The organism is Kocuria massiliensis (assembly GCF_900169715.1).
Lineage (GTDB): Bacteria > Actinomycetota > Actinomycetes > Actinomycetales > Micrococcaceae > Rothia > Rothia massiliensis.
Genome location: NZ_LT835161.1, coordinates 402073 through 517415, shown reverse-complemented (window position 1 = coordinate 517415; position 115343 = coordinate 402073). Strand labels below are relative to the sequence as shown.

The window sequence follows — 115343 nt, the reverse complement described above, 5'->3', positions numbered from 1 at the left end:
GCCCCGACAAGGACGGCGTCGGGACCGTGATCAACGATCCGGATCCGCTCTACGACGACTGCTCGAATAAGTCCGGCTCCGCATCGAATAATTTGGCGTCCCTTTCCGGCCGCAACGTGGGCGACATGCTCAACGAGAAGGATCAAACGTGGGGCTGGTTCCAAGGCGGTTTCCGTCCGTCCACACCCGCCGGTTCCGGCACGAACGCCAAATGCGAGACTCAACACGCGAACGTCGCCGGACAGGAATCCGTCGACTACTCGCCACACCACAATCCGTTTGCCTACTATAAGTCCACGGCCAACCAGCATCACACGGCCCCGGCGAACGTCGACGAGATCGGGCACAACGGCCAGGCCAATCACAACTATGACCTCGATGACTTCGACTCGGTCGTGAATTCGGACAACATGCCCGCTGTGTCCTTCTTGAAGGCCGGCGAATACCAGGATGGTCACGCCGCCTACTCCGATCCCGTCGACGAGCAGCACTTCTTGACCCATCGGATCAATCAAATCCAAGCCTCGAAGAACTGGAAAGACACCGCCGTGGTCGTGGCCTACGACGACTCCGACGGATGGTACGACCACGTCGCAGCCCAAATCACCAACGCCTCAAACGACACCTCGCCCAAGGGCGATCAGTCCATTTGCACCGATGCCGCCGCACGCGGAGTCGCTATTTCCGGTGGGTACCAAGATCGTTGCGGCCCCGGCACTCGACAGCCGTTGCTCGTGATCTCTCCCTATGCGAAAACCAATTACGTGGACCACACCCAGACCGACCAAGCATCGGTGTTGCGCTTCATCGAAGACAACTGGGGCTTGGGCAGGGTCGGCGATCATTCCTTCGACGAGAAGGCCGGTTCGTTGAATTCCATGTTCGATTTCGCCCGCAGCGCCATGGCTCCAGCTCTCAAGCTGAACGAATCTAACGGCACGGTTGTCAGCAAGGGAGATTCCCCGAGCGAAAGCCCCACGCCGAGCAACACCGCAACACCGAGTGCGGAACCATCGGACAGCCCCGGGGCATCGACCGGAGCCGCCCCTTCGACCGGTTCGCAGCCGTCTGACTCGTCCAGCGCTCCGGCTTCCTCAGGGGCCGCTCCCGGCGTAGTGCCGGACGATCGCAACCCCGGGGCAGGCACGAGTCAGGGTACCGGTGGAGATAACGCCTCCACATCGAATGCGGCCCCCGGAGACGAATCCTCCTCGTCGTCCTCGAGCGACCAGGCCGGAGGTCAAGGCGCTTCCGACGGTCTGGCCTCCACAGGAGCCAAGATTGGATTGCCCATCGCCATCGGCCTGATTCTGCTGATGATCGGCCTCGGGTTGTATTTCGCTTCGCGCAGGTCGCGGCAGCAAGAAGACCACTAACCCGGGCGCGCGGCGTCCTCCATCAGAAGGGACCATCTGAGGCCAGCAGACCTCGGATGGTCCCTTCGTCGCATGAGCCATGTCTCTGCGACGGACCGGAGCGCTTAACCGTCGATGGTATCGGCCAGATCCTTCCAGCGGTCCCGTTCCTCCGACAGGCCGGCTCTGGTCCCGAGCACTTCAATCACCGTGATCCCCTCGATAGGCTCCCTCAGGGCCTCTCGTAGCTCCCCAAGATCCGCGACGCGCCGGAACGAATGACCATAGGCCTGAGTTAGTCCACCAATGTCGGCAACCTGCGGTGTACCAAAAAAGCGCTCGACGGCGCCTTCCCACACCGAATCCTTCGCGACCTTGCCGTGTTCCAGGGTCGAAAAAATGCCACCACCGGAATCGTTGAACACCACGACCTGCACATCTGGAATGCGCTCGTGAGAACCCAGCATCAAGGATCCGGCGTCGTGCAGGAACGTGAGGTCGCCGACCAACGCTCGCACCGGAGCACGGCGAGCTAAGCTCACTCCCGATGCCGTGGCCAAGGTCCCATCGATTCCAGCTAATCCACGGTTTGCCATGACTGAAACGGGGGTTGAATCACGGTGGCTCGTGCCGTGAGCTCGAGCCTGAACCCCAGGATCGGGAACCGCGGGCAGGGAGACCATGTCCAGATCGCGGATGAGATTCGACGAGCCGACCACCAAATTCACGCCGTCCTCCTCGCATGCCTGCGCCACGGTGCGGGCAACGCCGGGGCCGCTCGGGAGGCCGTGAGCTCTTTCTCTGTCGGCAATGAGACGCTCCAGTTTCGCTCCCACCGCAGCCTCGGAGGCCTTCCACCGTTGGACCCACGACGGATCGCACACTCCAACGGCTTGTCTCACCTCGGCCAAGCTCGCAAGCGGTCGTTCAGCACGACGGCTGGGGTCGGCCCAAGCCACAGGCCGCGGTAGATAGATGATGGATTCGACATCGCCGCGAGCTAGCAAGCGTTGCACCGGGCGAGACAGCGTTGGCTTCCCGAACAACACGACCTTCTCGATCTCCCGGCCCAATGGACCGTCAAGGATCAGCGGATACGCGCCGACGGCACAGGCGCCACCCCGAGCGCCCGAGGAGGGTTCTGCAAGTAGTGGTGCGTCAATCGCCTCGGCAAATGCGCGAGCCACCTGGCCCGCCCCGTCACCGGCCACGACCACCGTCCGAGCTACGGATTCGCGTTCGGAATGCTCCGAGGGCTGGAGCGCCGCAAGCACCGTATGGTCCAGAGCCACCGGCGCGTTCGGAACCTCAAGGTCACGCAGCGATTCGGCCCACTGGGTGAGGATCTGTCGCATGCGGGCATCAGGGGTGAGAGGGTCATCAAAGGCGACATTGATCTGGACCGGTCCGACGGGTCGGTCAGAGGCAGCACCCCAGTCTCGAGGATCTCGCCCGGTAAGGGCGGCCAGGCAGTCGTTAAAGGCAGCGGTCTGTGTTGCAGGTTCTTCCTCTGGGTAGCTGGTGAGGTCTGCCGCGGCGCGAACATGGGCTCCGAAAATCTCCGGTTGCCAGGTGGTTTGGTTCGCTCCTGTCCCCCTCAACCGAGGTGGCCGGTCGGCGGAAAGAACTGCAAGCGGCGTCTGCGCGTGATTCGCCTCCATGACGGCGGGCATTAGCTCACCGACGGCCGTTCCCGAGGTAGTGACAACGCCCACCGGAGTGCCGCACGCCTTGGCCATCCCCAGCGCAGTGAATCCTGCTGATCGCTCGTCAAGACGCACCGTCACGTCCAGTACGCCTGAGCGGGCGGCGGCAGCGAGCGCGTAGGCCAACGGTGCCGACCGAGATCCAGGAGCCACCACCACCTGCCGCATGCCGGCTCGAATGAGCGAGTCCAGAACGGAAACTGCGGTGAAAAACGAGTCCTGAGAAGCCTCTTGGGAAGTCACCCCACCTATCTTACGCCGCATCGGAAACATGATTTTGGGCGCGGACTTTGGATTTTATTTGAGAATGATTATCATTCTTCATGATGAACCGGACCATTGCTCGCCTGACCCCCAACCGCCACGGAGCCCTCGCGATATTTCTTATCGCGGTCCTCGGCGCGTCAATCCTCGCCGCGATCTCATGGGGAGCGGCTGCTTATCCCCTACCTCAGACCTTCTCCCATCTTTGGGCCTGGCTCACCGGCGGATCCATCGCCTCCGATGAGCTGACGGACTACACGGTGGTCGTTGATATTCGCACCCCACGGGTCCTCATGGCCGGTCTCGTGGGCGCTGGGCTGAGCGCCTTGGGAATCGCAGCCCAGGCCATGGTTCGCAATCCGCTCGCCGACCCGTTCATTCTGGGCATCTCCTCCGGCGCTTCGGTAGGGGCAAGCGCCGTGGTCTCTTGGGGAGTGTTCTCGTCCCTTGGGGTATACGCCCTCTCCACGGCGGCTTTCGCCGGGGCGCTGATAGCCTCGGTCGTCGTCTATGCGCTCTCCCGAACGCCACAAGGCGTGGCCCCGGTTCGTCTGATTCTCACCGGCGTCGTCCTCTCCTTCGGTTTTCAGGCACTGATGTCCGCCATCGTCTTTTTCGCCTCCCGAGGCGACGCCGCACGATCGGTCATGTTCTGGATGTTGGGTTCGCTCGGCGGAGCCACCTGGCAGCAACTCCCCTTGACGGCGGTCGTCACCATCGGGTGCGTCGTGTACCTCCGTGCGAAGGCCTCGGACATGGACGTCATTTCCATGGGTGACGGTTCCTCAGCATCCCTGGGGGTGGACCCCGATGCTCTCCGTCGCCGCCTCTTTTTCGTCACCGTCTTGGGCACCGCGACGCTCGTCTCCGTCGCGGGAACCATCGGCTTCGTCGGCTTGGTCATTCCCCACCTCACCCGCATCGTCTTCGGCCCGGCCCATCGCACGGCGACCCTGATCGCTCCCTTGCTGGGCGCGATCTTCATGATTTGGGTTGACCTAGCCAGCCGCGTCGCAACCCCTCCCCGGGAGCTTCCGCTCGGCGTCGTCACGGCCCTCTTCGGGGTCCCCGTTTTCATCATGTTGTTGCGACGCCGCGGATACGTCTTCGGAGGATCCCGATGACCTCAGAACCCGGAATGCATCTGAATCAGCTCCACCTCTCCGTTGCCGGCACAACGGTCGTCCAGGACCTCACCGTGTCACTCCGGCCGGGCAGCGTCGTTGGATTGGTGGGGCCCAACGGTTGTGGCAAATCCACGGTGCTTCGAGCGCTGTACAGGGCCTCACGTCCGACCGGCGGAACCATCCTGATCGACGGTCGAAAAATCGACGACCTCTCCTTCGCAGAATCCGCACAGCTCATCGCGGCTTTGCCGCAAGAGGAGCGGCCCGAGCTGGACTTCACGGTGGCGGAGGTCGTGGCGTTGGGGGCTGCGGCAGGACCCAAGGCGACGCCACCAACCATCCAGGACGCCGTGGAACAAGCCCTCGAGCGAACGGGCATGGCCGCGCACGCGGACCGAAGCATTCTCGGGCTTTCCGGCGGCGAGAGGCAGCGCACCCTTTTGGCGAGGGCCTTTGCTCAGCGGCCCCGATACCTGCTCCTCGACGAGCCGACCAATCACCTGGACCTGAGCCATCAACTCGACCTGGCCACCGAGGTTCATCGGTTCGTCCGGGAAAGTTCCGCGGGTGGTAGCCCGGCTACCGCCGTACTCGCTCTACACGACCTCAATCTTGCCGCCGGCCTTTGTGATCGCGTGATCGTGATGTCCGGGGGCGCCATCGTGGCCGATGGACCACCCCACGAGTCATTGGACCCGGCAACCGTCGAAGCGGTGTACGGCGTCCGTCCGACTCTCATCCGCCGCCCCGATACCGGGGCGATCCATCTCCTTTTTCCCATTACTCGAACCTTGGAGGTCTCGTGAAAAGCATCCATCGCTCATCCTCAACCACCCGCGGTTTCCGGCGACCAGCCCTCGCCGCTGTGGGACTGGTCGGCATGCTTCTCGTCAGCGGTTGCGGCGCAAATGTTGCCGCGGACTCCCCGAAGGAAGATAAGACGTCCGTCACCAACTGTGGCCGCACCACGACCTATGCAACCCCGAAGAACCCGGTGGCCTACGACGTCTCCGCGATCGAAAAGATGTTCTCCCTCGGACTCTCCGATTCGATGCGCGGCATTGTCCTGCCTGCGACCGTCTCTTCCGTGATCGACAAGTCCCCGTACAAGGAGGACTACAGCAAGACCGACACCATCTCTGACACGGTGCTCGGTCAGGAAGCCGTGGTCAGCGCCAAAGCCGACTGGGTGTTTGCCGGATGGCAAGCAGGATTCAGCGAAGAGCGGGGTGTCACCCCGGATTCGCTGGAAAAGGTTGGCATCAATTCATTTATGCAAAATGAAACCTGCTTCAACTACAAGAACAACAAGTCTGATATCGATCCCGTCGATGCGACGTACCAAGATCTCAATGATCTCGGAAAGATCTTTAAGGTTGAAGATCGCGCATCGAACCTGGTGGACGACCTGAAGAAGCGTCAGAAGGCCCTCCAGGATGCGCCCCGACCCAAGACGTTGAGCAACGTGTTTGTGTACGATTCCGGGACCAAGGAACCCTATACCGCAGGACGTCGCACCGCCTTGAATTCGGTGATTGATCTCGCCGGTGCACATTCTGTGACCGGAGACCTCGACGCTCGGTGGACCACAGTTGGGTGGGAGCCGGTCGTGAAGTCGGAACCGCAAGCGATCGTCGTCGTTGATTACAACAAACAGCCTGTCCAAGAGAAGATTCAGTACCTCAAGACCCAGTCCCCGTTGAAGGATTCGCCGGCAGTCCGGAACGACAACATCTACATCATGGACTACGGCGAGGCGATCTCCAGCCCGCGCAACATGGAGGCTGCTGAAAAGCTCAGCGACTACCTCAAAGAAAAAGGTCTTCGATGAGCGTTCTCGCAACCTCAGGTGACTGGACGATCGCTGATCTGATCGACGCCGTCGTCGAACGTGAATCGTCGACGACGGCGCGCGGTGACGAGCCCACACTAGCGAGTAGCGTCTTTTGGATTCAGCATGGCACCCGGCTGAGCGCCGGTGGGGCCCTGTACCGAAACCGCTACGTGTTGGTTCGCATTGGTTCGGCCTTTGGAGCCTGTGCCTTCGAAGAAGGCGAGCTCTCGCCGGAAATCGCGGAAATGTCCGGGGTGCCGGTGCGCGATCTCCTGGCCCATCCGTCCCAGCCACTACGAACGGCGACTCTGGATGCCTGGCTTGGTGCAGCCTCGCCACATCGGGAGGACCCGCGGGCGAGCATCGTGCATCTTCCCACGGGAACGCCGAGGGAACGAGCGATCGCTCGGGACCGTGAGATTGCGGGCATGCTCGACCTCAAGCCGGGTATGCAGGTCGGACTCATCGGGGTCGTGAATCCGCTCGTTGAAGCCATACGGAAGCACGACGCCGTCCCGTTGCCTTGCGACCTCTCCATGACGGAAACCCAGTGGGGCGATCCCGTCGAGCGGGATATGACGAAGGTGATTGCCCAAGCAGATGCGGTGATTGCCACGGGCATGACGCTCGGAAACGGGACGTTTGACCCGCTTCGTCAGCAATGCCGCGAGCGCGGGATCCCGCTGGCCGTGTACGCGCAGTCAGGAGCCGCGATTGCCCGAGAATTTCTCGGTTCCTCTGTCGCAGCGCTGAGTGCCGAGCACTTCCCGTTCTCGCAATTCAGCGCAGACGCGTCCCCTCTGTATCTGTATCGAGACAGGGGGATGTCTGAACATGGCTAAGACCCCCATCGAATCCGGCGCCCAGGCCACCGCCAGCGGCGCAGAGCCCTCCGACCGCCACATTGCAGCGAAAACGTGGCCGCTCTGGGTTGCCTGCGCCCTGGGGTTGGTGCCCTTCACGATCTATTCCAACTTTTTGGTGGAGATCACCCAAGAATCGGGGGCCTCGGCTGCCCTGATGGGGGGCCTACGGGGAATCGGCGGCGTCGCGGCGCTCATTGTCGGGTTCACCTGCGCTCCACTCCTGGACCGGGTGTCCCGGCGCGCCGCCGTCGGCGCATCCCTTGCGGTACTCGCCCTTGCCTGCGTCGTCGCCCTGGTGGCGACGGCGTGGGCGTGGGTCCTTTTCTGCCTCGTCGTGGGTGCGGCAACCTCGGTGCTGAACCCGGCCGCCTCGGCGTTGGCAGCAGATTTGTTTCACGACGAGGCAACCGCGGGGCGAGCCGCCACCCAAGTCTCTTCCGTCATGACGTTGACCGCGGTCCTCTCGGCCCCGTTACTTGCCGCGCCCGCCATGCTGTGGGGGTGGCAAGGGGACTTCGTCGCGGCGGCGATCCTATGCATCATGCTGGCCGCACTGGTGGCCAGCCCGTGGACGAGTCTCGCGTCGTCCAGTTCAGCGCCTCCCGAGGCTCCGTCCGGAAAACCCCGAGGATATCTCGCGTCGTGGCGCATTGCCGGGCAATTGCGGGGAGTTCTTCCCATGCTTATTGCGTCGGCGGCCCGCACCTCGGCTTTCATGGGTCAGCTCGCGTATCTCGCCGTGTTTTATCACGAGCGTTTCAATCTTGGCCCCGGCATATTTTCTCTCGTTTGGACGCTCTCGGGTTCTGCGTTCTTCGTGGGGAACTGGTTCGGGGGTAAGGCCCTACGCTCGGTGAGAGACCTCCGACAGTCTGCACTCATCGGATGCGTCGCCGCCGTCGCGGCTACCCTCGCCGTGGGCGGCCTCTTCATGGCACCGACTGCGCCGTTGGCTCTCTGCGCGACGGCAACCCTCGGTGCCTCACACGCGGTGCTCGCCGCATCGGTGACCGTGATTCTTGTCGGACAATCTTCGGGCCATCGCGGCACCATTCTCGGGCTCAACGGTGCAGGGCAAAGCCTCGGCGTGTGCATTGGCGCCTCCATCGCTGGGCTGGGCTTGGCGCTCGGCGGATGGCACGGAGTCGGGCTGGTGCTGGCCGTGACCACCGCCGTCGCGATCGGTGCCGCTGCCTTTACGGCCGTGCGACTCCGCCCCGCACAGCACTCCGCCTTGAACGCCTCCTCAACGGGGGACGATTCGTGAGCGGCGAGGCCGTCCAAGGATCCGAAACGTTCCCCGTGGGCCACGGAAAGTGCATCAGGCACCACGGGGAATTCCTCCAGGGATGTTTCTGGGACGACGAGAGTCGAACCTACGTTCCAGGACTCGTGACGGTCCCCATCCCTGAGATCCAGACTCACGCCGTCTTTCACCCAGACGACGCGCCGGGAATCAGGGTTTCCGGGGACCGTCCCAAATCCGCACGAGCAGCGGCTTTGACCTTGGAGGCTTGCCAACGGCACGGCGGTACGCCTCCACCCGGCGGCGTCGTGGATATTTCCAGCCAGGAGGATCGCGGCTGGGGCATGGGCTCGTCGACGTCCGACGTGATCGCGACGGTTCGCGCGGTTTGCTCGAGCTGCGGCGTCGACCTCTCACGGTGGGAAATCAGTCGGCTTGCGGTACGCGCTGAGGTGGCTTCGGACCCACTGGCCTTCGAATCCTGCCCCGTCCTGTTTGCCCAACGCCACGCGCGGCTCCTCCGACAGTGGCAGCGCCCTTTTCCGCCCCTCGCGTTGGTGGGCTGCCGATTGTCCCGCGAGCCCGTCAATACCTTGGCGATGCACCATGAGCCCTACTCACGCTCGGAGCGGCGGGAATTCCACCGCCTGCGTCGAGAAATAGGGCGGGCCATCACGCGAGGAGACCCGAGACTGCTAGGGCGAGTGGCCACGCGCTCTGCGGAGATTAATCAGCGTCGCGTCCATCAGCCAGGGTTCGATGAGGTGCTTGAGATCTGCCGATCCGTGGACGGCGTGGGCGTACAAATTGCCCACAGCGGAAATGTTTGCGGTCTCCTCCTCGACGATCGCTCCCCCGGCACCGCCCACAAGATCACCCAAGCGCGCGATGCCCTGACGCGTGCAGGTTTTCCCCCGACCCTTGAACGACGATCGGAACCACACCATGCTTCCTGCTGAACCACATGCCCCCAAGCCCGGTCTCCCCCAGTCCATAACAACCCATGCCGGCCAAGCGCTAGGCGCTCCCGATCTGATCAGCCTCGAACCGAACCTCTACGCGTTGCGCTTCGAGGTCATGAAAGCCTGGTCGGCCCGCGCGGCCCTCGAGCACCTCTTGGAGATCGGAAAAATTTCCCCGGGCGACACCGTCATTGACTCGTCCAGCGGCATCTACGCTTGCGCCCTGGCGATGGCGTGTCACGAATACGACCTGAAGTGTTACATCATCGGCTCAACGACCATCGATCCGGTGCTTCGCGCACAATTGGCAATGTTTGGCGCCGAGCTGGAGCAGATGCCTCCGTCCACGTCCCTCCGAGCGGACCAAGACCTCCGCGTCGCTCGGGTCTTAACGCTGCTGGAACACAACCCTGAGTGGCATTGGATGCAGCAGTATCACGACGACGTTCACTGCCTCGGATATGGCCCCCTCGCGCATGCCGCGGGTAAACTACTGGCCGACGAGGGCGTGAACTCGGTGGAACTCGTCGCGCCCGTCGGGTCGGGAGTCTCCAGCGCGGCGCTCGCGACCGGACTAGCCGAGGGCGGGCTTGACGTGAGCCTCACCGGAATTCAACCGTTTGGGTCCGTCACCTTCGGATCCGAAGACGTCGAAGACCCAGATATGCTCATCGCCGGAATCGGCAGCTCCATACCGTTCCGCAATGTGCGCCACGATATGTATGAGCGGATCCATTGGGTTTCCTACCGCGTAAGTCGAGCCGGATCGGTATCGCTCTGCCGGGACCATGCTCTCTTCGCGGGTCTCAGCTCGGGGGCAGCCTACGCCGTGGCCCGCGACGCGCTCTCACACCCCACGGCACCGCACCACGCCGTCCTGATGATCTGCCCCGACACCGGCCATCGGTACCTCGACCCCGTCTTTACCGACATCGACGAAGTTCCAGCGGTGACGCAGTTCTCCCCGCATCACCTCTCGTCCGCATCCGAGACGCCCCGCCTTCCGTGGTCCGCGGTGCATTGGGGCGGACATGTCTAAACCCGATGCCCTCGGAGAGAACCGCTAGGCCCGACCATTCAGCTCGGTGTAGCAGGCACGGAGCCGCTCCATCCACCAGTCGCGTCGTTCGCCACCGACGGCGTACCGTTCAACGCGCGCAGGATCAGGTTCGGTCCGTACCGCCGGGAGAAAACCGTCCTCGGGAATCAACGGGTGTGCCACCAGATCGCCGGTGAATAACGACGCCGTGCCCAGGCCACACCCGTGCGACAGCTCCGGCAATGCGGCTGCCAGCGCCAAGCCCGCGCTCATCCCAACGGACGTCTCCAATGCCGAGCTCACCACCGCCGGTAACCCAGACTCTCGGATCACTCGGAGGGCATTCTCCGGCCCGCCGAGGGGCGCCGCTTTGACCACGATGAGGTCCGCGGCCCCCTCGGCGGCCACTCGCAACGGGTCCGTTTCTTTCCGAACCGATTCATCCGCGGCGATGGGAACTCCGAGGTCTTCGCGATCTACAGCCTCACGCAAACGTGCCAGTCCCGGAATCGTGGGGACGGGTTGCTCCACATAGGCCGGTTCGAATTCCGCAAAGGCCCGAAGAGCAACCACCGCACTCTCATGGTCCCAACCGCCATTCGCGTCCATCTTCACGACGGCGTCAGGAACGACCCTGCGAACCGCCGCGATCCGCGCGAGATCATCCTCCAAGCTCTGCCCACGCTCGGCGACCTTGATCTTGACCTCGCGCACCACACCGCGGGACCGCGCCAGCACCTCGGCGACACGATCCGGCCCGACCGCAGGGACGGTGGCGTTCACGGGAACTTCTTCACGCACCGGCGTCGGGAACGGACGCCATGCAGATTCGATCGCACAGGCGAGCCATCGCGAGGCTTCTGGGGCTTCGTACTCAAGGAAGGGGCAGAATTCGCCCCATCCCTCAGGTCCACGAAACAGCAACGCTTCTCGGTGGGTTACCCCACGAAATCGAACATTCAGCGGCACCGATACGACGACGGCCGTCTCCTGCAACTCTTCCAGGGACGGACAATTGGGTAGGCTCATGCTCCCACTGTGCACCGTCTTGGCGCACAACGCGAAGCTCGTCACCGGTCACCAGGGAATATTCAGGAAAATTCCGAGAAACGGGCAGGTCTCCCTGGCATCCTCGAAAAAGAGCAGTTGACCGACGATGAGATGAGGGGGTCCCAGGCGCATGACCACCGAGCCAACCCCGGCTATGGGCCAAGGCCCCGACCGCGATTGGCCGTCGGCACGAAGGAAAAGTTCGTTCCAGCCGCCAACCACCAAGGTCGTCATCAAACATCTCATTGTCCTGGCCGTGATGATTGCCGGTCTTTGGGCGACGATCTGGGCCTTCCTGGACAGCTATTCGGGGCAATGGATCGACCAAACGGCGCTCTCCGAGGTCAGCAATAACCTTCGCCGTTATAGCCAGTCCTCCGTGACGTTGCTCAATGCATTGCCGCTCATCTCTGGGGTCCTCGCGCTCATCGGCATCGTCATTGTGCTGGTTCGGCGCCACCGATTCGTCCCGGCCTTGATTGGACTGCTCACCGCCGCGGGAGCCAACGGCACCACTCAGCTGCTCAAGTCCTCCATCCTGGACAAGCCCAATTTGGGTGTCCAGGAAGCCACCATGAATTCCTTGCCGTCGGGTCACACCACCTTTGCTGCGGCAGCGGGTGCCGCCCTCTTCTTGGCTGCCCCGAAAAAGTGGCGGCCCTTCTTGTCCTTGCTGATGTTTCTCTTCAGCGTCGTGACCGGCGTGGCCACCGTGATTAACGAGTGGCACCGACCCGCCGACATCGTGGCAGCACTCTTCGTGGTGGGAGCCTGGACCACCATTGGCCTGTTGACCCTCCGTTTCATTCCCGCAGAGGATCAGGACACCTCCAGCACCCGCCACACCGGGATGCTGATTATCCCGCTCATGGTCATCTCGGGGCTCTTCTTGGGTTTCTGTGCCGTCGCCACCTACACGGTCTCCGCGACCCAACACTTCGCGGGCGCCGCGCTCTTGGGGAGTCTGTGCCTGATTCTCGCCGTCGGCATGATCAACACGGCCATGCTCGTGTGGCTCTTGCGGCGCAAACAGCCTCTCGCCGAACGCCCCTACACCAAGGTGTGGACGTACTAAACCACCGGCCCCAGGGTCGAATGATCGTGAATATGCTCAAGGCGGCAGACACTCGGTGTCTGCCGCCTTGTCGCGACTTCTAGGCGTGCTCGCCCGTCGTGATCGGTCCGGTCACTCCCGACGGCGGCTCGTCGGAGACGTAATCCTTGCCGGTGATGCCCTTCTCCTGAAGCCAAGCGAGACGATCCAAGAGGATACGTGTCACGCCGGCGTCGTAAGGAAGCTTGTACATGGCCGCGGTGGTTGGCCCCGCCTCCGGATTAGCCGTCGACGCCGCGATGCGATCGATGGCCACCCGCATCGTCTCGGATTGGCGTTGCACGAAGGTTCGCTCCACGGGGGTTCCGTGCCCAGGGACGAAGACGTGATAGCGGTCCAGCCCAGCAACGGTCGCCAGGGTCTGCACCCAGACCTCGGGGAAAGAGTCGTCAAAGGCCGGGTCGGCACCCTGCTCGACGATATCGCCGGTGAAGAGGACCTCATCGACCCCCGCGAGGACATCGTTATCTGTGTGGCCCAAGCCCAGGTAGAAGAGGGTCACGGCGCGGTCCCCGAGATCGACACGGGTAAATGAAGCGCGCCCGCCGTCTCCCGGAAGCAAGCGGGTCGGGAGGATGATGTCCGTGTTGGGGCCCTGATGATGGGCCATCTCCGGTTCCAACGTCTCGACGTATCCGCGCTGACGGTCCGCGTATCGTTCCATCGCGCGCTCCGCGTTGGGATGAGCCCAAAACTCCGTGACTCCGTCGGCTGCGAAGACCGCGTTGCCGAAGATGTGATCGTAGTGGGCATGCGTGTTGACGACCACGAAGGGCAGATCGGTCAGCCGTCGCGCGGCGCGGAAAATTTCGGCGCCTTGGCGGGGCCCGGCACCGGTGTCGATGACCATGGCCTTCTCGCCGCCCACGATCAAACCGGTATTTAAACGGTAGTCATCCGTGGTGATGACGTAGATACCGTCGGCAATTTCTTGTGTTCGAGCCATATCTCTACGGTACTTGATCAGCGGTGATACGCACGTCACCCTGGTCTCCGTCCCGTCCGCTGGCCGCGATCAGGCCGCGTGCCGCTGGTTACGATGGATTCATGAATATCCCAGCTCACCCGCAGAATCCCGCGCTGGGTGCCGGTCGTTATGCGCCGTCGCCCTCGGGCGATCTTCACCTGGGAAATCTGCGGACCGCGCTCTTTGCGTGGCTTTTCGCGCGGTCGACGAATCGCCGCTTCGTGATGCGTATCGAGGATCTCGACCGCGTTCGCGAAGGCTCGGCCGAACGCCAACTTGAGGATCTGGCGAGCCTCGGCCTCGACTGGGACGGAGAGCCGCTCGTCCAATCACGGCGCACGGAAGCCTATGAGGATGCCGTGGCTCAACTGAAGGCCCAGGATCTCGTCTACGAGTGTTTTTGCACGCGCCGCGAAATCCAGCAGGCGTCCTCGGCACCCCATGGGGCCCCCGGTGCCTACCCCGGCACCTGCCGTCAACTATCCGCTGCCGAACGCGCGGCGCGCGCAGCAGAACGTCCCGCAGCTTTGCGGTTACGTGCGGAAGCCTCCAGCTGGACCGTCAACGACTATTACGCGGGAGAATATTCGGCGCCGGTGGACGACGTCGTCCTGGTCCGCAATGATGGTCGGGCGGCGTACAACCTGGCGGTCGTGGTCGACGACGCCTTTCAAGGGGTCGATCAGGTCGTCCGTGGAGACGACCTCCTCTCCTCGGCCCCACGTCAGGCGTATCTCGCGGAACTCTTGGGGCTGACGATTCCCGACTATGCCCACGTTCCCCTGGTTCTCAACGGCGAAGGTGCGCGTTTGGCCAAGCGAGACGGCGCCGTCACGCTGGAACAATGGCGCGACGCCGGGCTCAGCGTGACCGACGTGGTCCGCAGGATCGCCGCGTCCATGCCGTTGCCCACGGTGTCTTCTCCGTCAGGGCACCACATGCCCGAGACGGCCGAGCAGATGCTCGACGTTTTCGATCCAGACGCCATCTCGTTAGAACCCTGGACCATTCTCGACCCGTCATCGGAGCTTGCCCGTGTCCCTCATTAGCCGCATTCCCCCGTCGCGCAGGGGTTCCGCCGCCCTGCTGGCCGTGCTCATCGGTTCGACCGGAATTCAGACCACGACGGCGGTCGCCTCGACACTCTTCGAGAAATTTCACCCCGTCTCGGTGTCCGGGCTCCGTATGACCACGGCGGCGGTCGTTCTGTTGCTCATCGCCCGCCCCCGGTTCTGGCGATTTGCCAAGGCGGACTGGATCTCGGTGGTGTCCTACGGCGTGGTGACCTCGCTCATGAACGTCTTCTTCTACCTCGCCGTGGAGCGCATTCCCTTAGGTGTTGCCGTCACGGTGGAATATCTCGGAGCCTTTACGGTCGCGATGATCGGTGTCCGAAAGTTCAGGGACGGGCTCTTTGCCATGGGGGCCTTGGCCGGCGTCGTCCTCATTGCCGGCCCCACCTTCGGAGACACGGACCTGCTTGGATACCTGTTCGCGGCCCTGGCCTCCGCCTCGATGGCCGGCTACACGATCCTGTCCGGAAAGATCAGCAGCGGAACCGAGGCCAGCTCCGGGATTCGTGGGCTGGCGGTCTCGATTGCGGTGGGCGCCATTCTGTGGTCCCCGGCCACGGCGATGGCCGTGCCACACATGACGATGGGCGACTGGGGTATCGCGATTTTCATCGGCGCCGTGGGCCTGGCTCTCGCTTTCTCCTGCGACGCCATGGCGGTCTCCCTCACGAGCCCGGCCACCGTGGGAGTCTTCTTCTCGATGGACCCGGTGGTCTCCTCCCTGGTGGGGCTTGGGTTGCTCGGTCAGCTGCTCACCACGGAGGCGTATGTGGGCATCGCCTTGATCGTGATCTCCGGGGCCGCCGTGACCTGGCGTGCAAACCGCTCGGCGGCGGCCATCGCGACTCACACGGAGGCCCTGAAGCTCATTCGAACCTCGGGAATCCCTCAGGTCAATCGACGCGACAACGGGCACTAATTCGCTTCTTAGCTCACTCGTGACTGGGGCGGCGACGTCGTGGGCCACTCAGCAATCGGGCGAGGGCATCTTTTGTGAGTTCGAAGGGTCCATAGCACCCGCGACGGGGAAATGACATCGAGGCTAAGATCGAGACGATGAGCACTTTCGAGAATTCTCCCCTGCCCCCGTCCGTGTCCGACATTTTCGATCCTCACCGCTGGCGGTCCGTCGAAGGTTTCGAGGATTTTCAGGACATCACGTACCACCGGCAGGTCGAGCGGGATGCCTCCGGGCGTCCGATCCGTGACCTCCCTTGCGTTCGCATCGCTTTCGACCGACCCGAGGTCCGCAACGCCTTCCGTCCGGGGACGGTGGATGAGCTGTACCGCGCGCTCGACCACGCCCGCATGACCAGCGACGTCGGGACCGTGCTGCTCACCGGCAACGGCCCCTCGGCCAAAGACGGCGGTTGGGCCTTCTGCTCAGGCGGCGACCAGCGCATTCGCGGCCGCGACGGTTACCACTACGCCGATGGCGAGAACGCCGATTCCATCGACCCCGGGCGCGCGGGACGCCTCCACATCCTGGAGGTACAGCGCCTGATCCGGACGATGCCGAAGGTCGTGATCGCGGTCGTATCCGGCTGGGCCGCAGGCGGTGGCCATTCCCTCCACGTCGTGTGCGACCTGACGATCGCTTCCCGGGAATTCGGCAAATTCAAGCAGACGGATGCCACGGTCGGTTCCTTCGACGCGGGGTATGGCTCGGCCTTGCTCGCCCGCCAGGTGGGGCAAAAGGCCGCACGGGAAATCTTCTTCCTCGCCCGAGAATACGACGCCGAACGGATGTATCAGATGGGAGCGGTCAACGAGGTTGTGGCCCACGAGCGCTTGGAGGAAACCGCGCTGGACTATGCCGCGGCCATAGCTCGGCAATCCCCACAAGCGATCCGCATGCTCAAATTTGCCTTTAACCTGCCCGACGACGGAATGGTGGGGCAACAGGTCTTTGCGGGAGAAGCAACCCGCATGGGGTACATGACCGACGAGGCGGTCGAGGGTCGCGATGCCTTTCTCGGCAAACGCGATCCGGACTGGTCGCAGTATCCGTATTACTACTGATCGGTTGGCACGGATGGCCCGGGTCTAGTCTGGAAGTCTCATGGATTTCACCGCGTTGACCCCATTGCCCAGCCTGAGTTCCGTTCCCGAGACCGCCACATTCCTCGACGGCCCCGGTTCGGTCACACCCGTCGAGCTCCACCGAAATCTCTCCGGATGGCTCTCCCGGGAGACGCGACGGGGTGAGGAAACCCCCGTGCTCATCGTCTCGACCTCAGGTTCCACGGGCCGGCCCAAACGGACCGTTCTGACTGCACGCGCCCTGCGGGCTTCGGGACTAGCCACCGAGGCCGCCACGGGAACGGACGGCGGTGCGCAGTGGCTCTTGGCCCTCCCCGTGCATTATGTGGCGGGTGCCCAAGTCATCGCACGCTCCGTCATCGCGGGGACCTCCCCCATCCACACGGCCTCGATTTCCAGCGAGGTCAGTTTCGGGGCCGCCGATTTCCTCCGAGCCGCCGAGAAGCTCACCGGTCGTCACCGCATGACCTCGTTGGTCCCGACGCAAGTTCATACCCTGCTGGAAGACGCCGATGCGGAAAGAGTGCCACAAGACGAGCTCCTCGAGGTGCTGCGGGGCTTCAACGCGATACTCCTCGGCGGCGCCCCGGCGTCGGCGGATCTACTGGCGCGTTGTCGGGAAGAGAGCATTCCCCTGGTCCTCACGTACGGCAGCGCCGAGACTGCCGGAGGTTGCGTCTACGATGCGCAAGCCCTCCCCGGAACCCGCATTGCCATACAACCTTCCGCAGAGGGCGGCCCCGGCAGGATCTGGCTCGGGGGGCCCACGCTGGCGTCGGGATATCTGGGTGATCCTGAGAGGACCGCGAGCGCGTTCCGGCACGACGCCGACGGACACACCTGGTATCGCACGGATGACCTCGGGGAGCTCGACGCCCAAGGACGGTTGGCCGTCGCGGGCCGCGCGGACGACGTCGTGATCACCGGCGGAGTCAAGGTTTCGGCACGTGCTGTGGCCGCGGAGTTGGAGCGGGATCGGGGCGTGCGGGAGGCATTGGTCGTCGCTCTCCCCAGCCAGCGGTGGGGACAGGAAATTCGCGCCCTCGTTTCGCGCGCTCCGGGCCGGAAGCCTGATCTGGAGGCTCTCGGCGCGAATGTCCGGGAGAACCTCGGTCCCGCAGCCGTCCCCAAGCGCATCCTCGTAGTAGACCACCTGCCGCAAACCAGCACGGGAAAGCCCGACGCCGGGGCGGCTCGTCGCGCCTTGTCGGACGAGAGCCTCGGGACGTAACGACGACTCTCGGGTCTAGGCCCGTGAGACAATGAACTTTCCATCCACATCTTTTCTCTGGGCGGGATCGTGCCCAGAACATCGAGAGGAGCCTCCGTGGCAACCGTCGGACAGTGGGTCGAAGGCGCTCGTCTTCGCACCCTACCGTTGGCCGTCTCCCCCGTGATCGCGGGAACTGCCGCTGCGGTCCAGATGAGGGACTTCCGACCGCTTCCAGCCCTTCTTGCCTTGTTGGTGGCGCTTTTCCTTCAGATCGGCGTGAACTACGCGAATGACTACTCCGACGGAATCAAGGGGACGGACGACGCCCGCGTGGGTCCCCTACGCCTCACCGGCTCCGGAGCGGCGCCCGCCCACCACGTGAAATTCGCGGCCTTCGGATGCTTCGGCGCCGCCATGGTGGCCGGCGTGATTTTGGTACTGGCCACGCATCAGTGGTGGTTCCTCGTCGTGGGGCTCTCAGCGGTCTTCGCCGCGTGGGGATACACGGGCGGCAAGCATCCTTACGGCTATATAGGCCTCGGCGACCTCTTCGTCTTCCTGTATTTCGGACTGGTCGCAACCCTGGGAACGACCTTCTCTCAGGCGTCCCGATTCTCCACAACGTCGGTGTGTGCCGCGATCGCCCTCGGATTGATCGCCTGTGCCCTCTTGATGGCGAATAATCTCCGCGATGTTCCCACCGATACCGACGCCGGCAAGAAAACATTGGCGGTGCGTCTCGGCGCTCCCCGCGCCCGGTTGGCCTACGCCGTCGAGATTGTTCTGGCCTTCGCCCTGATGCTCTTCACGGTTCCGGAGAATTCCTGGAACCTTCTGGTCTTCCTGGCCCTTCCGTTTGCCGTTCCCGCGGTCCGCACCGTTCTCACGGCTCAGGACCTTCGCGCCCTGATTCCCGTGTTGAAGCACACCGGGATTCTCAGCGTATTGTTCTCCGTACTATTGCTCGTCGCGTCGATCCTAGGAGCCTGATGACCTCGCCCACCTCGCCCTCGTCCTCACGCCGGGTCAGCGTGGCCTGGTGCGTTGTTGTCTTGCTGATTGCCTCGTGCTTGCGTCCGGCTCTCACCACGATCGGTCCGGTTCTCCACGAGATTGGCCACGACACAGGGCTAGGTGCCGGAGGTCTCGGGCTGATTGGGGCGCTCCCCCTGCTGGCGTTCGCCGTCCTGTCGCCGGTGGTCTCGCTGCCGGCCCAACGTATTGGCATCGAACGCGTGGTCCTCGTTGCGCTCGTGATTCTGAGCATCGGCATTCTGCTGCGCTCCACTCCGGGTGCGGTTCTTTTGTGGCTCGGCACGTTGCTGGTCGGCGTCGGAATCGCCATCGGCAATGTGTTGGTCCCGGTGATCGTCAAGAGGGACTTTTCACGTCATGTGGCGCTGATGACCGGACTGTATACCGCGGTGCTCTCGACGGGCGCGGCCACGGCTTCGGGCTTCACCGCACCGCTTTCCCATGCATTACCGGGCGGGTGGCGGACGGCCCTGGCACTGTGGGCGATTGTCCCCATCGTCTGTGCCATCTGGTGGGCTTTTCTCACCCGTCGTGCGCGCCGGGCCGAATTCGAGCGTTCGGGGTCGGTTCTGAAAGCGGTCACCGGGGCGATGCCGACGATTCCGTCTCCCGTGGAGCCTTCCGCATCTCGGCGGGTCTCCCTCTGGAAGACGCCGATCGCCTGGCAGGTCACGGTGTTCATGGGCTTGCAATCATTGATGTTCTATACGGCGGCCAACTGGCTCCCAACGATCGAGGCAACGCAGGGCTTCACGGCCGCGGAGTCTGGTCTGCATCTGTTCGTGATGCAGATCGTGGGCATTTTGGGCAATCTCAGCGTGAGTTTCTTTGCCGGTTCCAAGCCCTCACAGAGCTGGCTTGCCATGATCCTGGCGGGATTCCTCGTCGTGGCGGTGGGCGGCGCCCTCGTCGCACCTCAAGCCGCCATCTTGTGGGCCAGCTTCATCGGCATTGGATGTGGGGGTAGCTTCTCCCTCGCGCTGACCATGATTGGGTACCGCACCAATAGCTACGCCCAAACGATGAAGCTCTCGGGGATGGCGCAGTGCCTGGGTTACCTCATGGCCGCCCTCGGCCCCCTGCTGGCCGGCTGGTTCGCCGATCTACTCGGCGGCTGGGCCCCGGTGCTCTTCGTGATGTTGGGCCTCACAGTGGTGCACTTCATCGCGGGCATCCTGGCCGGCCGTGATCGAAAAATTGGTGCGGAGGCCTAACCGCGGCTCGGAGAGCTAAACGTCACGGCCTTCGCGGCGCAGCTGCTCTTCGACGTATTCGTCCTCGTCGGCAGCGGTCTCGTCCTGAGCGGTGGTTTTCTTCCGGCCGCGGAGCGACGACCAAGCGCGCATGAGGTCCCGTGTGGCGGCGGCGTGCAGCTTCGGGAAAGCCAGGTACCCCACGGCGAAACCGATCAAAATGGCAAAGACCGCCGCGAGGACCAATCCCGTATGCAACAGCGCGCACACGACGAAGACTATGACCATGATGGCGAGTCGGACGAGCGAGTAGTACAAGAACTTCACGGTCCTCAAGTCTACCCGTCTGACCTGGCAATCCGCTCGATGCTTCCCAGCGGGTGCACCTCGGTAAACTGGTTGCATGAGAGCAGTCCTGATCATCGTCGCGGCGGCCGTCGTCGTCGGCATGACCATCTACGCGTTATTGGATATCGGCAGGACCGAGAAACATCGGATCCTCGCTTTACCCCCATGGGCCTGGTTCATCGTGGTGTTGTTGCTGCCGGTCGTCGGCCCCGGTCTATGGCTGGCCTTTGGGTACCGCCGCGAGGCCTCTTCACGGGGTCGCGGCTCCACGCGACAAGCGCCGTCGGCTTCGGCCCCCGACGACGACGAGAATTACCTTCGGTTCCTTCGCCAACAGTCTGAACGACGCCGCAAAGACGAGGAACGTCGGCGGAATGAAGAACGTCGCCGAGACGCCGACGACGAATAGCCTCGTCGGAGTACGACGAAGCCCCCGGGTTCGAGAGAACTCCGGGGGCTTCGTCGTGGTGAGGCTCTTAGAGTCCCGAGTAGGAGTGCAACCCGTTGAACACCACATTGACGGCGGTGAAGTTGAAGATGATGCAGCCGTATCCGATGATCGACAGCCATGCCGAACGCGGTCCGGTCCAGCCACGCGTCGCGCGAGCATGCAGGTAGGCGGCGTAGACCACCCAAATCACGAAGGTCCAGACTTCTTTGGTGTCCCAGCCCCAGTAGCGTCCCCAGGCTTTATTGGCCCAAATCGCGCCCATCGCCAGGGTGAACGTCCACATGACGAAGCCCACGGTGTTGAGACGGAAGGCGAAGTTCTCCAAGGCTTGCGAGGAGGGCACGAGCCTCATGAAGCCCAGGCCAGCTTTTTCTCCTTCGATGAGCTTCTTCTCTCGGCGCGACTGGATGAGTTGCAGAACAGCCATGGCGAAGGTCAGCGTGAAGACACCGGAAGCCATCACGGCCACGGATACGTGGATCACGAGCCAGTAGGACTGCAAGGCCGGCTTGAGGTGGCCCACCGGCGTGGGGAATCCGATGGTCGCGGCCACCATCATGATCAGCGCAAGGCCCGTCACCAGAGCGCCCACGAATCGCAGGTCACGGAAAACCAACGACACCAGGAAGACCACGGAGACCACCAACGCACCTGTGGTGCAGAACTCGTACATATTGCCCCACGGCACACGACCGGCGGCCAGGCCACGCGTGACGACGCCGATGACGTGCACGAGACACGCGATGATCATGACGGCGACGGCGACCTTGGCCGCGGGACGGCGCTGCCCGGTGTACCCCATGGAATCGTCCGCGACATGGTCCGACAGCTTGGCGCGGGTGCTCGCCGTATAGGCCCGCCCTCGGCTTCCGCCGCCGCCACCTTCCACGTGAATGGCTGATGAGCCGCCCTTGGACTCGGCCCCCGCAACTCCGGCCAGAACGGGCTCGCGTTCATTCACCTCAGCAGCTGCCTCGGCTCGACGTGTTGCTCGTGAATTCGTCGCCAGATCCCACGTGAAGGACACGAAGGAGACGAGGTAGATCACCGCGGCCAGAAGCATGAATGCCTCACTCCACTGGCCCAGGTTCTCGTTGATGCTCATGCTTCCCTTTCTGGGCTACTGATTGCTGGTCGCCGCATGTGCGACGGCCTGGCCCGATGCGAGAAAATTACGCTTCGTTGAATTCTAATCCCCATTCCTGGGCGAAGAGATCGGTCAGTTTGTCGGCTTCCATGGCGATGCGGGGGTCTTCGCCGCGCGCCAGGAGCCCGTATTCGACGACCACGGCTCGCTGACCGCCGTCGAGCACGGTTTCGTGGGCCTTGACCCACACGCGACGTCGGGCCACGAAGAGGGACACGATCAAGCCGGCGAAGGCCAAGAGGAAGGAGACCAAAACCACCGGCTTGCCCGGATCGTAGTGAATGTCCAGGCCCGCGTAGCGCTTGACGCCCTCGAACTGAATGCTCCCCTTGCCGTCGGGCAATTGATACGTGTTGTTTTCCTCGGTGAGCACGATGCCGCCGTGATCCGACTTCATCGAATTCAATTCGTGCAATTTGTTGGTGTCCAGCACGTACACGTTCTGTGGCGTGCCTTTATCGAGGCCCAAGTCTCCGTAATAGGAGGACAGGACCAACGCCGGGTTGGCCGGTGCCGCGTCGACCGAGTGCGGCATCTGCCCGGACTGGATCACGGCGGTCGGCAGGAACATGCCGACGAAGCCGAGCTGATCGGGGGACGCGTCCGGCACCTTAAGCACCATCGAGGAGGTAAAGACCTTATCCGTGGGCAAGGTGACGACGGGGCCCTCGTACGAAACCTTGCCGGTGCCGTCGGTGACCTTGACGACCGGCGCATAACCATTGCCGGAAAGGTATACGTTGCTGCCGTCTACATTAAGCGGCTCGTTGACCTTAAGAGATTCCTTGTGGGGCTCCGCCTCAGGAGAATCCTTGACCGTCATCTGGGCGTCGTACCCCAAGTCTTGGCCATAGGTCGAGGAGGTCTTGTCTCGGTCATAGGTGACGTTTAGTTTGTCGAGGGTCACCGAGAAATTGCGGAGCCAGTCCGGGTTGTAGTTGGTGCCGGGTTTGAACTGGTCGTAGCTGACGAGCGTATTGACGTGAGATTCGCCTTCCACCACGATCTTCTGACCGCTATAGCCAAACTGACCACCCACGGCGACACCGACCAAAACACCGATCATCGCAGTATGGAAAACCAAGTTTCCGATCTCGCGGAAATAGCCGCGTTCGGCTCCGACGCTCGGAGTGGAGGCGTCCTCCCGCAGTTCCGTGCGGTAGTGGCGTTTTTTCAGAATCTTTTGGGCCGTTCCGACGGCGCCATCTGCGGTCAGCCCGCCCTCGACCGAATCCACCGGAATGGTGAGCGTGCGATGCTGCGGCAGCCGTCCCAAATTGCGCGGCGTGCGCGGCGGTTTAGCTCCGTAGGCCTTGGCATGCTTGATGGCCCGCGGAATCACACAACCAATCAGGGAAATGAACAGCAGCAGGTAGATCGCCGAGAACCAGGCCGAGGAAAAGACATCGAAAAGCTGGAGTTTTTCGGCGATCGGGCCCCAAGTCTTGTGGGAGTCCATGTATTCCTGGACCTTTTGCGGGTCCTGGATATTTTGCGGAAACATCGACCCCGGAACCGCGGCGACGGCGAGCAGAAGCAGCAAGAACAGCGCCGTGTTCATCTTGGTCAGCTGCGTCCATGCCCATCGGATCATGCCGATAGGCCCGAGCGCCGGGGCGTCCTTCTTGGCCGCTTTCTTCTGTTTACTCATGCCATCCAATTTCGGTAGCGGGTTTCTGCCGTTGTGCTCTGGTGGTGCACGCCGATCACACCGGAAGCTCGTAGCCGGGAGTGACTCCCTGTAGCCACGACATCATCGAACTCCACAGTCCTGTGGCCATCAAGATTCCCACCAGGACGAGGGCCACACCGCCGATGATCTGAAGGGACCTGCGATGCCTCTTCAGGAACGCGAACATTTCTGCAGAACGCCTGAATCCCAGGGCGATCAGGAGAAACGGTATCCCCAGTCCAAGGCAATAGGCCACGGTGAGCACGATCGCTTTGAGGCTATTCGGCCCTTCGATGAAGACCAAGGCCTGCACCGCGGCGAACGTCGGACCGATGCACGGTGCCCACCCCAGGCCAAAGGTGATCCCGAGGATAGGCGCTCCCCACAAGCCCGCCGGAGGTTTCGAATGAATCTTGCGGTCTCGCTGGAACCAGGAAAATCCACCCATGAAGACGATGCCCAGAACGATCACCAGGAGGCCGAGCACCACCTGTAGCCACGTCTGGCTTCGCACCCACGGTGCGGCTCCGACCTGGGCCAGGACCACGGACATGATCACGAAGACGAGGGAGAAACCCAGAATGAACAGACCGGTACCCGCGAACATCCGCCCGCGACGTCGTCGTTGCAGGTCGCTCCCCGTGAGGCCGGTAACATACGCCAGATAACCCGGCACGAGAGGCAAGACGCAGGGGGACGCGAACGAAATCAGGCCGGCCAGCGCTGCCAGCGGTATGGAGGCCCACAAAGAGCCCTCCAATACCACGGATCCAAAGGACGATTCGGCAGCCAGAAGCACGATGGACCTACGAACCTTTCGAGGGGTTAGTGGCGTCCTTGCCATCGATCTGGTCTTGCACCAAGGTCCGGACCACAGACTCGTCAATCTGGCCGAGGATACGGGCGGCGACCCGACCTTCGGAGTCCAAGACGAGCGTGGTCGGCACTGCCTGCGCAGGGACGTACTGGGACAAGGCCATCAGCACCCCGCCGGAACGGTCCTCGACGGATCGATAACCGATCCCGAACGTCCGCTCGAAGGCTTCGGCCGTTCCCTGCTCATCTCGCAAGTTGATGCCGTAGAAGTTCACTTTCTCGCCGAACTCCGTGAAGAGCTTTTGCAGGTGCGGAGCCTCCGCCCGGCACGGGGCACAGCCTGCGTACCAGAAATTGAGCAGGCTCGGTTTCCCACGAAGTTGTGCTCCGGTCAGGGATTCACCGCCGAAGAGTTTGCCCTCAAAGTCCACCGGCTTGCCTCGTTGGGCCTTGCTGAACTCGGTCACCGATCCGTCGCCCGAAATGAAGCCCTTGCCGTCGGCGGAATTTGCCTGATCCGACAGGGCGGAATTGTCCTTACTCGAACAACCGGTCACGGCCACCAGCCCTGCGACCGCGGCGACCGAAAACAGACCGCGTCGGGTCATGGGGCGGTGTGAAGAACGGGGCATGGTTTCTCTCTGCGAAGGACGACGTGACGATGTTCTGACGGGCGGCGAAAGAAGTCCGCCTCGAGTATGAGGTCGCTGATGCCCGCCTGCCGCAGGCTCAACGCATCCCTCAATTATGATCCCGGAAGCTGAATGACCCCTGGATACAATTCCGCGGCGGGCTCGGCATACGTGACGCGGGGCGCCCCCGGTGCTGAGATATCGTCGAAGGTCAACGATGTCACCGAAGCTAGGTTGCACTGCCGCGTTCGGGGATCGTGCGGAAGGGTACGGCCCTCGACGCTCGTGCGAGCCATCCAAATCGGAAGTTGGTGCGAGACGACGATGGCTTCAGCGCCGTCGCCGCCTCGCTTCACAGCCTGCACCGCGGCGTCCTTGATCGCCTCGGCCATGCGCGCGACCTGTTCCCGGTATGGCTCTCCCCACGAGGGCCGGAGCGGATTCGTCATATACCGCCAGTGCCGGGGATGACGCAGAAGCTCGTCCCTGTTCACGTGCATGCCTTCAAAGTAGTTCCCGGCCTCGATGACGCGCTCGTCCAAAACGACCGGTAGGCCCAAGGCCTTCGACACCGGCGCGGCGGTTTCTTGCGTACGAGTCAGAGGCGAAGCCGCCAGGTATGAAAAACGGGCCCCTTGGGATGCCCGCCGCTCGAATTCACGGGCGGCAAGTTCGGCCATCCGGTGTCCCGCCTCGGAGAGATGGAACTCTGGGAGGCGGCCGTAGACGATCCGATCCGGGTTGTGGACTTCGCCGTGACGCAGAAGGTGAACGGTAGCGCTGTGAGACATGGGGCTAGTCTTTCAGATCCGCGTCGGAGCGGCCATTCGGGCAGGCTCCTTGAGGCAGATCACCCTTCTTCGGGATCATGCCCTTCCAGAATGCCGCGCAGAATTCGGGAAATTCTCACCGTGTCCACGCGCCAAAAGTCGCGGGGAACCCCGTCGATACGAACCACCGGGATTTCCTCGGCGTGTTGCTTCAACAGGTCAAGATGGTCCTCGACATTGATTTCATGGACGGTAATCCCCAAAGGGTCCGTCACCGAAGCCAGGTCGATACGGGCTTGATCACACAGATGACATCCGGGCGAGGTGAGCAGTTCAACCGTGGGCTTTCTCCCGGGACCGTTCGCCGAATCATGGGTCTCCATGAATCCTCCATTCGTGGACATCGCCCTGATTCGGGCGGGGTACGCATTCGGCCGCCCCTCGCGTTGCGAGGTGACGGCCGAGAATGCTCAAGACAAGAAGTGACTACTTCTTGTTGCGACGCTGGTGGCGGGTCTTGCGAAGCAGCTTACGGTGCTTCTTCTTCGCCATGCGCTTGCGGCGCTTCTTAATAACTGAACCCATAGGATCCCTACCTTGATAGTCGTACGTCGGTGGCAAGTGCGCAGGTGCGCGGCAAAGCCACCGGGTGGCGTCCTTGTCCCCCGAGCCGAGGACGGCGGAGGCTTGCTGTCAAAACGTTCGCTCACGAAGTTTACTGCAGGCAAAGAAAAGCCCAATAGAGCGAAAACGTTCCTCAGACACCTTACAAGGTGGAGTCAAATTTCTTCGAATCGGCGGCCGTGGAGCCGGTCGATTCCTCCGCGTCACCTTGCTCATCCGAAGGCCAAGCCTCTAGGTCATGCATCGAATCCCGCGCCCCTGGTGCCGCGTCTGGCAGATCGGCATCACGGGATTTATTGTCCGCGACGTCGTCGGCAAGCTTGGATGTCGGGGCCAGCGGATGAACCTCGCCGTCTTCGCCCAGCTCGGGCTGCACAAATACGGTCGCCGACGAGCGTTGCTTCCGCTCCGGATCAACCCCGGCCTCGAGATAATGCCCTTCGATGTGCTCCGCCACCATGCGAGCAGCAAGCTCGTTGTCGCCCGATTCGATGGCCGCATAGATCGCGCGATGTTCGGCGCACAGGCGAGTCGCCGTCGTCGACCACAGCGGAACATAGCCCACCAGCGACAGCGTGTACTCATAGATGGAGTCGCGCAATGAGGTCAGAAGGCCCGTGATGAGGCTATTTCCTGCGAGTCGGGTCAGGGCGACGTGGAAGGAAACCTCGAGGTGATGAAAATCCTTGAGAGAAAGATCGTCTCGAGACATCTCGTCGATGATCTTGGCGAGCTCCTTCATGGCCGGATGCTCCCGATTGGCGCGGCGGAGCGCCCAGGTCTCCAGGAGAACGCGCGTGTGCACGATATCCCGGAGGGGATATTCCGCCGTCGCCATGTGTAATTTCAGGGCGGGGCCGGCGCTTGCCGCGGGCTCGCGCACCAGCTGAGCAATCAGTTGGTGGCGCTTCCCCTCGTAGAGTCGCACGATCCCCATGACTTCGAGATTCTTGAGAGCCTCGTGCGTCGCATTGCGCGAAGCACCGACGGCATTCGAAATTCGACGTTCGCTCGGCAACTCCTGCCCTAGGACGAGGTTGCCGTCGAATAGCTCGTTTTCGAGCCATTGGAGGATCTTACGGTCGGTAGCCATGCGGTGATGAATCTTTCATGCTGTGGTCAACGATGCGGTTCCAGGTCGGAGGTTTACCCTCCTATCGTCCACGCCTTCTGGCAAAAAGATTAGCCAAAAAACCTGATGCTTTGTGATCGTCCGAGGCGGCCTCGTCATCCGACGCGCTGTCTGCCCGGTGGACTTTGGGGTCCAGGGGTTCCCAGCTCTGTGGTCCTGAGGTGCTGGGCGCATCCTCCGAGGCTGATTCACCCTGTGCCGCGGTGGTCACGGGACGAGACGCTGAGGGTTCCGTGGAAACCTCAGACTCGTGGGCTGCAGGGGTCGACGAAAAATCCGACGTGGTGGGCGCGGGGTCGTCCTCTCGACCGGAAACGCTCAAGCCGAGCGGCATCAGGGGCCGGAAGGTGACGCCGTCGTGACGGGTTCGGTGGATGCTCGAGGCGCCATCGGTCCCGGTTGCCTGGGCGACGACGGGGACGGCGGGCACCTGCTCCTCGACGTCGGTGGGTTCTGGATCAGCACCATAGTGCTCTTCCGAACCCGTCCTGGGGGCCAGGTGCGGGCGGGCGGGGCTCGGCGGGGAGTCTTGGGCCGCAGAGTCTTCGCGCCCACTCGATGGCACCTTCTCGGGCTGGGGCACCATCCGACTCGTCGGTTCGGCAGCGGCCGGTTCGGCCTGCTCGGTGGATTCGGTCTCGCCGCTGTTCTCGGCATCGTCTCGTTCGACGGAAGAGGCCGAGAGCCCCTCGATCCAGGCCCGGATCTCCTGCAGGGGTTCAGGGTTGAGCGAATACAGCCGCTTCTGCCCCTGGGCCTTCATCGTGACCAGTCCAGCTTCCCGCAAAACTTTGAGGTGCTTGGAAACGGTCGGCTGGCTCACGCCGAGTTCGGTCACGACGTCGTTGACGGGGCTCGGCCCTTCCTTGACGACGTCGAGAATACGCCGGCGGGTGGGGTCAGCCACCACGGCAAACACGTCAGTACTCATGTATCCACCATAACGGTGTATTCCGGCAGACGTATGCACACACGCCCGCGATGTTGCCGCCGGCCGTGGGGAGATTCCCCTCGATCAGTCGAACCAGGGATCGAGTCCCCAGAGCGGGAACACCGATTTGCGCGTCGCCATGACGGTTCGGTCCAAGCTGTCGGCGGGATCAAACCCAATTTCCCAGGACCTCCACCAAACGTCGGCCTCGTCGCCCATCATGCGCGGAGCACGGACCCCATATTTCTCGGCGATGTACGAACGCCAGGTTTCCGGGGTCGGCAGGGTCGGTTCCACGGGACGGCCCGTGACGATCCCAATCAAGTGCGCCCACGAGCGCGGCACGGCATCGAGGCAGTTATATCCTCCCCCACCGAGTGCCAGCCAGCGGTCTTCCGTCAGCTCATTGGCGAGGTCCGCGATGGTCAAGGCCGCCTCGCGCTGCGCATCGACGCTCAGTCGCATGTGCGTCATGTCGTCCTTATAGTGCGAGTCGCACCCATGTTGCGAGACGATCACTTCCGGTGCGAAGGCCCGAGCCAGCTGGGGAACGATGGCGTGGAAGGCTCGAAGCCATGCCGCGTCGGAGACCGTCGTCGGCAGCGCCACATTGACCGCTCCACCTAGCCCCTCGCCATCGGGTCCGACGTCGCTGGAAAAGCCCGTCCCGGGGAAAAGAGACATCCCGGTTTCGTGCAGGGAGATGGTCATGACGCGGGGCTCGTCCCAGAAGATGCTTTGGGTGCCGTCGCCGTGGTGCGCGTCAATGTCGATGTATAAGACGCGTTGAGTTCCACGATCGAGCAAGCGTTGTATGGCGACGGCGCAATCGTTGTAGACGCAGAATCCACTCGCGTGATCCCGGTGGGCGTGGTGCATTCCGCCACCAAAATTGACGGCACGTACCGTGGTGCCATCGACCAGGGACTCCGCGGCGAGCTCGCTTCCGCCGGCCAGCCTCGCCGCAGCCTCGTGCAGGCCGGCGACCCCGGGGGTGTCCTCCCCATCCAAGCCACTCCCCGGAATCTTGAGGGTGGGATCGGCGCTGACTGCTTTCACGCTGTCAATGTATTCCCTCGAATGCGCCGTCAGCAACGTGGCGTCGTCGGCGACGTGCGGCCGGTCCACGCGGACGTGCTCCCCTTCGAAGAGACCCAGATCCGCGGCCAGACGAGCCGTAGCGTCCAGGCGCGACGGGTGCATGGGGTGGTAGTCGCCGAAGAAGTACGCGGTCATGGCCGGATCCCACGTCACCATTGTCGTGGGGTCGGATCCTCGCCCGCTTCCGCGAAAGTTTGTAAGTGAGGTCACAGAGACATTGTGGCACGCTCCCCAGCCACATCCCACTCGGCCCTATCTGCCGCCCCGGCCGCTACGCTAGGGAGGGTCAATCATCCATCGGCAGCTGGGCAGGAGCGTACGTGCGGAGCAAAGACTCGACGCTGGCCGCGGAGCCCCGGCGGGCCGCGGATCGGATCAGGGATCTGGGCAATCGGCTCTTCGGGTCCACTCCGTCGCGAATCTCCATCACCTTGTTCTTCCTGGTGATCGTCCTCTGCTCGCTGTTGTTGATGCTTCCCATCGCGAGCAAATCCGGGCACCCTCCGGCTTTGTCCCAGGCCTCATTCACGGCGACGTCGGCGGTGACCGTCACGGGATTGACCACGCTGACGACGGCGACTCAGTGGACGTTCTTCGGCCAACTCGTGATTCTCTTCGGCGTTCAGATCGGTGGGCTCGGAACCCTCACGATGACATCCTTGCTTTCGATGGCCTTGGGCCGAAAATTGGGTCTCAAAACCAAGCTGTTTGCGCAAGAAGGCCTGAGCATCACGAGCAAGCAGGGCAAATTGGGGGAAGTTGGGTCGCTTCTTCGGGTCGTGGTTCTGACCTCGGCCAGCATCGAGGCCGCGATCGCTGGCATCGTGATGTTGCGCCTCATGACCCTCGGGGAGTCGCTACCTGAGGCCTTATGGCACGGCGTCTTCTATGGAATTTCCTCGTTCAACAACGCAGGCTTCACGCCGCACTCCGACGGTTTGGTGCCTTACGGCAATGACTGGTGGATTTTGCTGCCCTTGTGCGCGGGCGTGTGGTTCGGGTCCCTCGGGTTTCCCGTCATTTTGGTGATCCGCATGTTCGGGTTGCGTGTTCGACACTGGAATCTCAATGCCCGCATTACGGTCTTCGGGTCCATCGCTCTAGTCATCGGTGGAACGTTGCTCTGGGGTCTGGCGGAGTGGGATAACGACGCGACAATTGGCGACGAGAATCCCGTACAACGAATCCTGCATTCGTTTTTTGCCTCCGTCATGACGCGTTCAGGAGGCTTCAACCTGGTGGATATGGATCAGTTGCATCCGATCACCAAATTGTTGACGGATCTGCTGATGTTCGTCGGCGGCGGTTCCGCTTCAACGGCCGGTGGTGTGAAGATCACGACCATGGCGGTCATCTTCATCGCCATCATCGCGGAGGCTCGCGGCGACCAACACGTGATTGCCTTTCACCGAACCATCCCGGATACCGTGCTTCGCATCGCCATTTCCGTCGTGATGATGAGCGCGACCATCGTGGTGCTGGGCACCGCCGTGTTGATGCTCATTTCCCAAGCATCCCTCGACGAGATTCTCTTCGAAGTGATTTCCGCGTACGCCACATGCGGGTTATCCGTAGGATTGTCCGCGGAGCTACCGGCCTCAGGCCTGTATGTCCTGTCCGTCCTCATGTTTATTGGACGTCTAGGAACCATCACCGTGGCCACCGGCTTGGCACTTCGAACTCGTAGCCGACTGTACAAATACCCGGAAGAGAGGCCCATCATTGGCTGATCGGTCACCCCATAACGCGCCCGTCCTGGTGATCGGCCTCGGCCGGTTCGGAGCGGCCACGGCGCAGCAACTCAAACGCCAGAATAAAGAAGTTTTGGCGATCGAACGCGACTCCGAGATGGTGCAACGCTGGTCTGGCCTACTCACCCACGTGGTTCAGGCGGATGCTTCCGACATCGATGCCCTTCGTCAGGTCGGCGCCGGAGACTTCACCTCCGCGGTGGTCGGCGTCGGAACCTCGATCGAATCCAGCGTGCTCATCACGGCAAACCTCGTGGACCTCGGCATCGACCGTATCTGGGCGAAAGCCATCACCCCGGCCCACGGCAAGATCCTCTCGCGTATCGGGGCACACTACGTGATCTTTCCCGAGGCAGACGCCGGACGCCGCACCGCTCACTTGGTGTCCGGGCGGCTCCTGGACTACATCGAATTCGACGACGACTTTGCGATCGTCAAGATGTACCCCCCGAAAGAAACGCACGGTTTCACGCTGGAGGAGTCCGACGTCCGGAACCGCTATGGCGTGACCATCGTTGGTGTGAAGTCCCCGGGTGAAGAGTTCACCTACGCAACGGCCAAGACTAAGGTGACCTCCCGCGACGTGTTGATCGTCTCGGGGCAGGTCGACCTCATCGAACGGTTCGCGGCGCGTCCTTAACCCGGGGCCTCAGCAATGGTTCCGCCCTAGCGGCGGAATTCCTCGACCATCTCCGCATTGCGGTGAGCGGACGCCTTGGCCGCTTTCTCGGTCAGCTCGATGAGGCCACCTTCGGCGAAGACATTGACGGCCCGCTCCGTGGTGCCGTTGGGGCTGCACACGGCCTTCCGCAGGGCTTCAGGGTCGGCGTCGTCTGCATGGAGCAGTTCACCGGCGCCCGAGACCGTCTCCTTGGCCAAAAGCCGGGCCGTTGCCGCATCGAGACCCATGGCTTCGCCGGCCTTTTGCATCGCTTCCGCCAGGAAGAATGCGTACGCCGGGCCCGAGCCGGAAATGCCCGTGACGGCGTCCAGCTGGCTCTCCTCCACATCGATCACGGTGCCAGAATTCTGCAAGACCCGATGTGCAAGCTCAAGCTGATCCGCCGAACAATGCGTACCCGGTGCCAGCGCGATGACGCCGCGGCCCACACGTGACGGGGTGTTCGGCATCGAGCGGATCACCGGTTGGCCGTCACGAAGTTCGCCTTCCAACATGGCGAGGTCGATGCCCGCGGCCACCGATAGCACCAAAGCATTGGGGTCCAGCGCATCCTTGATCTCGGCGGCGAGGTCCAAAATTCCTTTGGGCTTCACGCCGAGCAGCACGACGTCGGCACCCTCTACGGCCTGAACGTTAGCCGATGAGTCATCCTCGCTCGAGAAGATGGCGACCCCACGCTGGTCTTCCGGGAGCGAATCCGCCAAGCTTTTCGCGCTGTCGGCGGATCGTGTGGTGGCACGAATCGTGTTGGGATCCGTCCCGCCAGCGAGCAGACCGGACATGATCGATCCGTTCATCGAACCGGTACCCAGAAAAGCAATGATGGGTTCGGACATGGTTCCTCCTGAGTCGTCGAGTTGATGTCTTCATGGTCCACGGTATCGGAGGAGCAGGACCGCCGATACGTGACGGACTATTTGTGGATGATGCTTCGCCACAGGATGCCATGGGGTTTCCCGTGGAGGCCCGCGTCGCATCAATCGTCGGACTCCCAAGGGTGTCTGCTACCCGCCGAGGTGTCGTTGGGCGAATTCCAGCGAATCGTAGAGCCATTCGTCACGCTGGGATGTGCTTTTGGCTTTTCGTGTGGAAACTTCGACGCCCACTACGCCTTCCCAACGTTGTTGAGCCAAGTACTGCAACGTTTCGGCAACTGGCTGCGTTCCGTATCCCGGCCGCGCGTGCTCATCCATCAGAGAATTTCCGGAGCCATCAGTCAGGTGAACGTGACCCAATCGATCCCCGAGCTCTGTGACGGCTGCCAAGGAATCGGTTCCCGAAGCGGCGGCATGGGAGAAGTCCCAAGTAACCCACTCGTAGTTCTGTCCCAAGGGGGACCAGTGCGGTGCATACATCAGTACTTCACGACGTCCAAAACGCCACGGGTACATGTTCTCGACCGCGATCTTCACTCCCTCAGAATCCGAGATCTCCCGGACGCCGTCAGGGAACCCCTTGGCGTAGCGGCGTTGCCAGACGAACGGCGGGTGCGCAACCATCACGTCCGCGCCCACTCGCTTGACCATCTTGGCGGCCAACCGAATCTTGTTCCAGGCATCGCCCCACACATGTTGGGTCAGCAAGAGAGTCGGCGCGTGGATTGCGGAAATGGGCAGTTGGAACTCCTGGATGTAGTCCAGGAGTTCATCTGGATCACGGGACAAAGGGTTTCCGGTGATCATGACCTCGACGGCGTCATAGCCAAGATCCTGGGCGACGGCGAAAGTGTCCTTCACGCCCAGAGGGAATACCGAGGAGGTGGACAAGGCGATGGGAGGCCGCGACCACGAACCCGATGCGGTGCCGGATCCTCGAGAAGCAGGCTCCTCCACGATGTGTCCTCCTATGTGTTCGGCGTCAATGACTTCGGGTCCACCATAGCCGCCGAATCTTGGGAGTTGAGCCGATCCATGCGCCGAAGGATCAAACCTTCACGCAACGCCCAGGGAACGGAACGCATCGTCGTTATGCCGTAGAGGTCCATCGCGGTTTCTGCCACGATTCCTCCGGCGAGAATCTGTGCAGCCCGCTTGGAGGACACACCGGGCAGATCCGCACGTTCGTCGGGCGTCATGGCTTCCATACGACGGGTCCACAAGCGAAGATCTTCCAGGTGGAATTCGCGTTTGACGTAAGGCCCCGCCGCGTACGGGGCTGCCCCGCAGATGCGCGCCAAAGAGCGAAAAGTTTTTGACGTTCCGACGACCATGTTGGGCGTGCCGGCCCGCTTCACCGTCTCGACGGCGGGTTCGAGCGTCGATTTCACATGCTTCCGCAGCGCCTTAACTTCCTTGGGCTTGGCAAGCTCGTGATGGATGAACTGTCGGGTCAACCTCCCAGCCCCCAGCGGCGTCGAGACAGCAACGTCCGGCAAAGCATCGTTGCCTAGTGCCATCTCGAAGGAGCCTCCGCCGATGTCGAGGTCCAGGATGGTGCCTGCTCCCCAACCTTGCCATCGCCGCACCGCGAAATACGTGATCGCGGCTTCTTGGTCACCCGAGATCTCGGTGAGATTGACTCCGGTGGTCGACCTGACATGCTCCAAGACCTCGGCGCCGTTTCCGGCCTCGCGGATCGCCGACGTGGCGAACGCCAAGAGGTCTTCGGCGTCGTGGTCGGCCGCGAAATCCCTCGCTTCGGCCACGAAGTCGGTCAGAGCGGTGCGGCCCTCGAGCGTGATGTCGCCCTCCGCATCCAAGTACTGAACCAACTGAAGAGGCATCTTGTGGGATGCATAGGGCTCCGGCCGCGATCCCGGATGGACATCCAGAAGGAGCAGGTGGACGGTGTTTGAACCGACGTCGAGGACCGAAAGACGCACCTTAGCCCTCCTTGGTCTTCCGGGTGGAGGCCGCGGGCTTCTTCGCGGCGGAGGTTGTCGACTTTTTCGCCGTCGTCTTACGGGTACCGGTCGCCTTCTTTGCCGGGGCCTTAGACGCGCTGGTCTTCTTGGCCTGGGTCTTCTTCGCCGTGGTCTTCTTGGCCGGGGCTTTCCGTTTTGCCGGCCCCTTCGCACGCTTATCGGCAAGGAGCTCGACGGCGCGGGTGAAGGTCATGGATTCCAACGTCTCGGAGCGAGGCACCGTGACGTTGGTTTCCCCGTCCGTGATGTAGGGCCCAAACCGGCCGTCCTTAATCACAATCGGTTTGTCGTTGCTGGGATCCTTGCCCAGCTCCGCCAGCGGGGGCTTGGCAGCAGCCCGACCACGCTGTTTCGGCTGGGCGTAAATCTCCAGTGCTTCCTCTTGCGTGATGGAGAAGATCTGGCTCTCCGAGGTCAGCGAGCGCGAATCCGTCCCCTTCTTCAGGTACGGGCCGTAACGACCATTCTGAGCGGTGATTTCCACGCCCTCGGCATCTTGACCCACGACTCGGGGAAGAGACAGGAGCTGCAAGGCCTCGTCGAGGGTGACCTCCTGCAACGACATGGACTTGAACAAGGACGCCGTGCGCGGCTTTTCCTTTTTCGGCTTTTTCGGCGGCTTCGGCTTGCCGTTCTTGTAATACTCGACCGGCTGGTTGGCGAGCTCTTCCTCGGTAATCTCTGGGACGACTTCCGTCACGTAGGGTCCGAAACGGCCGTCCTTAGCCAGGATGGTCCGACCGTTCTCAGGATTCTGGCCGAGTTCACGGCCATCCGCTTTACCTCGTTCGATCAACTCAGCGGCCTTTTCAGCGGTGAGTTCGTCAGGTGCGAGGTCGTCAGGCACATTGGCACGGATGGGATCTTTAATTTCCCCCGTCTCCTCGTCAACTCCGCCACCGGTTTCCAAGTACGGCCCATATCGTCCGACCCTGAGCGTTACGCCATCGGCAATATCGATCGAATTCACCGCACGGGCATCGATCTCCCCGAGGTTTTCCACGATCGGCTTGAGGCCGCTCCTGGCATCGTTACCGAAATAGAACCCGGTGAGCCAGTCGACGCGTTGGGTCTCGCCCCGGGCAATGCGGTCGAGATCGTCTTCCATCGTCGCGGTGAACTCGTAGTCCACGTACTTGGAGAAGTGCTCCTCCAACAAACGGACCACGGAGAACGCTGTCCAGGACGGCACGAGCGAACCCGACCGGTTGTTGACGTAGCCACGGTCCATGATCGTCGAAATGACCGCCGCATAGGTCGAAGGACGCCCGATGCCCAACTCGTCCATGGCCTTAACCAGGGAAGCCTCCGTGTAGCGAGGGGGCGGCGAGGTCTCGTGACCATTGGCCTCGATATCCCGACCGGTAAGGCTGTCCCCTTCCTTGAGCTGCGGAAGCCGCTTGTCCGATCCGCCGGTCTTGGAGTCCTCAGCGTCACGTCCGGCGTCTTTGCCTTCCTCATACGCAGCCAGGAAGCCGCGGAACGTGATCACGGTGCCGGAGGCGGAGAATTCCGCGGAACGACCGTCCTGGGTTTGGGCTTCAAGCTTGAGCGAAGCGGTCTGGCCCTTTGCATCGGCCATTTGCGAGGCGACCGTGCGCTTCCAAATGAGTTCATACAGTCTGAACTCATCTTGCGACAGCTTCTTCGCTACGGCCGTGGGCGTCCGGAAGGAGTCACCAGCAGGGCGGATGGCTTCGTGAGCCTCTTGTGCATTCTTCGACTTGGATGCGTAAAGACGCGGCGATGAAGGAACGTATTCCTTCCCGTACAGCTCTGTGGCTTGGTGGCGGGCCGCGTTGATGGCCTGATCGGAGAGGGCGACCGAGTCGGTTCGCATATAGGTGATGTAACCGTTTTCGTACAGTCGCTGGGCCACCTGCATCGTCGAACGTGACGAGAACCGGAGCTTTCGAGCAGCTTCCTGCTGAAGCGTCGACGTCGTGAACGGTGCGGCCGGCCGGCGCGTATACGGCTTGGTTTCGACCGAGGAGACCGAGAATTCGGATCCTTCAAGGCCTGTGACCAAGCCACGGGCCGTTTCCTCGTCCAGGTGCGCGACCTTGGACTGAGCGGAGGCCTTCAACTCTCCGGAATCCGTAAAGTCCTTGCCCGATGCAACACGCATTCCGTCGAGTGCGGACAACTTTGCCCCAAAGCTCTCGGAGGCCGCAGTTTCGAAGGTTCCCGAGAGGTCCCAGTATTGGGCCGAACGGAACTTCATCCGTTCCCTCTCGCGCTCGACGACGAGGCGCGTTGCCACCGACTGCACTCGGCCGGCGGAAAGTCCCTGAGAGACCTTTCGCCACAGCACCGGCGAGATTTCGTAACCATAGATGCGGTCCAGAACACGGCGCGTTTCCTGCGCATCAACCAACGAGTCGTCGATGGACCGGACGTTCTCGAAGCCGCGTTCCACGGCTTCCTTGGTGATTTCGGGGAAAGTCACGCGGTGAACTGGCACCTTAGGCTTGAGCACCTCGAGCAGGTGCCACGCGATGGCTTCGCCCTCGCGATCGGCATCGGTTGCGAGATACAAGGCGTCACAGTCTTTGAGGAGCCGTTTGAGCTCGGTGACCTTTTTCTTTTTATCCGGGTTCACGACGTAGTAGGGCTCGAAGCCGTCGTCGATATCCACCGCGAACTTGCCGACCGGGGTCTTCTTCAATTCCGCCGGCAGCTCGGAGGGCTGCGGAAGATCGCGAATGTGCCCCATGGAGGACTCGACGATGTACGCATCTCCCAGGTAACCGCCGATGGTTTTGACCTTGGAGGGAGACTCCACAATGAGGAGACTCTTACCCGTCGTCTTGCCCTTGGCCTGTGTTGGCACGTCGCTCCTTGAGTCCGATCCGGTGAATACGCCCCCACAATAGCCGAGGAAACTACCGGTAGGTCACGTATCCACAGGCACGGTGAGGTACACCTCCCCTGAAATAGGGAGTGGTTCCACCCCACGCTACTCGACCAGACGCGCGTTAGAGGCGGTTGTTAGGCCTCCGGCTCACATACCAAGAATCCCAGGTCAATGAGCGAGCGGACATGATCCATGAGTTTGGCTTTGTCGTCGTCACCGTCCCAGTCCAGCAGGGCACCGAGAGCGTCGAGGATCTGTCCAACCGTCAGTTCGCCGTCGCAGGCAGAAACGAATCCCGCGGCCTCTGTCGACAGCAATTCAGTTCGTCGCAGGCCCGCGCCTTCCCTCAGGAGAATCACTCCCGGGTGTTCGGCGCCCGGACGCTGGTGTCGTTCTTCGGTCACGTCCTCGGCCACGGTGAGGTGCACAGCGCGCAAGGCGTCGTCGTCGAGACCCGCGACGAGGTCATGGGCCGCAATCGCGGCGGTCATGAAGGGGGCAATCGGTTGTTGAATGGGGTGTTCTATCGATTCGAATCGGAGGAAAGGTTGCCCTTCATCTCGCCGGCGTAGCCAGATCATGCCGAATCCGACGGCAGCCACACCGCGACCGTGAAAGTCTCGGATGTAGTCCAGATACGCCGCGTCGAAAGCCTCCGGATCGCGATTCTGGCTGGCATCACGGAGCCACGTTTCGGCGTAAGCCTCAGGCGTGGTCTCTTCCCGCTGAATGAACCAGCCGTCACAATTGGCGGCCAACCAATCTCTTGGTCGCCTGTCCCACGGAGCCTGACCGTCCTCGCCGTCCTTCATCACGGGAATTTCCCAGTTGCCCAGCATGTGCGCTCTGCCGCACGGAGACAAGACGCCGGGAATATCACGAACCAATCGAGCCACGAGTTCGTCACCGGGCAATCCACCGTCGCGGTAGGTATAACGAGATTCCGAGGTCTCATCGGGATGACGCGGGGTGATGACGAAGGGGGGATTGGAAACCACGAGATCGAAACGTTCGGAGGCCACCGGCTCCAGCATGTTCCCTTGACGCAGAGACACACGTTCCTCGAGGCGTTCCGGGTTTATGCCCAAGGCCGATGAATTCAGCAAGAGGTTGAAACGCGTCATCGCGAGCGCCCTGGTGGAAATGTCCGTCGCGGTCACGTGATCGGAGTGCGCCAAGAGATGGAAGACCTGGATGCCACAACCAGTTCCAAGATCAAGTGCCCTCCGAACTGGAGTGCGTTCGGTGAACTGAGCCAGGGTAAGTGACGCTTGCCCAATGCCTAGGACGTAGTCGGTCGGTAATGCCCCGGCAGTTTGATGCGCGCCCAGGTCGGAGACGACCCAGAGATCGGTTCCGTCGTCGGCCGAATGCGGCCTGAGGTCAAAAGCCGAGCGTACCGTGCCGTCGTCTGACCCGGGATGGGCAGGTTCCAGCAATCGGAGCCTATGGAAAATGGAAAATGCTCCCTCACCTAGGGTCGCATCGAGCGACTCCTCGGTGGCTACACCTCCGAGCATCAGGAACTCCACCACGCCGGCCAGCCTGCGCTGCCCCGGTTTGGCACCGGCTCGTCCCCTCAGAATCTCGGTGATCCGATGCCGGGCAGGTACCACCTGCTCGCGGATCATGGCGTCAAAAGGGCCCTGCCCTAAGAGATCAAGAATGGCATCGTACGAGTAATCGACTGCGGCAAGGGCCTCGGCCAAGGCTTCGACGGCCTGGAAGTCGTCGCTGTAGGGGGCGTTCGGGACGCGGGAGAAATCAGGTGTGGAAGTCACCGGATCATTCTATCGACGCGACCAATCGTCGGTTCGAGAAACCTAGGCTGCTGGTGCGGTGGCCGGAACTTTGGCGCATCCTGCGGGGCACATGGCATTTTCGGTGGCGCAATCGGGGCACAAAAGAATTAACTCTCGACAAGCCTGGTTGGCACAATTGACGAATCGATTTGACGGTGCCTGGCATTGTTCGCATTCCCCGATCGTGACGGCGTCGGGAGTAAATTCCATGTGCATCCGCTGATCGAAGACGTAGAGGGAACCTTCCCACAGGCCCGCATCGCCGAAGGCTTCGCCGTATCGGACAATGCCACCGTCGATTTGATAGACCTCCTCAAATCCTCGGTTTTTCATGAGCGCCGAGAGGATTTCGCACCGAATCCCACCCGTGCAGTAGGTGATGATTTTCTTGCCCTTGAGCTCGTCGTACTTGCCCGATTCGAGCTCCGACACGAAGTCGTGCGTGGTGCGGGTGTCGGGAACGACGGCGCCCTTAAACCGACCGATGCGAGCCTCGAAGGCATTGCGTCCGTCGAAGAAGACGACGTCATCTCCTTCGCGCTCTACCAGTTCGTTGACTTCCTGCGGGCTCAAGTGAATACCGCCACCGACGACGCCGTCCTGATCCACCGTGAGTTCATCGGCAGCGCCGAAAGCCACAATTTCGTCCCTGGCTTTGACCGAGAGCCGCGGGAAGTCCTCAGCCCCGCCGTCGGACCATTTGACCTCTAGCCCCCGAAATCCCGAGTACTGCCGTGTGGTGCGGACATACTGTTTGACCGCGTTGATTTCGCCTCCGACGGTTCCGTTGATGCCGTGTTTCGAGACGAGGATGCGTCCACGCAATCCGAGCTTTTCACAGAGGGAACGCTGCCAGAGCACCACGGACTCGGGGTCGGCGATGGGCGTGAAATGGTAATACAGGGCGATTCGGGAGAGTGACACGGTGGATATTTTAGGCGACGCCGCCGATTTCCGGCATGACCGCTGCCTCATTCTGGCTCTCGATTATTCCCCCAGTCGAAAACGTCGCCCGGTAATTCGCGTGGGCGTGATTTCTACGTATTCGAGCTTTTCGGTGTGCAACCACGGGGTGATTCCCAAGTCCTCTATTCGAGCAATCTCGGAAGAATCGGTCAGGAGTTTGGCCGTGCCTCGGACGACGACGCTCTGCGCGATTCCCCCTTCCACCCGGTCAGTTTCCACGGCTACGGAGGGGTTCAGCAGCATCGAGGTCAACTTGTGCCCAGCGGCGGTCTTGAAGTAAATCCGCCGGTCCGAAACCGCGATATTCAACGGCGTGATGTCAATGTCGTGGTCATCCGCCGTCGCGAGGCGGGCAAATCGAGCGTGGTTCAGGAATTCCCAACACTCGTCGTCGTTCAGTGGGAGAACCCGAGGTCCGGCGTCCTCTGCACCCGAATTTTCGGAAATATTCATGGGATGGTTCATGGCCCTATTGTGTCACGTTTCACGGATTCATCCGCCCCTCGGCGGTGACAGCGCTGGGGTGTCACAATGGGTTCGTGCCTCAGCCAGCTCACCTACTCCACGCCCTGAATCGGGGCGATGACCCGCCCGAGATCGTGCACACCCAGCTCCTGCCGGAACGCGAAGCCGTCACCCATGAGTGGCCGCAGTGGTTGCATCCCTCGGTGGTGAACGCCTTCGTGTCACTGGGGGTTCCGGAACCGTACCGCCATCAAGCGGACGCGGCCACGGCGGCACACTCCGCGAGCGAGGCCTCCACCCGCTACGCTTTCGACCGTCGGGCTTTGGGCCACTCCGTGTCCACGGAGGTCGGCGACCACGTCATCATCTCTACGGGCACGGCATCAGGAAAGTCTTTGGCGTATCAGTTGCCGGCCTTGGACGCGATCGTCCGAGGAAGCCACGATCCCGGAGAGGGACTTCGCTCTCAGGAAGCTACGGCACTCTATCTCTCCCCCACCAAGGCATTGGCCGGTGACCAATTGGCCGCGTTGAAGGCCTTGGGAATCCCAGAACTCCGGGCCGATACCTACGACGGCGATACCGAATTTGGCGAACGTTCTTGGATTCGAGACCACTCGAATTTCGTCTTATGTAACCCGGACATGCTCCACGCCGGCGTTCTTCCTCATCACGAACGGTGGGGCCGCTTCTTGCGACGATTGCGCTACGTGATCGTGGACGAAGCACACGGCTATCGAGGCGTGTTCGGTGCCCACGTGTCGATGGTTCTTCGGCGCCTGCGCCGCATCTGCGCATTGCATGGTGCGGCCCCTACCTTCATTGGCGCTTCCGCGACGTCAGCGGCCCCCGCCGAATCCTTTTCCAGGCTCTTGGGGGTGGACCAGACGAGGGTCCAGGCATTCGAGCGCGACGATTCACCCCACGGAGCCGTCACGGTGCTCTTATGGGAGCCACTCTTAGAAGATGCGGCCGCCCAGGATGGACTGGCCGCCCAAGTGCCTTCCCGGGAAGGAACCCCCATTCCCGGCTCGGGGTTCAACGGCGCGGGCGCGGGGCACGGTGAAAACGGCGCCCCACGTCGTCGATCTGCATTAGCGGAGTCTGCCGAAATGCTGACAGATCTCGTGGCCGAACGCATTAGGACCATTGCCTTCATCAAGTCCCGTCGAGGCGCCGAAACCTTGGCCCGGATCGCACAGGATTACTTGCAGGATATCGACCCCTCTGTGGCCCACCGCGTGTGCGCATACCGGTCCGGGTACCTCCCCGAGGAGCGACGCGAACTCGAACGGCAAGTCCGATCGGGTGAAATGCTCGGTGTCGCATCAACGCCTGCGCTCGAACTGGGGATCGACGTCGCCGGTCTCGACGCCGTGATCATCGCCGGTTGGCCCGGGACACGCGCATCCTTCTTTCAACAGATCGGACGAGCAGGACGTGCGGGACAGGAATCTCTCGCTGTCTTTGTGGCCAGCGACGATCCCTTGGACACCTATCTGGTTCATCATTCACGGGACATTTTCGACGTCACCGTCGAGGCGACCGTCTTCGATCCTCATAATCCTTATGTCTTGGCTCCGCATCTATGTTCCGCAGCGGCCGAGAAGCCCTTACGTCCCGAAGAGCTGAGCCTCTTTGGGCGGACGGCTGAAACGGTTTTGGAGTCACTGGTCCAGGCCGGCCATTTGAGGAGGCGTCCCACGGGTTGGTTTTGGACGCACCCGGAGCAAGCGGCGGAGATGGTGGATATTCGCGGCGACGGCGGCCACCGTCTGCACATCATCGAAGCTGAGACGGGCGGCATCATCGGCACGATGGAATCCGGGCAATCTCATTACCAAGCGCATCCCGGTGCCATCTACGTTCATCAAGGCAAAACGTGGCACGTCGAAGACCTCAATGAACAGGATCGAACGGTTCTCGTAAGCCGAGCACATCCCAATTTCTACACTCAGGCTCGAGACATCACCGAAGTGAGCATCCTCGAGGTCGAGGACACCCGAGATTGGGGTCCCGTGACGCTTCACCGGGGGCTGGTCAGGGTGAGGACGCAAGTGGTGTCCTTCCAACGCAAGGCCGTGGCAACCAACGACTTGATCGATGAGGAGCCTCTAGACCTCGAATCCCAGGAACTCATCACCCGTGCCGTGTGGTGGACGATTCCCACGACGGTGCTCTCGAGTTCCGGCGTGACGGAACCCGAGATTCCCGGTTCCCTTCACGCAGCCGAGCACGCTTCCATCGGACTGCTGCCGCTCGTAGCGACATGCGACCGGTGGGACATTGGCGGGCTCTCGACGGCCCTTCACGTCGACACCGAGATGCCCACCATCTTCGTCTACGACGGCTTCCCCGGTGGGGCCGGATTCGCCGAACACGGATTCGAGGTCGCAGGAACCTGGCTTCAAGCGACCCTTGACGCCATTCAGTCCTGCGAGTGTGAGACGGGATGCCCCTCTTGTGTCCAGTCCCCGAAGTGCGGCAATAAGAACAACCCTCTGAGCAAGTCAGGCGCGATATCCCTCCTCCAAGGCTTACTCAAGACCGCAGACGAGGATCGGTCCTAACCCGACAACTCAAGCGCACAATGCGAGATCGGCACTGTGGGCTGGTCCGTCGTCCCCAGCTGGCGGGCCGGCTCGCGCCACGCCGGCCACGGGTCCGAGCCGTCGCAACCAGCTGGGTAGATCTACATGCGTCCGAACGTCGATCACATCCGCTCGCCCTTGAGGCGAGCAACATTGCACTAGTCGGGCACCATTCTCCTCCACCACCTTTCTCCCCACGTCGCACGGAGCTCCGGAAAGGAGCCCTCGTGCTGCATCGGCCGCAGCCAACGCCGCTAGATCCGCCGCGGTGCGCGCACGGTGATGGGCGGCCGCCACCTGTCCGACGACGGCCACTCCTACCGCCAAACCGATGATCAACGCCACCACGGCCACGGCCAAGACCGTCCCGGAACCACGATCTGGCGGATCGTTTCGTCGAGATGATCCGCTCTGTGCGCGCTGTGACTGCATCATCCGCCTGCCTCCTCCGGTAAAAGCGCATGAGCGCGAGCGGAGACCTCCAGCCCACCCCACGTTCCAAGAACGCCCGGAGCCGGAGCCACCACGGAGATTTCTGCCCCGGCAGCGCTCTTGGAAATACCGACTTCGGCTTCCCGCCCGACGATTTTTCGCGCCGCACTTGTGGCTGTCTCCCAGCTGTCACCACGAGCCACCGAGCGAGCCGCAGTCCGTGCCGCCTCCTGGGCAGTCACGGTCCGCGCCCCGTAAACACCCACGGAAAGCACGAGTGCAATGAGGGCAACCACACTCGGTAGCAGGACGGCAAACTCTGCGGTGACGGACCCCCGATCTGCCTCACCGGTTGGCCTATTGTCTTGAAGCGAACTATCGCCCGTCATAGTTCTGGATTCGGCCACTTCGTGAGGTCCCATCACTTCCGGCCGCCTCTGACAATTCATCCCGTTGACAATGCGGTTCGAATAATGCCCATGAGGAGCTCTTTGACCTCTCCGCTTTTCAAGATCGCGACCAAGAGGCCTGCGAAGCCAACGGCGGCGAGCATCACGACGCCGTATTCGGCCGTCGACGCACCCAATTCCGGGTGATCCGGCGAGATCTCCCCGTGGGTTGTACCGTTGCTTTCCTCTAGGCCTGTATTCGTTGAGGCTTTAGTACTTGCACCGTCTTTTCCACGGTCAATGAATGACGGGTCGTTTCTTTGAATCATGATTTTCCTTTCTGACGAGGTTCGACTTTGAGGTCGAATAGGTGAGAATTTTGAGGACAAATTATCGGATACCGGGGATGAGACCGAGCAGAACTGGTAGCACGCCCCAGCACACCAACGCGGGTAGGGAACATAGGCCCAAAGGAAGGACCAGCCTTACGCCCAAAAGCGTTGCGAGTCGCTCCGCTTCGTAGACTTCCCGTCGTCTGAGGTGCTCGACTCGCGCTCTGAGAAGCCCTGAAGCGGGACTATCGGTTTGTGCCGAGAAATCCAGGGCTTGTTGAAAGGCTGCAAGGCGGTCGGTGTGTCCATCGATGCTCCACCGCCCAGCAACGCCGCTCACCCCTAAACGGCTCCCTTTTCGGGGGTCTCCCGTGTGTTGACGAACGTTGGCCCATGCGTGATCCCAGGCAAGACCTAGGTCAAGCCTCGAGGCCACCGGCTCGAGTGTGGAGTTACCTTCAGCGCGAATGACTTCCACCACGGCTTGTCGTAGCGGCAATCCTGCGTCTAAAGCCGCAGCGACTAGCTCTAGTCGCAACCTCGTCGACAGCTCGGGTGACGCATCCTCCTTGACCGTCCGAACTTCGCCCATGGGACGTTTCACCGTTAAGGTCACCACAATGAGACCGACCAACCACATGGCCCAGATCATGGCCAATTCACCGCGCTCCGTGTTGTAGCTGGAGCGCGGAGCATCCACAAAGCATGCCGCGGACCGGTTTGCGAGGCTCCGGTGGCGACAAGAACCATGCGGCGGCTCCACATGATGCCCAGCACGGTCAACGCTCCCCCACAGAGGAAACACACTCGTCCCCAACCGGTGCCAAACAGTACCGTCCAGGGATCGGCACCGAATACGGCGCCTAGCCCTAAACCGACGATCGGCAGTGACGCCAAGATCCTGGAGGTGGCTCGCGGGCCGGAGATAGCAGAGGCTCGAGCATCCGCGGCATTGATGTCATCTTCCAGGCTTTCGGCCATGCGGGCGAGTACATCCCCGAGCCGCGCTCCCGTCCGCTGAGCTAGGGACATGGTGACGGATAGCGCTGCAACCATGTCCTTCGACCTGTGGTATCTCGCTTCGAAGGTGCTCAATGCCGTGCGTGGGTCTAGACCTGCCCCGGTAGCCCGGCTCATGTGCCCCACGAATCGTGCGATCTCCTCGGTATCTCGTGACGCACTTCGCGAACCGTTCGCTCGTTCTGCTTCGGTCGCGCGATTCAGAACGCACCACACACCGTGGGGAGTTTCTCCCGACTGCAAGAGGGCGCTGAGTCGGCGAATCATTTCGGGCCACGCCCCGGCATCTGTCCGTAAACGCCGCCCCACCCAGCCATGCATCGGCGATAAAAATACTGACGTGCACCTCGAGTCCTCGCCCCGCATGAGGTTTCTCGTGTAAGAGCTCAGGTTTCCAGTCCACGATGCCCAGCACAGCACACCTGCTCCCAGCAGAATGACCCAAAGGATCATGGCTGAACCACCACTCGGTCTTGCGGAGGGTCGGGAACGACGACGGACGGTCCTTTCCCTTGGGCGTTCGATTTTTCGGGCAGGCCAAAGATCTTACTGAGCTGACTCCACCATCGCGTCGTGGTGATGTGGCCGAGCACGTCGATGTCAACCGCCGGGCGCACCATCAAACCACCGGTCGGGGCCTCGAGTAGTCCGATCTGTCGGAGGCGGCGCCCCTCCGGACCCCGCTCTAGATGGATCACGACCCGGATCGAGGCAGCCGCCTGCTGCGTCACCGCGTCCGGGCTCATGCCGGCCAATGCCCCAAGAGCCATGAGTCGCGCCGGCACAGCCTCCATGGAGTTGGCGTGGATCGTGGCTCCGCCACCTTCATGCCCCGTGTTCATGGCTACCAGGAGGTCGGCCACTTCTGGCCCTCGGCATTCGCCCACCACGATTCGGTCCGGTCCCATACGAAGCGCCTCTCGGATCAGATCGGTCAACGTGACGGCTCCCGAACCTTCGGCATTCGCAGAACGCGAGCGCAACGACACCACGTGAGGATGACGAGGCGCCAGCTCGGAGGTGTCTTCGAGGAGTAAGAGCCGTTCTGTCAAGGGACACAATTCGAGCATCGCGTTGAGAAGCGTGGTCTTTCCGCTCCCGGTGGCACCGCTGATCAGGAACGAGGCTTTGGACGCCACGATGTGCCTCAGGATCGTCTCGACGAAGGACGGGAACATGCCCTGATCAGCAAGCAGGTAGAGCGGAGGACGTTCTTCGGGCTGAATCCGGATGGACAGATGAGTGGTCGCCGCCGTAACTGGCGGGATGGCCGCGTGCAGTCGGTAGCCCATGGATGTTTGGGCACTCGCGCAAGGGTGACTTGCATCGAGCCGTCTCCCCTCGGCCGAGAGAATCCTAACGGCGAGGTTACGGACCTCTTCATCTGCGGAGAATCGGATGGAGGACCGTTCCAATCCACGAGGCCCGTCGGTCCACACTTCATCCGGGGCGTTGACGTATATATCAGTCAGGTCGGGGACCCACAATAAGGGTTCGAGGACTCCGAGACCTTGATATTGGGCCCGCTCCGACTCCCAGGACGCGAGTTTGGCGCCGGCGTGTTGAGTCATGACGACTCCCTGGAAAAGCGGCTTCCTCCTGGGGCAGCGATGCCCGTCAACCGTGGAGCGCCCGTAGACATACGACGTCCTGACGATAGTGGTTCCGCCACGGCGCTCCGGATGGCATCCACAAGGTCCGCTATAGGCCGCCTCAAGGGCCGCCGATAAGCCAATTCGAGGACCTGACCGGCCTCATATGCCTCGGCCGCCGAGGAAAGATGCGGGATGACCGCTGCCAGCGATTCGACACCCATAAATTGGGCCGCTTCTCGACCGGAGACATCACACCAGCGGGGACCGCTCGCCACCACCAGCACCGGTATTCTCTGCCGCCACCGACAAATCAGAACTTGGGCATTCGCCATGCCACGCAGTGTGAAAGGGGTGACGACGACGAGGCAGGAGCATTCTGTCATCACCAGATCCTCGTCGCGTGATGCAGGCAAACCGCTACCGGTTCCACAATCGATCACCAGCGGCGCTTGCGAAGCCAAGCTGTTCACTACCCTGTAGCGATTCCAGTCCTGCTGTTCGGAATGCGATGTCGTCTCGAGGCCCTCGGCCAGGACAGGTATTCCGTGAGGGCTGGGCAATGACGCGAGAATGCGCGCGCCGTCCGGCACGGAAGGAAGACGCTGAAGTTCGCCCCATCTCACACCGCTAACGGGGTCGGCCGACATGCAAGCGTCGAGGGCGACGCTTCCCGGCGCGGCGTCAATCACGATGGGGGCCAGTCCGTCGTCCTTCATCCTGAGGGCCGTCCATATCGCTATGGAGGTGGTCCCGACGCCGCCGCAAGCCCCCACAAAGCCGATACGAGCGAAGGACGTCGCGTGGGAGGTTGCCGCGGAGATCCTGTCCGCCAGCCACGTTCTTCCCTGTGGCAACAGGACCACGTCAGGGGTCCCCCAATCACCCGGAATGTCCTTCATCACGGACCACGGGTCCACGCCGCCAGGAACTCCCGCGATCACACATTGTCGGGGACGTGGCATTTTCCGAGAAGCCCTTTCTACAAAACGCGCCAGTGAGGAAGCCGCTCCGGCCTCGATCACCACGACATCACTACCGCACCACCGCGGTTCTTGCCCGGCCGGAATATGGCGAAATGGTCGGTCCGTGGCCTGAGCCGCGTCTTCGACGGCTCGGAGAAAACTCCGGCGTTCCCCGAAAGCGACGACGGTCCATCCGCTTTCTCCGGGGCTTGTCTGAAGGGCTTCTCGGCGAGAGATCTCGGCCAAGAAAGACTCCGGTCCGGACAACGATGAGGGTGAGGAATTGGTGTGCGCGACGGATTTCATGTCGGCAGAATGCTTCAATCACGCCCGAGTTCGCCTGCGGGCCATCGTGTAATTCCACATCTTGGGGACGGATCCCTAGATTGGATCCTCATTCGCCGGCTGTGGATGGCTGGTTGTCGCCAACTTCGAAATACAGGTCGTAATGCAGCGCGCATCGTTCATTGAATTCGGACCGGCAATTGGGGCATCGGGAACTCGCCATGTAGGTGGCTATGGTGAGTTCGCACTTGCAAACACCGCAGAGAATTGCGGTCTCATCGCGTTGATGGAGCGACCATTGCCGCGCGGGATGGTCCGAGACTTCTTCATGACATCGGTAGCACGGGAAATACCTGCCGCAGCACACAAACTTAAGGGCGACGATGTCTTTCGAGGTTCGATAGTGGACGCAACGTGTTTGATCGTCGACGACAGGGCCGTAGACGTGGGGTCCGCGGTCTGAATCGCTGAGGGCATCGAAGTTATCCACAGGCGTCATCGTATCGAGTGATCAAACGGCAATAATGGAGCCATGCTCATCGTGATCGGTCCCGATTCGCCGGACCACCCTTCGGACCCGGAAACCGCCACGTGGTCCGCCGTGTCCTTCAGCCAAGGACGCGAGGGAAATCGCAAGAGTTTTCCGTTCCATCGACTCGCCGCATTCGTCGCCTCGGTGGTCGAGCATGCACCGGAGCCTCATCGGATCCGCTGGGTTTGGTCCTCAGCCCACGCCGCTTACCCGCGCATCTTGAAGGATGGCGCCACGATTGCCCGCTGCTGGGATCTGTCCCTCTGCCAGGCCATACTTGCCGACGCCGCCACCCTGCCCAGTAATGAGCTGACCTATACTCCCACCATTAAGCTCACAAATTCCCAGGATTCCGCACCCCCAGGGTCTCTGCCTCCGCCTCGAATAAATCCAGATCAGACCTCTCTCTTCGAGGTGCCGGCAAGCTCGTCGGCTCCACCTAGGCCCACCGTGGACGACCTAGTTACCGAGTGGAAAGCCCAACAAGCAAGTCTTGACTCTTCGCCGAATCGGCGGCGTCTTCAATTGCTCCTTGCGGCCGAGTCTCAAGGTGGGCTCATCGCCGCGGAGATGCACCACGAGGGGTTACCGTGGGACACCAACCGGCACCGAGAAATCCTCGTCGAGCGACTCGGCTCCGAGCCCCAAGAAGGGCATCGGCCCCCACTGATGCAGGATTTGGCCGAATCCATCTCGGCAACCCTGGGCGCAGAGAACCTCAATCCAGATTCACCGCAAGATTTGCTCCGTGCGCTGAGGGCAGCTGGAGTCGGAGTCTCCTCGACGCGCAAATGGAGCCTCCTGGAATGGGCCGACCACGGGGGCCAACTCAGCCAAGCCCGGAGGGAATTGATCGTACCGATTCTCGAATATAAGCAGCTCTATCGTCTGTGGACCGCCAATGGTTGGCATTGGCTACGCGAATGGGTTTCCGACGGTCGGTTTCACCCCGCCTATGTTGTGGGCGGGGTCGTCACCGGCCGTTGGGCCGCGCACGGCGGAGGGGCAATGCAAATCCCTCAAATCGTCCGAGACGCCGTGCGTGCCGACACTGGTTACCGCCTGACCGTGGCCGATGCGTCGCAAGTCGAGCCACGAATTTTGGCGGCCATGTCGGGCGACCAAGCCCTTGCCGTCGCGGGACGCGGAAAAGATCTCTACCGGGGCATCGCAGAATTGGGGCAGCAAACCGGATCCGCGCTCAAAGACCGACCCGCCGCCAAAATTGCCCTCCTCGGAGCCATGTATGGTGCAACATCCGGCGAAGCTGGGGCCTTGGCGCCCCATCTGAAACGCTTGTTCCCCGAAGCCATCAGCTTGGTCGAACGCGCTGCTGCTACCGGCCAACGCGGCGGCCAAGTCACCACGTGGCTAGGGAGAACCTCACCGGCCCCAGACGAATCGTGGCTCACTTCGGTTCGTGATGTGAGCACGTCCGCAGCGGAGTCACGATCCCACTCCATGTCCCGCTCTCAGGGGCGGTTTACCCGCAATTTCGTGGTCCAGGGAACCGCCGCCGAATGGGCGCTCTGCTGGATGGGCGAGATTCGACGTCGTCTTCGCCGCGATGGCGTGGAAGGCACCCCCTTGAAGACTTCACTGGTCTTTTTCGTCCACGATGAGGTCGTGCTCCACGGCCCCGAGTCGGAAGCCGCCGACGTTGCCCGCATCGTCAACGAATCCGCCGCGGCTGCCGGACGACTCCTCTTCGGCGACGCTCCCGTTGATTTCCCGCTCACGATCGCGACCGTCGAATCCTATGCTGACGCCAAATGACGACGCCGGCACACCTTCGAGGTGCTAGCAGCGGCAAGGCATCAGATTGGCGCGGGTTTCCGACGTTTCCTATCCCAGGGTTCGTCCCAGCCCAATTCGTGAAACACCCGGTCCAGCACGACCCCTGTAAAACCCCAAATGGTCACCGTTCCGTCCACCGAGGGCACCTCAAAAGCGGGCGATTTATAGGTGGAGCGGCCACGCGTCACGGTTGCGTAGTACCGGTGCTGCGGATTCGTCAGATCACGAACGGGCACCCTGAAGACCTGCGCAGACTCGGCCGTATCGACCACGTCAACCTCCGAGGGTGAAGTCCACCACCCAAGTACCGGAGTCACCATAAAGTTGCTGACAGGAAGGGGCACAGGCGCTAGTGTCCCCAGGACGGTCACTCCGGAGCGATCCAAACCGGTTTCTTCCACAGCCTCTCGGAGCGCCGCCTCCACCATGGGGTTTTCCGCTTCATGATCCACGGGATCGACCTTCCCACCGGGGAATGCCGGTTGTCCCGCGTGTTGTCGCAGCGTATCGGCCCGGACCACGATCAACACGTCGAGGTCTTCACCGACCTGCTGAGCGCCGCTATCACGGGATCGTGCGGGAACGTCGTCGAGCACCCCAAATAGAATTAGGACGGCCGCATCCCTGACGGAATCTGGGTCGATGCCACCGATCCGCCATGGTTCTCGGTCGTCCATGACGACGTCGGCTCCCCGTGCTGCTAAAGCGTGCAAGTCCGCTAGTGCCGCCTCATTTTTCTTCTCAGGCGCCAAGGCTGTACCCCTCCTGACGAAGTTCCCGGCGGGTCGCGCCTTCCAAAAACCTGCGGTGCAGCTCTTCCCGTCCAGGGGCAAATTCGTAGCGGAGTAATCGTGCCGCGGCCTCTTCATCGGTGACGCCGGCACCGTAGGAGGGGCAGAGATCGGCGATCGGGCAGACGCCGCAGGCCGGCGTTTTGGCATGACAGATGCGGCGGCCGTGGTAGATCAATCGGTGGGACAGCTGGGTCCAGTCGGAACGCTCGAAGAGGCCCTCGATGTCACGTTCCACTTTGACGGGATCTTCCTGGCGTGTAAATCCAAGCCGTCGGGAGAGTCGGCCGAAGTGCGTGTCGACCGTCAGCCCCGGTTGGCCAAACGCATTGCCCAGAACGACAAACGCCGTCTTGCGCCCCACACCGGCCAGGCTCGTGAGCTCCGTGAGGTTTTCAGGCACTTTTCCGTCGAATTCGTCCACGAGCTGAGTAGACAGCCTGATAATTGACCGCGTCTTGGCCCGATAGAACCCGAGGGAGCGAACGATCTCTTCGACGACATCCGGGGAAGCCGCCGACAAATCCTCGGCGGTCGGATAGGCCCCGAAAAGTTTCGGAGTCACGGAATTGACCTTGAAGTCTGTGGTCTGGGCCGAAAGAACCGTGGCGACGAGCAGTTCAAACGGGTTATCAAAATCGAGTTCCGCGACCGCGTACGGATATGTTTCACCCAAAATTCGGTTGATCTTGCGTGCGCGCCTCACCAGTCCACGGTGGGTCTCCTCGGCTCCGGCACGACGACGCTTCGCGGCCCCGGCCCGAGCTTTGGCCTCCGGAACCTGACGAATCTCAAGGCTAGGGCGCTGGCTGTGGTCTTCGACGGTCATACCGCCCCACACTACTCACAGGACATGGCACGGACGATGTGGTCACGGTGTGTGAGCGGGTGACTCGGTGTTCCCTCCGTGCGAAACCTCTTGTCTCAGTGATTCGGATCACGAGATGTCTATTACAGTGGAGGCCAGACGTCCACGCGGATGAAAAAGGCCGCCGTCCATCACACGAAAGGAAGAACCGTGAGCGAGAATTCCCAGACTTTCCCTCCGTCCAAAGACTTCGCGGCTCAGGCCAACGCCACCGCCGATCTTTACGAGCAGGCAGAGAACCAAGGTACGGACTTTTGGGCGACTCAAGCCAAGAAGTTTCTCACCTGGGACAAGGAATTCACCCAGACCCTTGATTGGAGCAATCCGCCCTTCGCCAAGTGGTTCGAGGACGGTGAGCTGAACGCCGCGTATAACGCCGTCGATCGCCACGTCGAATCTGGTCACGGTGACCGCGTCGCTATCCACTTCGAGGGAGAGCCCGGAGACTCCCGCACCTATACCTATCGGGACCTCAAGGATGAGGTCTCCCGAGCGGCTAACGCTTTCTCCGAATTGGGAGTCGGCAAAGGCGATCGCGTCGCCGTCTACCTCCCGATGATTCCCGAGGCCGTCATCACCATGTTGGCCTGCGCGCGTCTTGGAGCGATTCACTCGGTCATTTTCGGCGGATTCTCTGCCGATGCCATCCGTTCGCGCATCGAGGATGGCGAGGCCAAGCTCGTCGTCACGGCCGACGGTTCGTACCGGCGCGGGCAGCCCACCACGCTCAAGCCCGCCGTGGATAACGCTCTCGCGAAGGGCGGAGACACGGTCGAGCACGTCGTCGTGGTCAAGCGCAATGGCGAAGATGTGGATTGGACCGAGGGACGCGACATCTGGTGGCACGACTCGGTGGAGTCGGCCTCGACCGAGCACACCCCGGTCCCGCACAACGCCGAAGATCCGCTCTTCATCCTGTACACCTCCGGCACTACGGGAAAGCCGAAAGGCATTTTGCACACGACGGGTGGGTACCTGACGCACGCCGCCTACACCCACTACAACGTCTTCGACATCAAGCCCGAGACGGACGTCTTCTGGTGCACCGCGGACATCGGCTGGGTCACCGGCCACACATACGTGGCGTACGGTCCGCTCTTGAACGGAGCCACACAGGTTATCTATGAGGGCACCCCCAATCACCCGCACCAAGGCCGCTTCTGGGAGATCGTCGATAAGTACGGCGTGACCATCATGTACTCCTCCCCAACCGCCATTCGCACCATGATGAAGTGGGGCGAGGAAATTCCCAACCAGTATTCGCTCGAGTCCTTGCGGTTGCTGGGCACCGTGGGCGAAGCGATTAACCCTGAAGCCTGGCAGTGGTTCTATCGGGTGATCGGCAAGGAGAAATGCCCGATCGTCGATACTTGGTGGCAGACCGAGACGGGCGGCATCATGATCTCCCAGCTTCCGGGGATCACCTCGGCCAAGCCGGGGTCGGCTCAGCGTCCGTTGCCCGGTATCGGCGTTGACGTCGTGGACGACCTGGGCGAAAAGCTCGGCAATGGGGAATCCGGCCTGTTGGTTCTGACGAAACCGTGGCCTTCGATGCTGCGCACGATTTGGGGCGACGATCAGCGGTTCGTGGACACCTATTGGTCCCGTTTCAACGAGACGACGTACTTCGCCGGCGACGGCGCTAAACGCGACGACGACGGCGACATCTGGGTTCTCGGGCGCGTGGACGACGTCATGAACGTTTCCGGGCATCGCCTGTCGACGCCGGAGATTGAGTCCGCCCTGGTTTCGCACCATTCCGTGGCGGAAGCCGCCGTCGTTGGTGCATCCGATGAGACGACCGGCCAGGCTGTGATCGCGTTCGTGATTCTCTCGGATGAGGCTACGGCCGAGCATCGCGATCCGACGGAGCTCGCCGCGGAGATCCGTAACCATGTGGGCGAGGAGATCTCGCCGATTGCCAAGCCTAAGAAGGTCCTGATCGTTCCCGAGCTGCCGAAGACCCGCTCAGGAAAGATCATGCGTCGGTTGCTCAAGGACGTCGCGGAAGACCGCCCGGTCGGCGACGTCTCGACCCTCGCGGATCAGACCGTGATGGATCAGATCACGGAGTCGCTCGGCAAATAGCCGGCCGATCCGCAGATGACGGGCGCCCCGGAGTTTTCGGGGGCGCCCGTCGCTTTACCCGCACGAAGCGTGCCAGAATGTGGCCATGACTAAACCGATCTTCGTTCTCAACGGCCCCAATCTGAATATGCTCGGTCGACGCAAACCGGAGATCTACGGAACGACGACTCTCGCCGACATCGAAGCGACGGTCCGCGAGCACGCAGGCGCATTGGGCCGAGGGATCGAGTTCATGCAGTCCAATCACGAGGGCGTTCTCATCGATGAAATTCAGCGTGCCCGGGACGAAGCCAGCGCGATCATCATTAACCCCGCTGCATTCACTCACACGTCCATTGCGATTCACGATGCTTTAGAAGCGGCCGAATTGCCGGTGATCGAGGTTCACCTCTCGAATGTGCATCGGCGCGAAGAATTTCGCCACCGGTCTTATGTCTCTTTGCAAGCCGAAACGGTCATTGCCGGGGCCGGAGCCTATGGGTACATCATGGCCCTCGATTACCTCGCGCAACGCTAACCGACGGTGCACTGCCCCGTTCCTACGGGATTCGTGAGCGACGTGGCTGCGTCGAGTGTTGAGTGCAGTTCCGTCATGGACAACGCATAGCCGGTCTCACCTTGGGTGGCCTTGGCAAAGATCACTCCGATCACCTGACCTTGCTCATTGAGCAATGGTCCACCGGAATTGCCTTCTTGCACGTTGGCCGCCAATTGATACATTTCCCGCGGCTCGTTCGTGGTGCCATTTTGCGTTTTTGTCGTCGTATATTGCAGGCCCTGAATGGAAGCGGGGCGGGACATAAAGGGGCCGCCGAGGTCGTACCCCATGATGGTCGCCTTTTCTCCGGCCGTTCCGTTCTGTCCCAAGTCCAGCGGCTGGGCCTCAAGATCCGGTGCGTACAGAACTGCGAGGTCCTTCTCCGGGTTATAGGCAACAACCGTGGCCTGTATCGTCTGTCCGTTCCGACTCTGAATCACGGGATGCACGACTCCGGCCACGACGTGCGCGTTCGTCACCACGTGGTCGCCAGAGGCGACAAAGCCAGATCCGGACTGATTTTGGGAGCAGGCATCGGCCGATCCGTTGATCTTGACGACCGAGGCCGACGCCGTTTTCAGCCCGTCGCTCTGTGGCCCGGTTTCGGTGGGCGCAGCTTGTTCGGGGAAGATCTGCTGCTCCAGCCGCGGGATACCGGATTGTTGCAGCACCGCCGCCCTCGCCTGAGCAATCCCACGCTGCACCGGTTGCGGTGTCAGACGTTGCAACGTCGAAATGATGGTGGAATCACCGACCGTGGTCGAGATCGATGGCACGCCGAATTGAGAGGCTGAAAAGCTGAGGGCGACGATGACGAACGCACACGTGACGAGGTTCAAGATGGCCCCGCCGATGCGGTCGAGAGGCCCCAGGCCGGTCCGTTCGGTCAATCGGCGCAAAGGCCGCCCAAACGCAATGCCGAGCGCCTGGCCGATACAAATCAGCACGAGGATGCTCGCGACGGCGACGGCGATCTTCCAGCCGCCACTCACCCTCTCGACCAGGAACGGCGTCACGTAGAAGGCCGCGACGGCGCCGGCGGCGAATCCCACAACCGCCCCGAGAGTCATAAAGAATCCGCGGGCCAACCCGCCCAGGAAGTATCCCAGGAGGACCAGAAGGAGAATCCAGTCGAGAACTGTGAAGTCAATCATGTCGAAGCACCAATCATCGCGAACGCATCGCAGTAAAGCCGTGGTCGGTGGAGACCTCGACGTTACCCTTCCCACCTGGCAAGAGCCTCATACTCCACTCGCTCCCAAGCTGAGCGCGAAGAGTGGCTTCGGTCTGTGGCGAATTCGATACGCAACTTATAGAGTGGCATCAAGGTACGTTGAATTTGTCACAGGTCGCCGCAATCTTGCCCAGGCTGCAGGATTGTTGAGATGCAGAGATCGCATTGGGCACCGAAAATGACGCTGATCACTGAGGAGAAAGATGGATATCGAGGTTCTGCGCAGGGCACCGCTTTTCGCAACTCTTGACGACGAGGCTTTTGCCGCACTAACCGACGATGTAACCGAGGTAGATCTGTCCCGCGGGGCGACTTTGTTCTACGAGGGCGACCCCGGAGATCAGCTGTACTTCGTCGTCTCCGGCAAGATCAAGCTGGGCCGCACGGCCTCCGACGGACGCGAAAACCTGGTGGCCATCATGGGTCCCGGGGAGATTTTCGGCGAAATGGCCCTGTTCGATCCGGGCCCCCGCTCGACGTCGGCGACCGCCGTTTCGGAGACCCGTCTCGCTGGCGTCAAGCACGCAAGCCTCAAGAAGGCCATGGACAAGAGCCCCTCGATTTCGGGCCAGGTGCTCCAGGCTCTGGCACGTCGCCTGCGGCGCACCAATGAGAATCTTGCCGACTTGGTCTTCTCCGACGTTCCAGGCCGCGTCTCCAAGGCTCTGCTCGATCTCGCAGATCGCTTCGGTCGCCCGGCGACGGATGGCATCCTCGTGGCTCACGAGCTCACTCAGGAAGAGTTGGCCCAGCTCGTCGGGGCTTCTCGCGAGACCGTGAATAAGGCTCTCGCCGAATTCGTCCAGCGCGGATGGATTCGACTCGAGGCTCGCGCCGTCGTGATTCTCGACCTCCAGCGCCTCCGTCAGCGGAGCCGCTAACGCTTGATGGTTCGCCGTCACGGCGGATAGGCAAAGGGCCGGATGCTTCAAGCATCCGGCCCTTTGCCGTTGTCTTCAGTTAAGTCCTGGGTATCGGTTCAGGCTCCCTTGTCGCGTGTCCTCACGGCGTCGCGAGGCGGATCGAAGGCGAGCATCAGCTGCCCATCCTTTTCCACGAGTTCGGGCTTCTTCACGTGAACGCGGCGCTTTTTCGTGAGGAATGCGATGGTCGTGGGGCAGGCCGAAATGGCTTCCAGGAGGAAGAGGGTTCCCGGCGTTACCAGCTGGGAAATGGTCTTACCTACAGTATCTTCCAAACCGATTTCGTCGCCGAGAGCCGTCGGGTCCCGGTTCCCCACAAGACTTCCGGCGGATACCCAACGCCCCCACTGACCTTTCGAGGTCAAGAGTTTAGGCCGCTGCCCCACCGGAACGACGGATGCGAAGAAGTGCGTATCGAAACGACGGTGTGAGAAATCTGGCGTTTGCCACCGACCGATAGGCTTCAAGAGGTCAGTCCGCACTTTGAGCCCGGCCCTCTTGAGATAGTCGATGAAACCGAGCTCGTGTCCGGCGATGGCCTCCCGAGAATTCATCGTCTCGCTGGCCTCGGTGTATTCGACCGTGTCCTGGTCCGTGGGACCCGCGAACAACACACCGACCTCTTCAAAGCTCTCCCGAATCGCCGCGATCACAGCGCTTCGGGCGGCCACCACGTCGTCGTGGCCAAGTTTGACGGCCCACTGCGACGGCGTCGGCCCGTACCAACCGATCGGCTCGTGATCACCCGGTTCGGAGACCCCACCGGGAAAGGAGACACGACCCAAGGGCGAACCAGGGGTGGTCCTATAGGTAAGGAAAGTCTCCAGCCCGTCGTGGCCTTCTCGGATAAAGATCACCGAGGCCGCCGTCTTCATCTGACAGCACGCGGACTGGTCATCCTCGTCGAGCCAGGCCCGCGCCGCCGTCTCTTGACGCTCGGAGAGCGGAAAATAGTACGGCGACGACGCAACGGTGCAGGTCGGGCGCCCAGATTGCGCGGCGACCCGGTGGCCCGGGAAGGCCAGAGGTTTAGGAATATTCAACGATGAGTTCCACTTCAACGGGGACGTCGAGGGGAAGCACGGCAACGCCGACGGCGGAGCGGGCATGGATCCCGGCTTCCCCGAACGCTTTACCATACAACTCCGACGCACCGTTGAGAACCTGCGCCTGACCAGTAAATTCAGGATCCGAACTGACGAATCCCGTGACCTTAACCACGCGCTTGACGCGGTCGAGGTCTCCAATCACGGATTTAACCGCGGCCAATGTGTTCAAGGCACACACACGAGCCTGATCGATGGCGTCATTCAAACTCACGGTGCCATCGGCTCCGGTTTCTGAAACCTTGCCCTTGAAAGCGAATTCACCGTTCTGCACGGGAATCTGCCCGGAGGTATAGACATACTGTCCCGAAACCACGGCCGGCACATACGAGGCCACGGGCGCCGCCACCTCGGGAACCGTGAGTCCCATGTCTTTCAACCGCGCTTCGACCTGTGAAGTCGTCATCGCTTAGGCCTCCTTGGGGCGCTTGAAATAGGCGATCGGGTTAGTCTGCGTCGGCGCGACCATATTGCCGGAGGGCGCATCGCCGGCCGGAGCGTTACCCGGCAGCACGGTGACGAGCTCCCATCCGTCGTGTCCCCAATTGTCGAGGATCTGCTTGGTCGCGTGGATCATCAGCGGCACGGTGGCGTATTCCCATTGAGTCATGGAACAAGACTATCCACGTCGGACACATGGCGCTATTCCAAGCGGCGGAGAGCGAACCTGAGAGAAAGGCCAGAGGCTCGCATCAACAGGCGGGATTTTCAGGGGTTTTCCAGCCGATTTCCGGACACGGTGTGATTTATCCACAGAGGGCTCGTTCGCCACACGTTTTCCCTGATCGACTTGTATGCTGTTGGAATGGCTTCACCCAAGAAATCAGCTCGGCGGCGCGAACGGCGCAATCCGAGCGACTTCATTCAGTTCATTGCCCTGAGTATCGTCGCGGGATTCGTGACGGCCGGATTGTTGATCCCGCCGGCCGCGACCGCCGGTCTCACGGCCAGCGCCTCGATCAACTGGTTCAAGGGCCTCCCTAGCGACCTCTCCGACGGCCCACTCTCAGGTCCGTCGACCTTCCTGACCAGTGACGGCAAGACCCTCGCGACGTTCTATTCCGAGAACCGTGAAGAAGTGTCGCTGGACCAGATCTCGCCGAACATGGTTAACGCTCAGTTGGCGATCGAGGACGACAGCTTCTATGAACACGGCGGTGTTGACGCGTTCGGCATCGGCCGCGCGGTGCTGAATAACCTCGTGCACCCCGGAACCCGACAGGGCGCCTCCACCATCACCCAGCAGTACGTCAATAACCTGCTGATTGATCAAGCGACCCAGAAGGGCGCGGACGCCACCTCCACCATGGGCGCCAACAAGGGCATGCTGGACAAGATCAAAGAGATGAAGCTCGCCATCTCGATGGAGCAGAACAAGTCGAAGGACGAGATCCTCAACGGCTACCTGAACATCGTGAACTACGGCGGCAGCAACTACGGCGTTCAGGCGGCCTCGCAGTATTACTGGGGCAAGGACGCCAAGGATCTCAATATCCAGCAGTCCGCACTCCTCGCGGGCATGGTTCAGTCGCCGACCTACTACGATCCCGAAGCCAATCCCAAGGCAGCGACGAACCGACGGAACACCGTTCTCCACTCGATGTTGATCCATAACAAGATCACCGAGGCCCAGTACGAGGAAGCCAAGGCAGCCCCGCTCGACCTCGACATCCACCACACAAATTCAGGCTGTACCGCAGCAACAGACGCTCCGTACTTCTGTGACTACGTTCGTAACGAATTCACTCAGGACGAGCGATTCGGTGCCAATTCCAAGGAGCGACTGGCCAAACTCACCCGCGGCGGCTTGACCATCAAGACGACGCTCAAGAGCAAGGACCAGCAGACCGCTCAAGACCAGGTCAACCAGACCCAGCCCACCGACAACAATCCCGATTCGGTGAGCACGTCCTTGGTCTCGGTCGAACCCGGTACCGGCAACATCCTCTCGATGGCCCAGAACTCGAATTACAACAATGGCAAGGGCGTCGGTAACACCGTTTACAACTACAACGTCGACTCCCAGATGGGAGGTACACCAGGCTTCCAGCCAGGTTCGACCTTCAAGGCCTTCTCCTTGACCCAGTGGATCAAGGAAGGCAACGGGGTGGACGCCACGATCGATGCGTCACCGTTGAGCTACCCAGCCGGCACCAAGTGGCGCGCGAGTTGTAAGCCTGGCGGTTCCGTCGTGAACCCCGGTGCCAACGGGGCATGGTCCTTCCAAAACGCGGAGACCGGCTATAACCATCCGATGACGGTCAACGAGGGAATTTACAACTCCATCAACTCGGCCTTGTACGCGATGGATAATTATCTCGATCTCTGCGGCGTCGGCCAGACTGCTGCCGACCTCGGCGTGGTCAAGGGCGATGAGTCCAGGGGTCGCATCAACACCGAAGATTCCTTGGCCTCGTTGATCGGTACGGAGAACGTAGCGCCGATGGCCATGGCCAATGCCTTCGCCACCTACGCTGCGGAAGGCAAGTACTGCGCTCCGCGTTCTATCACGGAAGTGACCGACCGCAGTGGCAAGAAGTTGGACGTTGCCCCGAGCAGCTGTCATCAGGCCGTTGATCCCGACGTCGCACGCGGTGTGAACTATGTGCTCAAGAACGTCCTGACCAAGGGTTCCGCCTACAACCGCGGCATTGGCCTGGAGAATGCATCTGCCGCCAAGACTGGTACGACGGATAATTCCACCCAGACCTGGACGGTCGGCTACACGCGTGGCGTTTCGACCGCCTCGTGGGTGGGCAACGTCGATCTCGGTTCGCGCTCCTTGAATGGCCTGCGCATCAACGGCCAAACCAAGGATTATGTGGATGGTTCCACGTACGCCGGTAAACAGTGGCAGAACTACATGCAGGCTGTGGCCCGGGACTACAACACGGACGCGTTCACCAATCCCTCTGACAAGGTCGTGAACGATCAGATCAAGTCCAAGAAGGCTGACTAGCCTGCGATGAGCGGACGCCTTCACACCACGGCCCCCGCCTCGATCACCTCCCTCCCTGCCCTCGTCGGTGGGATCGGGATGGCGACCGCGGCGGGGGCCGCGTCCGTCCTTGCTTACGGACATTTCATCGAGCTCAACCGCTTTCAGGTCCGCGAGGAACGTCTCGCGGTGCTCCCTCCGGGCTCGCCCGACATCGTCATTCTGCATATTTCCGATATGCATATGATCCCGGGTCAACGCCGCAAGACGGCCTTCATGCACGGGCTGGCCGAACTCCAACCGGATTTGGTCATCAACACCGGCGACAACCTCAGCCACATCGATGGCCTGGACCCGCTCCTCACCGCACTGGATCCCCTCATGGACTTCCCTGGAGTCTTCGTCCCGGGGTCGAACTGTTATTTCGCTCCCCGATTGAAGAATCCAGCGCGTTACCTGTGGCGTCATACCGGCAACGAAGCCCGCGATCCTGACCATCAGCGGCTTCCCTTCGAAAAAATGCACGCCGCTTTCGAAAAACGCGGATGGAAAGGGCTCATCAACCGGACCGATGCCCTGATCATCCGAGGGGTTCGTTTGGATTTCTCGGGTGTCGATGACCCGCATCTCGGTTACGACCGCCACCCGGGTTTCAACCCCGAATCGAATGACCCGCAGGATTCTTCCGTGCGCATCGGCGTCATGCACGCCCCGTATCTGCGAACCATCCGTCAGTTCGCCGAGGACGGAGCCGAAGTGATGTTCGCCGGGCACACCCACGGCGGGCAAATCTGCCTTCCCGGTGGACGGGCCGTCGTCTCCAATTGTGACCTCGCCCCGTCCCGAGCGAAGGGTGTGAGCTACGAAGGATCGGCGCCACTACAGGTTTCTGCCGGCCTGGGAACCTCTCGCTTCGCACCGGTTCGGCTCTTCTGCCCGCCGGAAGCCGTCGTCGTCCGGCTCACCGCGAGGTCCGGTTCCTGACACCGAGGAGTCATGGAGGAGGAGCCATGCACGGTGGCTCCACCATGAATGCACATCACTTGTGAGGTATGCCTGACCTGCCTAGGAGGACGCCCGACGAGTACCTAGGATGGGCCCATGAGCCAGACCACATCCTCCCCCGCTTCTCACCGCTTCACCGAAACCACCCCAGAATTTTCCGCCGTGGAGACGGAGTTGGCCGCCCACCAGATTCCTACGAGCCACCGAAATATTGACCGGCTCGCGATGGCACACGATGCCTCCCACTACCTGATGGTTCCGCAGGGCATCGTGAGGCCCTCATCGGCAGGTGAGGTGGCTCAGGTGATGGCCGCCGCTCACCGAGCGGGCCTGCCGATTTCCTTTCGATCGGGAGGAACGAGCCTCTCAGGCCAAGCAGTTTCCGACGGCGTGATGGTCGATACCCGCCGCTCGTTCCGGGGCATCGAGATTCTGGATGAGGGAGCGCGCGTTCGGGTGCAGCCCGGAGCCACAGTCGGCGCCGTCAACGGTGCGCTCAAACGGTACGGCCGGAAATTGGGACCTGACCCCGCCTCATCGTCGGCGTGCACGGTGGGCGGCGTCGTCGCCAATAACTCGTCCGGAATGTCCTCCGGAACCGACTTCAACACTTATAGAACCCTCGAGTCTATGGTGTTCATCCTCCCGTCCGGGACCATGATTGATACCTCTGATTCCGACGCCGACCAGCAGCTGAAGGAGCAAGAACCCGCCATCCATGAAGGGCTCCTGCGGCTTCGTCGGCGCGTGATGGACAATGCCGAGTCGCGGCGCATCATCGCGCACCAATTCTCCATGAAAAATACGATGGGATATGGGGTTAACTCTCTGGTGGACTTCGAGTCGCCCGTGAAAATCCTGGAGCACCTCCTCATCGGTTCGGAAGGCACGCTCGGCTTCGTTGCATCAGCAACCTTTCGCACGCTGAAAATCCTGGACGCCACCTCGACTGGACTTCTGGTCTTTCCGGATCTGCTTTCCGCTGCCTCCTCCGTTCCGAACCTGGTGGAGGCGGGCATGTCGACCGTCGAATTGCTGGACGCGACCTCGATTTCCGTGGCCCAACGATCCGGTCGAGTGGCCGATGCACTGGCGGAAATCGATGTTGATCAGCACGCCGCGTTACTCGTTGAATTGAACGGTGAATCATCGAAAGAGGTTACCGACCTCAAACAGCAGGCGTGGCCGGCTCTGAAGAACCTCAACCTGGCATCTCCGCTGTCCATGACGGAGGACGCCTCGCAACGAGAGCTTCTGTGGGCCGCCCGCAACAACCTGTACGCTGCGGTCGCCGGCAATCGACCTCAGGGAACCAATGCACTCTTGGAAGACGTCGTCGTTCCCGTGGAAACGCTGGGTGAGACCTGCCGCAGCTTGGGGGCCATGTTCACGGACCATGAGTACAAGGATTCGGTGATCTTTGGACACGCGAAAGACGGCAATATCCACTTCATGCTCAATGAAGAATTCGCCGTGGATTCCAAGGTGCAGCGGTACCAACGGTTTACGGAAGACATGGTCGATCTCATTTTGGGTCACAACGGATCCCTGAAGGCCGAACACGGCACAGGTCGCATCATGGCCCCCTACGTCCGGCGTCAATTCGGTGATGAGCTGTACGAGGTCATGCACGAGATCAAACGGCTCGTCGACCCAGGTTCCATGTTGAATCCGGGGGTCATCATCAACGACGACCCGGATTCCTACGTCAAGAACCTCAAGGTCGAAGAGCCGGTCGAGGAAGAGGTCGATCGGTGCGTGGAATGCGGCTATTGCGAACCGGTATGTCCTTCTCGGGATCTCACCCTTACGCCGAGACAACGCATCGTGATGCGGCGCGAGATCAAGGCGGCCCATACCCGGGGAGATCATGAGTTAGCTCAGAGCCTCGAAAGAGACTGGGACTACGAAGGCGTCCAAACCTGCGCCGTGGACGGCATGTGCCAGACGCGCTGCCCGGTCGGCATCGACACAGGTGACCTGGTCCGTCGACTCCGATCGGAAAACCAGAATCCTCTCGAGGCCGCCGGATGGAAGGCAGCGGCTCGCGGGTGGGGCGCGGTGAACACCGCTGCGGGGTACGGCTTGCGGACCGCGAAGGCCCTCCCCTGGCCCGTTCCCACGACCGCAACGAACGTCGCGCGCAAACTCGTCGGCGACGACGTCGTTCCGCGTTACAACGCCCAGCTTCCCTCAGGTGGGCAACGAAGGGCACCCCGTCACGACGACGCTGCATCGTTCGTGTTCTTCCCGGCCTGCGTCAACGCCATGTTCGGCGCGGTCGACGAGCAAGGTTCCGCGACAGAGCAAGGGGCCACGGGCTCTCTCATGGCCGTTGCTCAGCGGGCCGGCCTCCGATGGTCAACCCCCGATGGCATCGGCTCGATGTGTTGTGGAACCCCATGGAAATCCAAAGGATTCAGTGGAGGCTATAACGTCATCTCGGAACGGGTGCTTCCGGCCCTCTGGGATGCGACTCGGGGCGGCGAATTACCGATTGTCTGCGATGCGTCGTCGTGCACCGAGGGCCTCCGGACGATGAAGGCCAAGGCCCTTGAAGCGGCGGAACACGGTCCCACGGTCGGCCACGACGGAACCGTGCGCGACTACTCTGCACTTCGGTTCGTGGATTCCGTGGAGTTTGTCGCCACCGAGGTGTTGCCGCGCCTCACGATTCGACGAAAACTCGACGCTTTGGTCGTTCACCCCACCTGTTCCGTGACCCATCTGGGGCTTATGGACCATCTCGTCGAGCTCGGTCAGGCCGTGGCCGAAACGTGTGATGTTCCGACAAGTTGGGGGTGCTGCGGATACGCGGGCGACCGCGGGATGTTGCATCCCGAACTCACCGAGGCCGCCACTCGAGCCGAGGCCGCAGAGGTCAATCAACGAAGCTATGACGCGTATGCGTCGACCAACCGCACCTGCGAACAAGGTATGACCGAAGCCACCGGCCATGCCTATCAGAACATCGTTCAGCTCGTAGAGTGGGCCAGCCGCTAACCTGTGCCCACGGAATGGCTGAGAGCACATCCCGCTGGTTTGCCGCCTTTTCACCGATCGGCTATTCTAGAGAAGTTGCGTGACGCAATAGCGAGTATTCGCGCGGACACGTCAACATCGGGATGTGGCGCAGCTTGGTAGCGCGCGTCGTTCGGGACGACGAGGTCGCAGGTTCAAATCCTGTCATCCCGACATAATGAGCCCCGGAGCGTTTTCACGCTCCGGGGCTTCGTCGTTTCTCGTCCCTCTGACTCTGACGATCAGGCGTTGCGGGCGGCTCGTCGTCCTTGCATCATGTCCCGAACTCCCACACATCCCGCCAGAACCACCACGGCGGCGATCACGAGCAAGCCGGTCATCATGGCCGTAGGCCAATCTGACGAGGCGACCGTAGCAAAGACCACCCCGGTGATGGCGGCGATACCAATCGAGGTGCCGACGCGTTGCCCGGTTTGAAGCACGCCGCCGGCCGAACCCGCGTATCTCATCGGCACGTCCGCGAGCGTCAAAGTCTGGTTGGGGCTCACGACGAGCCCTTGTCCGCCACCCACAAAGGTCAAACTGAGCAGCATCCACCATTCGCTGAGACCGATGGTCCCGTGCAAATACACCAGAAAGGCTGTGCTGAGCAGGCCAAAGAGCACGGACAACATCCCCATCAAGACCAGGGGCCGACCGATGCGCACAATGTGGCGGCCCGCGATGGGGGCGCTGATCGCACTGGCCGCCGCGGCAGGGAGACCCATCATGCCCGAGGCCAAAGCCGTGTGATGAAGACCCGACTGCATGTACAAAGCTACGAGCACCCAGACGCTCGTTACACCCACGAAGTACAGCCCGATCAGCATGGTCCCGTTAGCGAACGAGCGGGTCTTGAACAGGGCCATGTCGACCATGGGCTCACCACCGCGGCGTCGGTAGCGCGATTCCCACAACACCCACAGTCCGAGGAGTCCACAGCCGACCACCAACGAACTCCAGATCCAGGTGCCCGCTGCCGACTCAACAAACGGCAACATGATCAGCAATATCGCCAAACCGAACATGACCAGCCCCACGGGGTCAAGATCGACCTTGCGTTTGCGCATCGGCCGATCAGGATCGACCACCGGAAGGGACGACGTCGTGTGCTCAGCCGGAACGGGCTTCCAAGCCGAGTCCGGCAACCAGGCCTTGGCCAGCAGGAGCGCGACCACACAGATCGGCACATTGACGAGGAAAGACGCGCGCCAGCCGAGGGTCTCCCCGAAAACAGCCACGAGCACGCCACCGAGAACGGGTCCCACCGCTACCGATACTCCGACGACGCCGCCAAAGAGCCCGAATGCTTTACCGCGGGCCGTGCCCTTGAAGTATTGCTGCATGAGCCCAATCGTCTGCGGATTCAATAATCCCGACCCGAGCCCCATCGCAACGCGCGCGATATTCAGCACCAGGGCCGACGGCGCAAGTCCCGAGGCCAAAGCCCCGGCCCCAAAAAGCCCGACCCCGGCAAGGAAGAGAGGCCCGCGTCCGTAGACGTCCCCGGCACGCCCAGCCGCAACCAGGAGCACACCAAAGGCCAGCGCATAGCCGGATAGAACCCATTGCAATTCGGAACTACTCGCCCCGATGGAATCCTGGACCGAGGGGAGCACGACATTGACGATGGAAACGCTCAACAACGACATGAACAACGGGACCAGCGTCAGCGCCAGGATCTTCTTTTGCTCAGTGTCGAAGGAGTCAGATTGCGGTGGGGCCATGATGTCCAGTCCTACCCCTCACTTGGGCATCCGTCCACCTCACCCGAACTGAACCCCCGGCTGCGGGCGTGCCGATATGTCCTCACGAGCTGATGAGTTGAGTCAGGTAGTTGCGCCGTTCCGCACTTTCGCCAACCTGCCTTTACGCAGAGGGCCACTCCCTGCACACCCCTACAAGGCTTGACCTTCAACACAGTAGGCAGTAATTTGCTACTACAAATTTGAATGACTGTGTTTTTCTGACTTTGGAGTTGCAGTGAAAAAACTTATCTCATCCACCCTAACCACTTTACTCGCAATCTCTTTTTCACTGACAGGCGCCTCCCCAGCGCAGGCCCAGCGAGGCCCCAAAAATGGGTTGTCAACACAGAAAGTAAAAGATGCTTTGTCGACAATTCCACCCGACAAACTTCTAGAACCTAAAGAAAGTCAACCCAACCCGACCTTCTCCTTAATGCAAGATGAAATACCTAAACAAATAGAAATTAATGGCCCGTCCATTTCTATTGGGACGTTTGACATATCACTACCAAATTCGTCAGAGATGCAAATGGGTTCAACTGATAACAACCATCGCAAACTCTAGAGCTGATGAAGTTTATGAGTACGATAAACAAACAATGATAATTACTATCTTCTGACGCCCTGAGGTTCCATGGATAGCAAGCATGGAACTTCAGGATTGTCATTTTCATCGACCCGTTGCAACCGGATGTGAGAGGTTCCGAAGAAACATGGACAACAGACGAGACCATTAGCCTGCGTCAACGCCGACAAGGCACGGATAACGTGAGCTTTCTTAACACCTGCGGCATCTAACCGTCCCGACCTGCTGAGCTGCATGGTCAGACTCCCAGCGACCTGCTCTTCATGCGGAGGGCGAACGGCCCACGACATCAAGGAAACATAGTCGTACATTGATATGTGGATCCCATGACGACTATTTCAGGAGGCATCCTCATGCCCATCTCCGTAAAAGCACTTCAGAAGACCGGGCCCGACCAGCCGTACCGGGTCGCTCGCATCGAATTGCGCGATCCCCGCCCCGATGACGTCCTCATCGACATCAAGGCCGCCGGCATTTGCCACAGCGACATCCACACCATTCGCAACGAGTGGGGAGAAGCTCATTTCCCGTTGACCGTCGGTCACGAGATTGCGGGCGTCGTCGAAGCCGTGGGCTCGGACGTCACCGAATACAAAGTCGGTGACCGCGTCGGCGTTGGTTGTTTGGTCAATTCCTGCGGCGAATGCGAGGAATGCCAGGCCGGGCAACAGCAGAACTGCACCAATGGCTCCGTCGGCACGTACAACTCGAAAGACGTGGACGGAACCATCACTCAGGGCGGCTATGCCGAAAAGGTCGTCGTGAATAAGAACTTCGTGTTGAGCATCCCCGATGCCCTGGATTTCGACGTCGCAGCCCCGTTGCTGTGCGCGGGAATCACCACCTACTCGCCCCTGGCTACCTGGGATGTCCAGGAGGGTCAGAAGGTTGCCGTTCTCGGTCTAGGCGGACTGGGCCACATGGGCGTGCAGATCGCCGCGGCCAAGGGTGCAGAGGTCACCGTGCTTTCCAGGACCCTCAAGAAGGAAGCCGAGGCTCGTGAGCTCGGAGCCGCTCGTACGCTGGCGACCACCGATGAGAACTTCTTCTCGGAGCACCGTGGAGAGTTCGACATGATCCTCAACACCATTTCCGCGTCGATCCCGGTGGACCAGTACATGAGCCTGCTCAAGCCTCGTGGTGTCATGGCCGTTGTCGGTCTCCCGCCGGAGAAGCAGGAACTGAGCTTCGCTTCCGTGATCATGGGCCGCAAGGCCCTCGCCGGCTCGAATATCGGCGGTATTCCGGAGACTCAGGAAATGCTCGATTTCTGCGCGGAGCATGGGTTCGGCGCCAAGATCGAGAAGGTTTCCGTTCACGAGGTGGACGACGCCTACGACCGCGTCGTGGCCGGTGACGTCAAGTTCCGTTGCGTGATCGACACGGCGACCTTTGCAGACGCCGAGGTGACCGCCGAATAGCGCATTGCCTGTATTCGCGTCCTTGTGGCAGCGAATCAAGGTGGGCCCCGGTTTCCTTCGACTCCGCCGCCGGGCGGTTCGGAAGGAAGCCGGGGCTTTTCGTTGCCCGCCCATCGGAAAGGTGGGTGGCCACACAACGGTCGGCCGCCACGAGATCGTGCGGCAGAATAGAAAAGCACGTCGTCGTCGTAGAGAGCATCCTGAGCTATGAAACCACTGGTTATCGGCATTGCCGGAGGCACCGGTTCCGGTAAGACCACGCTGACCCACGAGTTGATTTCGCGTTTCAACGAGCACGTGGCCGTGGTGTATCACGACAACTACTACAAGAGGCACGACGACCTCACCTACGACGAGCGGTGCCGACTCAACTACGACGCCCCCGAAGCCTTCGACAATGAACTGCTCGTCAAGCACTTGGATCAGCTGATCGCCGGTGGCAGCATCGAATGCCCCATCTACGACTACGCGGATCACAACAGATCCGAAGAAACCATGATCATCGATTCCCAACCCATCGTGATCATGGAGGGAATCCTGATCTTCGCCGAGGACGACATCTGCCAACGCTGCGACATCAAACTGTTCGTCGACACGGATGCCGACGTGCGCATTCTGCGGCGCATCAAGCGCGATGTGTTGGAGCGCGGACGGTCCGTCGAGTCCGTAGAAGAGCAGTATCTCTCCAGCGTTAAGCCGATGCACGAGCTGTACGTCGAGCCATCCAAGCGACGCGCAGATCTGATCGTGCCCGAAGGCGGAACGAACCTCGTGGCGCTGGACATGTTGGTTCACCGTATCAACCGCCAACTCAATCCCGGAGTCTGAGCCGGACGGTTCAAGCCGGCGAACGGCACGTCGCGAGCACGTTAAGCATCGCCGTGCGCTCCGGCGCGGTCACGGTCAAGTCGTAGCGCGCCTTGACCCGTATCTGACGCACGAGGTACGCACATCGATATTCTTCACGAGGCGGCAACCACGCGGATGCGTCGTCAGCTCCCTTGGCTTCGTTCGTGGGCCCGTCCACCGCAAGAAGATTCTCCGGATCATTGGCAAAAGCCCGACGGCGTCCGGACGTCCACCGGGACGCGCCTGAGGCCCATGCATCCGCTAGTGCCACCACATGGTCGATCTGAACCCTCCTCGATTCCTTCCCCGCCGAGAAATCGATGTCACGTCCCGTATAGGGATCGTGCAATGTCCCGCTTGCCACCAAACACCCTTCCCCTTTCATCGAAGATTCGACGAGGTCACGACGGAGAATGTCGTTGCGGGTGTCGCACCCATTGCGGTCTTCGTCGAACCACGCGGGACCGAACAGCTCACGCCGATATCCTGGCGGATTCTCTTTGACACCCACGCGAAGCCCAGCCATCTGGGTCGCGATCTCTTCCGGCACCACGGCACTCCGAGACGTCGAGGACCGGTGAGGCCCCATCCACGGGATGCGGGGCTCCCACACGACCAACAAAGTACCCACCATGATCGCGGCGACCAAAGCTCCGACGACCCTGCGTAATGCCGAAGGCCGAGAGCGCGTGAGTCTCCATGTCACTGTCATGGCGACATCATCCCCTCACGCCATCGACGCCCGGGCCGGGCGCGCCCCTAAAGGCTCCTTGCTGTGGATCCCGCCGAAAAAACGCGGTGGTATTTCGCGGTGTGGACGAGGCAAGACAAAGCCCCGCGGTGACGGCTTCGAGGAAACCGTCACCGCGGGGCTCGCGGAGGCCGCAGTTAGCGGTCGAGAATGATGACGTCCAAGGTCCGAGGACCGTGAACCCCTTCGACGCGCTGCAATTCGATGTCCGAGGTTGCCGACGGGCCCGAAATCATCGTGATCGGACGCTCCGGATCCACCCGCCTCATGGCTTCGGGGACCAACTCCACAATGGATTCGGCCGGAACGATGCAAATATGATGATCCGGAACCAACGTGATGGCGCGGCGGCCTTCCTCATTCGTTCCGTTGAGGAAAATGGTGCCTGTCTCCGCGCACGAGACGGTCGACGAGGTGACCACCGCGTTGACCGAATCCAATTCCCGATGGGTCAAGGAGCCGGCCTTCGGGGCATTCCCCGAATCGACGATATGACGACGCGCCGCGCTGTCTTCGGGAATCCACTCAAGATTCAGACCGTTGGGGATCACGTACATCGACGAACGCCCCAACAGCTCCTTGATCTTCTCCGCTACGGTCGACGTCGTCTCTTCGTAGACGTTCGCCTTGTAATCGATGAGACGATCCTTGAGCATATCCCGCACGGCTTCGGCCGATTTGGTCGACTCGGTGCGGTATTCCCGCGTGGGCGTCGGGGGCACGGGATGATCCGCGAGAGCGTCGCGGATCCGGCCCAGAATGTCAGCCTTGGCATCAGACATCGCTAGTCACGCCCTTCCTGGGTGGTGGTATCTCCCGACTCCTCGGACCGGCCTTGCTCAGCGGCCCTGTCCTTCGCGGCCTTCGCCTTGAGTGCTTGCTCCTCGTGCAATTTCTGCGCGAGCCCCTCGTTCTTGGCGAGCAGGGCCTGCACGTCTACCGGCGCTTGTCCCGTCCGCTTCTGCGAGGCGTTCTTACGATTCTTCTTCCACCAATGGCGGAAGGCCTGGCTCGGCGGTTCCGGGATGTCACGGTACTTCGTCCAGCCTCCGACCAATCCGGGAAGCCAGCTAATCTTGTGGCTTCGGCCAGCGGCGATGCGCCCCACCGGGAGCCCACGCACCGCGGTCGAGAGCAAGAACGGCCGGGAGAACATCTCCTTGGCACCGGCCATCATCGCGTCCATCTGGTCGGGCAGGTGGCGCTTTTCGCCGTCGTCGCCCTTGCCGTGTTTGGCGTCAATGTCCTTGCCGCGCAGGTGAACCAGCACGTCCGGGATGTTGATCTTAACCGGGCAGGCCTCGTAGCAGGCACCGCACAGCGAAGAAGCGTACGGCAATGAATTATTCGATTGTTCCTCGACGCCGGTCATCAGCGGCGAAAGAATCGCCCCGATGGGTCCCGGGTACACCGAACCGTACGCGTGCCCGCCTGCGCGCTCATACACCGGGCACACATTCATGCAGGCGGAGCACCGGATACAGTGCAGAGCCTGACGTCCGACCTCGTCGGCAAGGGCCGCCGTCCGGCCGTTATCCATCAGAATCACGTGAAGATTCTGCGGGCCATCGCCCGGGGTCACGCCGGACCACATCGAGGTATACGGGTTCATCCGCTCACCGGTCGAGGAGCGGGGCAGCAACTGAAGAAAGACTTCCAGATCCTGGAAGGTGGGAACGAGCTTTTCGATGCCCATGAACGAGATCAGAGTGTCCGGCAAGGTCAGGCACATACGCCCATTACCCTCGGACTCAACGATCGTCAGCGTTCCGGAATCGGCGACGCCGAAATTCGCTCCCGAAATCGCCACCGTGTTCCGGAAGAACTTTTCGCGTAGGTGGTGACGGGAAGCCTCGGCGAGTTCCGACGGCTGATCCGTGATGTTGGGATCAATTCCGGGCATCTTCTTGAGGAAGATGTCACGAATCTCGGACCGATTGCGGTGAATCGCGGGAACGAGGATGTGTGACGGCTTATCGTCACCCATCTGAACGATTTCTTCGGCGAGGTCGGTTTCGATGGCCGAAACGCCTTGTTCCTCGAGAAATTCGTTGAGGCCCGTCTCTTGCGTGGCCATGGACTTGATCTTGATGACCTCTTCCACGCCCTGCTCGCGGATGATGTCCAAGGCGATCTGGTTCGCCTCGTTGGCATCACGCGCCCAGTGAACGTGGCCTCCCCGCTCGGTGAAGTTCTTTTCGAACTCCTCCAAGAGCTCCGGGAGACGAGCCATGACATCTTGCTTGATTTCGGATCCGGCCGTACGCAGGAGCTCCCAGTCCGGCAGCTCGCTGACGACCTTGAGGCGCTTATCGCGAATCGTGTGCGTCGCGAAGCCCAGGTTCTCCCGGAGCTGCTCGTTCTTCAGCTCGCGGCTCGCGAACTGCGTGAACGACTCCTTGGCCACGATATTGCCAGTTCCGTGATGAACCTTGGGCATGCCCAATGAGGTGACAGTCATGACTACTTGCCTCCTGAAGTAGTGGAGATCGCTACAGGCCCGGAAACCTCAAGGGGATTTTCCCGAGTGCTCGCGAGGATTTCGGCAAAGTGGACGGTCGAAACGTTGGATCCCTTGCGGGACAGCGCGCCGTCGATGTTCATCAAGCAGGACACGTCACCGCCGGTGCACAGTTCGGCACCGGTGGATTCGATGTTCTTTACTTTGTCCGCGACCATGGCGCCGGAGGTATCCGCGTTTTTGAAGGAGAAGGTTCCGCCGAAGCCGCAGCACTGGTCAAGATCGGGAAGGTCCTCGAATTCGAGTCCTTCGACGGTCCGGACCAGGTCGGACTGGCGCGTGCCGAGCTTCATGAGCCGCATTCCGTGGCAGCTGGAGTGGAACGTGACCTTGTGCGGGAAGTACGAGCCCAGCTGTTCGGCCGCGTTGGTGATGCCCAGTACGTCGATCAGCAATTTCGACAGTTCAAAGGTTCGTCCGGCTACTTCCTCGGCCGCCAGAGCAGTCTTTTCGTCGCCGGCGTGCCGCGCGATCATAGGCTGTTGATGATCCAATGACACCACGCACGAGGCCGACGGCGCCACGGCGACGTCGTAGTCCCATTCGGAGAAGGCTTTGACGTGGTTCTTGACCACGGGATAGGCATCGTCGAAATAGCCGCTATTGACGTGCATCTGGGAACAACACGTCTGCCCGGGAGGGAAGATGACTTCGTGGCCCAAGCGTTCCAAGATATCCACGGTTGCCCGTGCGACCCTCGGGTACATCGCGTCCACGATGCACGTTGAAAAGAGTGCAATCCTCATGGCGTCTCCAAATTCTGTGGATGCAGGCGGAGCTTCTCCCGTGAAGGCATGAAAGGACCGCCGGAGTTGACTTCACCTTAGTGACATTTTGTTAACTGCCTCCAATAAGGCCGGCCTAACTCACTGCATCCGCCCTCTCCCATGCGCAAGTCACCACGTCATGTCGGGCAACACTTCGATCCGGCGTGTCGTTCAGAAAACGTCATCCGCCACCCGGACGCTTCCCCACCCCCGTAACGCACTGGATGTTTTGGATTCGGACCACGATCTGGGTATGGTCTGGTCTGACCACAGTGTAATGGGCGACACAATGACGTGCAGGCCGCATACACCGTGCATCGTCACAGATCGCATCAGAGGTGAAGCGGCCTTCGCGGCTTCCCCTCCATGACACAAGGAGACCGCGTGGACTCGTTCACAGCCACCACCACGGCCGTCGCAGGCTCGGTCGGCCTCACGGCCCTCGTCGCAGCACTGCCGCTGTTGACCTTTTTCATCATGCTTCTGGGCGTCAAAGCCCGAGCGCACGTCTCAGCGCTGACGGCACTTCTGGTTTCTCTATTGGTTGCCTGGATCGGCTTCCATATGCCTCTTGGTTTGGCTCTGCTCTCTGGAACCCAAGGTCTGGCCTACGGCGCCTTCCCCATCGTGTGGATCATCGTCACGGCCCTGTGGTTCTACCAAGTCACCGTGGAGTCCGGGCGATTCGAAGACCTGCGCTTGATCTTCGACCGCATCGGCGGCGGTGATCTGCGCGTCCAGGCCATCCTCATCGCCTTCTGCTTCGGCGGCCTCCTGGAAGCCCTTGCCGGATTCGGCGCTCCCGTGGCCATCACGGCCACGATGATCCTCGCCCTCGGGGTTGCCCCGTTGCGCACCGCCGTCGTGGTTTTGGTGGCCAACACCGCTCCCGTCGCCTTCGGCGCACTGGCTATCCCGATCACGACTGCGGGAACCCTGACGAATGAGGACCCGGCGCTGATCGGAGCCATCGTGGGCCACCAGGCACCGTTCGTCGCCGTGATTGTTCCGCTGATCCTGCTGTGGCTCCTCGATGGCTTCCGGGGCGTTAAGGACGCTTGGCCGGCCGCCATCGTCATCGGTCTGTCCTTCGGTATTGCCCAGTGGTGGTCCTCCACGTACTTCTCCTACGAACTCACTGACATCGTCGCGTGCCTCGTTTCCATGGGTGTGGCCGTGCTCTTCCTCAAGGTTTGGAAGCCCCGAGGAGCGGAGGACTTCCGCACGCGCAACGACATCGCGGCGCCCCCTCAGGCGGAACAGTTGAAGCCCGGCCGAGTCTGGATGGCACTGGTTCCCTACGTCGTCGTCGTTGCCGTCTTCGCGATGGGCAAGTTGTGGAAGGCCGGTGTGAATTTGCCGGAATTGCTGGCCAAGACGGATGTCAAGATTCCCTGGCCCATCATTTCGGAGCACATCGTCAACGCCAGCGGCAAGCCGATTTCCGGAGCCGTTTACAAGTTCCAGTGGCTGTCTAACCCTGGAACCATGTTGTTGATCGCGGGCCTCATCGTCACCGTGGTGTACGCCGTTTTCAACGAAAAAGGCCGCTACCGCCTGGGCATCGGGCACGCCATCGCCCAGCTGTGGACGTGCTTCTATCGCATGCGGTGGTCCGCACTGACCATCGTGTCGGTTCTCGCGTTGGCCTACGTCATGAATTTCTCGGGGCAGACGGTCGCGATCGGTACGTTCCTCGCCTCCCTCGGTGGAATTTTCGCGTTCCTCTCCCCGACCCTCGGCTGGTTGGGCACGGCAGTGACGGGATCGGACACCTCCGCGAACGCTCTGTTCTCGAACCTCCAGCACACCGCGGCCCAAAATGCCGGATTGGATCCCAACCTGATGCTCGCCGCCAACTCGAGCGGCGGCGTCGTGGGCAAGATGGTTTCTCCGCAGTCCCTCGCCATTGCCGCGACCTCGGTCGGTATGGAAGGTCGGGAATCGGACATCTTCAAGAAGGTTGTTCCCTGGTCCATCGCGATGCTCTTGATCATCTGCCTGTTGGTCTTCTTGCAGTCCAACGTGCTCGCATGGATGCTGCCCTAGTCAGAGCCGGGAATCTTACGTCTAGGCTATGCATGTGGAAAATAAGGCCTACAGCATCATCGTCCAGTCCCTCGAACGCAAATTGCGCAGCGGCGAGCTTACCGTCGGCGATCGATTGCCGTCGGAACGCGCGCTGGCAGAGAGCTTCGGGATCTCGCGGGCATCAGTCCGCGAGGCCATCCGGGTTCTCGAGGCGATGGGTCTGGTTCGATCCGGCGTAGGTTCCGGCCCCAGCGCGGGTGCGGCCGTGGTATCCGAGCCATCGGCCGCCCTGGGCTGGGGCCTGCGCATGCATTTGGCGTCGAAGTTTCTGCCGGTGAGCGACGTCGTTGCCACGCGCGAGCAACTCGAATCGCGAGCCGCATCCGACGCCGCGAATCTCTGGCAAGGAACGTCCGACAAGGTCACCATGACCCGTGCCGCGCGTTGCCTCGATGAGCTGGACGACCCGAACCTACCGGACGCCCGCTTCCACGAGCTCGACGCCCAATTCCACTTGCTGATCTCCAGTCTCGGCGGGAACGTGGTGGTGACCACGATCCTCGATTCCCTCCGCCAGGCCACGGTCGGATACGTCCAAGAAGGCGTGCCGAGGATTACCGATTGGCCCGAGGTCAAACGTCACTTGCAAGAACAACACCGCGGAATACTCGCGGCGGTCAAAGATCGTGACGCGGAGCTGGCCGCCGAGCGAGTCAGCGCACACATCCGATGGTTCTTTGGGGTGGCCTACGCGGAGAATTCCAGCCCGGTGAGCTTCTCGTAAGCTTCCACGTACCGTGCCCTCGTCTTCTCGACGACCTCCTGCGGAAGCTCCGGCGGAGTCGTCTTGCCGTCCCAGCCGGAAGCGTCCGACGTCAACCAGTCACGCACGAATTGCTTGTCAAAGCTCGATTGAGGGCGGCCGGGTTCCCACTGATCGCGATCCCAGAATCGTGAGGAATCCGGGGTGAGCACCTCATCGCCCAAGGTCACCTCGCCGAAATAGGAGTCGAGGCCGAATTCCACCTTGGTGTCCGCCAAAATGATGCCTCGTTCTCGGGCGATCTTCTCCGCGGTGGAATAGATGTATAATGTCAGTTCGCGAACCCGCTCCGCCATCGATGCGCCCACGGCATCAGAGACTTCCTCATAGGTGATCGCTTCATCGTGCTCCCCAACCTCGGCCTTGCCCGTCGGGGTAAAGATGGGCTCCTCCAAGCGCGAGCCGTCCACCAACCCGCCTGGCAACGGCACGCCACAGACCGTCCCCGAGGTTTGATATTCCTTGAGCCCGGTCCCCGTCAGATACCCCCTCGCGATGCATTCAACGGGAAACATCGACAGGGACTTACAGATCATGGCCCGTCCGGAGACCTCTTCGGGAACCGAGGTCGACAGGACGTGATTGGGCACCTGCTTCAACTGGTCGAACCACCACAGGCTCAGCTGGGTCAGGATCTTTCCCTTGTCGGGAATCGGCGTGGGCAGGATGTGGTCGAAGGCGCTAATCCGGTCGGTTGCCACCACCATGACGGAACCGGCCCGAGCCTCGGCATTATCCGCGAAGGAACATCCGACGACGTCGTTCCCCTTGGCGGGAACGTAGAGGTCTCGGACCTTACCGGAATAAATATGCTTCCAGCCGGGAATTTCGGTGGGTTCTTCGGACATGCGCTGTACTCCTGTGTGCGTGGTGTGCGGCCCGCGCCGCACGCGCGTGGCCCGATGCGTGATGAGCTTTAGGTGGTGGGGACGACGACGTCGCCTGCGGCGGCCAATTCCGCAATATCAGTGCGATATTGGGCGCCTTCCCACGTAATTTTGTGGACCCCGGCGTATGCCTTGGACCGGGCCTCGGAAAGATCGTCGCCGAGAGCAACGACCGCCAAGACGCGACCGCCATGAGTCACGATGGATGGGTTCCCGGAGGCGTCCGTATCGATACGGGTTCCCGCGTGAAGCACAGAGACATCGTCGAGAGCCTCTGCGTCGTCGAGGCCGTGGATCGCGTCACCTTTACGCGGCGCATCGGGATAGTGTTCCGCAGCCATGACCACGTCGACGGCGGTGCGGAGGTCCCATTGCAGAGCCTCGCGCTCGCCGAGGTCCCCGTTGGCGGCCGCGAGCAGCAACTGGCCCAACGGCGTCTTGAGACGAGCCAGGACCGCCTGGGTCTCGGGATCACCGAAACGGGCGTTGAATTCAATCACCCGAAGTCCACGGCGGGTCACCGCGAGCCCGCAATACAGCACGCCAACGAATGGCGTGCCTCGCTGCGCCATGACGTCCACGGTGGGTTGCGCCACGCGGCGAATGACCTCGTCGGTAAAATTCTCCGGCAGCCACGGTAAGGGAGTGTAGGCACCCATTCCGCCGGTATTCGGCCCTTCATCGCGGTCGAAGATGCGCTTGAAGTCTTGCGCCGGGCTCAAAGGAACCGTGCGCTGTCCGTCGCAGATCACGAAGAGCGAGACCTCGGGGCCGTCCAGGTACTCCTCGATGACCACGCTGGACCCGGCGGAGATGCAGGCCATGGCGTGTTCAAGGGCCTCATCCCGACGTTCCGTAACCACCACGCCTTTGCCCGCGGCCAGGCCGTCGTCCTTGACGACGTAAGGGGCGCCAAAGGCGTCCAGGGCTTCCTCGACCGTCGCGGCATCGTGCGCCACACGCGACATCGCGGTGGGGACATCGGCCTCGGCCATGATCTCCTTGGCGAATGCCTTGGACCCCTCCAGCTGGGCTGCGGCCGCGTCCGGGCCAAATACCGGGAAGCCCGCTTCTCGCAGGGCATCGGCCACGCCGGCCACCAACGGTGCCTCGGGTCCAATGACCACGAGATCTGCCTCGAGCCTCTCGGCGAGCGCCGTCGCTTCTTCGGGACTGTTCGCGTCGATCGAGTGCGTGGGGACGATGACAGAGATGCCCGCGTTACCCGGCGCCGAGTGCACCTCCGTCACGGCGGGATCGCGCAGAAGCGCAGTGATGATCGCGTGCTCTCGCCCACCGGGGCCAAGGACCAAAACCTTCATAGAGCAACAATAACGAAAAGGTCACGATCTCGAGCCATCGGCCCGCTCCTCCCCTCCTAAGTTATTACCTCCTTGTGAAGCACACCATGCTGTAAAGCGGAATGTGCTTTGCCAACCACTCAACTACGACGTCCCGTGACGCGGTGGCCACAGGGCCTCGACGTGGAAGAATGTGCCCATGGAGACTTTCAGCGCAGACAGGGCGGCCGAGCTGGCCGTCGTCGAACGGAGCGGATTCGTCGAATCACGCCATCTTGGTGCGGCCGCCGTCGTGTCTCCCGAGGGTGAGCTGGTGCGCTCGCTGGGGGATTCGGCCGCCGCCATCTACCCGCGATCCGCTCTGAAACCCTTCCAGGCGATTGCGTCGCTCAAGGCTGGCGCCCCTTTGCGAGGTGCTCAAGTAGCGATTGCCGCCGGTTCGCACGAAGGGTCCTTCGAGCACATGAAGGTCGTTGCGGGCATGCTTCAGGCTGCCGGCCTCACCCCGGAGAATCTGCAGTGCCCAGCGGCCTATCCCAAGGACGACGCAGCGCGCGCGTATCTCGTCTCGCACGAGAAGGGTCGTCAGCGCATTGCCTTCAACTGCTCTGGAAAACACGCCGCGTTTCTCTGGGCCTGCGCCCACAACGATTGGGATACCGAGACCTATCTGGAGCCGGACCACCCGCTCCAGCGCCTGGTCCTGGAGATCGTGGAAGAGGCCACGGGTGAGCGCGTCCAACACGTCGGCGTGGACGGTTGCGGGGCCCCCGTCCCCACGATGAGCCTCAACGGACTCGCCAAGGCCTACTCCACGTTGGGTGCGGGCATCCGCAACATTTCGGCCGATGCGAGGACGGCAACCATGGCCACCGCCATGAACGACTATCCCGAAATGGTTCAAAACCACGGCCGCCCCAACACACTCGTGATGGAGGAACTGGACGTTGTCGCGAAGTTCGGTGCCGAAGGCATCCTCGCGATCGGTACTCGCGAGGGAGCCGGCGTCGCGGTCAAGGCCTTAGATGGTTCTCCCCGGGCGGTCACGATGGTCGCGCTCTCCCTGTTGGCTCAGGAAGGTTATGTGGATCCGCAGATCGCGAAGGATTTGATCTCACGTACGACTCCGCCCATCAACGGCGCGGACGTGAGGGTGGGCGAGATCCGGCTCGGCGGTGCCTTCAACCCAGAAGCCACCGTGGAAGACGATCCTGGCGTTGCGGACGCTTCGGAAGGCCTCGAGTAGCTCCATGGCCCGCCGCAAAATTTCCGACGACGTAGGCCTCGCCGCGATCCGCTCTTGGGAGAAGGATCCAGAGGCCACCGACCGGAAGACCCGTGCCACCGCCGTGCGCTACTCCCTCGAGGAACTGGCGCATCGGGCACCGGGTAATTCGGTGGAGGTACGCGTTCCCCCTTATGGAGTCACCCAAGCGATTGAAGGGCCGCGTCACACGCGAGGGACCCCGCCCAGCGTCGTCGAGACCTCCGCCGCCACCTGGCTCGGACTCGTGACGGGCCGCCTGACCTGGACGGAGGCTCGAACCCAAGGTTCCATTGACGCGTCCGGGAACCGAAGCGATATCTCGGCGTTACTCCCCCTTTTTGCGACCCGCGTCTCGATGAAGCGTGACGCGGAAAAAGGTACCCTGAATCAATGACCGAATCACCCTCCGCACCCACCGGTTCCAGTGCGTCCCGTGACAGTTCCAGGGACAATGCGCCCTCCCGCGGCCCAGAAGAGCGCGAGATCCTCGTCCGGCGGGCGCCGTCGGTCATCGCATTTCTTGTCACAGGCTTGATTCTTGGCCTGATCGTCGCGGCCGTTTCCACAGTATTGGGGCCGCCGGATCAGATGTACACGGCCGGAGCCATCTTCGGCATGATGGCCGTGATTTTCGGAACCGCGGGTGCGGTGCTGGGTGCCGTTATCGGACTCATCGCGGACCGTCGTTCCCGCAAGAAGGCTCAACGATTCCGTGCCGTACGCCTGGATGATGATGGCCGGGAGTAACTCCTCGGTCCGAACCCTCCGGCCCGGATACACTGAACCCTGTTCGCGGTATCCGCAACACCATCACACGATCACACGGCCCATTTCAGGAAGAAGCTCCTCGTGATTCGACCCGACGGAAAACTGTCGCATGATATCCACCCCGGCGAGAAGGCTCCCCAGGATGAGTGCGGGGTGTTCGGCGTTTGGGCCCCCGGAGAAGATGTCGCAACCCTCTCCTATTTCGGCCTCTATGCGTTGCAGCACCGAGGGCAAGAATCGGCCGGCATCGCCACGAGCAACGGCGAACGGATCTCCGTATATAAAGATCTAGGGTTGGTTTCCCAAGTCTTCGACGAAACCATCCTCGGAACCCTTCGCGGGCATATGGCTATTGGCCATTGCCGATACGCCACCACGGGCGCAACCACGTGGGCCAATGCGCAGCCGACGCTCGGATCGACGCCGCATGGCACCGTCTCGTTGGCTCACAATGGCAACCTGACGAACTCGGCGGATCTCTACGACCGGCTGATCGACAAGTCGGGTTTCCCGTCGGCGGGCGAGGTTGCCCAAGGCAACACCACGGATACCGCGCTGGTGACCTCGCTCCTGGCCGAGCACCCCCACGATTCCTTGGAGGAAGCCGCGATCGAGCTGCTTCCGACGCTGAAGGGCGCTTTCTGCCTCACGTTTATGGATGAAACCACCCTGTACGCGGCGCGGGATGCGTACGGAGTCAGGCCGCTCGTCCTGGGCCGGTTGGAACGAGGATGGGTCGTCGCCTCCGAGACGGCCGCTCTCGATATCGTCGGTGCCACATTCGTCCGCGACGTCGAACCCGGCGAATTCATCGCTATCGACGAAGACGGCCTCCGGAGCCCTCGATTCGCCGAGGCCACACCGGCCGGCTGCGTCTTCGAGCACGTGTATCTCTCCAGGCCGGATGCCGTCATCAATGGACGTGCCGTCTACGAATCCCGCGTCGAGATGGGTCGTCAGCTGGCCCGGGAGCATCGGGTCGAGGCGGATCTCGTCATGCCGACACCGGAATCTGGCGTCCCCGCGGCCATCGGCTATGCGGAGGAATCCGGCATCCCCTACGGAAATGGCCTGGTCAAGAACGCCTATGTGGGCCGCACCTTCATCCAGCCGACCCAAACGATGCGCCAGATGGGCATCAAACTCAAGCTCAATCCCTTGCGCACCGTGGTGGAAGGTAAACGACTGGTCGTCGTCGACGATTCCATCGTTCGCGGCAACACCCAGCGGGCCCTGGTGCGTATGCTTCGCGAGGCGGGTGCCGCCGAAGTCCACGTTCGTATCTCGTCTCCCCCGGTCAAATGGCCCTGTTTCTATGGCATCGACTTCGCGTCGCGGGCCGAGCTCATTGCCAACGGGATGACCGTCGAGGAAATTGGCGCATCCATGGGCGCCGATTCCCTGGGCTACATTTCCGAAGACGGCATGATCGCCGCCACGCAGCAACCCCGAGAGAAACTGTGCACGGCCTGTTTCACCGGTAGCTACCCCATCGAGTTGCCCGACGCGGACCGCCTCGGAAAAAACCTCTTCGACGCCCACCGTTCGTCCCGTTCCGCCAAACGGCCCGTCGACCGACGGCCTGGAGCGTCGAATACGGACGGGTCCACGTCCACGTCCGGCATGACCCGCACCGCAGAACGCCAGATGGTTCGTGGGTCGTCATGCGATCCGGGCCCGGATTCCGATCTCGAATCCCTGGTTCTCCCCGAGGACCGAACCGACACCGACCAATAACCTCTTCGACCGTTACACGATCACCGACCCTGAAGGACCAGCGATGGCTCAAACCCACCCGACCACTTCCGGACTGACCTACGCGAGCGCAGGTGTCGACGTCGACGCCGGCGACCGGGCCGTCGAACTCATGAAAGACGCCGTGAAAGCCACACATGGGCAAGGCGTCGTGGGCGGTGTCGGCGGGTTTGCGGGTCTCTTTGACGTGTCCGCTTTGGCCCAATACACGAAGCCGTACTTGGCCACGTCGACCGACGGCGTCGGAACCAAGGTCGCCATTGCTCAGGCCCTGGATATCCACGACACGATTGGGTATGACCTGGTGGGGATGGTCGTCGACGACATCGTGGTCGTCGGAGCCAAGCCTCTATTCATGACCGACTACATCGCGTGCGGGAAGGTCGTTCCCGAGCGCATCGCGGATATTGTGCGCGGCATCGCTTCGGCTTGTTCCGTCGCGGACACGGCGCTGGTCGGTGGCGAAACCGCCGAGCATCCGGGGCTCCTCGGTGACAGCGAATACGACGTCGCGGGCGCCGCGACCGGAATTGTCGAGGCCGACGAACTCTTGGGCCCGGACCGCGTCAGGGCGGGCGACGTCGTGATCGGCATGGCTTCCTCCGGGATCCACTCCAACGGATACTCCCTGGTGCGAAAGGTCATCAACGTGGCCGGTTGGTCACTGGACCGCGAGGTCTCAGAGTTCGGCAGGACGCTCGGCGAGGAGCTCTTGGAACCCACCCGAGTCTACGCAGCGGACGTGCTGGATTTGGCTCGGACCTTCCCCGTCAACGGCGACGACGGGCAGCTGGGTCACGGGGTTCGTGGGTTCTCTCACGTCACGGGCGGCGGTCTGGCCGCGAATCTGGCCCGGGTCTTGCCGCGAGGTCTCGAGGCCCGCATCGACCGCTCGACGTGGGAGATTCCTGCGATCTTCCGCGTGGTTGCGGAGTTGGGCAAGGTCCCCCAGCCCGATATGGAGCGGACGTTGAACCTTGGGGTCGGGATGGTGGCCATCGTCGATCCTTCGGTTGCCGACGCCGCCGTCCGACACCTGAACGACCGGGGTGTCAGCTCATGGACCCTGGGTGAGATTTCCGAGGCCAATCCCCCGGAGGCCCCGAGCGTGGACTACGTTCAGGGCGCCAAGGGCGTTGACGGTGGCGCGGTGCGCCTCATCGGATCCTACGCGTAGATCCCGCGGACCCCAGACACAACATTAACGCCGCCGCGCGCGTCAACCAGCCCAATGGGCGGTTGACGCGCGCGGCGGCGTTTTCGGTAAGGACGAGCGCCCTAGACGCTATCGGTCCTCGCCAAGTTCCATATCGTATTCCTCGAAGCGCTCGGAACCTCGATCTTCGCTCGGCTGAGTCTCACCGCGCTGGGCGCGGCGCTCCTTGGCCGAACTGAGTTCGCGTTCGAGTGCCGAGTAATCGGTTTGCGGGCTGAAGTACTTGATCTCCCGCGCCTGCCTCGTTGCCTTAGCCTTTTGACGGCCGCGCCCCATGGCGTGACCCCCTCTTATCGCTCGCACCGGCGGCGCCGCAACGTGCACACGACGCACCACCGGAATGTCCGTTAATCTTCCGTGTGTTAAGGGTACATGGTTTATCGGTAGTATGCCCACCGAGGAACGTACGTGACACGGGCGTTCTCTTCCGCCCGCGGAGTGCCTGATCACGGGTCCAATTCGTCCAACAAGCCGTCAAAGGCGCGGGCCACGGGCGTTCGCCACACGACGTCGGCACGGGTATCGGCTCTCCCCGGACCACCGTTAATGATCGCCACGGGCTGATCACGGCGCATCGCGTCAAGGGCCAATCGCAGGCCGCTCATGACGGCCAAAGACGAGCCGACCACCAGCAACGATGTGCTCTCCGCCAGCAGCGAGCGCGCGTGCCTCTTGCGCTCTGCGGGCACGGGCTCTCCGAAATACACCACGTCTGGTTTCACGAGCCGAGAGTCGCACACCAAACACCCGACCATCTGGAATCGGTTAACCCATTCGCCGGTCAATTCGACGTCGCCGTCGGGGTTCACCAAGCTTGGGTCCAATTCGATGGATTCCAGATATCCCGGATTCGCGGCGCGCAACCGAGCGTCCAGACTGTGGCGCTCCTCCACCGCGCCGCACTTGAGGCAGACCACTCGGCCGAGATCTCCGTGGAGGGCGACGAGTCGCCGCGTTCCCGCCTGGGCATGAAGCCCATCCACGTTTTGTGTCACAACGCCGCTCACGTACCCCGCGTGTTCGAGTTCAGCGATCGCATAGTGAACCCGGTTGGGCATCGCTCGGTTCATGAGCCTCCAGCCCACAAATGAACGCGCCCAGTACCGGTGAGAAGCCTCCGGGTCGTGGCGGAATTCCTGATACGTCATGGGGCGGTGGCGCCGCAACGATCCGCCGGGCCCTCGATAGTCGGGAATTCCCGAATCCGTTGACACCCCGGCCCCGGTCATCACCAGAGTCGGGCCGCGACGCAGCATCTCGGCAACGCGCGGTAGGGCTTCTTCGGGCGGGGTCGCGGTGGTCGTCTCTTCGACGACGCGCGCGATAGAACGCAATGCGGCTCGGTGGGCATTGCTCCACGGCGGGTCATCACCCAGGGAACCTGTCATCACGGGATCACCATACCGCCCTTCGCATCAGCCTGGGCCCGTCCCTGACAGCGAAACGGAGGGACACTCTTTTCGGTGCCCCTCCGTCGCTCCACGACCGGGTCTAGCCCCTCACCTGACTCATCGCTCCCCGGCGTTACTGCCCGGCCGTTCCGCCGTCACGACGAGGCCGTCGTCAGCGATGTCGGGGCTGACGTCCACGTGGACGACGTCCCCGTCGTGGATCTCTCCGGACAGGATGCCCTTGGCCAAACGGTCACCGATCTGACGTTGCACCAGACGACGCAGGGGGCGGGCCCCGTAGGCCGGGTCGTAGCCCGTCATGCCGAGCCACTCGGTCGCGGCCTGGCTGACGTCCAGGACCAGACGCCGGTCTCCCAGGCGGTGCGCCAAGGCATCCACCTGCAGACGCACGATCTGCGCCAAGTCCGCGCCGGTCAGGGGGTCAAACATGATGATCTCGTCCAACCGGTTGAGGAATTCCGGCTTGAACGAGGCATTGACCACGTTCATGACCGCTTCATTCTTGGCGTCCTCATCCAGATTCTGGTCCACGAGGAACTGGCTGCCCAGGTTCGAGGTCAGGATCAGGATCACGTTGCGGAAATCAACGGTGCGCCCCTGCCCATCGGTGAGACGGCCGTCGTCCAGAACCTGCAGGAGAATGTCGAAGACCTCCGGGTGCGCTTTCTCAACCTCGTCCAGCAACACCACAGAATACGGACGACGCCGCACCGCCTCGGTCAACTGGCCGCCCTCCTCGTAACCGACATACCCGGGAGGGGCTCCCACCAGGCGAGACACCGAGTGCTTTTCGGCGTATTCGCTCATGTCGATACGCACCAGAGCGTGCTCGTCGTCGAATTGGAACTCGGCGAGGGATTTGGCCAACTCCGTTTTTCCGACGCCGGTTGGCCCGAGGAACAAGAAGGAGCCGATGGGTCGATCCGGGTCGGCCACACCCGCACGAGAACGGCGGACCGCGTCGGCCACGGCGCCCACGGCGGAGGACTGGCCGATGAGCCGCTTCCCCAGCTCCGCCTCCATGTTCAGCAGTTTTTCCGACTCGCCTTGCAGCATCCGGCCCGCCGGAATTCCGGTCCAGTTGGAGATGACCTCGGCGATGTCGTCCGCGGTGACCTCTTCCGAGACCATGGTTTCCTTATCCCGATTCGCCTGCTGGTCTTCCTCGGCCTGTGCGGCGTCGAGCTCCTTTTGCTTGGCCGGGATCTCGCCGTACAACAGGCGCGAAGCCTCGGCGAGATTTCCTTCTCGCTGCGCCACCTCCGCCTTGGAACGCATCTCGTCGATCTGCGACTTGATGTCGCCCACCTTGTTCAGGCCGGCCTTCTCCGCCTCCCAACGGGCGTTCAACGCGGTCAGCTCTTCCTGTTTGTCCGCGAGGTCGGCCCGAAGAGCTTCCAAACGCTCGATCGACGCCGGGTCAGATTCACTGGCCAGCGCCAGCTCTTCCATGGTCATCCGATCAACCTGGCGTCGAAGCTGGTCGATTTCCTCGGGCGCGGAGTCGATCTCCATGCGCAAACGGGACGCGGCTTCGTCCACGAGGTCGATCGCTTTATCCGGAAGCTGACGTCCCGTGATGTACCGATTCGACAACGTCGCGGCGGCAACAAGCGCGGAGTCGGCGATTTGTACCTTGTGGTGGGCCTCGTAGCGTTCCTTCAACCCACGGAGAATTCCGACGGTGTCTTCGACGCTGGGCTCCCCCACATAGACCTGCTGGAAACGGCGCTCCAACGCGGCGTCTTTTTCGATGTTCTCGCGATATTCGTCCAACGTGGTAGCGCCAATGAGCCGCAGCTCGCCACGGGCCAGCATCGGCTTGAGCATGTTTCCGGCGTCCATCGAGCCTTCCGACGCTCCGGCACCGACCAAGGTGTGCAGCTCATCGATGAAGGTCACGATCTGCCCCTCGGACTTCTTGATCTCGTCCAGGACGGCCTTGAGACGCTCCTCGAACTCGCCACGATACTTAGCACCGGCAATCATCGAACCGAGGTCCAGGGAGATGAGGGTCTTACCCTTCAATGACTCGGGCACGTCGCCGGACACCATGCGCTGGGCGAGGCCCTCCACCACGGAGGTCTTGCCGACGCCGGGTTCGCCAATGAGGACCGGGTTGTTCTTGGTTCGCCGGGAGAGCACCTGCACCACCCGGCGAATCTCGGAATCCCGACCGATCACGGGGTCGAGTTTGCCCGAGCGCGCGACGGCAGTCAGGTCCGTACCGTATTTCTCCAGGGACTTGAAGGTTCCCTCCGGATCGGCAGAGGTGACCTTTTGGTCTCCGCGAACCGACGGAATGGTCTTTTCGATGGCCTCGGGGGTGGCGCCAACGTCGCTCAACGCTGCGGCCGCGGGGTCGCCGTCGACCTGCGCGAGACCCCACAGCAGGACTTCGGTGGAGATGAAACTATCGCCGAGTGACGACGCCGCCTGCTGGGCGTTCTGAACGACCCGGAGCGATTGCCTAGAGAATTGCGCCTGCGCCACGGAGTTTCCGGAGGACGACGGGAGGTTATGAATGATCTCGCTGACCTGAGTGGAGAGCGGATCCAGGGAAATGCCGAGGGCTTTGAGCACGGCGACGGCCACGCCTTCTCGTTGATCCAGAAGGGCCTTAAGAATGTGGGCCGGCTCAATCTGCGGGTTTCCCGCCGTTTGAGCATTCATGGTCGCGGCGTTCAGAGCCTCTTGGCTCTTGGTGGTGAATTGAGTATCCAAGGTGGGCTCCTCATCGTTAGTAGTGGTTCAGTTGCTACGTCTTTGTTCAGCTAACTTGAGTCTACTACGCTCAAGTTCTCACGTATAGAGGTTTCCGAAAAGTTTTCCACAGGTTTTGAGCTGCCATGCCGGCCTTCGATGGCCACAGCCGCTGGCGGTCGCGTCAGTACTCGCCGTCGTTGTAGTTGAGGGAATCGAGGAGTTCATCCTCCGTTGCGGGTCGTCCGTTGGACTTGTTGGCGCTGAAACGGTCCTGCGCGAAGGCGACGATCAGCGTCGCGAAGGCCGCCACGAAGGTCAGAATGCCGAAGGTGTTCCCGAAGCCGGCGGAAAGGCCCACGAGGTCGGCACCAAAGGTTTGCGAGAGCGCGGAAACGGTTCGGCCATCGAGCCGGTCGGGAATGAGGAACCCGAAGATCGCGGCGAGAACCCAGGTGATCACTTGGAGGCTTGCCACGGTCCCCGACGTCGCCCGCGCCTCATACCGCGACGCATCCCGGCGAATGCGCCACGTCGCAACGAGCATGACGACCAGAAACAGCGGACCGACGCTCACCAAAAAGGTCACCATGAGCGAGCCGCCGGCCCCAAAGAGCGCACGCCCCGCCGTGATCCAGGCAGCACCGAGCACGCTCATCGGAAAGCCCAACCACGTCGATATACGCAACCAGGCCGAGGAACGACGACCGTCCACGAGGGGTCGAGGGGAATCCGAGGAATCGATGGTGTGCACGTCGCTGTCTGCTTTCACCCTTCCAGTTTAGGCAAGGACGGAACGACCCTCACCCGCCCGGTGGTCTTCCCAGAGACCAGTAGGCTATATCCATGACTTCACATCTTCCCGCGGCAATTTTTTTCGACCACGACGGCACTCTGGTGGACACCGAACCCTTATGGGCTCAAGCCAAGACCGAATTGGCCGAAGAATTTGGCAAGACGTGGACCGAAGAAGACACCCTCCTCTGCCTGGGCCGCCCCATGTCGGAAACCATTGACCGACTCCACGCGCTCGGCATTGATCTCTCCTACGACGAGCTCATGGAACGTTTGACGAGCGACGCCCGGGACGTCATCTCTCGCACGGCAATCCCCTTCCTCCCGGGCATCTCCGCACTTCTCCAAGAAGTGGCCGAGGCAGGGATCCCCGCAGCCATTGTGACCAATGCGACCGCCGAAATCGCGACCATGACCGCTTCTCGAGGTCCGGAGGGCTTGTTCAGAGTCGTTATAGGAAACGAAAACGTCACCTCCCCGAAGCCGGACCCCCAGCCTTACCTCCTGGCGGCTCAGAAACTCGAGGTGGATCCGGTGCAGTGCGTCGCCGTCGAGGACTCCCCCTCCGGCGTCGCCAGTGCGATGGCCGCGGGCATGAAAACGGTCGTGGTCCCCGGGATGCAACCCGTCGGTCCCCGAGAAGGAACCGTTCACTGGGATCACGAGGAATTGACGCTCGCCAAGCTCCGTGGGCTTTTCGCCAATCAGGACGCCTGACGCGCCTCCCCACTCCGGGGGTCATCGGCCTAACGACAAGGCCACGGCACGGTATAGGGTTGTCACCGGGTGGGTGACCGGCACACGTGCTCGGTGGCCCGAACCAGAAACCTCACGAAAGGAAACGACCATGGCCTTTTCACTCTCCAATGCAGCTCTTCGCGCCATCCCCGGCGCCTTCATCATTAACTCGGGGCTCGGCAAGCTGAACCTTGACGAGCAGACCGCGGGTTACCTCCAGTCCATGGCGGGCAAGGCATTCCCGGCCGTCAAGGACCTCGACGCCGCAACTTTCGGCAAGGCTTTGGCCTACTCGGAGCTGGCCGTCGGTGGCGCTCTTGTCGCTCCCTTTATTCCGACCCGTCTGGCTGGCCTCGCGCTCGGCGCCTTCTCCGGTGGCATGCTGACCATGTACTTCAAGACGGAGGAATTCACCCAGGAAGATGGCATCCGCCCCACGCAGGACGGCACCGCGATTGCCAAGGATTCCTGGCTCGCAGCGATCGCCCTGGCTCTCCTGGTGCAGACCAAGGGCAAGAAGAAGTCCAAGAAGAAGTAGTTCTCTTCTCCCCACGACGCCGCCCGCGCACCCCGCGTGATTCATCACGCATGGCGCTCGGGCGGCGTTCTGGCGGTGAGTCCGCCTTTCCCTTCGTAACCGCAATATGCCCCGGAGTGCCTGTCCCGTGAGCGACGTTCCCGCTAAATTTCATCGCCAGCCCTATTCCTTTGTTCGACGCGGCGACCGACTGACCGCCCGACGACAAAAGGCGTGGGACACGTACGCCCCGACTCACGTGCTCGAAGTCCCCCGGGAGGTCACCGATACGTCGGTGGCCGAGGGCGCGGAATTCGATCACCGCAAGATCTACGGACGCGAAGCCCCGCTCGTGGTGGAAATCGGCTCCGGTTTGGGCGAGGCGATCGTCCACGCCGCCTCGGAACACCCTGAATTCGATTACCTCGCGGTTGAGGTCTACAAACCCGGCCTCGCCGACCTGTTGCTCAAGATGAGCCAGGCCGAGGTCACCAACATCCGATGCATCCAGGCCAACGCTCCGGAAGTTCTGGACCATCTGCTCCAACCCGGGTCCGTCGACGAGATCTGGGTCTTCTTCCCCGACCCCTGGCATAAATCACGGCATCACAAGCGCCGCCTCGTCTCCCCCGCCTTCGCGGAAAAGGTCGCCCGGGTTCTCAAGCCCGGCGGCGTGTGGCGCCTCGCGACCGACTGGGAAGAATACGCCTTCGTGATGCGTGACGTCATGGAAGCCGCGCCAGACTTCGAAAACCTCTACCCCGGTGAAGGCGCCACGGAGGAAGACCCGCAGGGAGGATGGGCGCCCCGGTGGGAAGGGCGCACCCTCACGAGCTTCGAACGCAAAGCAGGCGAGGCCGGGCGCCGCGCGCACGACCTCGCCTACCGTCGCATTGAGTCCAACAACTCAGACTCGGAGCAGTAGCCTCCGAGCATCTAGGGCATGGGCCAGGGCGGCTTCCGCATGACCAGGGCCTTCGTCTTCGGCTGCGATACGGGGCGTTGTCCGCGCCCCAACCGAACGACATCGCCCCCTATAGTCGCCGCGAACACCCGGCTGGATTCCGCCAGCTTATCTTGGGTGTCCTGGAGCTCTTGAGTGAGCTCACGGACCCGCGATTGCAAGGCGTCAACCTGGTTTTCGAGTTGCAGAATTCTCTTGATGCCTTCCAGGGATACGCCCTGTTGGGAAAGATCCTGAATCTGACGTAGCCGCTCGACATCCCGCTGGGAGTACCGGCGTGCGCGACCAGGCAGTCGTGACGGTGTGACCAAGCCGAGACGGTCGTACTGCCGCAGGGTTTGCGGGTGCATTTCCGCAAGCTCCGCGGCCACGGAAATCACGAAGAGTGGCTGATTCACGTCACTGAACTGCATGGACTATCCCACCTTTGCTTGCTCCGCGAGGTCGGCCCGCGGGTCGCTCTGGCCAGAAAGCTCTGTGAATTTCTTCAGGGCTTCCTCGGCCTCCGGGGACAGATTCTCCGGCACCTGGATCTCCGGGATGACGTACAGATCCCCCGAATGTTTTGTGGTTTTCACGCCGCGACCGCGCACCCGCATTCGAGTGCCTGCCTCTTGGCCCGGCTTGAGCCGCAATCGCACGTTCGAACCGTCGGTCGTCGGGACCGAGAGGATTGTTCCCAAAGCCGCCTCCTCGAATGTCACGGGGACGCGCACGGTCAAGTTGTCGCCATCGCGCTCAAAGAACGGGTGCGGGCGCACATGGACCGTCACGATGAGGTCCGATTTTCCGCCCGGCCCAACGTTGCCTTTGCCGCGAAGGCGAACTTTTTGGCCATCCCGAACGCCTTCCGGCAATCGAATGGTCGTGCTTCGCCCGTCCGGCCGATTGACCTTGACCTTAGCTCCCTCGAGGGACTGATGGAAGTCCACCGTAATGGAGGCTTCGACGTCGGGGTTTCGAGGTGGCTGCTGGGCACCAAAGGGATTCTGCCCTCCGGAACTGAAGCCGCCGCCCCCGAAGAGGTCGGCAAAGGGGTCTCCGCCGCCTCCGTACTGAACGCGGGGCCCACCGGCACCGCCGAAGGGATTTCCGCCATACGAGCCACGGGACCGCCCGCCGCCGAACATGTCGCCGAACAAATCCTCGAAGCCGCCCGCTCCGGGCTGACCACCGGCACCGCCCGGACCGCCGGCTCCCGCGCTGAATCGCGCGCCGGAACCCATCGCGCGAATGGCGTCGTATTGTTTCCGTTCCTCAGGATCCGATAGCACGGTATGCGCCTCGGATATTTCTTTGAACTTCTTTTCGGCAGCGGCATCACCGGGATTTTGATCGGGGTGATATTTGCGCGCCAGTTTGCGATAAGCCTTCTTGATATCGGCGTCGCTAGCGTCTTTGGAGACGCCCAGAACCTTGTAGAAGTCTTTTTCTAGCCAATTCTCGCTGGCCATTGACGCCTCCTTTCAAAGCGTTTCGTCGTGATGTCCTGTTCTTGTGAAGGTAATAGATGCGAACGACGCCGAGGCCGAACCTCCGCCGTTGCGGCGAAAGTTCATGGCCTCGGCGTCGACGATTCGCGAGAGCTCACTCGCGAGGACGCTTCCGTCTCTGGGGGATTAGCCCTCTGCGACGGCCACCGCGACCTGCGCGGCCCGCAAGACGCGGTCCTTAACCTTGTAGCCGCTCCGCAGCACCATCGCGATGTGGTCCGGCTGGACCTCGCTCGTCGGTTGCTGGAGGACGGCCTCGTGAACCTTGGGATCGAATTCTTCGCCCACCTGACCGTATCGCTCGAGCCCCTGCTTATTCAGGGCTTCCTCGAACTTGGTCGCGATGGAAGCAAACGGTCCCTCGTTGAGGTCGCCAGCATTCCGCGCGGCGTCGATGTCGTCGATCACGGGCAACAGCGCGCCCACGACGTCGGCGACGACGAATTCGCGAAGCTGCTCGCGTTCCTTCTGCGACCGATTCTTAAAGTTCATGAACTCGGCCTGCAGACGGCGTAGGTCCTCGAGACGTTCGTTGGCGAGCTGCTCGGCCTCAGTGGTGGGGTCCGCGATGGGCTCCGCCTCGGCGGGATCCGCGGCGTCGTCCGCCGCGGATCCTTCTGGTTCGCCGGCCTCGGCACCTACACCCTCGGCGTCTTCCGCCGCGGGAGCTCCCTCCGCGTCAGGAGCGTTGAAGGCATCCTCGAGCGGGTCGTTTCCCTCAGGGTTAGTGGTGTCATTCGGCTCAGTCATTACTTCTTCTTCTCATCCTCATCGTCGATGACCTCGGCGTCGACGACGTCCTCATCGGCCGACGCGGAATCGCTCTCGGAGGAGCCCTCCGAAGCGGCACCTTCCTGGGCCTGTGAGTAGATCGCCTCACCGAGCTTGGTCTGGGAAGCCTGCAACTTCTCGAACGCAGACTTGACGGCGTCGTCGTCTTCGCCTTCCAGCGCCTTCTTGACCTCGTCGATGTCGCCCTGGACCTCGGACTTGATGTCCTCGGGGAGCTTGTCCTCGTTGTCCTTGAGCAACTTCTCGATCTGGTAAGCCTGGGTCTCCGCGTTGTTGCGGGTGTCCTGGGCCTCGCGGCGCTTCTTGTCGGCCTCGGCGTTCGCCTCAGCGTCCTTGACCATGCGATCGATGTCTTCCTTCGACAGCGAGGTGCCTCCGGTAATCGTCATCGACTGCTCGGTACCGGTGCCCTTGTCCTTAGCGGACACGTGCACGATGCCGTTGGCGTCGATGTCGAAGGTCACCTCGACCTGCGGCATGCCGCGGGGAGCCGGGGCAATGCCGGTGAGCTCGAAGGTTCCGAGCGACTTGTTGTCCCGGGTGAACTCACGCTCGCCCTGGAAGACCTGGATCGACACGGAGGGCTGGTTGTCCTCTGCGGTCGTGAAGGTCTCCGAACGACGGGTCGGGATCGCGGTGTTGCGCTCAATGAGCTTGGTCATCACGCCACCCTTGGTCTCGATGCCGAGGGAAAGCGGGGTGACGTCGATGAGCAGAACGTCCTTGCGGTCGCCCTTCAACACGCCGGCCTGGAGGGCGGCACCGTCGGCAACAACCTCATCCGGGTTGACGCCCTTGTTGGGCTCCTTGCCCGAGAGGTCCTTCACGAGGTCCACAACGGCGGGCATACGGGTCGAACCGCCGACCAGCACCACGTGAGCGATGTCGGAAACCTTGACGTTGGCTTCGTCGATCACGTCGTGGAACGGCTTCTTCGTGCGGTCCAGCAGGTCCTGGGTCATGTCCTGGAACTTCGCGCGGGAGAGCTTCTCGTCCAGGTGGATCGGGCCATCGGCGGTGACCGACAGGTACTGCAACGAGATGTTGGTCGAGCTGGCCGAGGAGAGCTCCTTCTTGGCCTGCTCGGCGGCTTCCTTCAAGCGCTGCAGAGCGATCTTGTCGTTGGAGAGGTCTGCTCCGGTCTTCGACTTGACCTGCTCGAGCAGCCAATCCACGATGCGCTGATCCCAGTCGTCGCCACCGAGGCGGTTGTCACCGGCAGTCGCGCGAACCTGAATGGTCGAGAAGCCGTCGTCGTCCTTGCCCACTTCCAGCAGGGAGACGTCGAAGGTGCCGCCACCCAAGTCGTAGACCAGGATGAGCTCGTCTTCGTTGCCCTTGTCCAGGCCGTAAGCGAGGGCCGCGGCGGTGGGCTCGTTGACGATGCGCAGAACGTTCAAACCAGCGATCTCGCCGGCTTCCTTGGTCGCCTGACGCTCGGCGTCATTGAAGTACGCCGGAACCGTGATCACGGCATCCGAAACGGTGTCGTTCAGGAAGGCCTCGGCATCTGCCTTGAGCTTCTGGAGAATACGAGCCGAAATCTCCTGAGCGGAGTACTTCTTCTCGTCAATGTTTTCGGTCCAGGTGGTGCCCATGTGGCGCTTCACGGAAGCAATGGTGCGATCCACGTTGGTGACGGCCTGGCGCTTGGCGATGTCGCCGACCAGAGTTTCGCCGTCCTTGCCGAAGGCAACAACAGACGGGGTGGTGCGAGCGCCCTCGGCGTTCGCGATGACCACGGGCTCGCCGCCTTCGAGGGCTGCGACACAGGAGTTGGTCGTTCCGAGGTCAATGCCTACTGCACGTGACATATGGTTTTCTCCTTTTCTTAATCCGAAACCGGGTCCGGGGAGGATCCGCACGAAATGATCATGTGCGAGTCGCCCCACTTTGAGCACCCGGAGGTCTCACTTCTTGAGTTGTCCTGACTCAAGTCTGCCACACATCCGACACCTGTCAAGAGAGTTGAGCTAACTAGACTCAACTTTATTATGCGTACCGGTGGCCACCTCTGAACATTGGCTTCGCTCCGCCCTCGTTCAGCCACCAGCCGCGGGTAGGGTGGTGTACATGTATCGCATCGTGACTGTTTGCACCGGCAATATTTGCCGTTCCCCCATGGCGGAGTACCTCCTCCGTCGGGCCGCCGAAGAATCGGGTCTGGACGGCGTGGTGGTCGATTCGGCCGGGGTGAGCGACGAAGAACAGGGCAATCCCATCGATCCGCGAGCGCGGAAAGTTCTCGCGCGCTTGGGCATCGATACGCAGGATCATTCGGCTCGCCAGGTCACGCGCCGAGACCTGGCGGATTGCGACCTCGTATTGGCCCTCGACCTTCCGCACGAAAAGGCCCTGCGCCGCATGGCGTCGGACGAGGAACAGGCCAGCAAGATTCATTTGCTTCGGGAATTCGATCCGGCCGTCAGCGACCAAGCACACGAAGACTTGGGAATTTACGACCCCTGGTACGGCGACGCATCGGATTTCGAGGCCACCTTCGCCATGATCCGCGACGCCGTGGATGGCGTGATCGAAGAGGCCTCAGGTGATCCGCGGGCGCGCTCCGCGAGCGATCACTCCGACGGCGCATGAGCCTCCGCCGGCGGCATCGGCCCCTATGGGTGGTGCCGTCCTACACCATCACGTCCGAGGATGAGTCCGCCATTTGGAAAGCCATCCGGCGCGAGTACGAGGCATTTACGGGCCCGGGTCCGTTCATCGTGACCATCGACGGCCGCTCCGGCTCCGGAAAATCACGGCTTGCCGAGCGGCTTTTAGACCGCGCCCGCGCCGACGTCTCGCCGAAATCGGAGCTATTCCACTTGGAAGATCTGTACCCGGGCTGGGAAGGCCTGGCCGCAGGCGTGGACCACTATGCCGCCATGCTGAATCAACTCCTCACCGGCCACGACGCCGCCTGGAACGCCTGGGACTGGACCCGCGGCCAGGCTGAAGAAGCCCAACGCACGGTCTCAGCGAGCGTGCCTTTCCTCATCGCCGAAGGAGTGGGAGCCTCAGCCCCGGGGCACCCCGAGGTGAGCGGCCATTTCGGTCTGTGGTTACACGTGGAAACTCCCGTGCGCCGGTTTCGCGCGCTTCGTCGCGACGGCGACCTCTACCGGCCATATTGGGCGCTCTGGGCGGACCAAGAGGCCAAGCTCTTCGACTCCTGACCGTTGTTTGAGCCGCCCTCAGGAGAAAAATTTGCCATGGCGGACCGAATGAGGAGTTTAATGAGAGCCATGACACCCACCGTTGTTCGCATTGATGCACACTCACCTCAGGGTCGGCTCCTCGACGCGTCGCAACCGATCATCGACGTCGAAGACGAGGGCTACACCCGAGGCGACGGCGTCTTCGAGACCATGCTGTGCGTGGATGGAGCCGTTCGTAAGTTGCCGCGGCACCTCGCTCGCCTCGACCACTCGGCACAGCTCCTCCAGGTCTGGAATCCGGGAGAAGATTCGTGGCGTGCGGCCCTCGACCTGGCCTTGCAGTCGGCAGCCGAAGGAACCACGACGTCGCTCGGCCGTGAGCACACGGTCAAATTGCTCGTGAGCCGAGGCGTTCCCTCCGAGCAACCGTATGGTTTGGTCATCGTGAGCCCTGTCCCCGCGTCCACCATCACGCAACGCACCGACGGGGTGACCGCGCTTCTTCTTCCTCGAGGTCATGACCCGGCCGAAGACACCTCCTTGCCGTGGTTGCTCTCGGGGGCTAAAACCCTGTCGTACGCCATCAACATGGCAGTCCTGCGCTACGTCAGAACACTGGGTGCCCAAGAGGCCGTTTTCATCGGTACCGATCGCCGGATTCTTGAAGGAGCGACGAGCTCTGTGATCGTGGCGCACCGCACCGAATCGGGAGTGCGAATCTCTACGCCCGAACCCAACCACGGAATCCTTCCCGGCACCACGCAGGGAGCGATCTTTGCTGGTGCCCGCGATGAAGGTTGGGAGGTCAGCTTCGGCCCGCTGTATCCCGCAGATCTCATGGAGGCCGACGCCGTCTGGCTCGCTTCTTCGGTCCGGTTGCTCGCCCCGGTGACTCAACTCAACGGACAGGCCTTGGCCACGGATGACCAGTTGACGCTGACGCTCACCGAATTCTTGAGAACCCGATGAGCAACGTCGCGCCGTCGGGCCGATAGCTTCCCTTAAGCGAGACCATCCGGATGCCCGCCGCAAGGGGTCGGGGCATCCGGATGCCCGTGCCGGGAGGCCAGATTTAGACCGCGGCCAGGGCCCGCACCGGAGATTCCTGTGCCCTCTTCCGGGCCGGAATGGCGGTCGCAACGCCGGTGATGAGGGCGCACCCTGCTACCACCGCAATCAATACTCCCCACGGCGGAGTCGGGCCAAAGAATTGCACGCCGTCAACCGAACCGAACATGCAGTAGGTTCCGACCCAGCCGTAAAACACGCCCAGCGGTATGCCGAGGCAGGCCGCCGAGATTGTCAGTTGGCCGGTCTCGCCGAGAATCATGCGCCACATTTGCCCGATCGACAGTCCGACCGTGCGAAGCATGCCCAACTCAACACGACGCTGCATAATGGCCGCCCGCATGTTATTCGCGACGCCGATCACCGCGATGATCACCGCGAACGCGACCATGCCATAGACGAACAGGAGGACGTTATCGATCATCTGCGACATCAACATGACCTCACCTTCGTCGTAGACGCCGCTGTCAGCCATGGAACCCATCACCGATTTCACGGTCGAGCCCACGGTCCCGAACATCACTACCAGGGTGATGCCGATGACCAGACTCATCGAGATTCGGGCCGAGCGCAGCGGGTAACGTCGAGCGTTGCCGACCGCCATCCGACCTGACGTTCCGTGACCAACCAGGAGACCGGACAGGCCAAAGAACGGGGGCATGACCCAGGCGGACCCCAGTGCTATTCCTGCAAAGGAAAGCAACCCTCCGAAAACGGCGGAGAGAATGGAAATGGGCGATTCGGACGCGGACACGATGCCGGCTCCGAGGAAAAACGCTCCCAAGACCACCAGCGCGATCGACATCCCGAGCATGGGCTTACGACGGCGAAGTTCGCGCCCCGAAGGTTCGACGCTACGACGTGTTCCTTCCAGCGGCGAGACCGACAGCACCGGACGGGCGCCGTTCCATGCAGCAACCCAGCTGGTCAGCACCACAAGCAGTGCGGGAGCCAAGCACCACGGGTTGAACGCTGTGGATTCCAAGTCCGTGCCTGCATTTTTGGCCTCCGCCCATAGAGCAAGAAGCCACGTCACGATGCCGCCGAGCACGAGCCCCACGGCCGAACCCAGGGCACCGATGAGCAATCCTTCGGCCGCAATGCCCCGTCGTAATGCCGACGCTTTGGCACCGATCAGCCGCATCAAAGCCAGCTGATGGGTGCGACCCGCGACAACGATGGAGAAAGTATTGGCCACCACGATCGACGAGACAAACAGGGCGATGGCGAAAAAGGTCATGGTGGTCATCAACAGCATGACCAAGAGGGTTCCGCCTGCTTCCCCGGTAGGGTCGAGGATCTTCCGGAGTAACCCCACAGAACCGATGAGTCCGGAACCGAACATCGCTCCCACGATGACGACCAGGAAAGTTGAAATGTGCTGTTGGGGATGACGAGTGAGTTCTCTCAAGGCATCCTTCACGTCAGTTCACCTCCAAGGAGAGCATCCGCTGCGCGATCTCCTCGGCACGGGACGGGCCATTGCTCTGATAGACAATCTGCCCGTCCGCAAGGTAAACCACGCGGTTGGCGTGCGAGGCCGCTTTGGGGTCGTGGGTGACCATCACGATGGACTGTCCGAGCTCTTGGGAGGCCATGCGCAACAGCTGAAGAACCTCCAGGGCCGAGCGGGAATCGAGATTGCCCGTCGGCTCATCGGCGAGGATCAAAGCGGGACGGGTGGCCAGCGCGCGGGCGATCGCCACTCGTTGCTGCTGACCTCCAGACAATTCGCTGGGACGGTGCCTCAACCTCTCCGAGAGTCCGAGCCGCTGGAGCAATTCGTCGATCCACCGTTTTTCCATGGCATCGGGGGTGCGACCGTCCAACTCAAACGGCAAGAGGATGTTTTCACGGACATCCATGGTGGGCATGAGGTTGAAGGCCTGGAACACGAACCCCACGCGGCGTCGGCGCACCTCGGTGAGGGCGGCGTCGTCGAGATGGGTAATTTCCTGGTCCCCCACCCACACGCGGCCCTTCGTCGGAGATTCCAACCCAGCCATGAGATGCATCAGTGTTGATTTCCCAGACCCGGAGGGGCCCATGACCGCGACGAATTCGCCGGCATGTACTTCAAGGTCGACGTCCTTGACCGCGGCCACGGCCTGGTCGCTCGTCCCGTAGATCTTGCTCACGGTTTCGGCCCGGGCAATGGGCATGGCGCTCGAGGCCCCCTGCCCGTGCGTCGTTGGCTCGTGAGTTTGCTGACTCATCTGGTCTCCCTCGAATCTCGCTGGTGATGTCACCCTCTACTGTTCCGCGTACGGAGCGAACACACAGTGGAGCGGAGAGGATAGCGAGGTAGAGGCAGTTCTACTCTTGCCGGTCGGGTTTCCTACAGCATGTCGAGGGGAGGACGGCGCATCCTGGGGCCATATCAGTGGAAAAACCGGTACACGCCCAAGGCCCATGAGGTGCCGATGGCGACTGCGGGGATGGCAATGCCCACGCACAGGGCGACGACGTCGCGCCAGGAATACGTCGGTCGATTGACCCAAGTCCGCGGTCCGGCACCGAAACCGCGGGCCTCCATCGTGACGGCCAAGCGGCTCGCCCGTCGCAGAGATTGGACGATCAAGGCGAAGGCTTGGGACCCGAACCCGGTGATCCGCCCGATCAGGCCGCGGTCCGATCCCAGTCCTCGCGCTCGCCGGGCTGCGGCTAGGGTTTCCCATTCCGCGATCACGATCCCCACCAGGCGGAACGCCGCCACGGCGGAGAGGACAAAGCGCGCCGGCAATTTGAAGGTCTGAGCCAGAGCATCACCGATCTCGCGGGCATCGGTGGTCAAGAGCAATAACACCGAGATCATCGCGAGGACTCCCCCGCGCAAGGCGATCGCAACGCCAGCGTTGAGGGAATCGGAGGTGAGCAGCAAGGGGCCCAGTTCGAGGAGGTGCTGGCCCGTTTTCGGTGCCAATATCGCCGTCGCCCAACCGCTGAAGAGTGCCGCGAGAAATACGGGCCACAAACGAACAACGATGTTCCAGGGGTTGATTCTGCTCGAGGCCATGACGGCCACGAGGGAGGCCCCTCCGATAGTCGCGGTCAGCCAGTCGGCGCTGACGAGGAAGGAGGCCGTCAGCAGGAGACCGAGAGCGAGTTTGATCGCGGGGTTGACCTTGCCCAGGCCGGAATGCGCCGCGACCGCTGGATTCATGACGTCCATGCCGAACTCCTCTCTCCCCTGACGACCTGGGGCTCGGGGGCGGATGCGGCTCCCACCCGAAATTCGCGGCCTCCGAGGGCTGCCACGAAATCGGCGTCGTGGGTCACCGAAACGACGGCGACTCCGGCCTTCAAGGTCTGACGGAGAAGGTCGACGAGGCTGGCCCACGTGGTTGCGTCCTGCCCAAAGGTCGGCTCATCGAGAATCAGGATTCTCGGCTGGGTCGATAACGCGGTGCCCACCGAAAGACGACGTTTTTCCCCGCCAGAAAGGGTAAAAGGATTGGCGTCGGCCACGTGGGCCAGGCCCAACCGCTCCAGGAGTTCGGTCGCCCTCTCTTCAGGGTCGACCGTTCCGCGTGCGGATTCGCCCGGATCGTGGCTCGTGAGCTCGGCACCCAGGCGAAGTTCGTCACGGACGGTGGATCGCACGAATTGGTGCTCGGGTTCTTGGAAGACCATGCCAATTCGGGCGATGAGCTGCGTCGATGACCAACGACCGGGATCCCACGAGGGCCGTCGCCGTGAATTGATGGGTATCCCCTGGTCGAGCTCCCGTAACGGGTCGCACGCGCCGACCCAGCCCTCGGCCGGTTCCAACAGCCCCGCGAGCGTCAAGGCCAACGTGGATTTTCCGGCACCGTTCGGCCCGGTGATGGCCAGGTGCTCCCCCGCACAGACCTCGAGGTCTATTCCTCGGGCGGCTACGGGAACATCGCGGAGCGCAGGAACCGGATCATTCGGAGAACCCAGCACGGCACGACGTCGGGCGCGAATCCACCGACGGTCTGCCGGATGCCTCGAGACCCCCAGGCCTTCCGCGCGAAGCAGGGGCACGGCGGCGTCGGGGACGACGTCGTGCTCTGGGGTGCGCGGCGTGTACCCGGGAACCCACACCCCCGCATGAATCAGCTCGTCGCGCGCTTCGCCCAAGACTTTACGCGGCGGCCCGTCATGTCGAATTCCGCCACCTGCGTCCAGAACCACGATGCGGTCCACGTGGTCGGCCCAGACCTCGACCCGATGTTCGACGACGATCAGGGTCGAACCGTAGGACTCGACCGCCTTCAGGACCGAATCGCGCACCTCGAGGACGCCGTCCGGATCGAGATTGGCCGTGGGCTCATCGAGAAGCAGAAGCGCGGGCTCCATCGCCAAGATTCCGGCGAGGCCGAGTCGTTGCTTTTGACCGCCCGATAACGCGGAAGTCGGGTGGTCCCACGGGAGGTCCAACCCGACGGCGTCGAGGGCCTTCCGGCAGCGCGGCACGATCAGTTCCGGATCCACGCCAAGATTTTCGGGTCCGAACGCGAGATCGTCTCCAACCCGGGAGAGGACGATCGATGATTCCGGGTCTTGTTGCATGAGGCCGATACGGCCCCGCGCGTCTCGGGGCTCCACGCCATCGATCAGGAGCGTTCCACTGGAGGCGTCGTCGTCCTCCAGCACCCCCGCCATCGCGTGCAGCAAGGTGGATTTTCCCGCACCAGAGGGTCCGAGGAGAAGGACCTTTTGCCCTTCGGAAATCTGGAGGTCCACCCCCGAGAAGGCGGGAGATTCGCGGTCCGCATGCCACCAAGAAAAGTCGCTGGCCTGAACCGTCGCCCCCACCGCCGTCACGCCCGAGCTCTCCGGCTCCGGGCGTCCCGACCGGCCGCGACCGACGAAAGCACCCCCGTCGATACGAGCGCCCGAGTCAGGGCCCACGCCAGGAACCCGGCGATGACCAGACCCGAGATGACGCCGAAGATCGCGTAGGTGATCTTGAACTGTGTTTGCCAGAAGGCGTAATACATCGCGATCTCGCTGACGGTCATGAACAGGCCCGAAACGGCTCCGGCCAGCAGCGCGATGGGAAGCTCAAAGCGGCGGTATCGGAAGGCCGCGAAAACGACTTCCGCGCCCAAGCCCTGCACGAGCCCGGAGATGAGGACGGCGAAGCTGTAATGAGTTCCCAACAGCGCCTCAACGAGTGCCCCGAGAATTTCGCAGTAAAGAGCTGCGCCCGGTTTGCGGATGACGAGTCCTCCGAGAACCCCAGCGATGAGCCATCCCCCTCCAATGAGACCGGACAAGGGCGGGAAACCGACCGTCACGGTGCCGATCAACGGGGCGACGCCGTTCGACCAGATCCAAAAGATGACGCCGCACACCACGGCGAGAACCGAGGCAATGACGATATCGATAACGCGCCACGAGCCTCGTGGGGAGGTTTTGGATGGCGCCTTGGGCGATGATGCGTTCACGGTAAATCCTCCTGGAATTGCGGTCAGGAGGGGAGGCCTTGCCCGAATTCTCTTTCGGGAACACCCGAGATCTCGACTCCCTACGCCGGTGCTAACCGGATCAGGTCGAGGGTCTGCTTGCGCACTCTCAGCCTCGATTGAGGCTCCCCTGTCGTGTGGTGAACTCGGACCATCCTAACGGATCACGAGAGGGACGGAGAATCTGCGTGCGTTTGAGACAAAGCCATTGGCCTGCGATTAGGCTAGAGGAAGCTGCACATGACCGGCCGAAATATCGTCCGACAATTACAGGAGATTCGTATGAGCAATCCCGTCATCAAGATCGGTTCCACCGTGGCTTCCCTGGGTGGAGTTTTCGCCGCCAATAAGATCATGACCCTCGGTTGGAAGAAGATCACCGGCAACGAGCCGCCCGCCAACAACCCGGACCCCGAAGAAAGCCTTCGTGACGTCATCATCTGGACCGCCATCAGCGGCGTCGTCGCCACGCTGATCAAGATTGGCGTCACCCGGGTTGCCGCCCGGATGGAAAAGAATGAAGACATCGAGACCGGCGGCCAGGCCGAGGTCTAACCGTCCCCTTCTCAAGCTAACGCCGATGGGCGCGTGACGTTGTCACGCGCCCATCGGCATTGTTGTCAGGATTGCCGAGGCTCTTGTTCGTCCGGCTTGTCTAATCCCGCGGTATCCGCGTCAACCTCTCGAGGCTCGGGCGCGGCCTCGGCCGGAGCCTGCTCTTGTTCCTCTTCGCGGTTCATCTGCTCGACGAGGTCGGCCAACTCGTTGACGGTCAACGACGACGCCGCGAAGTGCCGGTTCCGGAATCCGGACCGACCGACCATGTGCGAGGAAACCGGCGTCGCGAGCATCTGCAAGGTCCAGGCCAAAATGAGCGCGGGGACGAGGCTCCAACTCCGGGCGGCGATTCCCATGCCGAGGAGTAAGAGAAACAAGCCGAAGACCTGAGGCTTTGCACCGGGGTGCAGGCGCGACAGCACATCGCTGAACCTCATGATGCCGAGTGCGGCCCCCAAGGACATGAGGCAACCGACGATCAGACATGCTCCCGTGAGAATGTTCAGAACGGTGTCCAACATCTATCGCTCACCCCCTGAAGGCTTCTGATCCGAAGGGTTCTGACTCTGGCCGAGGGACGACGCCGATTCTTGGCGTGTCGAGGCACTGGCGTTATATCCGCCGACGGCGTCTCGGGCGAGATCTTCACGTTCCCGCTTGTTATTCGCGAATCGAGAGACCGTCACGGACCCCAAGAAGCCGACAAGGGAAATGACGATGAGCAAGGTGACATTCTCGTAGCTGTCCCGATTGACCATGTCGATGACCAAACCGGCACCAACGATGGCGAGCAGAACGTCCGAAGCGATCACTCGGTCCAAGAGCGAAGGCCCCTTGGCCAGACGGTAGATGGTTCCGATGGCTGCCAACACCAGAATGATGCCGCAGATCACCATGACGACTTTCATGGCTTCTCCTCACCGAGGGTGCCGGATTTGAGGGCTGCATAGCTCTCCCGGGTACCCATCACCCGAATCACATAGGCCTCGATCTTGCGAACGCTGTTCTGGAATTTCGTGACGTCCTCCGCGGACTCGATGTTGATCACGTGGAAATAGATCGTTGCATGACGCCGGTCCACCTCCACGACGAGCGAGCCCGGGATCAGGGACACGATATGACCCACCACCGTGATGAGGAGGTCGCTATTGATGTCCAATTGGGCCGAGACGACCGCGGATCTGGGTGCTCCCCGTGGCCTCACAGCGAACCACAGAATCTCGAAGCTTGCGACCGCGATCCACCAGATGAACTTCATGGCCAATACGAAAGCCCACAGTGGATTGAACCGCCCGGACAATTGCACCGGCGGTAGGTAGAAGACGCGGACCAAGATGAATGCCAGAATCAGGCCGAAGAGCAAGTTGCCGGGAGAGAAATCCCGCCAGAGGGCGCCCCACACCAGAACGAGCCACACCAACAGCGGAAGTTCCGTACGGAAGGTATTTTTGGGCCTGATGCGAGGGGCCCGGTGCGCGGACGGACTCATGTCAGTGGCCCCCTTCCGAGGCGGCGTCGTGACCCAATACGGCCTCGATGTACGCGTGCGGATCACTCAAGTTATCGGCTGCTTGGTAGGAGAGGTTGAATAACGGCCCGGCCAAGAAGGTGATCGCGACTCCCACGGCGACCAATCCGATGGTCGAGCCGATCATCGGCCGTGGCAACAGGGTGACGTCGCGGCCCTTGTAACGCCTCGATTCGATGTCAATTTCTCCCGAGGTCCGGACACCGTAATGACCATCGGCGTCCTTTGCCAAGAGGATCGGATCGGGGAATTCGGCATCCTCTGGCTTACGCCAGAACACACGGTTCCAAATACGGGCCAAGGTCAGCAGAGTCAGGAGTGACACGAAGACGCCGATGCCGGCCAGGGCGTATCCCTGCCAGGTTCCGGCTCGCACGCTCGCGTCGATGAGGCCAACTTTCCCGATGAATCCGGAGAACGGCGGTATACCGCCCAAGTTCATGGCCGGGATGAAGTACAGGATGCCCAAGATGGGCGCAATCTTCGCGAGCCCTGCGAGACGATCCGTATTCGCGGAACCACCGCGTCGCTCGATCAGGCCCACGACCATAAACAGGCTCGTCTGGATCACGATGTGGTGGGCAACGTAAAAGACCACGGCCACCAAGCCCTCCGGCGTCGACAACGAGATGCCCCAGATCATGTAGCCGATGTGACTGATCAGAATGAACGAGAGGGTTCTCTTGATATCGCTTTGAGTCAACGCTCCCAGGATGCCCACCACTAAGGTTGCAGCCGCGACGAAGGCGAGGAGGTTGTCCACCATTCCACCGGGGAACAGGAGGGTCTCCGTCCTGATGATCGCGTACACGCCGACCTTGGTCAGCAAGCCCGCGAACACGGCCGTGACCGGCGCGGGCGCGGTCGGATACGAGTCCGGGAGCCAGAGGGACAACGGGAAAACGGCGGCCTTAATCCCGAAGGCCACCAGTAGCATCAGGTGCAATTGCATCTGGGTGCCCACGGGTAGGTCCGGCACTTTGGCGGCGATATCCGCCATGTTCACGGTGCCCAGGGCCGCATAGATCATGCCGATGGAAATCAGGAACAGCATCGAGGAAATGACCGAGACCACGGTATAGGTCACGCCGGCCCGGATGCGCGGAGCCGTCCCGGACATGGTGAGAAGTACGTAACTGGCAGTCAGCAGAATCTCGAACCCGACGTACAGGTTGAAAAGGTCCCCCGCCAAGAAGGCATTGGACACTCCGGCCAACAGCACCAAGAAGGTCGGGTAGAACACCGAGATCGGCGCGTCGCCGTCACCATCCGCGAGACCCTGACCGGTCGCATAGATGAGCACCGCGAAAGAGACGAGCGTGGAGACGACCAGCATCAAGGACGACAACTGATCCACGACCATGACGATGCCGAAAGGCGCCGCCCAGCCGCCCAGCGTCACGGATTGCGGGCCCGTTCCCCAGGTCGAAATCAAGAGCACGATTTCGAGGGCCAGGATCAGCGACATCGCGAGAAGTGACACCAACCGCTGGGCGTTCGGGAACTTGTACAGCGTGAAGTTCAGGCCTGCGGCGAGCAGGGGCAGAATCACGGCCACGGGGGCTAACTCAACGATGTTCATGGACGCCACTCCCCCTGATCGCGATTTCCCTGACCCAAGTGCGAGTGGTGTTCCTTGGCGAGACCAGGCGCCTCGTCGTCGGCAACAGTCCGCGCATTCTCACGCTGAGACCGCTCTTTCTGCTTCCGCTGGCGATAGGCTTCCTCTCGTTGTTCCTCGGAACCTTCGAATTCGGAGGGCTCGATGGGGGCGGCGTCGTCGTCCTCCGGATCGTAGTCCGGCTGGGCGGCAACGCGGCGGTCCTCGGCGTCGTCCATGATGTCGTCTCGACGGGACAAGACCCAGCTGCGGTAAATCATGCCCAGCATCAGCGCCGTCACCGAAAAGGAAATCACGATGGCCGTCAGGACCAAGGCCTGTGGCAGCGGGTCGAAGTATTCGTCGGCGCTCCTCGTCGGGTCGAAGAACGCCGGGATTCCTGAGGAGCCTGCGGTGTGCAAAATCAGGATATTGGTCGCATTGGTGATCAGCATCAGGCCCAAAAGAACCTTGGTGAGCGACTTCTCGAGCACCAGATACACGCCCACGGCGTAGAGAACCCCCATGACCAGGAGCATTGAGGCATCGATCATGAGTGGTCGTCCTCTCGGGTGCGTTCGGCGTGACCTGTATCGGCCGCGGCGGTTGGTCGCTCGCCGTCCAAGTGTTCTTCTTCGCTGGTCGCGGTGACCGGCCCCGAAGGAATCGCTACGGTCTGAGGACCACCCGAACGGCGCACCTTGATCCGGCGACGCTTGCGTCCGGTCTGACGCGACCGTTCGCGCTCCTGGCGGCGCTCTTCCTCTAGGACAGAATCGATCTTTCCGCCCAAGCTGCGCAGCACGTCAAGCACCAAGCCGACGACGATCAAATACACACCAATATCGAAGATGGTGGCCGTCACGAAGTGGATCTCACCGAAAACCGGCCAGTGCACCTCGAAAGCGTAGGAGGCGAAGACCGAGCCTCCCCACGCCAGAGGAAGAAGCGCGTAAACCGCCGAGAGGATCATGCCGGAGCCCAAGAGCACACCCGCATTGACCGGAGTGGCTTCCTCGAGCTCGTAGCGGCCACCCGCCAGGTACCTCAGCCCCAGGGCGAGTCCCGCCAAGAGGCCACCGGCGAACCCGCCACCGGGAAGATTGTGACCGGCCAAAAGCAAGTAGACCGACACCAGGACGACCGTGTGGAACAGCAACCGCGTGATGACCTCAAGCATCAACGAACGGTTTTCCGGTGCAAGGGTGCGCCCAGCCACGAGGAAGGGATCCCGCTTGACGTTCATGAAGTGTCCGACGACGCGCGTTCCGGTGCTCAGCCCAGTGCGGCCCGCATATCTCTTACTGACTGCCCGGATGCGTCCCGTGTCCAAGGCCGGACCGTTCCGCCCGGCGTCTTGCCGTCCAGCAATGAATATCAGGCTAGCGACACCCGTCGCGGCCAGAGCCAAGACCGAGATTTCGCCGTAGGTGTCCCAGGCACGCATGTCGACGAGGGTCACGTTCACGACGTTCTTTCCGTGACCGATCTCGTATGCCAACCGCGGCATATCCAATGAAATGGGGCTAGCGGTACGCGACGAGATCGAGAATGCGGCCAGAGCCATCATGAAGAGTCCGAAGCCCACGGCGATCACGACCCGGGCGGGCCGCCGGGTGGTCTTGCGCTTGCCGATTCCCGAGGGAAGCATGCGCAAGGCCAAGACGAATGCGATCAAGGAGATGGTCTCGACCAGCATCTGTGTGAGCGCCAAGTCCGGGGCACCCCGGAGCGCGAAGATCAAGGCCAACCCGTAACCCGTGACCGAAACCATCAGGATCGCCAGGAATCGCTTATTCGCTCGAACCGCGATCAGAGCGGCCCCCACCATGACGGCGGCAATGGCCCATTGAGCGGGGGAATCCGTCCAGTTAATGGATCGCAACGGCGGGGTCTCGACGATAAACAGGCCGATCGTCGGAACGATCACGGCCGTCGCAAGAATCACCGCGAGGTAAAAGCTCAGGGAACCACGCTGAGTGAAGCCGGTGATGCGAACCGCGGCCCAGTCAATGAAACCAATAATTCCGCGGTACACGGAATCGGCCGTCGGCAGCGAAGGCACCGCGGATTGCGCCTTGAGGACGGGCACTCGAGCCAGGTAGAGAACCACACCCGTCGCGATAATCATCGCGGAAATTCCCAGAGGCGGAGTCAGACCGTGCCACAAGGCGAGGTGCTGGTGTATCTCGCCGCCCTGCTGAGCGACCGTCCCGACCATCTGATGGATCGGCTCCGGGAAGAGGCCCAGCGCGAGGGTCAGTACCGTGATCACGCTCGGGGCCAACGCAAAGGTCAAGGGAATCGCGTGAAAGTCGGTCGAGTGAACGGAGCCGCCCTGAATCAGATCGGGGTGCGCGTCACGAGGCTTTTTGGTCGCGAAGGCGCCCCAGACGAATCGTGCACTGTAGGCAAAGGTCAAGACCGATCCCACAGCGATGCACAGAAGGACGAGCCCTGATTGTCCCGGGCCGAGGGCACCCATGCCGTGGGCCCAGCCTTCGACGCCCAGTTCAAGGATCGACTCCTTGGTGACGAACCCAGCGAGGGGCGGAATTCCCGCCATCGACGCCGCCGACAGCACGGCCAAGACGAAGAGGACCGGTGCCTTCCGCCAAATTCCGGAAAGTCGAGTGATCTCACGGGTACCCGCCTGATGGTCGATGATGCCCGTACACAGGAACAAGACCGACTTGAACAGGGAATGCGCAATCATCATGGCCAGCCCCGCATAGATGGCGTCGGGGCTTCCGATCCCCACGACCGTCAGGATGAATCCGAGCTGGCTCACGGTTCCGTACGCGAGGATGAGCTTGAGGTCATACTGCTTCAGGGCTACGTATCCGCCGAAGAGCATCGTGAAGAGCCCCACGATGACGACGATGCCCGTCCACGGTGCAACGCCCGAGAATTCCGGGGCGAATCGGGCCACAAGGTAGATGCCCGCCTTGACCATCGCGGCGGCGTGGAGGAACGCCGAGACCGGGGTGGGAGCGGCCATCGCCCCGGGGAGCCAAAAGTGCAAGGGGAAAAGTGCCGACTTCGACATCGCCCCCACCAACAACAACACCAGTGCGGCACCCATGACGACGCCACCGCCTGGCGACGCAATGGTTTCTGGGGCCCGAGCGATCACGTCCGAGAGCAGATAAGAACGGCTCGCCACGGCCAACATGATGATGCCGATGAACATCGCCAAACCGCCGGCCGTCGTCACGATCAACGCTTGCAGGGCGGCCCGCCGGGCGAAGAAACGCACGTGGGCGTATCCGATCAACAGATACGACAGAATGCTCGTGAGCTCCCAAAAGACAAACATGACCATCATGTCGTCCGCGGTCACGAGGCCGAACATGACTCCGGCGAAGAGCAGTAGTTGAGAGGCAAAGGAGCCAGAATACTGGTTCGTGTGCTTAAAGTACGCGGCGCAATAGAAGATGATGGGTGCGCCGATCCCCAAAATCATGGCGGAGAGGATCCATGCGAGGGCATCCAGACGGAACGACAACGAAATGCCGAGCTGGGGTATCCACGGATAGCTCTCGGTTATGACCTGACCGCCGAAGACGGCCGGAGCCGTGGTGCAGAGCCAAATGAAGCTCACGGCGGGAACGAGGGCGAAAACGTAGAAGCATGTGCGACCCCACCGTCGGAAACACATCGGCGCCACGAGAGCGGCCACGACGTGGGCCAGAATCACGATGCCCAAATGGTGCCCCCTCTACCTCATCACGGTTCTCGTCCTGGCCAAGCTTATCAGCGGCGATTTTTCCAGGTGGGCGGCCAAGCTCTGAGCTAACTCCTGTGGCAAGAAGGTGTCATGTCTCTGGAGGAATGTATCGACAATTTCCTTACTGGCTACCTCCTACCGCTATGGCGTGGCATAGGCCACTTGTATCCTGTGGATTATGCAATCTGCCGCTTCCCACAAGAAGCCGGTGATTCCGTGGGCCCTGTGGGATGCCGGATCGTCGAGCTTCAACGCCGTGATGACCACCTTCGTCTTTACGGTCTACTTGACCAGCGATGCCTTCGGGTCCAAGGAGCACACCACCCAGGTGCTCTCGGCCGGGCTCACGATTGCGGGCGTCGTCGTGGCCCTGACGGCTCCCGTGACCGGCCAGAGAGCGGATCGCAATGGATCACGACGGCGAGCGCTCGCCTGGACGACCACCGCTGTGGCGCTGTGCGTGGCCCTCTGCTTCTTTGCCCGCCCAGAACCGTCCTATCTCTATCTGGGCGTTGGCCTGATTGCCCTAGCCAACGTCATGAGTGAAATCGCCACCGTTCACTACAACTCCCTCCTCCCCTCGATCTCGACGCCGGAAACCGTTGGCCGCGTTTCTGGGCTCGGATGGTCCTTCGGGTATTTCGGAGGAATCGTGGCCTTGGGGATCGTCCTCGTGGGGTTTGTCTCGCCGGGTCTGCTGGGCATCCCGGAAGATGATTCCCTCAATCTGCGGGCCATCGCCGTCTTTTCGGCCGTCTGGCTCATGCTGTTCTCGTTGCCATTGCTGCTCCGGTTCCCGGGAGCCACCGCGCCATCGAGCGACTACGGCTTGGCCACCGGCCAGCAAAGTCCCGGCCCCCGCGATTCGATCCTCGACTCCTACAAGCGTCTTGGTCGGACCATACGTCGGTTATACCGAGAGGAACCGCTCGCGCTTCGGTTCCTGATTACCTCCGCGATCTTTCGTGATGGATTGGCGGGAATCTTCACCTACGGTGGAGTCCTGGCAGCGGGAACGTTTGGTTTTAGCTCGAGCCAGGTGATCGTCTTCGCGATCGCCGGCAACGTGGTCGCCGGTCTCGGAGCCGTGTTGGGTGGGCGGCTCGACGACGCGTGGGGACCACGCCGCGTCATCCTGGTTTCCCTCGCCGCACTCTTAATCGCGGCCACGCCCTTGTTGTTCCTTCAAGAACAGTGGTTATTTTGGGTGTGCGGACTCGCTCTGTGCGCCTTCGTCGGACCGGCTCAGTCCGCGGCACGGAGCTACCTTTCGAGGATTACGACGCCCGGTGACGAGGGCGAATATTTCGGTTTGTACTCCACGACGGGCCGCGCCCTCAGTTTCTTGGCTCCGGCCCTGTTCACGGTGTTCGTCAGCGTGTTCGGCGCTCAAATCTGGGGTGTGCTGGGCATCATGATCATTCTGGCGATCGGTCTTGGTTTGGCTGTGCGGCTTCCAGCTCGGCCCGAACGTCCCGCACAAAATCCATAACCTCACGACCGAGGACCGGCCCTCCAGCGAGCAGACCGTCCGCCCCTAAGAGGACGGCCGCGGGCGTGCCCGCCAGGTCCATGACGTCGGTGACCACGTGACCGACGTCGTACAGAGTCGAGTCCCACAAGCTACGATCGGCTACCGTCTCGAGGGCCTGGCGGCTAGACGGGGTCATGAGGTGAACGCCGACCGCCGGTGCCAGTTCCTGCCGCCATTGCGCCGCCTGGCACATGACCTCGGAACACGATCCGCAACCTGCCGACACCCAGAGCACGAGCCGCGCCTGAGTCGACGCCATCCTGCGGAGCGACACCAGTTCCCCGTGAGCGTCTTGTACCACGACGCCGGGAATCGGCAATCGAACATAGTCCAATTCATCCGATGGCTCGCCGGCATCGTTCTGATGCGGGCCGTCTGCTCGCCTCGGTTCTTCGAGGCGCCCACGGCCCTGATCCAACGCCTCGGACGAGTACCCAGCCCCGTTGTCTTTCATGATGGTGAAGACCGTCGTGCCGACCGCCACCAGGCCGAGCGCCCAGAGCGCGTCCGAAGCCGAAGCGGAACGGACCAACTCGGGGACGCTCGTCTCGCAGGACACCACCATCCACCACACGGCTAAAAGCAGGAATACCGTGTTGCGCCAGAGAGTCCGACGCGTCACCCGTCCACTCGACGTCGAGCCGAAACAGTGGCAACTGACCGATTCGCCAAATCCCAGGGCGCGGTAGATCAGCACCCAATATGCGGCAAAGAGAAGGAGTGCAAGAGCAGCTATCACCGTCGCGAGCACTCCGGGGGACCCAACGATCAGAAGGCCGAGCACGATCTCCGCCCAAGGGAATACCGAGGCCATCAGTCGCCCTCGCGACATCAGAGGTACCCGAAGATTCTCCAAAGCGGCCCGGACCGAACCCGGTTCGCGGCATTTCGCCACCCCAGAGAACACCAGAATCACGGCAAGAATGACCGCGGGCGCCAAGTGCGCGGTCATGACGACAGGTCCCGCGATCCTGCCGCCGCCTCATCGGCAGGTGATGGCAGAGCCGAGGGTTCCTCCGCTGAGGCCGGCGAACTGGAGACGATCAACGCACCGTCTTCAAGAACCGCGTCCAAGGCCAGCTCGAAGGCACCTTCCGGAGGCGGACCATAGATCTGCTCCAATCTGGACCGGAGCTCGCCGACCGTCGCACCGCCCTCAGTCAAGAGCCACAGGTCCGCCCCCAGCGGGGTGTACAAAACCGTCCGATCGGCGTGCATGATCAGGAGGCCTTCGTTCGTCAGCAATCCACTCGCTTGGGGGCTCCGACTGATGCGGCAATAATCGGCCAGGGCTTGAGTAGATGCGGGGCGTACGTCCTGCGCCAGGACGTGAGTCTCAGCGTCTCGGGAGCCCTGCGAGGCAAAATACTCCCATGTCTCGTCGTGAGGTTCAGGGATCGTGTTCGACACGGAAGCCAAGAGGTCCGGCAGCTCGCTGGAATCCCGATATCGCACCTTGCTGATTCCGCCCACTCGGTCCACGAGCCGGGCTAACTCCCGCAATGCTTGAGGCGTTTGTGCGAGGCCGGACGATTGTTCGGCCAGACATTGCAGGCCTTGCAGCAAGGTCACCGGGAAGAGTCCGACCGGCTCATCGCCCTCCCCCTCCAACCGGTCCAAAATGATGAGCCGTGACAGTGTCGGCACCGGAGAGTCTGCGTCGGTGGGCGTTCGCAGCCCGAGGGAGGAGGCGGCGAGTTGGGCCTTGGGCGATCCTTGATGTTCTATGACGGACAAAGGCTTGGGATACGGCTTGACCACCAGGGTTTCGGGGTCGATGGCGCAGGTCTCGTCGCTCAAGTAGGTCCAGCCAGAGCTCGCGAGAGCGCGTGACGCCGTCGTCTTTCCACGTCCAGAAGGCCCGATGAGGGCCAGGGTTTCTCCGGTCTCCGGTCGCATCAATGCGGCGGCGTGGAAAAGATGTAATTTCACAATGAATTTCTTGATGAGTTCGATCGTCACCAACGATGTGAAGTCCTGAGCGGCGAAGGGCCACTCCGATTCAGGGCCGACACGCAAGACGGCGCCGTCTTCTGGTTCCTCCTGGATCGAAGCATCCTGAGGAACCACATAAATTCGTACGTCGGCCGAGGACTCGGCGGAATCAGTACTGGCTGCAGGGCTGGGAATGCAGTCTGCCCAAGAATCTTCTAATGCGGCAAGAAACCGCGGCGAGATCCCCTCTCGAGCGACAATGTCGACGACCGCCCCCATAGCCCTCATGGAAAACACGAGGGTCTCGGTCATAGCGTGATCTAACTTTCCGAAATATCCGTGACGTGAAAATTCTGATAGCTCCGCGACGCCGTAGGCCCGCGTTGCCCCTGATATCGGTTGTGATAAAAGCCCGAACCGTAGGAGTGGTCCGCCGGCGAGGTCAGCCGGAAGAAGCAGAGCTGGCCAACCTTGGAGCCGGGCCACAACATGATCGGCAAGGTCGCCATATTCGACAATTCCAGAGTCACGTGCCCGGAGAATCCCGGATCGATGAAGCCCGCGGTGGAATGGGTCAGCAACCCGAGACGCCCGAGCGACGACTTCCCTTCCAAACGAGCCGCAACGTCGTCGGGAAGCGTGACCTGTTCGTAGGTCGATCCCAAGACGAATTCCCCAGGATGAAGGATGAAGGGCTCCCCCGGAGCAGTTTCGATGAGTCGAGTCAGCTCGGGTTGGTCCTGGGACGGGTCGATATGCGGGTACTTATGGTTATCGAACAGCCGGAAGAACCGATCCAAGCGAACGTCAACGCTCGCGGGTTGCACCATGTCCGGATCGAAAGGATCCAGGCGGATGCGACCGCGGTCAATGTCTTGGCGAATATCGTGATCTGAAATCAGCACGATTACAGAATAGGCCATGTTCCCGAGGTGCAGCCGCCCGGTTCGCCCCAACTCCGGCGATGCGATAGAATAACCGTCGTGTCTTTTTGACGCCGCGCGGCTGTAGCTCAATGGTAGAGCGCACGCTTCCCAAGCCTGATACGCGGGTTCGATTCCCGTCAGCCGCTCCACAAATAACGACGGGCCATGCGAGGAACTTCTCGCATGGCCCGTCGTTTCTTTTCCCGTGGTCTCCACGTCTAC

107 protein-coding genes, 2 tRNA genes and 1 riboswitch (1 of these 110 running past the window's edge) are annotated in these 115343 nt (G+C 61.9%); of the genes, 46 read left to right on the top strand and 63 right to left on the bottom strand.

Annotated features, from left to right (window positions below):
* Nucleotides 1–1376 carry the 3' portion of a phospholipase C gene (locus B9Y51_RS06600; RefSeq protein ID WP_085529206.1) on the top strand. It extends 709 nt beyond the left edge of the window, so the window shows 1376 of its 2085 coding nt (coding positions 710–2085); its start codon lies off the left edge, out of view; the stop codon is at nt 1374–1376.
* Nucleotides 1377–1480: 104 nt separating this feature from the next.
* Here the strand turns inward: B9Y51_RS06600 and menD are convergent, their stop codons facing one another.
* Nucleotides 1481–3304 (bottom strand): 2-succinyl-5-enolpyruvyl-6-hydroxy-3-cyclohexene-1-carboxylic-acid synthase, encoded by a 1824-nt coding sequence (gene menD / locus B9Y51_RS06595; RefSeq protein WP_158088264.1) that lies wholly within the window; start codon nt 3302–3304, stop codon nt 1481–1483.
* Nucleotides 3305–3384: 80 nt separating this feature from the next.
* Here menD and B9Y51_RS06590 point away from each other — a divergent pair, with 80 nt between their 5' ends.
* From B9Y51_RS06590 to B9Y51_RS06560, 7 genes are read left to right on the top strand one after another with little or no spacing between them, the layout of a single operon-like run.
* Nucleotides 3385–4449 (top strand): FecCD family ABC transporter permease, encoded by a 1065-nt coding sequence (locus tag B9Y51_RS06590; RefSeq protein WP_126855580.1) that lies wholly within the window; start codon nt 3385–3387, stop codon nt 4447–4449.
* Nucleotides 4446–5258 carry an ABC transporter ATP-binding protein gene (locus B9Y51_RS06585; protein WP_085529204.1) on the top strand — a complete coding sequence of 271 codons (813 nt, stop codon included), beginning with the start codon at nt 4446–4448 and terminating at the stop codon, nt 5256–5258. Before B9Y51_RS06590 ends, B9Y51_RS06585 begins: the two co-directional genes overlap by 4 nt.
* Nucleotides 5255–6283: an ABC transporter substrate-binding protein gene (locus B9Y51_RS06580; RefSeq protein WP_245826087.1), complete on the top strand. Its 1029-nt coding sequence runs from the start codon at nt 5255–5257 to the stop codon at nt 6281–6283. The genes B9Y51_RS06585 and B9Y51_RS06580 overlap by 4 nt, the downstream gene beginning before the upstream one ends.
* Nucleotides 6280–7128: a Rossmann-like domain-containing protein gene (locus tag B9Y51_RS06575; RefSeq protein WP_085529203.1), complete on the top strand. Its 849-nt coding sequence runs from the start codon at nt 6280–6282 to the stop codon at nt 7126–7128. The genes B9Y51_RS06580 and B9Y51_RS06575 overlap by 4 nt, the downstream gene beginning before the upstream one ends.
* Nucleotides 7121–8419: an MFS transporter gene (locus B9Y51_RS06570; protein WP_053090038.1), complete on the top strand. Its 1299-nt coding sequence runs from the start codon at nt 7121–7123 to the stop codon at nt 8417–8419. The genes B9Y51_RS06575 and B9Y51_RS06570 overlap by 8 nt, the downstream gene beginning before the upstream one ends.
* A complete protein-coding gene (locus B9Y51_RS06565; protein WP_158088263.1) occupies nt 8416–9357 on the top strand; it encodes a GHMP family kinase ATP-binding protein in 942 nt (313 codons plus the stop codon). The genes B9Y51_RS06570 and B9Y51_RS06565 overlap by 4 nt, the downstream gene beginning before the upstream one ends.
* Nucleotides 9344–10399 carry a pyridoxal-phosphate dependent enzyme gene (locus tag B9Y51_RS06560; protein ID WP_085529201.1) on the top strand — a complete coding sequence of 352 codons (1056 nt, stop codon included), beginning with the start codon at nt 9344–9346 and terminating at the stop codon, nt 10397–10399. Before B9Y51_RS06565 ends, B9Y51_RS06560 begins: the two co-directional genes overlap by 14 nt.
* Before the next feature lie 24 nt (nt 10400–10423).
* On the opposite strand, the gene B9Y51_RS06555 is transcribed toward B9Y51_RS06560, so the two are convergent.
* Nucleotides 10424–11428: an o-succinylbenzoate synthase gene (locus B9Y51_RS06555; protein WP_085529701.1), complete on the bottom strand. Its 1005-nt coding sequence runs from the start codon at nt 11426–11428 to the stop codon at nt 10424–10426.
* Between the two features lie 151 nt (nt 11429–11579).
* On the opposite strand from B9Y51_RS06555, the gene B9Y51_RS06550 reads away from it, so the two are divergent.
* A complete protein-coding gene (locus tag B9Y51_RS06550) occupies nt 11580–12524 on the top strand; it encodes a phosphatase PAP2 family protein (RefSeq protein WP_085529200.1) in 945 nt (314 codons plus the stop codon).
* A 79-nt stretch (nt 12525–12603) separates the two neighbouring features.
* Here B9Y51_RS06550 and B9Y51_RS06545 read toward each other — a convergent pair whose 3' ends face one another.
* Nucleotides 12604–13509: an MBL fold metallo-hydrolase gene (locus B9Y51_RS06545; protein ID WP_048684037.1), complete on the bottom strand. Its 906-nt coding sequence runs from the start codon at nt 13507–13509 to the stop codon at nt 12604–12606.
* Between the two features lie 101 nt (nt 13510–13610).
* Between B9Y51_RS06545 and gluQRS the strand changes: the two genes are divergently transcribed.
* From gluQRS to B9Y51_RS06515, 6 genes are all read left to right on the top strand, one after another.
* Entirely contained in the window at nt 13611–14579 is a 969-nt protein-coding gene (gene gluQRS / locus B9Y51_RS06540) for a tRNA glutamyl-Q(34) synthetase GluQRS (protein WP_085529199.1), read from the top strand.
* A complete protein-coding gene (locus B9Y51_RS06535) occupies nt 14566–15522 on the top strand; it encodes an EamA family transporter (RefSeq protein WP_085529198.1) in 957 nt (318 codons plus the stop codon). The genes gluQRS and B9Y51_RS06535 overlap by 14 nt, the downstream gene beginning before the upstream one ends.
* A 137-nt stretch (nt 15523–15659) precedes the next feature.
* Nucleotides 15660–16625: a 1,4-dihydroxy-2-naphthoyl-CoA synthase gene (locus B9Y51_RS06530; protein ID WP_048683591.1), complete on the top strand. Its 966-nt coding sequence runs from the start codon at nt 15660–15662 to the stop codon at nt 16623–16625.
* 40 nt (nt 16626–16665) lie between these two features.
* Nucleotides 16666–17877 carry an AMP-binding protein gene (locus B9Y51_RS06525; RefSeq protein WP_085529197.1) on the top strand — a complete coding sequence of 404 codons (1212 nt, stop codon included), beginning with the start codon at nt 16666–16668 and terminating at the stop codon, nt 17875–17877.
* 96 nt (nt 17878–17973) lie between these two features.
* Nucleotides 17974–18849, top strand: a complete 876-nt coding sequence (locus B9Y51_RS06520) for a 1,4-dihydroxy-2-naphthoate polyprenyltransferase (RefSeq protein WP_048683593.1) — start codon at nt 17974–17976, stop codon at nt 18847–18849.
* Complete coding sequence (locus B9Y51_RS06515; RefSeq protein ID WP_085529196.1) at nt 18849–20108, top strand: CynX/NimT family MFS transporter; 1260 nt, start codon at nt 18849–18851, stop codon at nt 20106–20108. Before B9Y51_RS06520 ends, B9Y51_RS06515 begins: the two co-directional genes overlap by 1 nt.
* A 15-nt stretch (nt 20109–20123) precedes the next feature.
* On the opposite strand, the gene B9Y51_RS06510 is transcribed toward B9Y51_RS06515, so the two are convergent.
* Nucleotides 20124–20414, bottom strand: a complete 291-nt coding sequence (locus B9Y51_RS06510; RefSeq protein WP_048683599.1) for a DUF4229 domain-containing protein — start codon at nt 20412–20414, stop codon at nt 20124–20126.
* A 76-nt stretch (nt 20415–20490) separates the two neighbouring features.
* Here B9Y51_RS06510 and B9Y51_RS06505 point away from each other — a divergent pair, with 76 nt between their 5' ends.
* The gene (locus B9Y51_RS06505; protein ID WP_048683602.1) at nt 20491–20844 is read left to right on the top strand and encodes a PLD nuclease N-terminal domain-containing protein; all 354 of its coding nucleotides are present in this window, start codon (nt 20491–20493) and stop codon (nt 20842–20844) included.
* Nucleotides 20845–20911: 67 nt separating this feature from the next.
* Here B9Y51_RS06505 and ccsB read toward each other — a convergent pair whose 3' ends face one another.
* The 10 genes from ccsB to B9Y51_RS06455 form a co-directional block, all read right to left on the bottom strand.
* Nucleotides 20912–21991, bottom strand: a complete 1080-nt coding sequence (gene ccsB, locus B9Y51_RS06500) for a c-type cytochrome biogenesis protein CcsB (RefSeq protein WP_048683605.1) — start codon at nt 21989–21991, stop codon at nt 20912–20914.
* Nucleotides 21992–22058: 67 nt separating this feature from the next.
* A complete protein-coding gene (gene resB / locus B9Y51_RS06495) occupies nt 22059–23684 on the bottom strand; it encodes a cytochrome c biogenesis protein ResB (protein ID WP_048683608.1) in 1626 nt (541 codons plus the stop codon).
* 55 nt (nt 23685–23739) lie between these two features.
* Nucleotides 23740–24498, bottom strand: coding sequence for a cytochrome c biogenesis CcdA family protein (locus B9Y51_RS06490; protein WP_048684040.1), 759 nt, complete (start codon nt 24496–24498; stop codon nt 23740–23742).
* Between the two features lie 13 nt (nt 24499–24511).
* On the bottom strand, nt 24512–25153 hold the full coding sequence (locus tag B9Y51_RS06485) for a TlpA family protein disulfide reductase (RefSeq protein ID WP_085529195.1): 642 nt from the start codon (nt 25151–25153) through the stop codon (nt 24512–24514).
* Nucleotides 25154–25266: 113 nt separating this feature from the next.
* The gene (locus tag B9Y51_RS06480; protein ID WP_085529194.1) at nt 25267–25944 is read right to left on the bottom strand and encodes a histidine phosphatase family protein; all 678 of its coding nucleotides are present in this window, start codon (nt 25942–25944) and stop codon (nt 25267–25269) included.
* Between the two features lie 59 nt (nt 25945–26003).
* Complete coding sequence (locus B9Y51_RS06475) at nt 26004–26306, bottom strand: glutaredoxin family protein (RefSeq protein ID WP_085529193.1); 303 nt, start codon at nt 26304–26306, stop codon at nt 26004–26006.
* A gap of 103 nt (nt 26307–26409) precedes the next feature.
* A complete protein-coding gene (locus tag B9Y51_RS06470) occupies nt 26410–26508 on the bottom strand; it encodes a 30S ribosomal protein bS22 (protein WP_003792170.1) in 99 nt (32 codons plus the stop codon).
* A gap of 181 nt (nt 26509–26689) precedes the next feature.
* The gene (locus B9Y51_RS06465; protein WP_085529192.1) at nt 26690–27640 is read right to left on the bottom strand and encodes a FadR/GntR family transcriptional regulator; all 951 of its coding nucleotides are present in this window, start codon (nt 27638–27640) and stop codon (nt 26690–26692) included.
* A gap of 61 nt (nt 27641–27701) precedes the next feature.
* The gene (locus tag B9Y51_RS06460) at nt 27702–28610 is read right to left on the bottom strand and encodes a metalloregulator ArsR/SmtB family transcription factor (RefSeq protein WP_082156912.1); all 909 of its coding nucleotides are present in this window, start codon (nt 28608–28610) and stop codon (nt 27702–27704) included.
* Between the two features lie 84 nt (nt 28611–28694).
* On the bottom strand, nt 28695–29846 hold the full coding sequence (locus B9Y51_RS06455) for an acetoin utilization protein AcuC (protein ID WP_085529700.1): 1152 nt from the start codon (nt 29844–29846) through the stop codon (nt 28695–28697).
* Between the two features lie 185 nt (nt 29847–30031).
* Between B9Y51_RS06455 and B9Y51_RS06450 the strand changes: the two genes are divergently transcribed.
* Both B9Y51_RS06450 and B9Y51_RS06445 read left to right on the top strand, forming a co-directional pair.
* Nucleotides 30032–31441 carry a TrkH family potassium uptake protein gene (locus B9Y51_RS06450; RefSeq protein WP_245826086.1) on the top strand — a complete coding sequence of 470 codons (1410 nt, stop codon included), beginning with the start codon at nt 30032–30034 and terminating at the stop codon, nt 31439–31441.
* Nucleotides 31434–32102: a potassium channel family protein gene (locus tag B9Y51_RS06445; RefSeq protein ID WP_048683628.1), complete on the top strand. Its 669-nt coding sequence runs from the start codon at nt 31434–31436 to the stop codon at nt 32100–32102. The genes B9Y51_RS06450 and B9Y51_RS06445 overlap by 8 nt, the downstream gene beginning before the upstream one ends.
* A 26-nt stretch (nt 32103–32128) precedes the next feature.
* Here the strand turns inward: B9Y51_RS06445 and proC are convergent, their stop codons facing one another.
* From proC to B9Y51_RS06410, 7 genes are all read right to left on the bottom strand, one after another.
* A complete protein-coding gene (gene proC, locus B9Y51_RS06440) occupies nt 32129–32980 on the bottom strand; it encodes a pyrroline-5-carboxylate reductase (protein WP_085529191.1) in 852 nt (283 codons plus the stop codon).
* Nucleotides 32981–33148: 168 nt separating this feature from the next.
* Nucleotides 33149–33976, bottom strand: coding sequence for a sugar phosphate isomerase/epimerase family protein (locus tag B9Y51_RS06435; protein ID WP_048683635.1), 828 nt, complete (start codon nt 33974–33976; stop codon nt 33149–33151).
* Between the two features lie 11 nt (nt 33977–33987).
* Complete coding sequence (locus B9Y51_RS06430) at nt 33988–34965, bottom strand: Ppx/GppA phosphatase family protein (RefSeq protein ID WP_085529190.1); 978 nt, start codon at nt 34963–34965, stop codon at nt 33988–33990.
* 1 nt (nt 34966) lies between these two features.
* Nucleotides 34967–37840 carry a type I DNA topoisomerase gene (gene topA, locus B9Y51_RS06425; protein ID WP_085529189.1) on the bottom strand — a complete coding sequence of 958 codons (2874 nt, stop codon included), beginning with the start codon at nt 37838–37840 and terminating at the stop codon, nt 34967–34969.
* A gap of 158 nt (nt 37841–37998) precedes the next feature.
* Complete coding sequence (locus tag B9Y51_RS06420; RefSeq protein ID WP_085529188.1) at nt 37999–39645, bottom strand: methyltransferase; 1647 nt, start codon at nt 39643–39645, stop codon at nt 37999–38001.
* A 42-nt stretch (nt 39646–39687) separates the two neighbouring features.
* A complete protein-coding gene (gene trhO, locus B9Y51_RS06415; RefSeq protein ID WP_085529187.1) occupies nt 39688–40590 on the bottom strand; it encodes an oxygen-dependent tRNA uridine(34) hydroxylase TrhO in 903 nt (300 codons plus the stop codon).
* Between the two features lie 63 nt (nt 40591–40653).
* Complete coding sequence (locus tag B9Y51_RS06410) at nt 40654–41097, bottom strand: pyridoxamine 5'-phosphate oxidase family protein (RefSeq protein ID WP_238650902.1); 444 nt, start codon at nt 41095–41097, stop codon at nt 40654–40656.
* A gap of 74 nt (nt 41098–41171) precedes the next feature.
* Between B9Y51_RS06410 and B9Y51_RS06405 the strand changes: the two genes are divergently transcribed.
* Nucleotides 41172–43667 carry a Zn-binding domain-containing protein gene (locus B9Y51_RS06405; RefSeq protein WP_085529186.1) on the top strand — a complete coding sequence of 832 codons (2496 nt, stop codon included), beginning with the start codon at nt 41172–41174 and terminating at the stop codon, nt 43665–43667.
* Between the two features lie 9 nt (nt 43668–43676).
* Here B9Y51_RS06405 and B9Y51_RS06400 read toward each other — a convergent pair whose 3' ends face one another.
* The 7 genes from B9Y51_RS06400 to B9Y51_RS06365 all read right to left on the bottom strand — a co-directional run bounded on the left by B9Y51_RS06400 (nt 43677) and on the right by B9Y51_RS06365 (nt 49202).
* Nucleotides 43677–44123, bottom strand: a complete 447-nt coding sequence (locus tag B9Y51_RS06400; protein WP_085529185.1) for an Rv3654c family TadE-like protein — start codon at nt 44121–44123, stop codon at nt 43677–43679.
* Entirely contained in the window at nt 44120–44509 is a 390-nt protein-coding gene (locus B9Y51_RS06395; protein WP_158088262.1) for a TadE family protein, read from the bottom strand. Before B9Y51_RS06395 ends, B9Y51_RS06400 begins: the two co-directional genes overlap by 4 nt.
* A 56-nt stretch (nt 44510–44565) precedes the next feature.
* Nucleotides 44566–44838 (bottom strand): DUF4244 domain-containing protein, encoded by a 273-nt coding sequence (locus B9Y51_RS06390; protein WP_085529183.1) that lies wholly within the window; start codon nt 44836–44838, stop codon nt 44566–44568.
* A gap of 651 nt (nt 44839–45489) precedes the next feature.
* Nucleotides 45490–46128, bottom strand: coding sequence for a type II secretion system F family protein (locus B9Y51_RS11155; protein WP_281252084.1), 639 nt, complete (start codon nt 46126–46128; stop codon nt 45490–45492).
* Nucleotides 46129–46310: 182 nt separating this feature from the next.
* A complete protein-coding gene (locus B9Y51_RS06375; protein ID WP_085529180.1) occupies nt 46311–47432 on the bottom strand; it encodes a TadA family conjugal transfer-associated ATPase in 1122 nt (373 codons plus the stop codon).
* Nucleotides 47429–48724, bottom strand: coding sequence for a CpaE-like family protein (locus tag B9Y51_RS06370; RefSeq protein WP_085529179.1), 1296 nt, complete (start codon nt 48722–48724; stop codon nt 47429–47431). The genes B9Y51_RS06375 and B9Y51_RS06370 overlap by 4 nt, the downstream gene beginning before the upstream one ends.
* Nucleotides 48725–48812: 88 nt before the next feature.
* Nucleotides 48813–49202 carry a CHY zinc finger protein gene (locus B9Y51_RS06365; protein WP_085529178.1) on the bottom strand — a complete coding sequence of 130 codons (390 nt, stop codon included), beginning with the start codon at nt 49200–49202 and terminating at the stop codon, nt 48813–48815.
* 33 nt (nt 49203–49235) lie between these two features.
* Here B9Y51_RS06365 and B9Y51_RS06360 point away from each other — a divergent pair, with 33 nt between their 5' ends.
* The gene (locus tag B9Y51_RS06360) at nt 49236–51011 is read left to right on the top strand and encodes a bifunctional 3'-5' exonuclease/DNA polymerase (RefSeq protein WP_085529177.1); all 1776 of its coding nucleotides are present in this window, start codon (nt 49236–49238) and stop codon (nt 51009–51011) included.
* Nucleotides 51012–51052: 41 nt separating this feature from the next.
* Here the strand turns inward: B9Y51_RS06360 and B9Y51_RS06355 are convergent, their stop codons facing one another.
* Both B9Y51_RS06355 and nth read right to left on the bottom strand, forming a co-directional pair.
* Nucleotides 51053–51709 (bottom strand): NUDIX hydrolase, encoded by a 657-nt coding sequence (locus B9Y51_RS06355; RefSeq protein ID WP_082156930.1) that lies wholly within the window; start codon nt 51707–51709, stop codon nt 51053–51055.
* Nucleotides 51710–51773: 64 nt separating this feature from the next.
* A complete protein-coding gene (gene nth, locus B9Y51_RS06350; protein ID WP_085529176.1) occupies nt 51774–52652 on the bottom strand; it encodes an endonuclease III in 879 nt (292 codons plus the stop codon).
* A 150-nt stretch (nt 52653–52802) separates the two neighbouring features.
* Here nth and acs point away from each other — a divergent pair, with 150 nt between their 5' ends.
* Nucleotides 52803–54779 (top strand): acetate--CoA ligase, encoded by a 1977-nt coding sequence (gene acs / locus B9Y51_RS06345; RefSeq protein WP_048683682.1) that lies wholly within the window; start codon nt 52803–52805, stop codon nt 54777–54779.
* 85 nt (nt 54780–54864) lie between these two features.
* Complete coding sequence (aroQ, locus tag B9Y51_RS06340; protein WP_085529698.1) at nt 54865–55296, top strand: type II 3-dehydroquinate dehydratase; 432 nt, start codon at nt 54865–54867, stop codon at nt 55294–55296.
* Here aroQ and B9Y51_RS06335 read toward each other — a convergent pair.
* Nucleotides 55293–56471, bottom strand: coding sequence for a MarP family serine protease (locus tag B9Y51_RS06335; protein WP_048683685.1), 1179 nt, complete (start codon nt 56469–56471; stop codon nt 55293–55295). The genes aroQ and B9Y51_RS06335 overlap by 4 nt on opposite strands.
* Nucleotides 56472–56754: 283 nt before the next feature.
* On the opposite strand from B9Y51_RS06335, the gene B9Y51_RS06330 reads away from it, so the two are divergent.
* Nucleotides 56755–57432, top strand: coding sequence for a Crp/Fnr family transcriptional regulator (locus tag B9Y51_RS06330; protein ID WP_048683688.1), 678 nt, complete (start codon nt 56755–56757; stop codon nt 57430–57432).
* Nucleotides 57433–57530: 98 nt separating this feature from the next.
* Here the strand turns inward: B9Y51_RS06330 and B9Y51_RS06325 are convergent, their stop codons facing one another.
* From B9Y51_RS06325 to B9Y51_RS06315, 3 genes are read right to left on the bottom strand one after another with little or no spacing between them, the layout of a single operon-like run.
* Nucleotides 57531–58517 carry an NUDIX hydrolase gene (locus B9Y51_RS06325; protein ID WP_245826085.1) on the bottom strand — a complete coding sequence of 329 codons (987 nt, stop codon included), beginning with the start codon at nt 58515–58517 and terminating at the stop codon, nt 57531–57533.
* Nucleotides 58504–58986 (bottom strand): RidA family protein, encoded by a 483-nt coding sequence (locus tag B9Y51_RS06320; protein WP_085529175.1) that lies wholly within the window; start codon nt 58984–58986, stop codon nt 58504–58506. Before B9Y51_RS06320 ends, B9Y51_RS06325 begins: the two co-directional genes overlap by 14 nt.
* A 3-nt stretch (nt 58987–58989) precedes the next feature.
* A complete protein-coding gene (locus tag B9Y51_RS06315) occupies nt 58990–59190 on the bottom strand; it encodes a DUF4177 domain-containing protein (protein ID WP_048683695.1) in 201 nt (66 codons plus the stop codon).
* A gap of 195 nt (nt 59191–59385) precedes the next feature.
* On the opposite strand from B9Y51_RS06315, the gene B9Y51_RS06310 reads away from it, so the two are divergent.
* The 4 genes from B9Y51_RS06310 to B9Y51_RS06295 all read left to right on the top strand — a co-directional run bounded on the left by B9Y51_RS06310 (nt 59386) and on the right by B9Y51_RS06295 (nt 65718).
* A complete protein-coding gene (locus B9Y51_RS06310) occupies nt 59386–61539 on the top strand; it encodes a transglycosylase domain-containing protein (RefSeq protein ID WP_048683698.1) in 2154 nt (717 codons plus the stop codon).
* Nucleotides 61540–61545: 6 nt separating this feature from the next.
* Nucleotides 61546–62502, top strand: coding sequence for a metallophosphoesterase (locus B9Y51_RS06305; RefSeq protein ID WP_085529174.1), 957 nt, complete (start codon nt 61546–61548; stop codon nt 62500–62502).
* Nucleotides 62503–62619: 117 nt separating this feature from the next.
* Nucleotides 62620–65526 carry an FAD-binding and (Fe-S)-binding domain-containing protein gene (locus B9Y51_RS06300; RefSeq protein ID WP_085529173.1) on the top strand — a complete coding sequence of 969 codons (2907 nt, stop codon included), beginning with the start codon at nt 62620–62622 and terminating at the stop codon, nt 65524–65526.
* A 118-nt stretch (nt 65527–65644) separates the two neighbouring features.
* Nucleotides 65645–65718 (top strand) — tRNA-Pro (locus tag B9Y51_RS06295).
* A 68-nt stretch (nt 65719–65786) separates the two neighbouring features.
* On the opposite strand, the gene B9Y51_RS06290 is transcribed toward B9Y51_RS06295, so the two are convergent.
* Nucleotides 65787–67271, bottom strand: coding sequence for an MFS transporter (locus tag B9Y51_RS06290; RefSeq protein WP_085529172.1), 1485 nt, complete (start codon nt 67269–67271; stop codon nt 65787–65789).
* Between the two features lie 256 nt (nt 67272–67527).
* On the opposite strand from B9Y51_RS06290, the gene B9Y51_RS11070 reads away from it, so the two are divergent.
* The 3 genes from B9Y51_RS11070 (at nt 67528) to udk (ending at nt 70127) form a co-directional block, all read left to right on the top strand.
* Nucleotides 67528–67857 carry a hypothetical protein gene (locus B9Y51_RS11070; RefSeq protein ID WP_143468016.1) on the top strand — a complete coding sequence of 110 codons (330 nt, stop codon included), beginning with the start codon at nt 67528–67530 and terminating at the stop codon, nt 67855–67857.
* 374 nt (nt 67858–68231) lie between these two features.
* Entirely contained in the window at nt 68232–69299 is a 1068-nt protein-coding gene (locus B9Y51_RS06285) for an NAD(P)-dependent alcohol dehydrogenase (protein ID WP_048684061.1), read from the top strand.
* Nucleotides 69300–69506: 207 nt separating this feature from the next.
* Entirely contained in the window at nt 69507–70127 is a 621-nt protein-coding gene (gene udk / locus B9Y51_RS06280) for a uridine kinase (RefSeq protein ID WP_048683711.1), read from the top strand.
* A gap of 10 nt (nt 70128–70137) precedes the next feature.
* Here udk and B9Y51_RS06275 read toward each other — a convergent pair whose 3' ends face one another.
* From B9Y51_RS06275 to B9Y51_RS06260, 4 genes are all read right to left on the bottom strand, one after another.
* Nucleotides 70138–70860, bottom strand: coding sequence for an HNH endonuclease family protein (locus tag B9Y51_RS06275; RefSeq protein WP_085529171.1), 723 nt, complete (start codon nt 70858–70860; stop codon nt 70138–70140).
* A gap of 176 nt (nt 70861–71036) precedes the next feature.
* Nucleotides 71037–71681, bottom strand: a complete 645-nt coding sequence (locus tag B9Y51_RS06270) for a LutC/YkgG family protein (protein WP_048683717.1) — start codon at nt 71679–71681, stop codon at nt 71037–71039.
* Nucleotides 71682–71683: 2 nt separating this feature from the next.
* A complete protein-coding gene (locus B9Y51_RS06265) occupies nt 71684–73360 on the bottom strand; it encodes a lactate utilization protein B (protein WP_048683718.1) in 1677 nt (558 codons plus the stop codon).
* A 2-nt stretch (nt 73361–73362) separates the two neighbouring features.
* Nucleotides 73363–74166, bottom strand: coding sequence for a (Fe-S)-binding protein (locus B9Y51_RS06260; protein ID WP_048683721.1), 804 nt, complete (start codon nt 74164–74166; stop codon nt 73363–73365).
* Between the two features lie 405 nt (nt 74167–74571).
* Between B9Y51_RS06260 and B9Y51_RS06255 the strand changes: the two genes are divergently transcribed.
* Together B9Y51_RS06255 and B9Y51_RS06250 are read left to right on the top strand one after the other, a co-directional pair.
* Nucleotides 74572–76236 (top strand): L-lactate permease, encoded by a 1665-nt coding sequence (locus B9Y51_RS06255; protein ID WP_085529170.1) that lies wholly within the window; start codon nt 74572–74574, stop codon nt 76234–76236.
* A 34-nt stretch (nt 76237–76270) separates the two neighbouring features.
* A complete protein-coding gene (locus B9Y51_RS06250; protein WP_238650876.1) occupies nt 76271–77002 on the top strand; it encodes a FadR/GntR family transcriptional regulator in 732 nt (243 codons plus the stop codon).
* On the opposite strand, the gene B9Y51_RS06245 is transcribed toward B9Y51_RS06250, so the two are convergent.
* Nucleotides 76966–77889 carry a phosphoribosylaminoimidazolesuccinocarboxamide synthase gene (locus B9Y51_RS06245; protein WP_085529169.1) on the bottom strand — a complete coding sequence of 308 codons (924 nt, stop codon included), beginning with the start codon at nt 77887–77889 and terminating at the stop codon, nt 76966–76968. The two genes, B9Y51_RS06250 and B9Y51_RS06245, sit on opposite strands and share 37 nt — an antisense overlap.
* 68 nt (nt 77890–77957) lie before the next feature.
* Nucleotides 77958–79250, bottom strand: coding sequence for a phosphoribosylamine--glycine ligase (gene purD / locus B9Y51_RS06240; protein WP_085529168.1), 1293 nt, complete (start codon nt 79248–79250; stop codon nt 77958–77960).
* 178 nt (nt 79251–79428) lie between these two features.
* Here purD and B9Y51_RS06235 point away from each other — a divergent pair, with 178 nt between their 5' ends.
* The 5 genes from B9Y51_RS06235 (at nt 79429) to purM (ending at nt 84196) form a co-directional block, all read left to right on the top strand.
* A complete protein-coding gene (locus B9Y51_RS06235; RefSeq protein WP_085529167.1) occupies nt 79429–80475 on the top strand; it encodes an asparaginase in 1047 nt (348 codons plus the stop codon).
* A 4-nt stretch (nt 80476–80479) separates the two neighbouring features.
* Nucleotides 80480–80890 (top strand): sterol carrier family protein, encoded by a 411-nt coding sequence (locus B9Y51_RS06230; protein WP_048683740.1) that lies wholly within the window; start codon nt 80480–80482, stop codon nt 80888–80890.
* Nucleotides 80887–81243: a hypothetical protein gene (locus B9Y51_RS06225; RefSeq protein WP_085529166.1), complete on the top strand. Its 357-nt coding sequence runs from the start codon at nt 80887–80889 to the stop codon at nt 81241–81243. The genes B9Y51_RS06230 and B9Y51_RS06225 overlap by 4 nt, the downstream gene beginning before the upstream one ends.
* Nucleotides 81244–81345: 102 nt before the next feature.
* A complete protein-coding gene (gene purF, locus B9Y51_RS06220) occupies nt 81346–83001 on the top strand; it encodes an amidophosphoribosyltransferase (protein ID WP_085529165.1) in 1656 nt (551 codons plus the stop codon).
* Nucleotides 83002–83044: 43 nt separating this feature from the next.
* Nucleotides 83045–84196, top strand: coding sequence for a phosphoribosylformylglycinamidine cyclo-ligase (purM, locus tag B9Y51_RS06215; protein ID WP_048683744.1), 1152 nt, complete (start codon nt 83045–83047; stop codon nt 84194–84196).
* A gap of 108 nt (nt 84197–84304) precedes the next feature.
* On the opposite strand, the gene B9Y51_RS06210 is transcribed toward purM, so the two are convergent.
* The 4 genes from B9Y51_RS06210 to B9Y51_RS06195 all read right to left on the bottom strand — a co-directional run bounded on the left by B9Y51_RS06210 (nt 84305) and on the right by B9Y51_RS06195 (nt 89122).
* Complete coding sequence (locus B9Y51_RS06210; RefSeq protein ID WP_048683747.1) at nt 84305–84511, bottom strand: DUF3073 domain-containing protein; 207 nt, start codon at nt 84509–84511, stop codon at nt 84305–84307.
* A 170-nt stretch (nt 84512–84681) separates the two neighbouring features.
* On the bottom strand, nt 84682–85623 hold the full coding sequence (locus tag B9Y51_RS06205; protein WP_085529164.1) for a Sir2 family NAD-dependent protein deacetylase: 942 nt from the start codon (nt 85621–85623) through the stop codon (nt 84682–84684).
* Nucleotides 85624–85743: 120 nt separating this feature from the next.
* Nucleotides 85744–88371, bottom strand: a complete 2628-nt coding sequence (gene clpB / locus B9Y51_RS06200) for an ATP-dependent chaperone ClpB (protein WP_085529163.1) — start codon at nt 88369–88371, stop codon at nt 85744–85746.
* Between the two features lie 163 nt (nt 88372–88534).
* Nucleotides 88535–89122, bottom strand: a complete 588-nt coding sequence (locus tag B9Y51_RS06195; protein WP_085529162.1) for a hypothetical protein — start codon at nt 89120–89122, stop codon at nt 88535–88537.
* Between the two features lie 74 nt (nt 89123–89196).
* Here B9Y51_RS06195 and B9Y51_RS06190 point away from each other — a divergent pair, with 74 nt between their 5' ends.
* From B9Y51_RS06190 to trmB, 3 genes are all read left to right on the top strand, one after another.
* Nucleotides 89197–89862: an HAD family hydrolase gene (locus B9Y51_RS06190; RefSeq protein ID WP_173834741.1), complete on the top strand. Its 666-nt coding sequence runs from the start codon at nt 89197–89199 to the stop codon at nt 89860–89862.
* 130 nt (nt 89863–89992) lie between these two features.
* Nucleotides 89993–90421: a hypothetical protein gene (locus B9Y51_RS06185; RefSeq protein WP_048683758.1), complete on the top strand. Its 429-nt coding sequence runs from the start codon at nt 89993–89995 to the stop codon at nt 90419–90421.
* A 106-nt stretch (nt 90422–90527) separates the two neighbouring features.
* Nucleotides 90528–91325: a tRNA (guanosine(46)-N7)-methyltransferase TrmB gene (trmB, locus tag B9Y51_RS06180; RefSeq protein WP_085529160.1), complete on the top strand. Its 798-nt coding sequence runs from the start codon at nt 90528–90530 to the stop codon at nt 91323–91325.
* Nucleotides 91326–91336: 11 nt separating this feature from the next.
* Here the strand turns inward: trmB and B9Y51_RS06175 are convergent, their stop codons facing one another.
* The 4 genes from B9Y51_RS06175 to dnaK all read right to left on the bottom strand — a co-directional run bounded on the left by B9Y51_RS06175 (nt 91337) and on the right by dnaK (nt 95463).
* The gene (locus B9Y51_RS06175; RefSeq protein WP_048683765.1) at nt 91337–91777 is read right to left on the bottom strand and encodes a heat shock protein transcriptional repressor HspR; all 441 of its coding nucleotides are present in this window, start codon (nt 91775–91777) and stop codon (nt 91337–91339) included.
* 3 nt (nt 91778–91780) lie between these two features.
* Complete coding sequence (locus B9Y51_RS06170) at nt 91781–92818, bottom strand: DnaJ C-terminal domain-containing protein (RefSeq protein WP_048683766.1); 1038 nt, start codon at nt 92816–92818, stop codon at nt 91781–91783.
* Nucleotides 92819–92983: 165 nt separating this feature from the next.
* Complete coding sequence (locus B9Y51_RS06165; RefSeq protein ID WP_048683768.1) at nt 92984–93607, bottom strand: nucleotide exchange factor GrpE; 624 nt, start codon at nt 93605–93607, stop codon at nt 92984–92986.
* On the bottom strand, nt 93607–95463 hold the full coding sequence (gene dnaK / locus B9Y51_RS06160; RefSeq protein WP_085529159.1) for a molecular chaperone DnaK: 1857 nt from the start codon (nt 95461–95463) through the stop codon (nt 93607–93609). The genes B9Y51_RS06165 and dnaK overlap by 1 nt, the downstream gene beginning before the upstream one ends.
* A gap of 190 nt (nt 95464–95653) precedes the next feature.
* Here dnaK and B9Y51_RS06155 point away from each other — a divergent pair, with 190 nt between their 5' ends.
* From B9Y51_RS06155 to B9Y51_RS06145, 3 genes are all read left to right on the top strand, one after another.
* The gene (locus B9Y51_RS06155) at nt 95654–96244 is read left to right on the top strand and encodes a low molecular weight protein-tyrosine-phosphatase (protein ID WP_342742325.1); all 591 of its coding nucleotides are present in this window, start codon (nt 95654–95656) and stop codon (nt 96242–96244) included.
* Nucleotides 96241–96825, top strand: coding sequence for a nucleoside/nucleotide kinase family protein (locus B9Y51_RS06150; RefSeq protein ID WP_126855563.1), 585 nt, complete (start codon nt 96241–96243; stop codon nt 96823–96825). The genes B9Y51_RS06155 and B9Y51_RS06150 overlap by 4 nt, the downstream gene beginning before the upstream one ends.
* A 69-nt stretch (nt 96826–96894) precedes the next feature.
* Entirely contained in the window at nt 96895–97776 is an 882-nt protein-coding gene (locus tag B9Y51_RS06145; protein WP_085529157.1) for an aminotransferase class IV, read from the top strand.
* 103 nt (nt 97777–97879) lie between these two features.
* Here B9Y51_RS06145 and B9Y51_RS06140 read toward each other — a convergent pair whose 3' ends face one another.
* The 5 genes from B9Y51_RS06140 to B9Y51_RS06120 all read right to left on the bottom strand — a co-directional run bounded on the left by B9Y51_RS06140 (nt 97880) and on the right by B9Y51_RS06120 (nt 103292).
* Nucleotides 97880–99298, bottom strand: a complete 1419-nt coding sequence (locus tag B9Y51_RS06140) for an FtsX-like permease family protein (protein WP_085529156.1) — start codon at nt 99296–99298, stop codon at nt 97880–97882.
* A gap of 1 nt (nt 99299) precedes the next feature.
* On the bottom strand, nt 99300–100037 hold the full coding sequence (locus tag B9Y51_RS06135; protein WP_048684071.1) for an ABC transporter ATP-binding protein: 738 nt from the start codon (nt 100035–100037) through the stop codon (nt 99300–99302).
* Nucleotides 100038–100255: 218 nt separating this feature from the next.
* A complete protein-coding gene (locus B9Y51_RS06130) occupies nt 100256–101047 on the bottom strand; it encodes an energy-coupling factor transporter transmembrane component T family protein (RefSeq protein ID WP_143468015.1) in 792 nt (263 codons plus the stop codon).
* Complete coding sequence (locus B9Y51_RS06125) at nt 101035–102666, bottom strand: ABC transporter ATP-binding protein (RefSeq protein WP_143468014.1); 1632 nt, start codon at nt 102664–102666, stop codon at nt 101035–101037. The genes B9Y51_RS06130 and B9Y51_RS06125 overlap by 13 nt, the downstream gene beginning before the upstream one ends.
* Entirely contained in the window at nt 102663–103292 is a 630-nt protein-coding gene (locus tag B9Y51_RS06120) for an ECF transporter S component (RefSeq protein ID WP_085529155.1), read from the bottom strand. Before B9Y51_RS06120 ends, B9Y51_RS06125 begins: the two co-directional genes overlap by 4 nt.
* Before the next feature lie 60 nt (nt 103293–103352).
* Nucleotides 103353–103452: riboswitch (TPP riboswitch) on the bottom strand.
* 140 nt (nt 103453–103592) lie between these two features.
* On the opposite strand from B9Y51_RS06120, the gene B9Y51_RS06115 reads away from it, so the two are divergent.
* Nucleotides 103593–103865, top strand: a complete 273-nt coding sequence (locus B9Y51_RS06115) for a DUF4235 domain-containing protein (RefSeq protein WP_048684078.1) — start codon at nt 103593–103595, stop codon at nt 103863–103865.
* 65 nt (nt 103866–103930) lie between these two features.
* Here B9Y51_RS06115 and mnhG read toward each other — a convergent pair whose 3' ends face one another.
* Genes mnhG through B9Y51_RS06085 form a run of 6 tightly spaced genes read right to left on the bottom strand, consistent with a single transcriptional unit; the run spans nt 103931 to nt 110696 of the window.
* Nucleotides 103931–104389, bottom strand: a complete 459-nt coding sequence (mnhG, locus tag B9Y51_RS06110) for a monovalent cation/H(+) antiporter subunit G (protein ID WP_065424335.1) — start codon at nt 104387–104389, stop codon at nt 103931–103933.
* Nucleotides 104390–104776, bottom strand: coding sequence for an MrpF/PhaF family protein (locus B9Y51_RS06105; RefSeq protein WP_065424336.1), 387 nt, complete (start codon nt 104774–104776; stop codon nt 104390–104392). It lies immediately after the preceding gene.
* Entirely contained in the window at nt 104773–105357 is a 585-nt protein-coding gene (locus tag B9Y51_RS06100; RefSeq protein WP_085529154.1) for a Na+/H+ antiporter subunit E, read from the bottom strand. The genes B9Y51_RS06105 and B9Y51_RS06100 overlap by 4 nt, the downstream gene beginning before the upstream one ends.
* A gap of 1 nt (nt 105358) precedes the next feature.
* On the bottom strand, nt 105359–106978 hold the full coding sequence (locus tag B9Y51_RS06095; RefSeq protein ID WP_048683789.1) for a Na+/H+ antiporter subunit D: 1620 nt from the start codon (nt 106976–106978) through the stop codon (nt 105359–105361).
* Nucleotides 106975–107550 carry a Na(+)/H(+) antiporter subunit C gene (locus B9Y51_RS06090; RefSeq protein ID WP_065424337.1) on the bottom strand — a complete coding sequence of 192 codons (576 nt, stop codon included), beginning with the start codon at nt 107548–107550 and terminating at the stop codon, nt 106975–106977. The genes B9Y51_RS06095 and B9Y51_RS06090 overlap by 4 nt, the downstream gene beginning before the upstream one ends.
* On the bottom strand, nt 107547–110696 hold the full coding sequence (locus B9Y51_RS06085; RefSeq protein WP_238650932.1) for a Na+/H+ antiporter subunit A: 3150 nt from the start codon (nt 110694–110696) through the stop codon (nt 107547–107549). Before B9Y51_RS06085 ends, B9Y51_RS06090 begins: the two co-directional genes overlap by 4 nt.
* Nucleotides 110697–110904: 208 nt before the next feature.
* Between B9Y51_RS06085 and B9Y51_RS06080 the strand changes: the two genes are divergently transcribed.
* Nucleotides 110905–112218, top strand: coding sequence for an MFS transporter (locus B9Y51_RS06080; protein ID WP_085529153.1), 1314 nt, complete (start codon nt 110905–110907; stop codon nt 112216–112218).
* Here the strand turns inward: B9Y51_RS06080 and B9Y51_RS06075 are convergent.
* From B9Y51_RS06075 to dcd, 3 genes are read right to left on the bottom strand one after another with little or no spacing between them, the layout of a single operon-like run.
* Nucleotides 112145–113212, bottom strand: coding sequence for a MauE/DoxX family redox-associated membrane protein (locus B9Y51_RS06075; protein WP_085529152.1), 1068 nt, complete (start codon nt 113210–113212; stop codon nt 112145–112147). The genes B9Y51_RS06080 and B9Y51_RS06075 overlap by 74 nt on opposite strands.
* A complete protein-coding gene (locus tag B9Y51_RS06070; protein ID WP_085529151.1) occupies nt 113209–114507 on the bottom strand; it encodes a hypothetical protein in 1299 nt (432 codons plus the stop codon). The genes B9Y51_RS06075 and B9Y51_RS06070 overlap by 4 nt, the downstream gene beginning before the upstream one ends.
* An 8-nt stretch (nt 114508–114515) precedes the next feature.
* A complete protein-coding gene (gene dcd / locus B9Y51_RS06065; protein WP_048684094.1) occupies nt 114516–115100 on the bottom strand; it encodes a dCTP deaminase in 585 nt (194 codons plus the stop codon).
* Nucleotides 115101–115196: 96 nt separating this feature from the next.
* On the opposite strand from dcd, the gene B9Y51_RS06060 reads away from it, so the two are divergent.
* A tRNA-Gly gene (locus tag B9Y51_RS06060) sits at nt 115197–115270 on the top strand.
* Nucleotides 115271–115343 lie beyond the last annotated feature (73 nt).

Excerpts from the sequence above, each read along its gene's own strand:
- B9Y51_RS06590 (WP_126855580.1), top strand. The coding sequence starts at position 3,385 with ATGATGAACCGGACCATTGCTCGCCTGACCCCCAACCGCCACGGAGCC.
- B9Y51_RS06585 (WP_085529204.1), top strand. The coding sequence starts at position 4,446 with ATGACCTCAGAACCCGGAATGCATCTGAATCAGCTCCACCTCTCCGTT.
- B9Y51_RS06575 (WP_085529203.1), top strand. The coding sequence starts at position 6,280 with ATGAGCGTTCTCGCAACCTCAGGTGACTGGACGATCGCTGATCTGATC.
- B9Y51_RS06570 (WP_053090038.1), top strand. The coding sequence starts at position 7,121 with ATGGCTAAGACCCCCATCGAATCCGGCGCCCAGGCCACCGCCAGCGGC.
- B9Y51_RS06560 (WP_085529201.1), top strand. The coding sequence starts at position 9,344 with ATGCTTCCTGCTGAACCACATGCCCCCAAGCCCGGTCTCCCCCAGTCC.
- B9Y51_RS06555 (WP_085529701.1), bottom strand. The coding sequence starts at position 11,428 with ATGAGCCTACCCAATTGTCCGTCCCTGGAAGAGTTGCAGGAGACGGCC.
- B9Y51_RS06550 (WP_085529200.1), top strand. The coding sequence starts at position 11,580 with ATGACCACCGAGCCAACCCCGGCTATGGGCCAAGGCCCCGACCGCGAT.
- B9Y51_RS06545 (WP_048684037.1), bottom strand. The coding sequence starts at position 13,509 with ATGGCTCGAACACAAGAAATTGCCGACGGTATCTACGTCATCACCACG.
- gluQRS (WP_085529199.1), top strand. The coding sequence starts at position 13,611 with ATGAATATCCCAGCTCACCCGCAGAATCCCGCGCTGGGTGCCGGTCGT.
- B9Y51_RS06530 (WP_048683591.1), top strand. The coding sequence starts at position 15,660 with ATGAGCACTTTCGAGAATTCTCCCCTGCCCCCGTCCGTGTCCGACATT.
- B9Y51_RS06525 (WP_085529197.1), top strand. The coding sequence starts at position 16,666 with ATGGATTTCACCGCGTTGACCCCATTGCCCAGCCTGAGTTCCGTTCCC.
- B9Y51_RS06515 (WP_085529196.1), top strand. The coding sequence starts at position 18,849 with ATGACCTCGCCCACCTCGCCCTCGTCCTCACGCCGGGTCAGCGTGGCC.
- B9Y51_RS06505 (WP_048683602.1), top strand. The coding sequence starts at position 20,491 with ATGAGAGCAGTCCTGATCATCGTCGCGGCGGCCGTCGTCGTCGGCATG.
- ccsB (WP_048683605.1), bottom strand. The coding sequence starts at position 21,991 with ATGAGCATCAACGAGAACCTGGGCCAGTGGAGTGAGGCATTCATGCTT.
- resB (WP_048683608.1), bottom strand. The coding sequence starts at position 23,684 with ATGAGTAAACAGAAGAAAGCGGCCAAGAAGGACGCCCCGGCGCTCGGG.
- B9Y51_RS06485 (WP_085529195.1), bottom strand. The coding sequence starts at position 25,153 with ATGCCCCGTTCTTCACACCGCCCCATGACCCGACGCGGTCTGTTTTCG.
- B9Y51_RS06480 (WP_085529194.1), bottom strand. The coding sequence starts at position 25,944 with ATGTCTCACAGCGCTACCGTTCACCTTCTGCGTCACGGCGAAGTCCAC.
- B9Y51_RS06475 (WP_085529193.1), bottom strand. The coding sequence starts at position 26,306 with ATGGAGACCCATGATTCGGCGAACGGTCCCGGGAGAAAGCCCACGGTT.
- B9Y51_RS06470 (WP_003792170.1), bottom strand. The coding sequence starts at position 26,508 with ATGGGTTCAGTTATTAAGAAGCGCCGCAAGCGCATGGCGAAGAAGAAG.
- B9Y51_RS06465 (WP_085529192.1), bottom strand. The coding sequence starts at position 27,640 with ATGGCTACCGACCGTAAGATCCTCCAATGGCTCGAAAACGAGCTATTC.
- B9Y51_RS06460 (WP_082156912.1), bottom strand. The coding sequence starts at position 28,610 with ATGAGTACTGACGTGTTTGCCGTGGTGGCTGACCCCACCCGCCGGCGT.
- B9Y51_RS06455 (WP_085529700.1), bottom strand. The coding sequence starts at position 29,846 with ATGACCGCGTACTTCTTCGGCGACTACCACCCCATGCACCCGTCGCGC.
- proC (WP_085529191.1), bottom strand. The coding sequence starts at position 32,980 with ATGTCCGAACCCATCATTGCTTTTCTGGGTACCGGTTCGATGAACGGA.
- B9Y51_RS06410 (WP_238650902.1), bottom strand. The coding sequence starts at position 41,097 with ATGAACCATCCCATGAATATTTCCGAAAATTCGGGTGCAGAGGACGCC.
- B9Y51_RS06400 (WP_085529185.1), bottom strand. The coding sequence starts at position 44,123 with ATGATGCAGTCACAGCGCGCACAGAGCGGATCATCTCGACGAAACGAT.
- B9Y51_RS06395 (WP_158088262.1), bottom strand. The coding sequence starts at position 44,509 with ATGACGGGCGATAGTTCGCTTCAAGACAATAGGCCAACCGGTGAGGCA.
- B9Y51_RS06390 (WP_085529183.1), bottom strand. The coding sequence starts at position 44,838 with ATGATTCAAAGAAACGACCCGTCATTCATTGACCGTGGAAAAGACGGT.
- B9Y51_RS11155 (WP_281252084.1), bottom strand. The coding sequence starts at position 46,128 with ATGATTCGCCGACTCAGCGCCCTCTTGCAGTCGGGAGAAACTCCCCAC.
- B9Y51_RS06375 (WP_085529180.1), bottom strand. The coding sequence starts at position 47,432 with ATGACTCAACACGCCGGCGCCAAACTCGCGTCCTGGGAGTCGGAGCGG.
- B9Y51_RS06370 (WP_085529179.1), bottom strand. The coding sequence starts at position 48,724 with ATGAAATCCGTCGCGCACACCAATTCCTCACCCTCATCGTTGTCCGGA.
- B9Y51_RS06365 (WP_085529178.1), bottom strand. The coding sequence starts at position 49,202 with ATGACGCCTGTGGATAACTTCGATGCCCTCAGCGATTCAGACCGCGGA.
- B9Y51_RS06360 (WP_085529177.1), top strand. The coding sequence starts at position 49,236 with ATGCTCATCGTGATCGGTCCCGATTCGCCGGACCACCCTTCGGACCCG.
- B9Y51_RS06355 (WP_082156930.1), bottom strand. The coding sequence starts at position 51,709 with ATGGACGACCGAGAACCATGGCGGATCGGTGGCATCGACCCAGATTCC.
- nth (WP_085529176.1), bottom strand. The coding sequence starts at position 52,652 with ATGACCGTCGAAGACCACAGCCAGCGCCCTAGCCTTGAGATTCGTCAG.
- acs (WP_048683682.1), top strand. The coding sequence starts at position 52,803 with ATGAAAAAGGCCGCCGTCCATCACACGAAAGGAAGAACCGTGAGCGAG.
- aroQ (WP_085529698.1), top strand. The coding sequence starts at position 54,865 with ATGACTAAACCGATCTTCGTTCTCAACGGCCCCAATCTGAATATGCTC.
- B9Y51_RS06335 (WP_048683685.1), bottom strand. The coding sequence starts at position 56,471 with ATGATTGACTTCACAGTTCTCGACTGGATTCTCCTTCTGGTCCTCCTG.
- B9Y51_RS06330 (WP_048683688.1), top strand. The coding sequence starts at position 56,755 with ATGGATATCGAGGTTCTGCGCAGGGCACCGCTTTTCGCAACTCTTGAC.
- B9Y51_RS06320 (WP_085529175.1), bottom strand. The coding sequence starts at position 58,986 with ATGACGACTTCACAGGTCGAAGCGCGGTTGAAAGACATGGGACTCACG.
- B9Y51_RS06315 (WP_048683695.1), bottom strand. The coding sequence starts at position 59,190 with ATGACTCAATGGGAATACGCCACCGTGCCGCTGATGATCCACGCGACC.
- B9Y51_RS06310 (WP_048683698.1), top strand. The coding sequence starts at position 59,386 with ATGGCTTCACCCAAGAAATCAGCTCGGCGGCGCGAACGGCGCAATCCG.
- B9Y51_RS06305 (WP_085529174.1), top strand. The coding sequence starts at position 61,546 with ATGAGCGGACGCCTTCACACCACGGCCCCCGCCTCGATCACCTCCCTC.
- B9Y51_RS06300 (WP_085529173.1), top strand. The coding sequence starts at position 62,620 with ATGAGCCAGACCACATCCTCCCCCGCTTCTCACCGCTTCACCGAAACC.
- B9Y51_RS06290 (WP_085529172.1), bottom strand. The coding sequence starts at position 67,271 with ATGGCCCCACCGCAATCTGACTCCTTCGACACTGAGCAAAAGAAGATC.
- B9Y51_RS06285 (WP_048684061.1), top strand. The coding sequence starts at position 68,232 with ATGCCCATCTCCGTAAAAGCACTTCAGAAGACCGGGCCCGACCAGCCG.
- udk (WP_048683711.1), top strand. The coding sequence starts at position 69,507 with ATGAAACCACTGGTTATCGGCATTGCCGGAGGCACCGGTTCCGGTAAG.
- B9Y51_RS06275 (WP_085529171.1), bottom strand. The coding sequence starts at position 70,860 with ATGACAGTGACATGGAGACTCACGCGCTCTCGGCCTTCGGCATTACGC.
- B9Y51_RS06270 (WP_048683717.1), bottom strand. The coding sequence starts at position 71,681 with ATGTCTGATGCCAAGGCTGACATTCTGGGCCGGATCCGCGACGCTCTC.
- B9Y51_RS06265 (WP_048683718.1), bottom strand. The coding sequence starts at position 73,360 with ATGACTGTCACCTCATTGGGCATGCCCAAGGTTCATCACGGAACTGGC.
- B9Y51_RS06260 (WP_048683721.1), bottom strand. The coding sequence starts at position 74,166 with ATGAGGATTGCACTCTTTTCAACGTGCATCGTGGACGCGATGTACCCG.
- B9Y51_RS06245 (WP_085529169.1), bottom strand. The coding sequence starts at position 77,889 with ATGTCCGAAGAACCCACCGAAATTCCCGGCTGGAAGCATATTTATTCC.
- purD (WP_085529168.1), bottom strand. The coding sequence starts at position 79,250 with ATGAAGGTTTTGGTCCTTGGCCCCGGTGGGCGAGAGCACGCGATCATC.
- B9Y51_RS06235 (WP_085529167.1), top strand. The coding sequence starts at position 79,429 with ATGGAGACTTTCAGCGCAGACAGGGCGGCCGAGCTGGCCGTCGTCGAA.
- B9Y51_RS06230 (WP_048683740.1), top strand. The coding sequence starts at position 80,480 with ATGGCCCGCCGCAAAATTTCCGACGACGTAGGCCTCGCCGCGATCCGC.
- B9Y51_RS06225 (WP_085529166.1), top strand. The coding sequence starts at position 80,887 with ATGACCGAATCACCCTCCGCACCCACCGGTTCCAGTGCGTCCCGTGAC.
- purM (WP_048683744.1), top strand. The coding sequence starts at position 83,045 with ATGGCTCAAACCCACCCGACCACTTCCGGACTGACCTACGCGAGCGCA.
- B9Y51_RS06210 (WP_048683747.1), bottom strand. The coding sequence starts at position 84,511 with ATGGGGCGCGGCCGTCAAAAGGCTAAGGCAACGAGGCAGGCGCGGGAG.
- B9Y51_RS06205 (WP_085529164.1), bottom strand. The coding sequence starts at position 85,623 with ATGACAGGTTCCCTGGGTGATGACCCGCCGTGGAGCAATGCCCACCGA.
- B9Y51_RS06190 (WP_173834741.1), top strand. The coding sequence starts at position 89,197 with ATGACTTCACATCTTCCCGCGGCAATTTTTTTCGACCACGACGGCACT.
- B9Y51_RS06185 (WP_048683758.1), top strand. The coding sequence starts at position 89,993 with ATGGCCTTTTCACTCTCCAATGCAGCTCTTCGCGCCATCCCCGGCGCC.
- trmB (WP_085529160.1), top strand. The coding sequence starts at position 90,528 with ATGCCCCGGAGTGCCTGTCCCGTGAGCGACGTTCCCGCTAAATTTCAT.
- B9Y51_RS06175 (WP_048683765.1), bottom strand. The coding sequence starts at position 91,777 with ATGCAGTTCAGTGACGTGAATCAGCCACTCTTCGTGATTTCCGTGGCC.
- B9Y51_RS06170 (WP_048683766.1), bottom strand. The coding sequence starts at position 92,818 with ATGGCCAGCGAGAATTGGCTAGAAAAAGACTTCTACAAGGTTCTGGGC.
- B9Y51_RS06165 (WP_048683768.1), bottom strand. The coding sequence starts at position 93,607 with ATGACTGAGCCGAATGACACCACTAACCCTGAGGGAAACGACCCGCTC.
- dnaK (WP_085529159.1), bottom strand. The coding sequence starts at position 95,463 with ATGTCACGTGCAGTAGGCATTGACCTCGGAACGACCAACTCCTGTGTC.
- B9Y51_RS06150 (WP_126855563.1), top strand. The coding sequence starts at position 96,241 with ATGAGCCTCCGCCGGCGGCATCGGCCCCTATGGGTGGTGCCGTCCTAC.
- B9Y51_RS06145 (WP_085529157.1), top strand. The coding sequence starts at position 96,895 with ATGACACCCACCGTTGTTCGCATTGATGCACACTCACCTCAGGGTCGG.
- B9Y51_RS06135 (WP_048684071.1), bottom strand. The coding sequence starts at position 100,037 with ATGCCCATTGCCCGGGCCGAAACCGTGAGCAAGATCTACGGGACGAGC.
- B9Y51_RS06130 (WP_143468015.1), bottom strand. The coding sequence starts at position 101,047 with ATGGACGTCATGAATCCAGCGGTCGCGGCGCATTCCGGCCTGGGCAAG.
- B9Y51_RS06115 (WP_048684078.1), top strand. The coding sequence starts at position 103,593 with ATGAGCAATCCCGTCATCAAGATCGGTTCCACCGTGGCTTCCCTGGGT.
- mnhG (WP_065424335.1), bottom strand. The coding sequence starts at position 104,389 with ATGTTGGACACCGTTCTGAACATTCTCACGGGAGCATGTCTGATCGTC.
- B9Y51_RS06105 (WP_065424336.1), bottom strand. The coding sequence starts at position 104,776 with ATGAAAGTCGTCATGGTGATCTGCGGCATCATTCTGGTGTTGGCAGCC.
- B9Y51_RS06100 (WP_085529154.1), bottom strand. The coding sequence starts at position 105,357 with ATGAGTCCGTCCGCGCACCGGGCCCCTCGCATCAGGCCCAAAAATACC.
- B9Y51_RS06095 (WP_048683789.1), bottom strand. The coding sequence starts at position 106,978 with ATGAACATCGTTGAGTTAGCCCCCGTGGCCGTGATTCTGCCCCTGCTC.
- B9Y51_RS06090 (WP_065424337.1), bottom strand. The coding sequence starts at position 107,550 with ATGATCGATGCCTCAATGCTCCTGGTCATGGGGGTTCTCTACGCCGTG.
- B9Y51_RS06080 (WP_085529153.1), top strand. The coding sequence starts at position 110,905 with ATGCAATCTGCCGCTTCCCACAAGAAGCCGGTGATTCCGTGGGCCCTG.
- B9Y51_RS06075 (WP_085529152.1), bottom strand. The coding sequence starts at position 113,212 with ATGACCGCGCACTTGGCGCCCGCGGTCATTCTTGCCGTGATTCTGGTG.
- B9Y51_RS06070 (WP_085529151.1), bottom strand. The coding sequence starts at position 114,507 with ATGACCGAGACCCTCGTGTTTTCCATGAGGGCTATGGGGGCGGTCGTC.